The organism is Yersinia alsatica, from assembly GCF_025133195.1.
Lineage (GTDB): Bacteria > Pseudomonadota > Gammaproteobacteria > Enterobacterales > Enterobacteriaceae > Yersinia > Yersinia alsatica.
Genome location: NZ_CP104006.1, coordinates 4,662,595 through 4,777,937, shown reverse-complemented (window position 1 = coordinate 4,777,937; position 115,343 = coordinate 4,662,595). Strand labels below are relative to the sequence as shown.

The following is a 115,343-nucleotide window of genomic DNA, read 5'->3' as shown; positions in this document are numbered from 1 at the left end:
CTATACGAAGCTCGAGCTGATTTGATTTTTGGAGAATAGACATGTCCCGAGTCTGCCAAGTTACTGGCAAGCGCCCGGTGAGCGGTAACAACCGTTCCCACGCAATGAACGCGACCAAACGCCGTTTTCTGCCGAACCTTCACTCTCACCGTTTTTGGGTTGAGGGCGAGAAGCGCTTTGTAACTCTGCGTGTATCTGCTAAAGGTATGCGTGTTATTGATAAGAAGGGTATCGAAACGGTCTTGGCCGAAATTCGCGCCCGCGGTGAGAAGTATTAAGGAACTGAATCATGGCTAAAGGTGTTCGCGAGAAGATCAAGCTGGTTTCTTCTGCTGGTACTGGTCACTTCTATACCACTACGAAGAACAAGCGTACTAAGCCGGAAAAATTGGAATTGAAGAAATTCGATCCAGTTGTCCGTCAACACGTGATCTACAAAGAAGCTAAAATTAAATAATTTTAATTTTGGTGGATTAAGAAAACCCGGCCTCGGCCGGGTTTTTTATTATATAAAGTACAGTGAGATACGTTTAGGGAGGTTGCATGCCTGAATTACCAGAAGTTGAAACCAGCCGACGCGGGATCGAACCTTATCTTGTCGGCCAGACCATTCTCTATGCAGTGGTGAGAAATGCTCGCTTACGCTGGCCGGTATCCGATGAAATCCTCGCACTCAGTGACCAACCCGTATTAAGTGTTCAGCGTCGGGCAAAATATTTACTGCTAGAACTGAAAACAGGCTGGATTATCGTACATCTGGGGATGTCAGGTAGCTTGCGCATTTTGTCGGAAGAAACCGAGCCGGAAAAACATGATCACGTCGATTTGGTGATCAGTAACGGTAAAATACTGCGTTATACCGACCCACGCCGCTTTGGTGCCTGGCTATGGGCGAAAGACCTTGAAACCAGTAACGTACTCGCGCATCTAGGGCCAGAACCTTTGAGCGATGAATTCACGGCTGAGTATCTGCTTGATAAATCACGCAACAAGCGCACTGTGGTTAAACAGTGGTTGATGGATAACAAAGTGGTGGTGGGGGTTGGTAATATTTACGCCAGTGAATCTTTATTTGCTGCCGGTATCTTGCCAGAGCGTGCTGCAGGTTCATTAACCGAAGTAGAAACTGCACGGTTAGTGGCCACGATAAAAGCGGTGTTATTGCACTCTATTGAGCAAGGGGGTACGACATTGCGCGATTTTTTACAGTCAGATGGCAAACCCGGTTATTTTGCTCAAGAGCTACAGGTCTATGGGCGGGCAGGTGAGCCATGCCGCCAATGTGGGCAATTGATTGAAATTGCAAAACATGGGCAGCGCAGCACATTCTTTTGCCGTCACTGCCAGCATTAACGCTATTTATCTGTTACTTAGCCAGCTTGGTCATTAGCGCCTTGGTGACGGGCGCTGGAAGGAATGGCGTGATGTCGCCACCATGGCGCGCCACTTCTTTGACTAAAGAAGATGAGATAAACGACCACTTCTCCGACGGCATCAGAAAGACACTTTCCAGTTTTGGCATCAGGTGACGATTCATATTTGCCAGTTGCCATTCATATTCGAAATCTGAAACTGAGCGTAAACCACGCACCAAAATATTTGCATCATGCTTTTTGGCAAATTCTGCCATCAGCTCACTGAATCCCAACACTTCAACATTCTTCAGTGGCGCAGTCACTTGCTTTGCCAAGGCTACTCGCTCGGCCAAAGTAAACATCGGCTTTTTGCTGGAGCTGTCCGCAATAGCCAGAATCACGTGATTAAACATTTCTGACGCGCGAGTGACTAAATCCAAATGCCCATTGGTAATAGGATCAAATGTCCCCGGATAGATGGCTTTAGTGGTCATGAGTTCTCGCTTTTCTGATATTGATGGCTCAATGCCCACAGAGCCGCATATTTATTAAAGGTATATTGCGCGTTTACCACCGCCAGCAATAGCCCTTGTTTACCATCAAGGAAACCGGCACGTAATAACCATGTTTTGCAAAATGCCCCGAGAGTATGGCTGAGAATTGAAAAATAACTGCAACTCTTACCCTGTTGATGGCGCTGATTCGCCCATGCTTGAGCATAGTTAAGCTGTTTACGTTGAAAATCAAAGAAGTCGCGACAGGTCAGATGCAATAAATCACCTGCCAGCGGGATAACTTTAGCGGTGCCGCTCTCAAGTGATTCATGAACTAAATCATCGTTATAGCGGTATTGGTGGTGCGGATATAACCGGGTGACTCTATCGGGATACCAGCCACTGTGGCGCATAAAGCGGCCTAAAAATAGATTTCGCCGCGCGCAGCTATACACCGCGCCATCTTCTGGTGCCAATAAGACAGCTTCAATCGCGGCTTTAAGCTCAGGAGTGACTCGCTCATCAGCATCTAGCATCAGAATGTAATCGCCAGTGGCATACTGTTGGGCTAATTGCCGTTGCTTGCCATAACCCGGCCATTCGGTGTTGCTGTAAACTTTTGCGCCATATTGTTGGGCTAATGCGACGGTTTCATCTTCACTGCCTGAATCCAATACCACTATTTCATCAGCCCAAATAACGGATGCCAAACAATCCGCCAGTAGCGAGGCTTCGTTTTTGGCAATCATCACCACTGATAGGCGTTTTTTTGCACTCATTTAGTGGCTCCGTTGCGGCAGATAAGGCTCCAGCAAGTGTAGTAACCGTTGTAGTGCGCCCTGATTTTCATGCAATACATCAACTGCGTGACGGCCATAATAGAGGCGGCAATCTTCATCGGTCAGCAGCATGGTAATTTCTTTTACCAACGAGAGAGTATCGGTGACGGTAATCAGCCCTTCGGCTTGTTCCAGCTTGGCACAGATATCTTTGAAGTTAAATGTATGTGGCCCCATCAGCACGGGGATGGCATGAGCCGCTGCTTCCAATGGGTTATGACCACCACGCTCAACCAAGCTACCGCCGACAAAGGCCAAATCAGCAATGCCGTACAACAGCATCAATTCACCCATGGTATCGCCGATCACCACTTGTGTACTGGCCGAAGGGATTTCGCCTTTGCTGCGCAATGTGTAACTCAGCCCAGCTTTTTGTGTTAATTCAACCGCTTTAGGGAACCGTTCGGGATGGCGGGGCACCAGAATCAGTAATAATGTTGGAAAGCGCTGCAATAATTGCCGGTGGGCTTCCAGTAAAATGGTCTCTTCGCCGTCATGGGTGCTGGTAGCAATCCAGACTGGGCGATGCGGTGCCCATTGGCGGCGTAAAGTGATTGCTCTGGCGGCTAATTCAGGTGTGACTGAAATATCGAATTTCAGACTGCCGGTTACGGTCAGTTGTGAGCGACGGAGGCCCAATTCGATAAAGCGATCGCCATCTTCTTGATTTTGTGCAGCAATTAATGTGATGCGCTGTAGCATATTGCGGATAAAACTACCGATCTTCTTATAACCTGCGGCTGAGCGGGCAGAAAGACGCGCATTAGCAATCACCAAGGGTATCTTGCGACGATGCAGGGCATTAATCAGGTTAGGCCACAGTTCTGTTTCCATGATAATGACCAGCTTAGGATTGACCTGATCAAGAAAACGATTCACCGAACCGGGAAGATCGTAGGGAAGATAAACGTGGTGAACATCTTTACCAAAAGCAGACTGAACTCGCTCAGAACCGGTTGGGGTCATGGTGGTCACAGTAATTGGCAAAGAAGGATAGCGATGACGCAATGCTCTGACTAATGGAATAGCAGCCAGTGTTTCACCGACTGAAACTGAATGCAGCATAATGCCGCCAGCGACAACTTTACCGGCACAGAAACCATAGCGTTCTCCCCAGCGCTTGCGATAAGCGGGGGCTTTACGGCTACGCAGCAGCAACCGCAACCAAATCAGAGGTTGAATAAGGTAGAGTAATACCTGATATAAACGCAGCAACATTCTATCAATTTCATTTATATGGATTATTAAGAATAATACCATATTTGAACAAGAAAGGCTCTTTTCCACTGGGGCCGCTTGATAACCTAAGTAAGGCAAGGCCATTCATAAAAAAGAATATAAAATTTCAACAAATGAGAGGCCAAAAAATTGATTTTTCTGTTTTAAAAATGAGAATGATTGTCATTAAGTGTTGATGTAATTAATGAGGTAGCCATAGATACCAACAGTTTATTCAGCAGTGACATTTTTAGCTAATAATATCCGGTTCCTCAGTGTGTTATCGTTCCTTCTAATTACTTTGGCTATATTGACATTATTGTGAGTAATTAATTGGGCAGGTAAAGAAACAATGAACGGTTATTCGCTGTATGTGAATTAACAGACTCTCTTAATAACTTGAATAATATATTAGCAAGGCTTAACTATTTTGGGGGTAGCACCAATCAACCCTGTTAATGATCAGAGTTGATTGGGATGAGACAGCAAATATTAACTGACAGAGTTTTTGGCTACACATAATCCGGCTAGAAATAATTGCCGCTTATGAAATCAGTGTTTCCAATCGCGCCATAATGGTTTCAGCAGCAATAGTATCCATGCTTTTTTGCTCGGAAATAACAGCTACCTGGTTTTTCCCATAACCACCAATCAAACCGGGGTCGGTCGGGCCAAACAGCGTGATATTGGGGCGATCCAGTGCGGCGGTTAGATGACTCAGGCCGGTATCCACGGAAACTACCGCTTTTGCCCCCGCCAGAACCTCAGCCACTTGCTGAAGACTGAGTTTAGGCAAGACCTCAACATGAGGAAAACCTGCCGCTAATCGTACCGCTCGGTGGTATTCATGTTCCGCACCCCAGGGTAATTTTATTTTTAAACCCGTAGGCGCGACCAACTCAATCAGTTTCAACCAATGGCTTTCAGGCCAGTGCTTGCTATCGCGGGTTGTTGCATGCAGGAAAACCAGATACTGACCGGCATCGGCAGGTAGCTGATTTAAAAACCGTTGCGCGATGGCATAATCGCCGTGACTTTCTGGTTTATCATAGCCGAGGCTTTTGGCAAACAGTTGGCGTATGCGCTCGACGGCATGCAGTTTGGTATCAATTTCATGGCGGCAGTTATAAAACCAACTGGCAAATGGCTCACGGGCGCTTTTGCAATCCGGGCCATGTTTAATCCCTTTGGCGATGCGAGTAATCAATGCGGCGCTTTTAATCAGCCCCTGAGCATCAATCACCACATCATAACTGCGCTGCTGCACAACGCGTTTAAAATCACAGCGTTCTTGCCGAGTATCACTACCAAACCAATTCTTACGCCAGCGACGAATAGCCACCGGGATAACTTTATCTACCGCCGGATGCCAACTGGGGATCTGGCTGAATCCTTCTTCTACCACCCAATCAAAGCGAATATCGGGAATGGCATTCATTGCATCTGTCAGTGCGGGCAAAGTATGCAAAACATCGCCCATTGAAGAGGTTTTAACGATTAATACATGCATTAATCAGCCTCACTGACGGTACTTTTAAGTGCGGCTAATTGTGCTTCAAGAGCCGCCATCACTTGTTCCGGTTGGATATCAATCAAGCTCTGATGATAACCCTGTGCGCTATCGCCTTTACGCACTTTGTGATAGCCGGTAATCAGGCGAATAACCGTGGCTTTGTCAGATAGCGGTGGCGTGAAATCAGGGCTGCTTGGGCCATATAAGGCGACTAAAGGCTTATTTAATGCCGCCGCAACATGCATCAAACCAGAGTCATTGCTGACCACGGCAATACAGGCTGCAATCATGACAACCGCTTGATCCAGCGAGGTCTGACCCGCCAAATTGAGGCAATACTCGCGAGCGCTTTCGTCTAGTGCCTGACGAATTTCTTCACCGGCTTCATTATCTTTGGCTGAACCTAATAAGATGACTCGATAACCTGCATCAATCAGTTTTTGGGCCAACTGAGCATAGTGATAATGTGGCCAACGTTTTGCCGGACCAAATTCTGCGCCGGGGCAGAATCCAATAATAGGCCGACTATCGGTGAGATTGAATGATGCGGTAACTTCGGCAATTTCTTCATCTCGAACCTGTAACTGTGGCCATAGTAAAGGCTGCGGTAAATCTTCGGCTGAGTGGATTCGCTCTTTATCATAGGCCAGCGCCACATAGCGCTGAACCATCATTGGAAAAGCTTGTTTATCCAGAATGCGCATATCGTTGAGCAAGAAATAGCGCATCTCACCCCGCCAACCAATACGTTGCTTAATTCCTGAGAAATAAGGAATTAGTGCGGATTTAAACGAGTTAGGTAACACGTAAGCGCGGTCATAGCCGGTCTCACGTAATGCCAGCCCTAAGCGGCGGCGCTCATCAAAAGCAAAAACCCCATGGCCTAATGGCATTGGGACTGCGTGACGTACTTCGGGCATTCTGGCCAAAAGCGGACGGCACCACGCGGGTGCCATCACATCAATATCTGCTGCCGGATATTCGGCCTTCAGGGTACGGTACAGACTTTGCGACATCATCATATCGCCAACCCAAGAAGGGCCGATGACCAGTATTTTCATACCGTTTATCAATTCCTTGCAGCAAGTGATTTAAACTGAGCGATTGAGCCAAGCCAGATATTCTTTGACGCCTTCAGCGACTGTTTTGAACGGCTTGTCATAGCCGGCAGCACGCAAATTGGTCAGATCAGCTTGCGTGTATGCCTGATAGCGGCCTTTTAGTTTTTCTGGGAATTCAATGTATTCCACCGGCCCGCTTTGGTGGAAATCCACCACCGCATCAGCAACAGCCTGGAAAGATTCAGCGCGACCCGTGCCGCAGTTGAAAATGCCCGATACGCCGTTTTGCCAGAACCACAGATTAACGTCAGCGACATCACCCACATAGATGAAATCGCGTTTGAAGTTTTCGCTGCCGGAGAACAACTTAGGATTTTCACCTGCATTGATCTGGTTATTCAGGTGGAAGGCAACGCTAGCCATGCTGCCTTTGTGCCCTTCGCGTGGGCCATAAACGTTGAAATAACGGAACCCACAAATCTGTGAATCAGCTTGCGGCAGGATCTCGCGCACATACTGATCAAATAGGAATTTGGAATAACCATAAACGTTAAGTGGTTGTTCGTATTGGCGATCTTCAATGAAGTTATCAGTACGCCCGCCATAAGTGGCAGCAGATGAGGCATACAGGAATGGAATGCCGCGATCCAGACAGAAATGCAGGATATCTTTAGAATACTGATAGTTGTTATCCATCATGTACTTGCCATCCCACTCGGTGGTGGAAGAACAGGCACCTTCATGGAAAATTGCATCGATATCACCCATATCATCACCGGCAACAATGCTGGCGACAAAATCTTCTTTATCCATGTAATCAGCGATATCCAGATCAACCAGATTGACGAATTTAGTGCCGTCTTTCAGGTTATCTACAACCAGAATATCTTTATAGCCGATATTATTCAGTGCCTTAACGATATTGCTGCCAATAAAACCGGCGCCGCCAGTGACGATAATCATCAGGTTCACCCTTGCTAATCTTCTTGGTCGGACACTATGTCCCACGCTAATTTGTCGTTATCATAACATTTCATAGGATAGCGCACAGCCGAAAGGGCTTAATCTCAACGTTTCTATGCGGGTTTAGGAATCTTCACCGTGATATGTGCTGCATTTTTTATAATATAAGACAAGGTTTCTCGTCAGCTCCCCCGTCAGGCAGTAAAATGTACGGTGAAACTGCCAATCCTGGAGATAACCGCATGTCCCTGTCTTTTGATAGAAACCCTTTTTATCAGCAATTAGAACAACAACTCAAAACGACCCGTGCTGAAGGGCTGTATAAAAACGAACGGATCATTACTTCCGCCCAACAAGCGGATATTGCTGTGGCGGATGGCCGCCATGTAATCAATTTTTGCGCCAATAACTATTTGGGGCTGGCAAATCATCCACGGCTGATCGCGGCCGCCAAAAAAGGCATGGATACTCATGGCTTTGGTATGGCCTCGGTTCGTTTTATCTGTGGCACTCAAGATACCCATAAAGAGCTTGAACAAAAGTTGGCCAGCTTCCTGGGGATGGAAGATGCCATTCTCTATTCCTCCTGCTTTGATGCGAACGGCGGTCTGTTTGAAACGCTATTAGGGCCAGAAGACGCCATTATTTCTGATGCACTGAATCATGCTTCCATCATTGATGGAGTACGGTTATGTAAAGCGAAGCGTTACCGTTATGCCAACAACGATATGAGCGAGCTGAGAACCCAGCTAGCACAAGCCAAAGCCGACGGCGCGCGCCATATTATGATCGCCACCGACGGTGTGTTCTCAATGGATGGTGTGATTGCCAACTTGAAGGGGGTTTGTGACTTGGCCGATGAGTATCAGGCGCTAGTGATGGTCGATGACTCCCATGCTGTCGGTTTTGTTGGGGCCAATGGCCGCGGTACTCATGAATACTGCGAAGTGATGGGCCGCGTCGATATTATTACTGGCACCTTGGGTAAGGCACTGGGCGGCGCATCGGGTGGTTATACCGCAGGGCGTAAAGACGTGGTTGAGTGGCTGCGCCAGCGCTCACGGCCCTATTTATTCTCAAACTCATTGGCCCCAGCAATTGTTGCTGCCTCAATTGAAGTGTTGTCGCTATTGGAAGAGGGTGCTGAACTGCGCGATCGCTTATGGGCCAATGCCCGTTTATTCCGCGAGAAAATGAGTGCCGCTGGCTTCACATTAGCTGGTGCCGATCATGCCATCATCCCCGTGATGCTGGGCGACGCGACATTGGCACAAGAGTTTGCTAATGCATTGTTGAAAGAGGGTATTTACGTCACTGGTTTCTTCTATCCGGTGGTGCCGAAGGGGCAGGCGCGAATTCGCACCCAGATGTCGGCGGATCACACACCAGAGCAGGTTGAGCAGGCTGTTGAAGCCTTCGTGCGTATTGGTAAACAGCTTAACGTTATTGCGTAAGGAATGGTTCATGAAAGTCTCGTCTATGAAAGCCCTGTCCAAGTTGAAAGCAGAAGAAGGTATTTGGATGACCGAGGTGCCGCAGCCAGAGCTGGGACACAACGACATCATGATCAAAATTCGCAAAACAGCTATTTGTGGCACCGATGTGCATATCTATAACTGGGATGAATGGTCACAAAAAACTATCCCTGTTCCTATGGTGGTCGGCCATGAATATGTGGGTGAAATTGTCGCTATTGGTCAGGAAGTTAAAGGCTTTAATATTGGTGACCGGGTGTCTGGCGAAGGCCATATTACCTGCGGACATTGCCGTAACTGCCGTGGTGGTCGTACCCATCTTTGCCGCAATACTGTCGGTGTCGGTGTGAATCGCCCGGGCTCTTTTGCCGAATATCTGGTGATTCCTGCCTTTAATGCTTTCAAAATCCCCGACAATATCTCTGATGAGCTAGCCGCTATTTTTGACCCATTCGGTAATGCGGTACATACCGCGTTATCCTTTGATTTGGTTGGGGAAGATGTATTGGTCTCCGGTGCTGGTCCGATTGGCATTATGGCCGCTGCGGTGTGTAAGCATGTCGGTGCCCGCCATGTCGTTATCACTGATGTGAATGAATATCGTCTGGATCTGGCGCGCAAAATGGGTGTGACCCGCGCGGTTAACGTCACTAAAGAAAATCTAAATGATGTTATGGCTGAGCTGGGCATGACTGAAGGGTTTGATGTGGGGCTGGAAATGTCCGGTGCGCCGCCTGCATTCCGTACATTACTAAACTCAATGAATCACGGTGGGCGTATTGCGATGCTGGGAATACCGCCGTCTGACATGTCTATCGATTGGAATCAGGTGATTTTCAAGGGGCTGTTTATCAAAGGGATTTATGGCCGCGAGATGTTTGAAACCTGGTACAAAATGGCGGCATTGATTCAGTCTGGTTTGGATTTAACCCCGATTATCACTCACCGTTTCTCTATTGATGAATTCCAGCAAGGGTTTGATGCCATGCGCTCAGGTAAATCTGGGAAAGTGGTATTGAGTTGGGATTAACACTCATCCGCTGACTTCGGGTGGTTGGGATAGGTTGGCTCGCCACCTACCTGCAACTCCAATGGCTTTGGAGTGTCATCTGAAGTAGCACAAAATGGGGCAGTCAGTGATGGCTGCCCCATTGTTGTATCTATTTCTGGGGTGTTGATTTGCTTGCCGGTGGCTCTGTTTTTTCACTTTCAGGCACTACCGGCGCGGGTGGAAAATATTGTTGCCAATAGCGCTGCACAAAGGCGATTGCCGGGTTCTGCATCAAGCTCTCACCAATAATAGTAAACATCCTATCGGCGTAGATCTTCTCTGGTACATAGCTGGCTTTTGCATTGCATTGCTTGATAGCTTTCAGACGTTCATTTTTCGCCGGGAAGTGCGGTTTTGTCTTACCTGGTAAGACGCCGCTACTACCATTATTATTGCTTACCGGCTCATTGAGCAGTGCGCTAGGCCTGACTAATACGATATCCGCAGGCAACTGGGGCAACATTTGTTGCAGCACTTTAATGGTGGCTGGATGTGGGTGACCGATAGCAATCGCGGAGCCATTACGGCGTGCCAAATCTACTGCGCGATTAAATTGCTGGCGAATCGCCGCTTCGTTTTGCGAGTCATCTAAAAAGACTTTTCGCTTAATCACTTTGACGCCAGTCCCTTCGGCTGCCTTGCTGGCCTGACTATTACCGATGGTCACACTGTCGAGGAAATAGAGCTGATAATGTTCCAGTGTCTGCATCACTTTCTGCATACCGGGCAAGCTGGAGGTCATCGCGCTACCCATATGATTATTCATACCGGTTGCGTAGGGGACGTTATTCACCGCCTGACGAATGATACGCTGGATTTCTTCGCTGCTCATGGAGGGCTGCAAGGTATCGCGCTCCAATGGCTGTTTACTCAGCGGCGCCATCGGCAGGTGAATCAGGATTTCACGCCCTTGATTATGGGCTTTGACCGCCATCTCTTTGGCGTAAGGGGCATTAGGCAGGATTGCCACCGAAATGGGTAGCGGCATCTGTAATACCTTGTTTTCATTCTGGGGGCGATAACCAAAGTCATCAATAACAATTGAAAGTTTGCCCGCCTGTGCGGCATTGGCGATGAGCAGGGTGCTTACTATGATAAACCGACGTGTGTTGAAATAGCGCAATACATGTTCCCTAACGTTGTTCCCTATCTTCCTAACCAGGGTTGTGGGTTAACAGCTTGTCCCTGACGGCGGATTTCAAAATAGAGTGAGGGCTCACCCTGACCGCCACTGGTCCCAACCAGAGCAATTGGCTGGCCTGCTTTCACTTGCGCACCAACATTGACCAACGCACTCTGGTTGTAGCCATATAAACTCATATCCCCTTTTCCGTGCTCAACCACCACCACCAGGCCATAGCCTTGCAGCCAGTCGGCCAGTAGTACCCGGCCATCAGCGATCGCTTTGACTTCGCTGCCTTCTGGCGCGGAAATCACCATGCCTTTCCAGCGTAGCTCACCTTGCAACGCTTCACCGAAGCGGTGGGTCACATTGCCACGAACTGGCCAAACGGCTTGGGCACTTGGTCGCCCTAAACCGCCGGTTCTTGCCATTAATGAGCGTTCGCTTTCACTTGGCTTATAGCTGGAGCCGGTTTTCTTGGCTTGTTGTTCTTTGGCTTTCACTTGTTCACGTACGCGAGCCGCTTCTTTTGCTTCCCGCTCTGCTCGGGCTTTGGCTTCCCGCTCAGCTTTGGCAATTTGGTCGCGCAGACGTGATTCATTCAGTTTTAGCTCCGCCAGACCCTGCTGATCTTTTTCCAGCGAGGCTTCCAGCGAAGTCAGGGTTTTCTTACGTGCAGTACGTGCTTGCTCCAGCTTTTCTTGTTGAGTTTTTTGCTCATCCAACAACGTTTTTTGCTGATTTTTCTTTTGTTCCAGCGTCTTCTTCTCAGCAGACAAATCGGTACGAGTCTGTTCCAGCTCGATAATTGATTTTTGGCGGGCTTCATTGAGATAACTGAAATAGGCCAAAATACGCTCACTGCGCTGGCTCTCTTCACCACTTAAAATAAGCTGTAAACCGCTATGCTGGCCTTGTTTAAAGGCGGCATCGAGTTGTTTTGATAGCAGATCTTGCTGCTGGGATTGTTTGCTTTGTAGCTTGGCAATGGAAGCGTTAAGGCTGGAGATTTCTTTATCGAGTGTAGTCAGGGTGCCTTGGGTTTCACGCAGGCTACGGCTGGCCTGAGCTATGATATTTTCCTGCTGCTTCAGCTGATCGAGCAATGAACTGCGTTGCAGTTTCTGTTGCTGAACACTTTTTTCTTTCTCGGCGATATCCTGCTGAATAGTCTTCAACTGGGTTTTGTTATCTGCCGCTTTAGCGGCTGCCGGAGCATCAGCGGTATTGCCAGATAATGGCAACAACAATACGCCAGCGCAAAAAACGCTGGCGTACAGTGCTGACCACGGACGACGCACTATCTTAGCCGGCAATATAGAAGTGACCTCTTTATTGCCAGCAATGCTATCTGCCGTAACCATTGATATCGCAAATGACGCCTTTTCCTTCATAACGAAGGATTATTCCACGATGAACAGCGGCTTACCAGTCATCTCTTGCGGGATTTCCATTTCCATTAGTGACAACATGGTTGGTGCGATATCTGAAAGTTTGCCACCCTCGACCGCTTTAACCTCTTTGTTGCCGACATAAATCAGCGGAACAGGCAGGCTGGTATGGGCGGTGTGTGCCTGGCCAGTTGCTGGGTCACGCATCTGCTCAGCGTTGCCGTGGTCTGCGGTTATCAGCAATTGGCCATCAACGGCCTTCACTGCGGCAACCACTTGTTCAATGCAATTATCCAGTGTTTCTACTGCTTTTACCGCAGCATCATAATCACCGGTATGACCGACCATATCACCATTTGGATAGTTACAAATGATCACATCATATTTGCCGCTGGCGATAGCACCGACCAGTTTTTCGGTCAGTTCTGCAGAGCTCATTTCTGGTTGCAAGTCATAGGTTGCCACTTTCGGTGAGTTAATCAGAATGCGATCTTCACCTTTAAATGGCTCTTCAACGCCGCCGTTATAGAAGAAAGTGACGTGAGCATATTTTTCAGTTTCAGAAATACGAAGCTGAGTTTTGTCATGCTTCATCAACCATTCGCCAAAAGTATTCGTCAGTGATGCTGGTGGATAAGCACAAGCGACTTTAATATCCGCAGCATATTCAGTCAGCATTACGAAATCGCCGAAGTTAACCACTTTATCGCGTTTGAAACCGTCAAAATCAGCATTAACAAAGGTGCGAGTGATTTGACGGGCGCGGTCAGCACGGAAGTTCATAAAGATTAACGCGTCACCATCGTTCATGGCAGCATCAGCGTCGCCAGCTGCTTTAATGACGGTTGGTCTAACGAATTCGTCATTTTCATTGCGGGCATAGGCGGCTTGTAGACCAGTAACCGCGTTATCAGTGGTGAATTCGCCTTTGGCTTGAGTCAGTAAGTCGTAAGCCAGCTGTACACGATCCCAGCGGTTATCGCGGTCCATGGCATAGTAGCGGCCAATGATAGAGGCAATGCGGCCTTTACCCAGTTCAGCAAACTTCTCAGTGAATCGTTTCAGTGATGATTCAGCACTGCGCGGTGGTGTGTCGCGTCCATCGAGGAAGGCATGCAGATAAATTGCCGTTGCACCGCGTTTGGCTGCTAGCTCAACCATCGCCAGAATGTGGTCTTCGTGGCTGTGGACACCACCGGCAGACAGCAGACCCATGATATGGACAGCTTTACCTGCTTTAACCGCTTTATCAATGGCGGCAGTCAGGGTTGGGTTGGTGAAAAAGTCACCCTCTTTGATTTCTTTGTCGAGACGAGTCAAATCCTGATAAACAATACGACCCGCACCTAAGTTGACGTGGCCCACTTCAGAGTTACCCATCTGCCCATCAGGCAGACCCACATCCAGACCGGAAGCGGCAATCAATGTGTGAGGCTGTTGCTGCCATAAACGGTCCATAACTGGCGTTTTGGCATTCAGAATGGCGTTATCCTGTTGTTCTTCACGGTGGCCATAGCCGTCTAGAATAGTGAGAACCAGTGGTTTTTTAGTGCTCGACATTGCATAACCTTTTTATTATGTAGAAAGGCGGTAATTTACTACAAAACCGGTTAAAAATAGCCCAAAGAGATCAACATTGGGGTGAGGTTTTGGGGAAATATCATCAAAGCGGTGATAAAACTTCCCGAGATTGCTCGCAGTTTCTGCAATAGCGCTTGCATATTGGCTGTATTTGCCGCAACGCGCAGGTATACTCTGTCACCTTGAATATTATCCCCTAACTAACGGGAGTTTTTACCCCCATGTTGCAAGAAATTATGCAATTCATTAGCCAGCATCCAGTTTTGAGTCTGGCTTGGGTGGCGTTGTTCGTCGCCGTAATTTTCACCAGCTTTAAAACGACACTGTCAAAAGTGAAAGAGATTACCCGTGGTGAAGCGACTCGTCTGATTAACAAAGAAGATGCGGTTGTGGTTGATATCCGCACCCGTGATGATTACCGCAAGGGCCATATCGCCAGTTCTATCAATTTGCTGCCAAGTGATATCAAAAACGGCAGTCTGGGCGAGTTGGAAAAGCACAAAGCACAGCCTATTATTGTAGTTTGTGCCACCGGGACAACCTCCCGTGCTTCCGCTGACCTGCTGAATAAAGCCGGTTTTGAGCGCGTGTTTACCTTGAAAGAGGGTATCGCTGGTTGGAGTGGTGAGAATCTGCCACTGGCGCGCGGTAAGTAATTGCTATAATAATTCGCTATATCAATAGATTATAAATTTAACTGAGGTGTACCCATGGCGAAAATTGAGATTTATACCAAAGCAACCTGCCCATACTGCCATCGTGCTAAAGCACTGTTGAACAGCAAAGGTGCGGCTTTCCATGAAATCGCAATTGATAATGACCCGGCTAAACGTGAAGAGATGATTGCTCGTAGCGGACGGACGACGGTACCTCAGATATTTATTGATGGGCAGCATATCGGTGGCTGTGATGATTTACATGCCCTGGATGCGCGCGGTGGGCTTGACCCGCTGCTTTAACTCGCCAGTGGGTCCCATTAAATTAATGGACAGAGCCCACGGCGGCAGTGCTGTTTAATAAGGACGTCTAACTTTAGGGTATCTATACACATGTCAGAACAAAACAACACCGAGATGGCTTTCCAGATCCAACGTATCTACACCAAGGATATCTCCTTCGAAGCACCTAATGCTCCGCAGGTTTTCCAGCAGGATTGGCAGCCAGAAGTTAAACTTGATCTTGATACTGCTTCCAGTCAGCTGGCTGAAGATGTGTATGAAGTGGTACTGCGTGTGACGGTAACGGCTTCTTTGGGCGAAGAAACTGCATTTCTGTGTGAAGTTCAGCAGGGCGGTATCTTCTCTGTTGCTGGTATCGAAGGCACCCAACTGGCGCATTGCTTAGGTGCATACTGCCCGAACATTTTGTTCCCGTATGCGCGTGAATGCATCACTAGCTTGGTTTCTCGCGGTACTTTCCCACAGCTGAATCTGGCACCGGTTAACTTTGATGCCCTGTTCATGAACTATCTGCAACAGCAGGCTGAAGGCGAAGGTGCTGAACAACGTCAGGATGCCTGATGAACACCACCCATGCTTCAATGACTGTAATCGGTGCCGGATCTTACGGCACCGCATTAGCCATTACGCTGGCGCGTAATGGCCATCAAGTCGTGTTATGGGGTCATGACCCTAAGCACATTCAGGTTCTACAACAAGACCGTTGTAACCAAGCCTTCCTGCCCGATGTTCCTTTCCCGGATACTCTGTTACTGGAAACTGATCTCACCCGTGCGCTGGCAGCCAGTCGTGATGTGCTGGTGGTCGTGCCAAGCCATGTTTTCGGCGCGGTATTAAACCAGTTAAAACCTCATTTACGCCCAGATGCGCGCATTGTTTGGGCAACTAAAGGACTTGAGGCAGAAACTGGCCGCTTACTTGCAGATGTGGCGCGAGAAGTTCTGGGAGAGACCATCCCGCTGGCGGTGATTTCCGGCCCAACCTTTGCCAAAGAGCTGGCTGCGGGTCTACCCACGGCAATTGCGCTGGCATCAACGGATGTGCAATTTAGCGAAGATCTACAACAGTTATTGCACTGTGGCAAAAGCTTCCGGGTTTACAGTAATCCTGATTTTATCGGGGTGCAGCTGGGCGGCGCGGTTAAAAACGTGATTGCCATTGGTGCCGGGATGTCTGATGGCATTGGTTTTGGCGCAAATGCTCGTACTGCCTTGATAACCCGTGGCTTGGCTGAAATGTCTCGTCTGGGTGCGGCATTAGGTGCGGATCCCTCCACCTTTATGGGCATGGCAGGGTTAGGTGATTTGGTGCTAACCTGCACGGATAATCAATCCCGTAACCGCCGGTTTGGTATCATGCTAGGCCAGGGATTGGGCGTACAAGAAGCGCAGGACAAAATTGGTCAGGTGGTTGAAGGTTACCGCAATACCAAGGAAGTTCTGGCATTAGCGCAGCGCCATGGTGTCGAGATGCCAATAACCGAACAAATTTATCAGGTGTTGTATTGCCACAAAAATGCCCGTGAAGCGGCGCTGACTTTATTGGGTCGGACCAAAAAAGATGAGAAAAGCGGCATTTGATAGATTGGGCGGGTTAGCTGCAATAAAATAATAATGATATACCCAATGTCATGGGGGGCCGCTCCCATGAAGAGGGTATGAGTTGCTTTGGTCGTTCCCCAAAGCGGCTCGTTTATGGGCAGGAGTATGCAATGTCGTCAGAAGAGTTAGAGCTGGTCTGGAGTAGCATTAAATCAGAAGCTAGAGCACTGGCAGAGTGTGAACCGATGCTGGCGAGTTTTTTTCACGCGACATTATTGAAGCATGAAAATTTAGGCAGTGCGCTGAGCTATATTCTGGCGAATAAGTTAGCTAATCCCATCATGCCCGCTATTGCTATCCGTGAAGTGGTTGAAGATGCCTATCGTGCTGATGCACAGATGATCGTCTCTGCTGCGCGCGATATTCTGGCTGTACGGTTGCGTGACCCCGCGGTTGACAAATATTCCACGCCATTACTGTACCTGAAGGGCTTCCATGCTTTACAGGCCTACCGCATTGGTCATTGGTTGTGGGCGCAAGATCGCAAAGCGTTGGCTATTTACCTGCAAAATCAAGTCTCTGTCGCTTTTGGAGTGGATATTCACCCTGCGGCGACTATTGGTTGCGGCATCATGCTAGACCACGCCACCGGCATCGTGATTGGTGAAACTGCGGTGGTTGAAAATGATGTTTCCATCCTGCAATCCGTTACCTTGGGTGGGACTGGCAAAACCAGTGGTGATCGCCATCCGAAGATCCGCGAAGGTGTGATGATTGGCGCTGGTGCGAAAATCTTGGGAAACATTGAAGTTGGACGCGGTGCTAAAATTGGTGCTGGGTCAGTAGTGTTGCAAGCCGTACCTGCTCACACGACTGCCGCCGGTGTTCCCGCCCGCATTGTTGGCAAGCCGGAGAGTGACAAACCCTCGCTGGATATGGACCAGCATTTCAATGGGATGAGCCACGGTTTTGAGTACGGCGACGGTATCTGAACCCCTTCGTCCTTGAAGCCGCAGGGTTGTTGGCTACGTTCGCTCACCCGAATCACTTACTCGTGTAAGCTCATCGGGACTGGTTCACTTGCGCCTACCTGCAACTCCAATAGCTTTGGCCCATATTTTATATGGGCAGCTTCCTAGCCCGGCTGCTAGCTTTCTTGCTACTCTTTCAGTAACGCACCCGGATAACCCAATTGTCGCCAAGCTTCATACACCACCACCGATACTGCATTTGACAGATTCATGCTGCGGCTATCGGCTTGCATTGGAATTCTGATTTTCTGTTGAGCCGGTAATGCATCTAGCACAAAGGGCGGTAAGCCACGAGTTTCGGGGCCAAACAGCAGATAGTCATTAACTTGATAGCTGACGGCGCTGTGAGCGGGTGTCCCTTTGGTCGTCAGTGCAAATAAACGGGCCGATTGTGGGCCGGTCGATTGCGCGCCATCGAGGTTTTCACTGTCAAGAAAAGCCTGATAATCATGGTGATGCTTAATGTTAGCAAACTCATGGTAATCAAGACCCGCACGGCGTAAGCGTTTGTCATCCCAAGTGAAACCTAAAGGTTTAATCAGGTGGAGCTGGCAACCGGTATTGGCACATAACCGGATAATATTGCCGGTATTCGGCGGGATCTCGGGTTCAAATAAAACGATATTAAGCATATGTCCCCCAATAATAAGGGGCGCAGGATATCAGAAACCCCCGCGCAGTGCAGCGGTTGAGCCGTAAAACAAAAATTTAAAAGCAAGGAGCGGAGAGCACAAGCAGCGGTGGTTTTATATGCTGGCCGCTACAGTCAGTATCAAAGGGGTATTCATCATGAAATCAGCGAAAGGATGGTTAGACATTACGCAAGACTCGCGTTTTATCGCTGTGATTAATCGCGATAAGGCGGCTGATGGTCAGTTTGTTTATGCAGTGAAAACCACCGGAGTGTATTGCCGACCCTCTTGCTCCTCCCGTCAGGCTAAAGCCGAACATATTGAATTCTTTGCTGATAACCATGCCGCCGAGCTTGCGGGCTATCGCCCTTGCAAGCGGTGCCGCCCCACTGAGTTATCCCAAGAGCAGCAGCATGCCGAAAAAATTAGCCAGGCATGCCGCTTAATTGAGCAAGCCGAAACGCCATTTAAGCTTGAAGAGTTGGCAGCAAAGCTGGGCCTTAGCGCTTTCCATTTCCATCGGTTATTTAAAGCCTTCACCGGGCTTACCCCCAAGGCGTATGCCGTTGCCACTCGCAGTGCGCGAGTTCGCACACAATTAGCGGGGCAAGGTTCGGTGACTGACGCAATTTATGACGCCGGTTATAACTCTAATGGCCGTTTTTATGAGCAATCGAATCAATTATTAGGGATGACGCCGACCCGCTATCGTAAAGGTGGGCGTGATGTCAGACTGCATTTTGCAGTTGGTGAGAGCGCCCTTGGGGCCATTTTAGTGGCAAAAAGTGAGCTGGGAATCTGTGCCATTTTACTGGGCGATGACCCGCTGCCGCTGGTGCAGCAATTACAGGACAAATTTCCTCATGCCGAGTTAATTGGTGGTGATGCTGAGTTTGAGCAATGGTTTGCTCAAGTGGTGGGGCTGGTCGAAGCCCCTCAGATCGGGCTTGATTTACCATTGGATATCCGCGGTACCGCCTTTCAGCAACGAGTATGGCAGGCGTTACGCGCAATACCGGTGGGTAAGACCGCCAGCTATGCCGAGATTGCGACGCAGGTCGGCTCACCAAAAGCGGTACGGGCTGTTGCTGGCGCTTGTGCCGCCAATATATTGGCCGTCGCTATTCCTTGCCACCGAGTCATTCGTCAGGATGGAGCATTGTCAGGTTATCGCTGGGGCGTTGAGCGCAAGAAACGGTTATTGGAACAAGAAGCCGGGATATTGGCAAAGCAGGACAAATAGCTGAAAAAGTTTTGAAAGCCGAAGATCTGCCCGATCCAACATGATCGGGCAACTCGAAGCGGTCATCCCCTTTGCACTTGGCTAACAACCTCACAGCTTCAAGTGCAAAGGGGTGATAGCTATTTGAGTGGGTGCAGCGGCAACCAGATTATCAAGCGTAAACCACCTAATGGGCTATCTTCGGCTCGTACCCATCCACGGTGCTGATTAACCGCAGTTTCGACAATCGCCAACCCCAAGCCTGTTCCACCAGATTCACGATCACGCGCTTCATCTGTGCGGTAGAACGGCCTGAATATCTGTTCACGATCTTCTGGGCTGACTCCCGGGCCATCATCATCCACAGTGATAGTAATACCCTGATTATCCGAGCTGAATGCCACGGCAATGTGATGGTGAGAATAACGCAGTGCATTACGCACGATATTCTCCAGCGCACTGTCGAGGGCCGCAGGGTTGCCAAATAACGTCCATGGCCCCGGTGGTGCGGTCACCTCCAGTGTTTTACCCATTTGATCGGCTTCGAACTGCGCGTTTTCCAGCACATCAGACCACAAATCATTAGCTTTAATCGGCTCACGGTGTAGCTCACTTTTATGCTGACTGCGAGATAGCACCAGTAAGTCATTGATCATACTATCTAAACGCTGCGCTTCCATTTCGATACGTTCCAGCTCTTTCCCCTCGCCATGGCGGCGGCGCAGTAGCGCGGTAGCCAGTTGCAAGCGCGTCAGCGGGGTACGTAGTTCATGGGAAATATCAGAAATCAGCCGTTGTTGGGCGACCACCATCCTATCGAGAGCGCCGATCATCTGGTTGAAACTGGCCCCGGTGGCCAAAAATTCTTGTGGCCCGGACTCCAGCTCTGGGTGCGGTTTCAAATTGCCCCGCGCCACATCATCAGCAGCATTTTTCAGCTTACGCGCCGGTTTCGCCAGACTCCATGCCAGCCATAACAGCAGGGGAGCACTGATCAGCATCGTGGCAATCAATAGCAGCAGCGGCCGGTCAAACATCAGGTTGATAAAATCAGACTGTGGGCTGCTGGCTGGGCGAATCAGATAAAGTTGGTAATTATCTTCCCCATCACGGATGGAGAAAGGGCCGACCATCTCGATGCGGCCATACTTTTTCTTTTTCGGCTGGTCTGAGTTATCTGACTGGCCGATGAAATTACGCACAATTTGCATTTCGTGACGTTGAGCACCAATAACGCGGCCCTCTGTGGTCACTAACACTAAATGCTGGCCCGGCGGTGCCCATTTTTCGATAGCGCGATACAGCCTACGCCACCACATTAGGTCATTGGCCGGGTCACTTGCCAGCTCAGCTTCGATATGCTGCTCCAGCATCGTTCCCTGGCGCTGTTCACTTTCGAGCAAGGTCGTCATTTGGCGCGAATCAAGTTTGGGTACCATCAGCACCAGCATTAATACCAGTGCTAAGGTAAACCAAAAAATAGCAAAAATTCGCGCCGTTAAACTGTTAATCATGTTTCAGAAACCATCAGATACCCGCGACCACGCAGGGTTTTAAACCAAGGTAACCCGTCTTTGCGGTCCGGCAACTTACGGCGCAGGTTTGAAATGTGCATATCAATGGCACGGTCAAAAGGTGTCAATCGTTTCCCCAGCACTTCCTGGCTGAGGTGTTCTCGCGATACCACCTGACCAAGGTGCTGGGCCAGTAGGTAGAGCAAGGTAAATTCAGTTCCGGTTAATTCTAGCGACTGGCCTTCAAAGCTCGCTTCCTGGCGGCCCGGATTCAATTGCAGGCAATCAACCTCCAGTGTTGGCGCGCCTTGGTCGATATTTTGTTGCTGCTCACTCCAGTTCGAGCGGCGCAAAATGGCACGGATACGTGCGACAAGCTCACGATCATTAAAGGGTTTGGCCAGATAATCATCGGCACCCAACTCCAAACCCAGTACCCGATCCAGTTCGCTGCCACGGGCAGTAAGCATAATCACCGGGGTCTGGTGGTGTTGGCGTAATTCTTTCAATGTTTCGATACCATTTTTACGTGGCATCATAATATCGAGTAATAACAAGTCGATAGAGTTATCCAGCAAGTTTAATGCCTGCTCACCATCGTGAGCAACAACCACATTAAAACCTTCCATTTCCAGTAATTCTTTCAACAGCGACGTCAGTTCACGGTCATCATCGACTAATAGGATTTTATGCATGATTGTTTCTCCTCTTGACGCAAAATACGTTATCAATTGCCGGTATTCCATGACTTTACTTAGCTTTACATGCCCTGACTCCAGTTTTACATCCCACTGACGCTAGTTTGCAGCCGGACCGATAGACTGCTTCTCATTGAATCGCATAGCAGCAAATCGCTTAGCAGATAGAACCCAGGAGTTTAATGATGCGCAAAGTAACTAAAGTATCAACGTTAATCATGGCGTCAATGTTAGTTCTCGGCTCCCACGCCGCGTTCGCCGCTGATAAAACCGGAACCACTGATGGCTGGTGCCACGGTGACGGTACGATGATGAACAAGAAAGACGGTCGCGGTCACCATAACATGTTTGATGGCGTCAATCTGACTGAACAGCAACGCCAGCAAATGCGCGACTTAATGCGCCAGTCTCGTCAAGGCCAACCTCGTATGGACATGGCAGACCGAGAAGCCATGCACAAGCTGGTTACCGCCGATAAATTCGATGAAGCCGCGGTAAGAGCACAAGCCGAGAAAATGTCCAAAAACCAAATTGATCGTCAGGTCGAAATGGCCAAAGTCCGTAACCAAATGTTTAACTTGCTCACTCCAGAGCAAAAAGCTGTCCTGAACCAAAAGCACCAGCAGCGCATTGAGAAAATGCAGCAGGCGCCAGCACCAGCAGTAGAACAACCCGCTTCTGCCCAGAAGTAGTAGTACCTAGTAATACCCAGTAGTACCCTGTTTTCCTTGCCATAGACACCATCCCTGTCTTTCCCCGCCATGATGGCGGGGCTTTTTTTTGTCCATTTCCGTTATACTGATCATCCTTAAATATCATTTGGGATGAGTTATGGATCCGCAATATGGGCGACTGGTTAAAGCCGCTGCACTGAGTGCCACTGCGCTGGCATCAATCTTACTGATTATTAAAATTTTTGCCTGGTGGCATACCGGGTCGGTAAGTTTGTTGGCGGCGTTAGTTGACTCGCTGGTGGATCTGGCAGCCTCTCTGACAAACCTTTTTGTGGTGCGCTACTCCCTGCAGCCTGCTGATGAAGAACATACTTTTGGTCATGGTAAAGCCGAATCCTTGGCGGCATTGGCGCAAAGTATGTTTATCTCTGGCTCGGCGCTATTCTTGTTCTTGACCGGTTTCCAGCATTTAGCTTCGCCGGAGCCGTTGCAAGATCCTAGTATAGGTATCTGGGTAACGTTAGTCGCATTATTCAGTACACTGATATTAGTCACATTTCAGCGCTGGGTGGTACGAAAAACGCAAAGTCAGGCTATTCGGGCCGATATGTTGCACTATCAATCTGATGTCATGATGAATGGTGCTATTCTTATTGCATTGGCATTGAGTTGGTATGGTTTTCATCGTGCGGATGCACTGTTCGCCTTGGGTATCGGTGTTTATATCCTCTACAGCGCATTGCGGATGGGGTATGAGGCGGTGCAAGCTTTGCTGGACCGGGCATTACCTGATGATGAGCGGCAGGAAATTATCGATATCGTGATGTCATGGCCGGGTGTCATTGGCGCCCATGACTTACGAACCCGCCAGTCGGGGCCGACCCGCTTTATTCAGCTTCATCTCGAAATGGAAGACATGCTGCCATTGATGAAAGCGCATGTTTTAGCGGAGCAGGTCGAGCGGGCATTGTTGCATCGCTTCCCCGGCGCTGATGTACTTATCCATCAAGATCCCAGCTCTGTGGTGCCAAAAGAGCGTCATGCGCATTGGGAGTTATAATTTCTTCATCGATTATTGCTACATTAACTATTGTGACATTAGCGGCAGGTAAATTGTGGTTACACAATGGTTAGGCTATGAAGAAAATACCGCCAAATGGCATGACTTGAATCAATTCAGCTTGGTGTTTTTGCTATAATATTCGATATTAAGCTCATAAAGCTGATTTTCTGTACTGTTCACCTGTGCAAGACATAATCGGCAAATAAAGAATTTTAAAAAATCGCATCTACAAGTTCAGAGGTAGTCATGGTCAAGAAAATCGGTGTACTCACAAGCGGCGGTGACGCGCCTGGTATGAATGCAGCCATTCGTGGGGTTGTTCGTGCAGCTTTGTCAGCAGGATTAGAAGTTTACGGTATTGAAGATGGCTATCTTGGCTTGTACGAAAACCGTATGAGAAAGCTGGACCGCTATAGTGTGTCCGATATGATTAACCGCGGCGGTACCTTCTTAGGTTCTGCGCGTTTCCCTGAATTCCGTGATCCGGAAAAACGCAAAGTTGCGCTCCAGAATATGAAAGACCGTGGTATCGATGGCCTGGTGGTTATCGGTGGTGACGGTTCTTATGCCGGTGCAGACTTGCTGACCAAAGAAGGCGGCATTCACTGCATCGGTTTACCAGGTACTATCGATAACGATGTGGCCGGTACTGACTACACTATCGGTTTCTTCACCGCTTTAAGTACTGTGGTTGAAGCTATTGACCGCTTGCGTGATACCTCCTCTTCACATCAACGTATTTCTATCGTTGAAGTGATGGGCCGTTATTGCGGTGATTTGACTCTGGCGGCGGCCATTGCCGGGGGTTGTGAATTTATTGCTATCCCTGAAGTTGAATTCAAACGTGATGATTTGGTTGAAGAAATCAAAGCCGGTATCGCCAAAGGCAAGAAGCACGCTATCGTTGCCATCACTGAAAAACTGGATGATATCGACGAGCTGGCTAAATATATCGAGAAAGAAACGGGCCGTGAAACCCGTGGTACCGTATTGGGCCATATCCAGCGCGGCGGTGCTCCAGTCGCCTATGACCGTATTTTGGCCTCCCGCATGGGGGCTTATGCGGTTGACCTGCTATTGCAGGATCATGACTATAAGCAAGGCGGTTTCTGCGTCGGCGTACAGAACGAGAAAATGGTGCATGAATTAATCTCTGTTTGTATCGCACCAGAGAACAAGAAAAGTAAATTTAAAGAAGATTGGTACGACACGGCGAAAAAACTGTTCTAAAACAGGAAATAGCCTGAAAAGAAAGCCTCCGCTCGCGGGGGCTTTTTGCATTTAATTCCCGGTATATTTCGTATTGATATAATCAAAACTTTTTTATTCTTTAATTGAGTGAAAAGTTTCTGGCACGCTCTGTATCAAGCCAACCAATTGGGTTGATTAGAATTTAGGTTAATAACATTAGGTTAATAACAATAAATCTGGGAGCGGGTCGATGCGTAAATGGGGTGTAGGTCTGTCATTGCTGCTGCTGGCATCAGGTGCCATGGCAAAAGATATTCAATTGTTGAATGTGTCATATGATCCAACACGTGAATTTTATCAAGAATATAACCAGGCATTTAGTAAGCACTGGCAAGAACAGACCGGCGATAAGGTGACAGTGCGTCAATCACATGGCGGTTCTGGTAAACAGGCGACCTCGGTTATTAATGGTATTGAAGCTGATGTTGTGACTCTGGCTCTGGCTTATGACGTCGATGCTATTGCTGAGCGTGGTCGTATTGATAAAAATTGGATCAAGCGCCTGCCGGATAACTCCGCGCCTTACACCTCAACGATCGTATTCCTGGTACGTAAAGGAAATCCGAAGCAAATTCATGATTGGTCAGATTTAGTGAAACCGGGAGTCTCGGTTATTACTCCGAATCCAAAAACATCTGGTGGGGCGCGCTGGAATTATTTAGCGGCGTGGGGTTATGCGCTAGAGCATAACAATAACGATCAGGCCAAGGCACAAGAGTTTGTCAAAACACTGTACAAAAATGTCGAGGTACTGGATTCCGGCGCACGTGGCGCGACCAATACCTTTGTTGAACGTGGCATTGGTGATGTATTGATTGCCTGGGAAAATGAAGCTCTGTTGGCTGTCAATGAAGTAGGTAAAGACCAATTTGAGATAATCACGCCAAGTGTCTCTATTTTGGCTGAGCCGACGGTATCCGTAGTAGATAAAGTGGTCGATAAGCGCGGTACTCGTGAAGTGGCAGATGCTTATTTGAAATATCTCTACTCACCTGAAGGCCAGACCATTGCTGCGAAGAATTACTATCGCCCACGTGATCCCGCGGTTGCTGCCAAGTTTGCCAATGAATTCCCGCAACTGAAGTTGTTTACCATTGATGAAGTGTTTGGTGGTTGGACTAAAGCACAGCAGGTGCACTTTGCTACCGGTGGTGTGTTTGATGAAATCAGTAAGCGTTAAAATTAATTAAGAGTTAACTCAGCGCCCGTAGGTTAATGCTTACGGGCGTTTTGTTTTACAAATTAAATACCTTTATTGATTACACCAATACTCTCATTACTTTCACTATTTCTCTCATTCTTATAGATAAGAACTCCCTGATTCGGCAGACAGAGCTAAATGCGCTATTTGTTTATCTCGATTGATTGAGTTGATAATTTTATAGGGAGAGGGATATGCAAATCGGTAATAGCAATAGCAGCTTAAATTCAATTCTTGAAAGTGATGATAAACAGCCTTTATTAGACGAATTACCGGATAGATATACTACGCAGACGGAGTGCAAAATAGTTGAGCCACTTGGTTCTTCATATGAATTATTAGGATCTGAGTATTTGAGTAGTATTGAGAGCTATAAACCGCCGGTAGTAATAGAAAATGAAAAGATTCTCTCTGGTGTAAAACTAAGCAACTACGTAAGTAATGTAAATAAATACGTAGAGAGCAAGGAAATGAATAGTAAAAATAGCTATGTAGAGAATTATTTGTTAGAAAACGTCAATCGTAATGGTAAAGCTCCTCTATTATTGCGGCCTTTGGCTGCGTTACTTGCTTTATTTGGGATTCATGGTTTTGGTCAACAAAATTGTGTGTCTTGTGCCACCGCTGTTATTGATTCATTAGAAAACAACATGCCCGTGATCGCACTATCTAATTTGCGGGGAGCCACTGTTGCCGCCAATATGGTCACACGCCTCCATGAAGGGATATCCACGGAGGAGTTGATCGATCAATTAAGCCATTATAAAAAAAGTGATGAACTCAATACTCTTCTCGCCATTCGCCGCCCAGCAATAATGCGTATGCTACCAGGTGCGACACAAGGGCATGCTTGTAATCTAATTAAGTTTAAAGACAGCAATGTTATTCATTTTCTTGATACTCAAAAGAGAACGCATTTTAGCTGTAACGTGGATCAGGTGGCAGAAAAGAGCGTTGAGATAAATAAATTCATCGGTTCAGTGGGGGCTGGGGGGATTGATGTATGGAAAGGCAGGCCGAAAGACATATATATAAAGCCGGAGCAATAACCCCGGCTTTATAAGCAACTTAAAAGCAACAATTAGGCTTTTTTAGCTTTTGCAGCAGCTTTCACGATAACAGCGAAAGCATCCGCTTTCAGTGATGCACCGCCAACCAGCGCGCCGTCGATATCCGGCTGGGTGAACAGTTCTGCTGCATTTTTATCATTAACAGAACCGCCGTACTGAATGATAACTTGTGCAGCAACAGCAGCATCTTGCTTAGCAATATGGTCACGGATGAATTTGTGAACGGCTTGAGCTTGTGCTGGAGTTGCTGATTTACCGGTACCGATAGCCCAGATTGGCTCATAAGCGATAACTGCGCCTTCAAATGCTTTTACACCCAAGGTGTTCAGCACGGCATCCAGTTGTTTAGCGCAAACAGCTTCAGTTTGGCCTGCTTCGTTTTCGGCTTCAGATTCACCGATACACAATACAGGGATCAGACCCGCTTCTTTCAACACGCCGAATTTCTTCGCGATGAATTCATCACTTTCTTTGTGATAAGTACGACGCTCAGAGTGGCCAATAATGATGTATTGCGCGCCAATATCTTTCAGCATTTCAGCAGAGGTTTCGCCGGTAAATGCGCCAGACAGATTCACATCAACATTCTGTGCGCCCAGAGCGATACGGCTGCCCGCTAATGCATGTTTAGCTTGGCTCAGGTAGATAGCGGGTGGGGCAATAGCCACGCCACAACCTTCAACGGTGCTCAATTCTTTACGCAGGCCAGCGATAAGCTCGTTAACCATGTGAGTGCTACCGTTCAGTTTCCAGTTACCCATAACTAATGGATGACGCATGTTTCTTCCTCCAACAAGGGGACGCGAGGGTCAATAATAATGACTGCCCGACAGGCAGTTTACCTGTCCAACAGTATAGAGATGATTAGCGGCAATGGCTTTGCTTTTCGTCATTAATTGCGGCGAGATTATGCGTCAGATAGTGACAGCTTAATCGGTTCAACAGCGAAGGTAAGCCCTTTTTCGCCGTTATCTGCTACAACATAGCGAATTGCGCCGACAGAATGGGCATAGAAAGACGAGCCTTTGCCTTGCGTCAGCAGTTGCTGCACATTGTCGAGGCTTTGTTCGACGGTCAGTGTCGGTTCAAACTGGCGCATTAGTGCTGCCATGTAATTGACGGCGACTCGTCGAGCGGCTTTTTCTTCATTTCCTTTGATCGGCAAGTAAGTAATCTGGATGGTCTTAATCTTACCGGTGCCCTTCTCCAAGGCGGTTGAAGCATAAAGGTTTTCATTAATTTTACTGGCCGCACGAGTCAGCGGCGGGGCATCATCTTTTACGGTGATAGCATGAAACTCACTGATGGGAAGTGTCGGATTGGCATGATTATAGCGCTCACGAAATTTCACCAGTGTTAAATCAAAAGTGGGTGCACCGGAGAGCAAATAAGGGGCCGTCGGCTGCGTCTCTTCTGTTGGTTGAGCACTGCCATCGGTGGGATCGGCATGAGCGCGACTCACCGTTGCGACCAGCAGCAGTATTGTCAGCATTGCGGTTATTTCATTTCTCATGACTTACGCCGTGGTTCGAAGTGTATAGGGGGATTAAAGCGGTAATCGATGGTGATTGTCAAAATTCACTGCAAAGATTATAGGTTAGTTGGGGTGTTAGGTTACACTTTGGCAAAATTATATCAGGTATATGGATTGAGTCATCGATGACAATACAGCAATGGTGTTTCTCGTTTAGAGGCCGTATCGGGCGACGAGATTTTTGGATCTGGATTGGCTTGTGGCTACTGGCAATGCTGGTTATTTTTACTCTGGCAGGGAAGGACTTGATACCCATTCAAACCGCTGCTTTTGCTATCGTTTTTTTGCTGTGGCCTACGGCGGCAGTGGTGGTCAAACGGCTTCATGATCGTAATAAAGCGGGTTGGTGGGCGTTATTGGTCGTATTGGCCTGGATGCTGATGGCCGGCAACTGGCAGATGTTAGCCCCTATTTGGCAATGGGGGGTGGGGCGATTTATTCCCACGCTTATCATTGTCATGATGTTTATCGACTGTGGAGCATTTCTAGGGACTGATGGTGATAACCGTTTTGGCCCAGAAGCGGTGCCAGTGAAGTTTATTGCCGAGAAAGCACAATAAATACGGCGCAGCGGTAAAATAAGAGGGCGCGATTGCGCCCTTTCATATTTGTTACGCTTTGTTGCCAATACTGCCTGTTACCAATACTGCTCGCTAGTCATATGCCCCGGCTTGCGGCGCAAATGTTTACGCATCTCGCGTTGCTCTTTCAGCAGTTGCTGAGTATCACGCACCATCTGCGGGTTACCGCACAGCATTACATGGCTGTCTTGTGCATCAATTTTCAAGCCGACAGCCGCTTCCAGTGAGCCGTTCTCAATCAGCGCGGGAACTCGGCCAGTTAATGAGCCGGGGGATTCTTCGCGGCTCACCACCGTCTGGATACGCAGCTTGCCATTATAACGTTGCTCAAGTTGTTGCATGAGTGGCAGATAACTGAGATCACGGGCAAAGCGGGCAGCATGAACCAGCACGATATTTTTGAAGCGCTCTAAATCGCGCCCTTCTTGCAAGATAGACAGATAAGGCCCAATTGCGGTGCCGGTTGCCAGCATCCATAACGTATCGCAATCTGGTATCTCTTCCAGCACAAAGAAGCCAGCGGCCTGTTTGGTGACCATCACTTCGCTACCCACTGCCAGTTGGTCCAGCCGTGGACTGAGTTTCCCCTCTGGTACTGTTACCAGATAAAACTCCAGATTATCGTCGCTCGGCGCATTGACATAGGAGTAGGCCCGCTGCACCCGCTCACCATTAATATCTAATGCCAACTTGGCAAATTGGCCAGCAGTAAAGGGATCGACGGGCGCATTGACCCGAATACTAAACAACGCGTCGGTCCAGTGTTCGACGTGAGTAATCTTGCCACTAACCCATTCAGCCATAATGATGGTCCCTGTTATTCAGTGATGCCAAAAGCGCAGACGGTATTTTAGGGGATCTCGTTGAAAAGTATTATCGATTAAATGTTATCCCCGAGTTCCTTGATGCCATCTGTCAATCTGGACACTTTAGTTTACGTCTTTGGTGTTTTTCTCTGCCAGTTAGCTATTTGGCAATATGTCATGCTGACTCGCTAAAAAATCTAAATTTGTTAGCTTATGCGCCAACAGTGAGGTGTGTCGCAAAATACGGCTTTTTAGCGCTTAAGTGTGACACGTAGTCCGGCTAACAAATTAGTTAAGATAATGAGAAAAATAGAGAATTTCCACCTGCTGGTTATGTTGATTCTGTTGGTTGCGGTTGGTCAAATGGCGCAAACCATTTATGTGCCGGTTATCGCGGATATCGCCCGTGATTTATCCGTTCGTACTGGTGTGGTACAGCGCGTGATGGCGGCATATTTGCTGACCTATGGCTTCTCGCAATTAATCTATGGCCCGCTCTCTGACCGAGTTGGACGTCGTCCGGTTATTTTGGCGGGTATGATGATATTTATGCTGGGCGCATTGGGAGCCTGGCTATCGAGTAGTTTGACGATGCTGGTGGCCGCCAGTGCTTTGCAGGGAATGGGCACCGGGGTTGCGGGGGTAATGGCGCGAACCATGCCGCGAGATTTATATGCAGGCACTGCGCTGCGCTATGCCAATAGCATGTTAAATATGGGGATTTTGGTTAGCCCATTAATGGCCCCGGTTATCGGTGGGGTGCTGGCCAGTCTGTTTGGTTGGCGTGCATGCTATGCGTTTCTGCTCTTTTTATGTGGCGGAGTAGCATTTTGTATGTTCCGCTGGTTGCCAGAAACCCGTCCACAGCAAACTGAGAAACGGCGAATGTTAGCCAGCTTCCGTTTGCTGCTATCTGACCGCGCTTTTAGCTGCTATTTGGTGATGCTGATTGGGGCGCTGGCAGGGATTGCGGTCTTTGAAGCCAGCGCTGGCGTGCTGATGGGCGGGGTACTGGGGTTGAGTGGGGTTACGGTCAGTATTTTATTTATTCTGCCAATTCCTGCGGCTTTCTTTGGCGCATGGTATGCCGGTCGTGATGGCAAAACCTTCCATAGCCTGATGTGGCACTCAGTGATTAGCTGCTTATTGGCTGGGTTAATGATGTGGATACCAGGCTGGTTTGGCATTATGAATATTTGGACATTGGTGATACCGGCGGCGCTATTCTTCTTCGGCGCTGGGATGTTGTTCCCGCTGGCCACCACCGGTGCTATGGAGCCTTTCCCTTATTTGGCGGGAGCTGCCGGGGCTTTAGTTGGCGGCTTGCAGAATATCGGGTCAGGTTTAGCGACTTGGTTGTCAGCTATGTTGCCACAAACCGGGCAGTTCAGTTTGGGGCTGCTGATGTTTGCTATGGCGGTGTTGATTTTGTTGTGCTGGTGGCCATTATCTCATCGGATGCAACCGCAAGAACACCGTGCTTAATTGATCAGAATCCGAGAATAAAAACGGGCATCGCTTGAATGTGATGCCCGTTTTTAATTAATGGCAGTAATGTGTGCGAGCCGGATTACAGCAAGAATTCATGCAGCGCCGGGTCTTTGCGGTCAAGGAAATGGGTGGAGCGAATACGACGGATAGTGCGAGATTTACCGCGGATTAGCAGTGTCTCGGTGGTCGCCATGTTCCCTTTGCGGTAAATACCTTCCAGCAAATCGCCTTTGGTAATCCCGGTGGCAGAGAAAATCACATTGTCATTACGGGCCATATCACCCAGCAGCAACACTTTGCCTGCCTCAATGCCCATAGATTTGCAGCGCACTAATTCTTGTTCACCGATACGGCGGTTGTCTTCGTTATCGCCTTTTACCTGATGGCGCGGCAATAAACGGCCTTGCATGTCGCCATCCAGTGCACGGATCACCGCCGCTGAAATTACCCCTTCAGGCGCACCGCCGATGCAGTACATCACATCCACTTCACTTTCTGGCATGCAGGTCAAAATAGAGGCCGCGACATCACCGTCTGGAATAGCGAACACTTTTACGCCAAGTTGCTGCATTTCGGCGATGATACCGTCATGGCGCGGCTTTGCCAGCGTGATAACGGTTAAATCGGTCAAGGGTTTATTCATCTTGATGGCGATATTGCGCAAATTGAGTTCTAGTGGCAGGTTAAGATCAATAGCCCCTTTTGCGCCGGGGCCAACCACCAGTTTTTCCATATACATATCCGGCGCATGTAAAAATGTGCCTTTGTCTCCCACTGCCAATACGGCCAGTGCATTGGCTTGCCCCATGGCGGTCATGCGAGTGCCTTCAATGGGGTCAACCGCGATATCAACAGCATCGCCTTGACCAGTACCGACATGCTCACCGATAAACAGCATCGGCGCTTCATCGATCTCACCTTCACCAATAACAATCTGCCCATCAATATTCACTTGATTAAGCATAATACGCATGGCTCGTACAGCCGCGCCGTCGGCAGCATTTTTATCGCCCCGACCCAGCCACTTATAACCTGCCAGCGCGGCAGCTTCAGTGACACGGGAAAACTCGATGGCTAATTCACGTTTCATGGTTAGACCTGTTGATTGCACAATGGAAGAACGGGATATGAGCGGGAATTCTAACACATTGAAGAATGAGCAGAGGGGATCACGAATAAAAAACGCGCCATCGGGGGGTGATGGCGCGTTAGCGGTAAAAGAGACGTTCAGTACAAAACAGGCGAACTGTTACTCGTCGTGCTCTTCCCATGCTTGGGCGCGAGCCACTGCTTTCTTCCAGCCTTTGTAGCGCACGTCACGTTCCGTGGTTTCGATCCCTGGGCGGAATTCGCGCTCAATGGTGGCTTTGCTTTGTACTTCGTCCAGATCATTCCAGAAACCTGTCGCTAGGCCCGCAAGGAATGCGGCACCCAACGCGGTGCTTTCACGCACTGCTGGGCGCTCAACACGAGTCCCCAGAATATCGGCCTGGAACTGCATCAGGAAGTTGTTCGCTACCGCACCACCGTCAACACGCAGTGCCTTCAGGCGTTCGCCGGAATCTGCTTGCATCGCATCCAATACATCACGAGTTTGATAAGCAATGGACTCAAGTGTTGCACGGATAATATGGTTGCTGTTCACACCACGGGTCAGGCCAAAAATAGCGCCACGGGCATACGGGTCCCAATATGGAGCACCCAGACCGGTGAAGGCTGGCACTACATATACGCCATTGCTGTCTTTAACTTTGGTGGCGAAATATTCAGAGTCGAATGAGTCGCTGATCAGTTTCAGTTCATCGCGCAGCCATTGGATAGATGCCCCGCCAATAAACACGGCACCTTCCAGTGCATAGTTCACTTCGCCGCGAGGGCCACAGGCGATGGTGGTTAAGAGGCCATTTTTGGATTGAACCACTTCAGTCCCGGTGTTCATTAACAAGAAGCAGCCAGTACCGTAAGTGTTTTTCGCCATCCCCGGTTGTACACACAACTGGCCGAACAGCGCTGCTTGTTGGTCACCAGCGATACCGGCGATTGGAATACGTGTACCGCCTTTACCACCAATGTTGGTTTGGCCGTAAATCTCAGAAGAGGGGCGAACTTCAGGCAGCATGGAGCGCGGAATATTCAGCGCTTTCAGCATGCGCTCATCCCACTCTTTGGTGCGGATATTAAACATCATGGTGCGTGATGCGTTGGTGTAATCCGTTACGTGTACACGGCCCTGTGTCATGTTCCACACCAGCCAAGTGTCTACGGTACCAAACAGCAACTCACCGCGCTCAGCACGGTCACGTGCACCCTCTACATTATCGAGAATCCATTTAACTTTGGTGCCAGAGAAGTAAGGGTCAACCACCAATCCGGTGTTATGGCGGATATACTCTTCCAGCCCCTCTTTTTTCAGCTTTTCGCAGATTTCAGCGGTACGACGGCATTGCCAGACAATCGCGTTATACACCGGCTTGCCGGTCGCTTTATCCCAAACAATGGTCGTTTCACGTTGGTTGGTAATACCGATACCGGCGATTTCATCAGAACTGATACCGGCTTTGGCCAGCACTTCGACCAGTGTTGAGCTTTGGGTTGCCCAGATTTCCATCGGGTCATGCTCAACCCAACCGGCTTTCGGGTAAATTTGGGTGAATTCGCGCTGAGAAACACTCACGATATTAGCATCATGGTCCAGCACTACAGCTCTGGAACTGGTGGTTCCTTGGTCAAGCGCGACAATATATTTCTTTTGAGTAGTATTTTCAGTTGTCATAATTAGCCTACTTTTAAGTTGCCGTTTATACCCGCCATCTTTCCCGTTGCTGGTGTGCTGGCTGTATTTGTTCACCCGACTGACTGATTAAGCTCATCCGAGTTCCCTCATTTGCCGCCTTCCTGCACCATGAAATCTATCGGGCATATTTATTAAGTATCTATTATTTACGCTTTGCGTTCTGTGGTCGTTACCGTGGTTTCATCATCATCGATAACACACACATCACATGGCAAATGGCGGCCAATCAGAGCTCGATAGCCGAATGCACCGACCAGTGCGCCGACGATAGGCCCAAAGATAGGTACTAAGAAGTAAGGAATATCACGCCCGCCAGTGAAGGCGATTTCGCCCCAGCCTGCGAAATAAGCAAAGAGTTTTGGACCAAAATCACGCGCTGGGTTTAAGGCGAACCCGGTTAGTGGCCCCATTGAACCACCGATAACGGCGATCAGAATACCAATAAGCAGCGGTGCCAGTGGGCCGCGTGGGATACCGTTACCATCGTCAGTCAGCGCCAGAATCAGGCACATCAAAATAGCGGTAATAACGGTTTCAACCAGGAAAGCCTGGAAAACAGAAATATGTGGATTTGGATAAGTAGAGAAAATACCGGCCAGATTCAGACTCTCAACGCTGCCGCGAGCTATCTGATGAGTTTGTTCAAAATCGACGAACAGGTTGTAGTAGAGGCCGTACACTAATGCCGCCGCACAAAATGCACCTGCAATCTGCGCCACAATGTAGGGGATAACTTTCCGGCGATCGAAACAAGCAAATAACCACAATGCAATGGTCACCGCCGGATTCAGGTGAGCACCTGAAATTGCTGCTGTTAGGTAGATGGCCATGGCAACACCCAGGCCCCAAATGATACTAATTTCCCACTGCCCAAAACTGGCGCCTGCCAACTTTAACGCAGCAACACAGCCCACACCAAAAAAGATGAGTAGAGCTGTACCGAGAAATTCCGCGATACATTGGCCCTTCAAGGTCGAACTAGCGGTTTGGCTCATAGTAGATGTCCTAGAGACAGAGATTTATAGGGTATTTCTTATTTTTGCCCTTCGGACTGCGAAGGGAGTGATGTAAATTTATCGTTAACGAGCACAAACGAGAAATAGCGAAATCAAAATGTGTGTGGTGTGTCATAAAAATGAGCGATTTCGCGTTATTCGCGGCTGTTAAGGGACTTTGAAAGTGTGATCAGACCAGTGCTTTCTTTCTCAGTTGTTAAGGGCATGTATAACTTTACAGGATTGGTTATTAGAGTTTTTCAGTTTTTACTGATAGTTCCTGACACGAAATTGCTACAGAGTGTGGTTTGGACCGGTATGGCGCTAGACAGGGGGGGGCTGGCTACATACAATCGCTTTACAAGGTCATCGTTTTTATTAAGCTGCGCCGCCTCTCTTGAGGGACGCGCTAAAACCTGCGCTTGTTACCTGTTCGATAGACCAATAGTTCGACAAACAAAGCGCGATAAGTATTCACAGCAGTTTCATTCGCTAGTGGCTGTTTTGATTAATACAATCACTGAAGCTAAGCATGATGACTGCGACCAAGAGATGTACGCCTTGCTACCATAAGGGGACCGAAGAATGTCATTTGAAGTATTTGAGAAATTGGAAGTTAAAGTTCAGCAGGCGATTGATACCATCACTCTGTTACAGATGGAAATTGAAGAGCTGAAAGAGAAAAATAACACCCTGTCCCAAGAAGTTCAGGAAGCAGCAGGTGGCCGTGAAGCGCTGGTGCGCGAAAATGAGCAACTGAAGCAAGAGCAGCATGTCTGGCAGGATCGTCTGCGGGCTTTGTTGGGAAAGATGGAAGAAGTCTGATTTCTTATACCCTTCATACTTGAAGCCGCAGGGTTGTTAGCTGCACATACTCATCCGAATCACTTACTTGAGTAAGCTCATCGGTATGAGTATGTTTGCTGCCTACCTGCAACTCCAATTACTTTGGCTATATAATAACGTTCTGTTATTTAAAGAAATTTGTAATGTAGTGATTTCAAGTGATTCTTACTTAGGGTAAAAAGCAGAAGGGCGATATCAATATCGCCCTTTCTTATTAGTCAGTTAGATAGATATTATTCAATATCCAAAGGTTCTTCTGACAGAATAATGCCCGTGTTGTCTGCGTATAAATGGTCACCAGAGAAGAACGTCACACCGCCAAAGTTAACGCGGATATCACTCTCACCAATGCCTTCATCAGCAGCACCCACTGGGATTGCGGCCATGGCCTGAATGCCGATATCCAACTCGGCCAGTTCATCAACCTGGCGGACAGCACCGTAAACCACAATGCCTTCCCACTCGTTTTTCAATGCCAGATCGGCCAATTCAGCATTAATTAATGCACGGCGCACTGAACCGCCGCCATCGACGACTAAAACACGGCCTAGACCATTTTCTTCGAGCAGGTCAAACAACAAGCCGTTATCTTCGAAACATTTTACAGTGGTTATCTTGCCACCAAATGAAGTACGTCCGCCAAAATTGGAGAACAGTGGTTCTACCACATTTACCTCTTCATGATAGATATCACAGAGATCGGAAGTATCATATTTCATAGGATTAACGTCTGGTTGCGGCTGGGATGTTAAGTATATCCCTTTCTGGCTACTGTTGGCAAAATCATCAATTGTTAAATTTCTCCGAGCTGACTTTATTGCCAGTCGCCCGGAGAATGAAGGAGGCAGGATTAACTGAGTATCAGGCCGACAGCAAACAGGATATTGGTCAGTAAAGCGGCTTTAACCATATGCTCGAGCATTGGGCGCATACCCGCAGCCGTAGGTTCACGCAGCACAAATAGGGCATGTTTGACCAGCAGTGGAACGGCCAGAATAAAAATCCACCCTTTCCAGGTATGTAGATTCAGCATGCTGAATAGTGCCAGACAGAAGATAGCTGCGGCGATTAACAGGGCATGGTAATAACGGGCAACGACCGGACCTAAACGCACTGCCAGTGTATTTTTACCATTGACTGCGTCGTTTTCGATATCGCGCAAATTATTAATATTTAAAACGGCAGTAGCCAGTAAACCACAGGCGGTGGCAGGGAGCATAACGATGCTGTCAAAGTGCCCGGCCTGAAGATAGTAAGTCCCGGCAACACTCAACCAGCCAAAGAATACCAATACGGAAATATCACCCAACCCCATGTAACCATAGGGTTTGCTACCCACGGTATAGGTGATTGCCGCCACAATAGCCATCAGCCCCAGCAGTAAAAAGCCTAAAACATCGCTGGGTTTCTCACAGGCCACGGCGATCAGCGCAATGCCAGAAATGACAGTTAGGCTAACAGTGATGATTAGTGCGACTTTCATCTGGTGGCGAGTAATCATCCCTTTTTGCATGCCACGTAGTGGCCCGATACGCTCTTCGGTATCACTGCCCTTAATGGCATCGCCATAATCATTGGCAAGGTTTGACAGAATTTGCAGCAAGCCAGCAGTTAATAGGGCGAGCAATGCGACTGCGGGCTTAAAACTATCGAGCCAGACAGCCAGAGCTGAACCGGTAACGATAGAGGCAAAAGCCAGGGGCAGGGTTCGTGGCCGCAGGCTTTCCAGCCAAGCCTGGGTCTGGCTGGTGTTGGTTGATTGGCTCATTTTCCGCTTCATTTTATTATATACCCTTAGTTCTTGAAGCCGCAGGGGGCTAGCTCATCAGTGGCTGCCTACCCGCAACTCCAATGACTTTGGGTCTTAGGAGTCTGGTTCGCCCATTATCGGCGAGTTACAAAAATCATACGATAAAAATAACAGTGGGAGGCGATGCCTCCCACTCAATATTATTTTGGCGAACCATTTTATCCAGCATAGGCTTATAAAGCGAATTATAGGATAAAACGACTCAGATCTTCATCTGCTACCAACTCGTCCAGATGCTTACCAACATATTCAGCATCAATAGTAATGGATTGACCATTACTTTCGCTGGCGTCATAAGAGATATCTTCCATCAGACGTTCCAGTACGGTGTGCAAGCGGCGAGCACCAATGTTTTCGGTACGCTCGTTAACCTGCCATGCCGCTTCCGCGATTTTACGGATACCTTCGCGGGAGAACTCAACGGTCACCCCTTCAGTCGCCATCAATGCTTTGTACTGCTCGGTCAGTGAGGCACTCGGCTCAGTCAGAATGCGCTCGAAATCATCGGTAGTCAGCGCCTGTAATTCTACCCGGATTGGCAAGCGGCCTTGCAGTTCCGGGATAAGGTCTGACGGGCTAGAGACCTGGAATGCGCCGGAAGCAATAAACAGGATATGGTCAGTTTTTACCATGCCGTGTTTGGTTGATACCGTGCACCCTTCTACCAGTGGCAGCAAGTCGCGCTGTACCCCTTCGCGGGACACATCCGGACCTGAAGTCTGGCCGCGTTTACAGATTTTATCAATTTCATCGATGAACACGATCCCGTGTTGCTCAACCGCATCAATCGCCTGCTGTTTCAGCTCTTCAGGATTAACCAGCTTCGCGCCTTCTTCCTCAATCAGCAGTTTGAATGCATCTTTGATTTTGATTTTACGCGGTTTTTGCTTCTGACCAGCAATATTCTGGAACATGGATTGCAACTGGTTAGTCATCTCTTCCATGCCCGGAGGTGCCATGATTTCAACACCTACTGGTGCGGCAGCCAGATCGATTTCAATCTCTTTGTCATCCAGTTGACCTTCGCGCAGTTTCTTGCGGAAAGCCTGACGGGTAGCGGATGGCTCTTGAGTTTCATCTGGCTGGCCCCAGTTATTCTTGGCCGGCGGGATCAGCACATCCAGAATGCGCTCTTCAGCTAATTCTTCAGCCCGATACCGCATTTTTTCAATTGATTGATGGCGAACCATTTTCACCGCTGCATCGGTCAGATCGCGGATAATAGAATCCACTTCTTTACCAACATAGCCAACTTCGGTGAACTTGGTAGCTTCAACTTTGATGAACGGTGCATTAGCCAGTTTAGCCAAGCGGCGGGCAATTTCAGTTTTACCCACACCGGTTGGACCGATCATCAGAATGTTTTTCGGGGTAACTTCATGACGCAGCTCTTCGTTAAGCTGCATCCGACGCCAGCGGTTACGCAGGGCAATTGCCACTGCACGTTTAGCTTTATCCTGACCGATGATGTAGCTATCAAGTTCGCTGACGATTTCGCGTGGGGTCATTTCAGACATGTCACTCTATCCTTACGCTTTGTATGTTAATAACGTTTAGTACGTTAATTCTTCAATGGTTTGGAAGCGGTTGGTATAGATACAAATATCCCCCGCAATGCTCAGAGATTTCTCAACGATATCTCGGGCACCCAGCTCGGTATTTTCTAGCAGTGCACGCGCCGCAGATTGGGCGTAAGGCCCGCCAGAACCGATAGCAATCAAATCATCTTCAGGCTGCACCACATCACCATTACCGGTGATGATAAGAGAGGCAGTTTCGTCAGCCACAGCTAACAGTGCCTCAAGCTTGCGTAGCATGCGGTCAGTTCGCCAATCTTTGGCTAACTCGACGGCAGCTTTGGTCAGATGGCCCTGGTGCATCTCCAGTTTGCGCTCAAACAGCTCAAACAGCGTAAAGGCATCAGCCGTACCGCCAGCAAAGCCAGCAATGACTTTATTGTTATAAAGGCGACGTACTTTTTTGGCATTACCTTTCATTACGGTATTACCCAGAGTGACCTGGCCATCACCACCGATAACGACATGACCATTACGGCGTACACTTACAATTGTTGTCACGAGCGGACCCTCGTTGCAGACTGAATGAGTCCCCATACTGTCTTTCAGAAAAACAGTATGAGGTATATTGAGATTATAAATGGGGGAGGATTACTACTTTTCAACCCCCCACAGCGAGGGGAATGCATCCTGATTGACCAGCGCCTTTCAAACGCTGTAAGGCTTTATCTGCGGCAGCCTTGGTACTGTAAGGGCCGAGTACCACGCGATTCCAGCCGCCACCGGCAGTTACGCGGCTTTCAATACCTTCAAATGCCAATTGAGCGCGAATAGACTCGGCCTGATCAACGGCTTTGAATGAACCACATTGCACCATCCAACGTTGCGCTTTTTCTTTCTCTTTTTCCGGTTTCGGCGGTGTTACGGCCGGAGTTACCGGAGCAGTAGACTGCTGCGTACGCGGTGGTGTCGGAGCCTGTTGCTGCACTTGTGTCTGTGGTGCTTGCTGCTGTACCGGCGCGGTTGTTTGACGCGGTGGCGTTAGTGGCTGCTGCTGCATATCAGTGACCGGCGGTTTGATGGTCACGGCCGAGCGCGGCACCTGCATCCCTTGGTTATACGGCACTTCTGATAATTGCGTCGGCTGCTGGCGCATATCCGCCTGCATCTGCTCAAGCAATTGGCGCTGCTCGTTGGTCAGCTGCGTCTTGGAATTCACTTCACCACCGGCAGACGGCTCTGTTGGAGTCGGCACACCAATTTGACGATTTTCCAACTCTTTAATATAACGCCAGCGCTCTTCCGGTTTAGGCGGTAACCCGTTACCCGTGCGTGGGTCATGGCTAGGCAGTAACGGAAGCTCACCCGGCTTATTGTGGGTGATGAAATAAAGGCCACCAACAAATACCACTAATAGCGCGACGGCCAGTGCCATCACGGTTTTGGATACTGCTGGAGCACTGCGTTTTTTTCGGCTGGTGCTTTTGCGCCGCGCTCCTGAGCGCCCTCGGCTTACATAATCTCTTTGTGCCACTATCGTTTCGCTGCGTCGTGATGATGGAATAAGTCCGTCATGTTACTGAACCCCTGAATATTTGCCTAGCGTTTAGGCGCAGCAGTACTTTCCCTGACGATTAATTCGGTGTCTAACAAGCGGGAGCCACTTTGTACTGAATGCCCTTGTAACTGCTCAAGTAATAGTAACATGGCTTGCTGACCAATTTGATAACGTGGTTGTGCCACCGTGGTCAAGGGGGGATCGCAATACTGTGACAATTTTAGGTCATCAAAGCCGACCACCGAGACATCTTGCGGGACACGTAGCCCCATTCTCTTCGCTTGCCACATCGCACCTATCGCCATCACATCATTGTGACAAAATATTGCTGTCGGTGGATGAGGGAGCTCCATCAGTGCGGCAAAAGTTTCAGCACCGGCTTCGTAGCTAAAATCCCCGCGCATAATATAGTCGCTGTCGACGGTAATACCATTGCGACGCAGCGCCTGAATATAGCCCTGTAGCCGATAATGACATAGCGGCATACTCTCTGGCCCGGCAATACAGGCGATACGTTTGTGTCCTAATTCATGCAGATAATGCACGGCATCAAAGGCGGCGGTTAGATTATCGATATGTACTGTTGGCAGTTCCAGTTCGGGAGCAAACTCATTTGCCATGACCATCGGCGGTAAATTGCGCTGTTCTTCTTTGCTGGCATCAAAGGGCAAGTTAGAGCCCAACAGCAACATGCCATCAATTTGCTTAGTGATAATCAAATTAACGAAGGTACGCTCTTGCTGCGTTTGTTGGGCACAATCGCCAATTAATATCAGATAACCTTGCTGGGCGGCAGCATGTTCAATGCCCTGAATGATATCGGCAAAGAATGGGTCACTGATATCCGGGACGATAACCAGAATAGTGCGCGATTCGTTACGTTTGATATTGCGAGATAAAGCATGAGGAGAGTAACCCACAGCCAGAACCGCTTGCTCCACTTTTTGCCGGGTCACTGTTGAAACTTTTTCAGGGTTCATCAATGCGCGCGATACCGTCGCAGTAGAAACACCGGCCATCTCGGCAACGTCTTTCATGGTGGCCATCGTGAATTCTTTCTTATGTTCCAACGCCCTTCTCCTTGCTCTGGCTCCGAGCCAGCACTAATGCTTGAGATATCCCGTGGCCAATGGCTCAGGATATTAACGGGTTGTCACACGTAAACCGGTATGTCCGGTAAGCGCGCTCATATCCTTTCATGGCAGTGTGGTTTCGGTTAAAAACAGACTTTCCGTCATTCTATACAGATAGTGAGGGCAATTTGTTACCTAATTTGCATTAAAAGTGTGACATAAGTAGGTTTTTTCGAACTGGCTCGCACAAAGCAGGGTAAACGATTGCTTTGAGTGGCAAATCAAACAATAAATTACGTCAATAACCGCAGTAACAACTTCAAGTAAGCCGGGTATTTAGCTGTCGATTGGATCGACATCTAACGTCCACTTAACTTTTCGCGCTTGCGGCAATGTATTGATAAGTGGCTGAGAAGTTTTAATCAGCCGTTGCAGTAATTGCCGAGAAGGATGCTGCAACAATAATTGCCAGCGAAAGCGACCACCGCGTTTAGCTTGCAAGGCTGGAACCGGCCCCATAATCCATAATGCATCATCTTTCAGCGGGCTGGCCTCCAGCAAATTACGTAATTGTTGCAGGAACAGCGCCGATTGCTGGTTATCGTGGTCTTCACTGCGCACGATGATATGGCTGGTATAAGGCGGTAAAAATACACTTTTACGCTCAGCCAATGCTTGCTTGGCAAAGGCATCGTAGCCCTGCTGTAGCAGAATTTGCAGCAGCGGATGCTCAGGATGATGAGTTTGTAAAATCACTTCTCCTTGCTTACCTGCACGCCCTGCACGGCCAGACACTTGGGTATAAAGTTGAGCAAAACGCTCCGCTGAGCGGAAATCTGCCGAGAACAGTGCGCCGTCAACATCCAATAATGCCACCAGTGTGACATCAGGGAAGTGATGACCTTTTGCCAGCATCTGGGTACCAATCAAGATGCGCGCCCCCCCCTGATGAACATCCGCAAGGTGCTGCTCCAGTGAGCCTTTGCGGCTGGTGGTATCACGGTCGATGCGGGTGATCGGAGTATCAGGGAACAGCGGGGCAAGTTCATTTTCTAACTGTTCGGTACCAACACCCACCGAGACCAGATGCGTGGAGCCACATTTCGGGCATTGTTGCGGTACCGGTCGCTGACTGTCGCAATGGTGGCAGCGCAACTGGCGATGATTCTGATGGAGCGTGTAATAGTGATCACAGCGCTGGCATTCAGCAATCCAGCCACATTCATGACACAACAGGGCTGGCGCATAACCTCGGCGGTTGAGGAATAAAATCACCTGGTTGTCAGCCTGCAAATGGGTTTTCATGCGTTTTAGCAGCGGCTGAGAAAGCCCGACTTTTAGCGGTAAGCCTTTTAGATCCAACAAGTGCTGCGCCGCCGGTTTGGCATTTCCCGCGCGTTTTGACAGGGTTAACTGGCGATATTTCCCCATTTGCACGTTATGCAATGTTTCCAGTGCGGGCGTCGCCGTGCCCATCACGATAGGAATATTTTCTTCACGGGCGCGGAATACGGCTAAATCCCTGGCATGGTAACGCCAGCCTTCCTGCTGCTTATAAGAGCTATCATGCTCTTCATCAATAATAATGACCCCCAGCCGGGAAAACGGCGTAAACAGAGCGGAGCGGGTGCCAATGATGATGGCGGCCTCGCCATTACGCGCCCGTAGCCAGACTGATAAACGCTCGCTGTCGTTTAAGCCGGAATGGAGCACTTCAACCGGCGCACTGAACCGTTCGCGAAAACGGGCAATAGTCTGTGGTGTCAGGCCAATTTCAGGCACCAAAACCAAGGCTTGACGCCCTTGAGCCAGAATATTTTCCAATACGCTGAGATAGACTTCGGTTTTACCGGAACCAGTGACTCCCGCCAGTAACCAGGCGGCAAACTGGTCATCTTCACTGCGGATGGCTCCAACGGCGGTGGCCTGCTCGGTATTGAGTCGCAGACGCTCACCTAACACCGAGAAGCCAATGCGCCAGTCGGTGGTCGCCACTTCCTGTGCTCGCAGGTCAATCAGCCCTTTACTGCGCAATGCTTGCAATGCGCTTTCGGTTAATGCCATCTCATTCACTTGATGGCGATAGACTGGTTTTTGTAATAATGCGGCAAGAGCTTGCTGCTGTTTTGGTGCGCGTTTTAAGCTTTCTGGCGGTGTGGCCCGCCCCTGCTCAGTGACGAACCATTGCCACAAAGGGGCCAATTGCGCAGGTTTCCCTTGGCGCAGTAAAATGGGCAGGGCATGGAACAGCACTTCGCCGATGGGATAGTGATAATACTCGGTAGCCCAACACAGAATGCGCCACAGGCTGGGTGAAAATAAGCTGTGACTATCTAAAACGGCATCAACAGTTTTGAGTTGTTCAAGGGGGAATGCGCTGGTATCACTGATCCCCACGACAATCCCGATGGCTTTGCGTTTACCAAATGGCACACTGACGCGAGCACCCACTACCGGGCAGGCCATGGCGCTGTCTAAACGGTAATCAAAGGTGCGGCTCAGCGGTACGGGTAATGCCACTTGAACAACCAACATGTGTTGTTATCCTGAATAAAGAAATGGGCTTGAATAAAAAAAGATTGGATAGTTTACACTGCGTACTGCAAAATGTGCGGATTCGATTGCGCGGTTTGGTCAAATTCTGTATGATTCGCCGCCTTTGATATAATTCGATATCAAACTCTGTTAACAGCCGTTGCTTATTTTACCAGCGATAGTTAGTTATCAATAAAATTAATTATTTATCAATCGTGTGGTGTCTGGCGGAACAGGGCTGGATAGCGACACGGCCTAAATATAGAGGTTTTCCATGAAACAAGGTATCCACCCTAAATACGAACAAGTTACTGCTTCTTGCTCTTGCGGTAACGTTATCAAGATCAACTCAACTGTTGGTCATGACCTGAATCTGGACGTGTGCGGCGAATGCCACCCGTTCTACACTGGCAAGCAGCGTGATGTTGCTACCGGTGGCCGTGTTGACCGCTTCAACAAGCGTTTCAGCGTGCCGGGTGCTAAGAAGTAATTATTGCCCGTCAGACGAAAAAGGCGCCTTAGGCGCCTTTTTTATTGTTAGCAAAAGATGATAGTCAGTGTCGCGAGATTGGCACGATCCAACTGACTATAGGGCACTTAATCGCTAGGTTGGTATTTGTACTTTAGAGCTAGAGTAAAATCATTAGTGACTTCGTAGCCATCAGTACCTATTTGCAGCGATAAATTTGTACCATTAATGGTGAAATGATTGGGATTGGGATTAGAATCGGTACAACCAAAACAGCTCTCATAACCCGGTGAGGCTAACTGTCTTAATTGTTCCCAAATCTCTTTAACTCTTTGTGGGGTAGTATTTGGCGAAGGGTGATAGAGATCAAATAAGAGTTGTAGTGCTTCTTCTTGATGAGTGGAAAAGAAAAAATCTTTGATTTTTTCCCACAGACTAAGATGAGGAAGGACATCCTCACTCCACATATTGTTGATCTGTAAGCCGCTTATTTCAGCGGTAAGAAAACCACTTCCCACGGGAAAAGGCATTAATTTCACTCCACTTTACGATTAAAAATACAATTAAAGCGAATCAGTGGAGTGATGAGTATCATGTTAAAACTGTATTTATCAATATTCCCAGGTATCGGGATCAACACCCAACTCACGCATTAAAATCTTCGCGGCTTCCGGGATTTCATCACTGCGCTCTTTACGCAGATCTTCGTCGTTCGGCAGCGGCTGACCGGTAAATGCATGCAGAAAAGCCTCACACAACAATTCACTGTTGGTGGCGTGTCGCAGGTTGTTGACCTGACGACGGGTCCGTTCATCGGTGAGGATTTTTAAAACCTTCAGCGGAATGGATACCGTAATTTTTTTGACCTGTTCGCTTTTCTTACCGTGTTCAGCGTAAGGGCTGACATACTCGCCGTTCCACTCAGCCATGGGACACCTTAAATTTGTCGGAAAAATACAAAATTCTGAAAACCGGCCAATTATGCCCGATCTTCGCTGTTCTCACTAAATAAATGTCAATTTTACTAGACTAAGGTCACTGAAATAACCCTTTTTACTATTTATTGATAGCTATTGCCTTTCTATCCCCGTCATTTTTCAAGCTGCAGGGGGTTGCTTGCCCTCATTCACTCAAGTCATTGAGTTACCTCAACTCCTTGAGTTTATTCTGTTGTTTCCTACCTGCAACTTGAAATCTATTGGGTCTAAGCCATTTTCTGTGGTTAAACAAAACCCCACCGAAACCTGACTGACATCATTGAGATAGCTAAAACTCATATAATTTTAGCGGTTATTATTCAATTGCTCAATCTATACGCAAAGAAGTTTAGATGTCCAGATGTATTGACGTCCGTAATTTGTGCGTCTACTCTGGCGTAACATTTTCTCGATCCCGGCTGGTGGTAATCCATATGACGCGTAAACAGGCAACAATAGCAGTCCGTAGCGGGTTAAACGATGACGAGCAATACGGCTGCGTTGTCCCCCCGATTCACCTCTCCAGTACCTATAATTTTATCGACTTTAATCAGCCACGCGCCCATGACTATTCACGTCGCGGTAATCCGACGCGTGATGTGGTGCAGCGCGCGCTGGCTGAACTGGAGGGGGGCGCTGGTGCGGTAATGACCAGCAGTGGGATGTCGGCGATTCATTTGGTTTGCACCACATTTCTTAAGCCGGGTGACCTGCTGGTTGCTCCGCACGACTGCTACGGCGGCAGCTACCGTTTATTCGATAGCCTCAGTAAGCGCGGTGCTTATCGGGTGTTGTTTGTTGACCAAGGCGATGAAGTCGCCTTGAGCCAGGCATTGGCTGAAAAACCCAAGCTGGTGTTAATTGAAACTCCCAGTAACCCACTGTTGCGGGTGGTCGATATCGCGGCAATCTGTAAAGCTGCTCATGCTGTCGGCGCTCTGACCGTCTGTGATAATACTTTCCTCAGCCCCGCGTTGCAGCAGCCTCTCTCTTTAGGTGCGGATCTGGTCGTGCATTCCTGTACCAAATATCTCAATGGGCATTCTGATGTGGTTGCCGGCGCGGTAATTGCCAAAGATCCTGAGTTAGCCGTTGAGCTGGCGTGGTGGGCGAATAATATCGGTGTGACTGGCGCGGCATTTGATAGCTATTTGTTATTACGTGGTTTACGCACTTTATCGCCACGTATGGCTCAACAGCAGCGTAATGCGGATGACATTGTTCGCTATTTACAGCAGCAGCCTTTAGTGAAAAAGCTGTATCATCCTTCCCTGCCACAACATCCCGGCCACGAAATTGCTTGCCGTCAGCAATCAGGTTTTGGTGCGATGCTCAGTTTTGAGATCGATGGTGATGAGCAGCTACTGCGCCGTTTCCTCTCAGCCCTTGAGTTATTTACTCTGGCAGAGTCTTTGGGCGGTGTCGAAAGTCTGATATCCCATGCAGCGACCATGACCCATGCCGGCATGGCAGCAGAAGCGCGTATTGCCGCAGGCATTACTGATAGCTTATTGCGTATTTCCGTGGGTATTGAAGACAGCGAAGATTTGATTGCCGATTTGGAAAATGCCTTCCAGTTGGCGGGAACGAGGTAAGCATGAATGCAACAGCGGTAGCAGCAGCGGTTACTGGTCGTCAGCTGCATAAATTTGGTGGTAGTAGCCTTGCAGATGTGAAGTGTTACCTGCGGGTGGCCAATATTATGGCTAACTACAGTCACCCCGGCGATCTCATGGTGGTGTCTGCGGCAGGTAGTACAACTAACCAGCTGATTAGTTGGTTGAAACTGAGTCAAAGTGACCGTCTTTCTGCCCATCAGGTGCAGCAAAATTTGCGTCGTTATCAACACGACTTGATTAGTGGCTTATTGTCACCAGAAATAGCCGAGCCGCTGATCAGCGAATTTATCCATGATTTGGAGCGCCTGGCCGGTCTGCTGGATAACAAAGTTGACGATGCTATTTATGCCGAAGTGGTTGGTCATGGCGAGATTTGGTCGGCCCGTTTGATGGCTGCGGTACTGAACAAGCTGGATATGGATGCTGCCTGGCTTGATGCCCGCAGCTTCCTGCGCGCGGAACGTGCAGCGCAACCACAAATTGATGAAGGCCGCTCTTACCCGTTGTTGCAGCAATTGATGGCACAACACCCGCATCAGCGCTTAGTGGTGACTGGCTTTATTTCGCGCAATAATACCGGTGAAACCGTGTTGTTGGGGCGCAACGGCAGTGACTACTCAGCGACCCAAGTTGGTGCGCTGGCTGGTGTCGAGCGCGTCACCATCTGGAGTGATGTTGCTGGGGTATATAGCGCTGACCCACGTAAAGTGAAAGACGCCTGTTTACTGCCATTACTGCGGCTGGATGAAGCCAGTGAATTGGCCCGGCTGGCGGCCCCAGTACTGCATACCCGCACGTTACAGCCGGTTTCAGGCAGCGATATTGATTTACAACTGCGCTGTAGCTATCAGCCGGAGCAAGGTTCAACGCGCATTGAGCGGGTACTGGCCTCCGGGTCTGGTGCCAAGATTGTCACCAGCCATGATGATGTTTGCCTGATCGAATTACAGATTGCCAGCCACCACGATTTCTCGCTGGCACAGAAAGAAATTGATTTGCTCCTCAAACGTGCGCAAATCAAACCGCTGGCGACCGGTATCCATCCTGACCGCAATCTATTGCAACTTTGCTATACCTCAGAAGTGGTTAACAGTGCGCTCAGAGTGCTGGAAGACGCCACGCTGCCGGGGAAATTATCTCTGCGTGAGGGGTTGGCTCTGGTAGCATTGGTTGGTGCAGGAGTGAGTAAAAACCCGCTACACAGCCACCGTTTTTATCAACAGTTGAAAGATCAGCCGGTTGAATTTATCTGGCAGGCGGAAGACGGTATCAGCATGGTTGCCGTGCTGCGTCTTGGGCCGACTGAGCACTTGATTCAAGGGCTGCATCAGTCGCTGTTCCGCGCCGAAAAACGCATTGGTTTGATGCTGTTTGGCAAAGGTAACATTGGTGCTCGTTGGCTGGAGCTGTTTGCCCGTGAGCAAAAAAATATTTCGGCCCGCAGTGGTTTCGAATTCGTGCTAGCTGGGGTTGTCGACAGCCGTCGTAGCCTGCTGAGTTATGACGGGCTGGATGCTAGCCGGACACTGGCATTTTATGATGATGAAGCCAAAGAGCAGGATGAAGAATCACTGTTCTTGTGGATGCGTGCGCACCCGTTTGATGATTTGGTGGTGTTGGACGTCACCGCCAGCGAGTCACTTGCCGAGCAATATCTGGATTTCGCCAGTTACGGCTTCCATGTGATCAGTGCCAATAAATTAGCCGGTGCTTCAAGCAGCAATAACTATCGCCAAATCCGTGATGCTTTTGCCAAAACCGGTCGCCATTGGCTGTATAACGCCACGGTCGGTGCCGGTTTACCGGTGAACCACACCGTGCGTGACTTGCGTGATAGTGGCGACAGCATCTTGGCCATTAGCGGTATTTTCTCCGGGACGCTGTCTTGGTTGTTCCTGCAATTTGACGGCACGGTGCCCTTTACCGAGCTGGTGGATCAAGCCTGGCAGCAAGGTCTGACGGAGCCCGATCCGCGCGTGGATCTCTCGGGTCAGGATGTCATGCGCAAGCTGGTTATCTTAGCCCGTGAAGCCGGTTATGACATCGAACCGAATCAAGTCCGAGTGGAGTCATTGGTACCTGCGGGTGCGGATGTCGGCTCAGTGGATCAATTCTTTGAAAATGGTGAAGCATTGAATCAGCAAATGATTCAGCGCTTAGAAGCGGCGAATGAGATGGGGCTGGTATTACGTTACGTCGCTCGCTTTGATGCCAATGGTAAGGCGCGGGTGGGCGTTGAAGCGGTTCGCGCTGACCATCCATTGGCCTCCTTGCTACCTTGCGATAACGTATTCGCCATTGAGAGCCGCTGGTATCGCGATAATCCGTTGGTCATTCGTGGCCCAGGGGCGGGTCGTGATGTCACCGCTGGAGCCATTCAGTCGGATTTAAACCGTCTGTCTCAACTGCTGTAATCTGCTGTTACTTGCCTCCTCTGCCTGACGTAGGGGAGGCAAAATATCCCGTTATCCTCTACATGAATTTTCCGCGTATTGCGCGTGAAGATTAATCATCGCTCTAAACTTATTTAAAAGTTGACTCTTTCGCCAACTTCGGTCATTTTCTATTTAGACGTCTAAACGTATAGACGCTCATAATTGGACAGTGACAGATAACATAAGTCGTCGAAGCGACAATCATAGGCAATGGAGTAACAGGGTATGAGTTTTTTTCACGCAAACCAGCGGGAAGCGCTGAATCAAAGTCTGGCAGAGCTGCAAGGTCAGATTAATGTTTCTTTTGAATTTTTCCCGCCGCGTACCAGCGAGATGGAAGACACTCTGTGGAGCTCAATTGACCGTTTGAGCACTCTGAAGCCGAAGTTTGTCTCAGTAACTTATGGCGCTAACTCGGGTGAGCGCGACCGCACTCACAGTATCATCAAAGGGATTAAAGAGCGTACCGGCCTTGAAGCTGCGCCGCACCTGACCTGTGTTGATGCTTCTCCGACTCAGTTACGTGATATCGCCACTGACTACTGGAATAGCGGTATTCGCCATATTGTTGCTTTGCGTGGTGACCTACCCCCGAACAGTGGCAAACCAGAAATGTATGCTGCTGATTTGGTGACCTTGCTGAAAGACGTGGGGGATTTTGATATCTCTGTTGCGGCTTACCCGGAAGTGCATCCTGAAGCCAAAAGCGCGCAGGCAGACTTGATTAACCTGAAACGTAAAATTGATGCTGGTGCTAACCGCGCTATCACTCAGTTCTTCTTTGATGTGGAAAGTTACCTGCGTTTTCGCGACCGCTGTGTGGCGACGGGTATTGATGTTGAGATTGTCCCGGGTATTTTACCGGTGTCTAATTTTAAGCAGCTTCAGCGCTTTGCCACCATGACCAATGTGCGAGTGCCTAATTGGATGACCAGCATTTTTGAAGGGCTGGATGACGACCCTGAGACGCGCAAAATGGTCGGGGCATCTGTTGCGATGGACATGGTGAAGATTCTAAGCCGTGAAGGGGTGAAGGATTTCCATTTCTATACCTTGAACCGCGCAGAGTTGAGTTATGCGATTTGCCATACCCTCGGGGTGAGGCCTTAGTTTTTAGGGGGATGAGGTTGGTTTTGTCTTCCATGGATTTAGTGATCGGGTTCGGTTGTTAAAGCTTCACGACTCACTTAATCTCCGCCGCCCCAACCGGTCAAGGGTGTGTGAGCGCACACCCTTAACAATCCCGCGCTTGCGCACGTATCGCTCGCCCACTTCGTGGGTGGCCCTCAATTCATCGTTTCGGCTGACGGACGGCTTTACGCGGGTCCCTCCGCGTGACGCCTCAATCCGCCGTCCATGGCGGATTGCCTTGCCTACACTCTTCACTCGGCTGCTCAAATGTGCTTTTAAATATTAAGGTCAAAACCTTGGTTTTTGGGCTTTGATGTTAAGTGCAATCAGGAATATTGCCGACAAGGATGGAGGGGAGAGTGAGTGGGCAAGCAAGGATGCTCGCGAAAAGCGCGGATTGTTAAGGCCCACGCTTATGGGCCTTAACTTGGTTGAGGTTGTGGAGATAAGTTGATCACTGAGCGATTAACAACCGAAACAATAACTCGGTCTGTTTTAGCAACCAAACCAATCCCTCGATCTACCCTAACAACTGAAACCTTAACCCCATGAAAAAGGGGAGTTTCCTCCCCCCCTTGTATCACCTCTAACCTGTATTCCGCATCCCGGCGGCAACACCAGCAATCGTCACCATCAAAGCCTGCTCAACACGGGCATCTGGGTGTTCTTGCTGACGCGAGCGGTGTAACAGCTCGGCTTGCAACACGTTTAATGGGTCGGTGTACACGTTACGCAACGCGATAGACTCTGCAATCCACGGCAAATCAGCCATTAAGTGATCATCGTTGGCAATGGCCAACACTACTTTAATATCCGCTTCTAATTGGTCACGTAATTGCTGGCCTAACGGCCACAAAGATTTATCCACCAGGCGCTGATCGTAATATTCAGCCAGCCATAAATCGGCTTTCGCGAATACCATCTCCAGCATACCAATGCGGGTAGAGAAGAATGGCCAATCACGGCACATAGTGGCTAATGCCTCTTTCTTACCAGCATCGATCGCTTTCTGCAAACCGGCACCGGCACCCAGCCAAGCGGGTAGCATCAGACGGTTTTGCGTCCAGGCGAAAATCCATGGGATGGCACGCAGACTCTCTACGCCACCGTCTGGGCGGCGTTTTGCCGGGCGTGAACCCAATGGTAATTTACCTAACTCCAGCTCCGGTGTTGCCGCGCGGAAGTAAGGAACAAACTCGGGATTCTCACGCACGTAGCCGCGATACATATCGCAGGATGCATCAGACAGCAAATCCATCACCTCAACCCATTCTTTTTTCGGCTCTGGCGGTGGTAACAAATTCGCTTCCAGAATGGCACCGGCATACAGCGCCAGGCTACTGATAGTGACTTCCGGCAGGCCAAACTTGAAGCGAATCATCTCGCCCTGTTCAGTAACACGTAAGCCGCCTTTCAGGCTACCCGGAGGCTGAGAGAGCAGAGCGGCGTGCGCCGGTGCTCCACCGCGGCCAATCGAACCGCCACGGCCATGGAACAGCGTCAGGGAGATACCGGCTTTCTCACAGGTTTTGATTAATGCATCCTGCGCGCGATATTGCGCCCAAGAGGCGGCCATCACGCCGGCATCTTTCGCCGAGTCAGAATAGCCAATCATCACCATTTGCTTGCCTTGGATCAGGCCGCGATACCAGTCGATACTCAGCAACTGGGTCATCACGTCGTCGGCATTGTTGAGGTCATCAAGCGTTTCGAACAGTGGCGCGACGGGCAGAGTGAATGGACAACCGGCTTCTTTCAGCAGCAAATGCACCGCCAGCACGTCCGACGGCACTTTGGCCATGGAGATAACATAAGCGGCGATAGAGCCTTGTGGCGCTTCGGCGATAACCCGGCAGGTTTCCAGCACTTCTTGCGTGTCGGCGCTAGGTTCCCATTTCAGTGGAACCAATGGGCGTTTGGAGTTCAGCTCGCGGATCAGGAAGGCTTGTTTATCTGCTTCAGACCAGCTTTCATAATCGCCAAGGCCCAGATAGCGAGTCAGTTCAGCAATAGCATCGGTATGACGGGTACTTTCCTGACGCACATCGATACGCACCAATGGCACACCAAAACAGCGTACGCGGCGCAGAGTGTCCAGCAATTGGCCGTTGGCGATGATTTCCATGCCACAGGTTTTCAGGGACTGATAGCACGCATAGAGCGGGTCCCACAGTTGATCATTGCTGACCAGCAAGTCAGTTGGCGGCAATACGCGCTCGCCTTTCAGACGGCTTTCCAGATAGGCCTGAGTATTGGTCAACTGGGTGCGCACGCGCTTCATCAGCTCGCGATAAGGTTCAAGCACCTCTTCGCCACCGGCCAGTTCACGCAATTCCGGCGTACATTCCGACATAGAAAGCTCGGACACCAGCACTTGAATATCACGCAGGAACAAATCGGTCGCTTTCCAGCGGCTCAGTAACAGCACATGGCGAGTGATCTCTGCGGTGACATTGGGGTTACCGTCGCGGTCGCCGCCCATCCATGAGGTGAAACGAATCGGCACCGCCTCGACAGGCAAGCGGTAATCGAGGGAGTTTTGCAACTGCTCGTTAAACTCACGCAGGAATGCGGGCACACCTTCCCACAGACTATTTTCAACTACCGCAAAGCCCCATTTAGCTTCATCGACTGGGGAAGGGCGAATTTTACGAATTTCGTCGGTATGCCATGATTGTGCAACTAACTGACGCAAACGACGCATGATCTTGTTGCGTTCGTAATCGGCTAAATCGTTGTGATCCAGTTGGCTCAGGCAAGTATTCACTTCAACCAGTTTGTGGATCAGGGTGCGGCGAGTGATTTCGGTTGGGTGAGCGGTCAACACCAGCTCAATGGATAATTCGTCAACCGCGCTGCGCATGTCCTTTTCGCTCAAATTTTTCTCTTTTAAGCGGGTGAACAGTTGGGCCAGAGCTTCCGGATTACTTGCCGCTTCACCGTGTGGCGAAATACTGTGGTATTGCTCTGCCGTATTCGTCAGATTGAGGAATTGGCTAAAAGCACGGGCTACCGGTAGCAGCTCGTCGTTGGACAGATTTTGCAGCGTCGTCAGTAGCTCCTGACGGCTCGCTTCATTACCAGCACGCGAAGATTTAGATAATTTACGGATGGTTTCTACCCGATCAAGAATGTGTTCGCCTAGCGCTTCCTTGATGGTATCCCCGAGTAGTTTACCGAGCATACTGACGTTACTTCGCATTGCGGAATATTGTTCGTTCATATGACCCCTGACCCATATCCCCTTCGCCCTTGACGCCGCAGGGTTGTTAGCGGCGCTCACTCACCCGAATCACTGACCAGTGTCAGCTCATCGGGATTTGTTCACTTGCTGCCTATCTGCAACGCCAATGACTTTGGGTATAAACTTTTATGGTTTTTTTTGTAAATTAATTTCACTCAAAAGGCTGAGATGGACATTTCCACTCGCCGCGTTCAATTCCATACCCCAATTGACACTATTTTTAGCAAAAAAACATCAATTTTAGGGATATTGTTGAAATTTAATTACCGAGGTCAGGTTATCAGTCTGGCTAATCGGTAATTTTGATCCGACTACCCCATTAGGGTTATTTCTGCTGACAGAAATGATCAACTAACTGACCAATTAGCTCGCGGGTTGGCTCGATAAAGGCCATATCGATAAATTCATCCGGCTGATGGGCTTGATTGATAGACCCTGGGCCCAATACCAATGTTGGGCAAACTTGCTGGATAAACGGCGCTTCGGTGCAGTAGTTAACCACCGCGGTGCGCTCACCGAGTAATTTCTCGATAACGCCCACCATATGGTGATCGGTTGGGCACTCATAACCTGGAATCGGCGGGTGCAGCTCATCAATACTCAAGCGGCCCGGCCAGCGCTCACTCACTGGTGCCAACGCTTCAGTCATTAACTCATCCAGATCACTTAATGTCAGGCCTGGCAGCGGGCGGATATCCATATGCAATTCACAGCAAGCACAGATACGGTTTGCGGCATCACCGCCATTAATATGACCGAAATTCATCGTCGGATAAGGAATGGCAAACGCCGGGTTGTTATAACGCTCTTGCAGGGTGGTGCGCAGTTTCATCAACTGGGTGATAGATTCATGCATCAAATCAATGGCATTCACACCACGCGCGGGATCACTGGAGTGACCAGATTGGCCGGTAATACGGATGGCGTTGGAAATATGCCCTTTGTGCGCCCGCACCGGTTGCAGTGATGTTGGCTCACCAATAATGGCGAAGTCGGGGCGCAACTGGGTAGACGCGGCAAAATAACGCGCGCCTGCCATGGTGGTCTCTTCATCGGCAGTTGCCAGAATATACAGCGGCTTACTCAGTTTACTGGCATCAATATCGCGTACCGCATCCAGAATAAAGGCAAAAAACCCTTTCATATCCGCGGTACCCAAACCATACAACTTATTGCCATGCTCAGTCAGGGTGAATGGGTCGCGCGTCCAGCGCCCTTCATCATAGGGGACGGTATCGGTATGGCCCGCCAGCAGCAATCCACCCTGACCTTCACCAATAGAGGCGAGCAGATTAAATTTGTGGCGAGTATCAGGTACAGGCTGGATTTCGACACGAAAACCCAGATCAGCAAACCATCCGGCCAACAAGTTGATTAGCGACTCATTACTTTGGTCGAGAGCACTATCGGTTGCGCTGATCGATGGTATGGCGATTAATGCCCGATACAGCTCAATAAATGGAGGTAATTTCATCTTCACTGTTGACAGCCTTTGGTTAGGATAGTATCAATATTCATGCAGTAATTATGAATAAAAATACATTAAGCTTGAGCGTAAGGGAACCCAAAAGCGCCCTTAATTTTACGAAAATGTCAATGCTCAATCACGTGGGGGAACAGTAAAACCTTGCTGAGAACCCGGATAACGGTTTTGAGTATTTATGTCTTTAAACGCATAAATACAATTTAGTCAGAAGGTAAACTAAACCCATGTTGAATACGCTGATTGTTGGTGCCAGTGGTTATGCCGGAGCGGAGCTTACGGCTTACCTGAATCGTCACCCACATATGAACATAACCGGTTTAACGGTTTCAGCGCAAAGTGCAGATGCAGGAAAATTACTTTCTGATCTGCATCCGCAACTAAAAGGCATTATCGATCTTCCGCTGCAACCCTTGGTGGATGTGGCTCAGGCGGCAAAAGGTGTTGATGTTGTCTTCCTCGCCACTGCCCATGAAGTTAGCCATGATTTAGCCCCACAATTCCTGGCAGCAGGCTGCGTGGTGTTTGATCTCTCGGGGGCATTCCGGGTTCAGGACACAGCGTTTTACCGCCAATATTATGGTTTCGAGCATCAACATGCCGATTGGCTGGATAAAGCGGTTTATGGGCTGGCTGAATGGCAGGCCGAAGAGATTAAACAGGCGCAATTGATTGCCGTACCGGGTTGCTACCCAACCGCATCACAACTGGCACTTAAGCCATTGGTCGATGGCGATTTGCTCAATGAAGCACAATGGCCGGTGATTAACGCGGTCAGTGGTGTGAGTGGCGCGGGACGTAAAGCCAGTATCGGCAACAGCTTCTGTGAAGTGAGTTTGCAGCCGTACGGCTTGTTTAATCATCGTCATCAGCCGGAAATTGTTGCTCACCTTGGCACCCCGGTCATTTTTACGCCGCATTTGGGGAATTTTGCCCGGGGCATTTTGGCGACCATCACCTGCCGTTTGAAAGCCGGAGTGACAGCACAAGATATCGCCGAGGCTTACCACAATGCATATCAGGATAAGCCACTGGTGCGGTTATATCAGCAAGGCGTGCCAGCACTGAAAGCGGTGGTGGGTTTACCTTTCTGTGATATTGGTTTCTCTGTACAGGGCGAACATTTAATTATTGTCGCGACAGAAGATAACCTGCTGAAAGGTGCGGCAGCACAGGCTGTCCAATGCATGAATATACGTTTTGGCTTTGCGGAAACCCAGTCGCTGTTGTAGGCGGCCAGAGGGTGAAGCACTGAGCCAGAACCAGAAAATACAGAAATATAATCTAATTATACCCAATAGATTTCGAGTTGCAGGTAGGCGATAACAGAATGAACTCAATGAGTTGAGTGAATGATGGCAGCCAACAACCCTGCATCTTGAAAGACGACGGGTACATCGAGGCGAAACATAATGAACCCATTAGTCATTAAATTAGGTGGCGTGTTGCTGGACAGCGAAGAAGCGCTGGAACGCCTGTTTACTGCATTGGTGACCTATCGTGAGAAACATGAGCGCCCGCTGGTGATTATGCACGGTGGTGGTTGCCTGGTTGATGATTTGATGAAAAAACTCGCTTTGCCGGTAGTGAAGAAAAACGGCCTGCGTGTTACCCCAGCCGATCAGATTGATATCATTACCGGTGCATTGGCCGGTACAGCTAACAAAACCCTGCTGGCTTGGGCGGTAAAACACCAAATCAATGCTGTCGGTTTGTGTCTGGGCGATGGCAATACTGTAGAAGTTACGCCATTAGATGCCGAACTGGGGCATGTCGGTAAAGCATTACCGGGTTCTCCGGCTTTGGTGCAAACCTTGCTGGCTGCGGATTACATGCCAATCATCAGCTCTATTGGTATCACTATTGATGGCAAATTAATGAATGTGAATGCGGATCAGGCCGCAACAGCATTGGCTGCCACGCTGGGCGCAGATTTGATTTTACTGTCAGATGTCAGTGGCATTCTGGATGGCAAGGGCCAACGGATAGCGGAGATGACGGCACAAAAAGCCGAGCAATTAATTGCTCAGGGCATCATTACTGACGGTATGGTGGTTAAAGTGAATGCGGCGCTGGATGCGGCACGTTCATTAGGTCGTCCGGTAGATATCGCCAGTTGGCGTCATGCCGATCAGCTGCCAGCCCTGTTTAATGGCGTGCCGATTGGCACCCGTATTCTGGCTTAATACCCGCTGTATTTGAAGTTGCGGCTTTGCTGCAACTCCAACAACTTTGGGTATATTATGATTTTCTATATCAACACAATTTCAATGCCAATCATCCCTTAAGATGATGGGTATATTCACAATCTAGGGAAGCAAAATTATGGCATTGTGGGGCGGACGGTTCAGTCAGGCGGCAGATCAGCGTTTTAAGCAGTTTAATGATTCCCTGCGGTTTGATTACCGACTGGCTGAACAGGATATTATCGGTTCTGTTGCCTGGTCGAAAGCACTGGTCACAGTTGGCGTTTTGACCGAGTCAGAACAGCAACAACTTGAGCAGGCACTCTCTGTTTTGTTGGAAGAAGTGCAGGCCGATCCACAAGCTATTTTGGCCAGCGATGCGGAAGATATCCACAGCTGGGTTGAAACCAAACTGATTGAAAAAGTGGGCGATTTAGGCAAAAAGCTGCATACCGGGCGTAGCCGTAATGACCAAGTGGCAACGGATCTGAAATTGTGGTGTAAGTTCCAGATAACGGAATTGAAAACCGCGGTGCAGCAGTTGCAGCAGGCGCTGGTTATCACTGCTGAAGCTAACCAAGATGCTGTCATGCCGGGCTATACCCACTTGCAACGGGCACAACCTGTCACCTTCGCACATTGGTGTCTGGCCTATGCTGAAATGCTTTCCCGCGATGAAAGCCGCCTGCAAGACACACTAAAACGTTTGGATGTCAGTCCGTTAGGCAGTGGTGCGCTGGCAGGAACAGCTTATGCCATCGATCGTGAACAACTGGCGGGCTGGTTAGGTTTTGCTTCGGCAACACGTAACAGTCTGGATAGTGTTTCCGACCGCGACCATGTACTGGAATTGCTGTCTAATGCCAGCATCGGCATGGTGCATTTATCCCGCTTTGCCGAAGATTTGATCTTCTTCAACAGTGGTGAAGCCGCTTTTGTCGACTTATCTGATCGCGTTACGTCGGGCTCTTCCCTGATGCCGCAAAAGAAAAATCCAGATGCATTGGAATTAATCCGTGGGAAATGTGGTCGGGTACAGGGCGCATTGACTGGGATGATGATGACGCTGAAAGGCTTGCCTCTGGCTTATAACAAAGACATGCAGGAAGACAAAGAAGGGCTGTTTGATGCACTCGATACCTGGCTTGATTGCCTGCATATGGCAGCGCTGGTGCTGGATGGCATTCAAGTAAAACGCCCGCGCTGTAAAGAAGCGGCTGAGCAAGGTTATGCCAATGCGACAGAGTTGGCTGACTATCTGGTTGCTAAAGGTGTGCCTTTCCGTGAAGCTCACCATATTGTGGGTGAGGCGGTTGTTGAGGCTATTCGTCAGGGCAAAGCATTAGAGGCTTTATCGCTGAGTGATTTGCAGAAATTCAGTGCGGTCATCAATGATGATGTGTATCCGATTCTGGCATTGCAATCTTGTCTGGATAAGCGGGTCGCTAAAGGCGGTGTTTCGCCGCAGCAAGTGGCATCGGCCATTGCTGAAGCTAAAACGCGGTTATTTTAATTTGCAGAGTATTAATGTAATTCATTAATACTGGGAGCGGGCCACATTTATTGTGGCCCGTTTTGCGTTATAGCTACTCGACAATATTTTATTTCTACCGACTTTATGTGGGAATTTTAATTCATTTAACGCCAACTACTATTTATTACTTATTTCTCTTATAAAACCAATGCACTCAATAACATGCTGTTTTATTTTTAATATGCCGTTGAGTTTATAACCAGAAATGATTATGATAATTATTATCAAATAATGGCGCTATAGTAAAACCTCTACTAGCATTAAAAAATTAAATGAATCAATTTAACTGAAATAGCGATGTATTTTACTGAAACAAATTACCTTGCCCTCTAATAAAGTAGTGCACTTTATTTCCAATGTAATGTTCCATTTATTTGATGCAGTAACTTATTTAATTTATAGAAAATAACACAATATCACTCACCGGATAACTTCTATTATTTGGCGATGTTCCTATTGCTGAATTTTATTTCAAAGGCCATTAAGCTACGGCTAATGATTAATATATATATTATTTTTATATTAATAAGGATGAAATCTCATAAATGGATAATATAGTTAGAGATAAAGATACAATAATAAGACCAATGAATAAAATGGCCTTAAGTCTATTTTTGGCCCTCAGTGCGCAGGGTTATTCAGAGCGCGTAAATGCTGAATCATCTAATGAGCATGACATGGTGTTAGATGAGCTCAAAGTGGAAGGGGCAAGCCCTCCTCATGATGGTGATTGGATCTATGATAAACCTCGCTCAGTGAGCGAGATATCGCGCGAACAAATGGACCACCGGCCAGCCCGCCATGCCGCCGATATACTGGAACAAACGCCGGGAGTTTACTCCAGTGTTAGCCAGAACGACCCTGCACTTTCGGTTAATATCCGTGGAATACAAGATTACGGTCGTATCAATATGAATATCGATGGCATGCGGCAGAACTTTATGAAAAGTGGTCATGGCCAGCGCCATGGGGTGATGTATATCGATCCGGAAATATTGGGTAATGTGGTCATTGAAAAAGGTGTCTCCAGCGGTATAGGGGGGGCGGGAGTCATTGGCGGAATTGCAACCTTTAATACCATTAATGCCAGCGACTTCCTTGAACAGGGAAAAGAAATTGGCGGCAAAATCCGTGCTATAACCGGCGATAATGGTACTCAATTTATTGGTAGTGCCATGCTGGCATTAGGTAATGAAGATGGCGATATATTAATAGCCGCCAGTGAGCGTAACTTAAAAGACTATTGGCCGGGGAATAAAGGCTACCTTGGTGAAATACGCATGGGGACGAAAGAGAGTAAATTTGACCATGATATTAAGAATAATAAAATCGCGTTTACGCACTATAAAATGCACTCCCGGTTAGCAAAAATAGGTTGGAATTTAGCTACCGATCAACGGCTAGTCCTCAGTTATTTACAAACACAAGTACAGAGTCCCAATGCTGGTATGTTTACTCTTTTATATGATAGAGCCACACCACATATTTTCACATATGGTTGGTTAAGTAACAGTACTAGCGATGTAATGAATCGTAATATTGGCTTGGATTATAGCCTAAAGCCGGAGCATATTGCCTGGTTGGACGCCAGCGCCAAAATCTATTACGTAGACACTGATGATTACACCGATACCCACAACGCGAATGCCATTTTCCGCAAACAATATTGGACCCAAACCCGCCTGACGACCCAAGGTTTACAACTACAAAATACCAGTTTATTGACTGCTGCTGATCACTATCAATTACGTATTAAATATGGCCTTGAGTGGTTTAGTGACCGTTCCCGCGGGCGTACGACAAATGACTACCTTGATGTTATAACTCCAGTGGATAAAAGGGTTAATGGGCTGACGCCAGCAGGGCAGCGCGCCATTACCAGCACCTTTGCCCAGCTGAATTATGATTACAATGATTGGCTGCGGTTGGAGGGGGGACTGCGGCATGACCAATTTCGCATACAAGGTAATACCTGGATGCCACTGAATGGGTTTCGCCACCCTTATACCCGTGAAAATCCTTGTGACTCAAGGGTGCATGAGCAGTCCGAGCATGTCAGTACCCGGTGTTCTTCTAATTCACCGCTAACGATGGCATGGGATGTTAATCGCCGTGCAAGACAGTTTTCACCCACCGCAGGTATCGGCATTAAGCCCGGGGTTCCTTGGTTGGAGTTTTTTGGTCACTACGGTAAATCCTGGCGACCGCCGGCGATGACTGAAATGCTGGCCACCGGTAGTGCACATGGCCATGGTTGGATTTTACCTAACCCTTTGTTGGCGGCAGAGAACGCTAAAGCTTGGGAGGCCGGCCTAAATATTCAGCATACAGGTCTGTTTATCAATGAAGACCGTCTGGTTGCTAAGCTCGCCTACTTTGATACCCGGGTAACTAATTATATTAATCTTGAGTTATCTAAACAAAAGCCCAAATTTAGTGGTGAGTCTTTTGCGAATGCAACCTATATTAATAATTTGTTAGCAACACATTTTCGTGGGCTAGAGTATCAATTAAGTTATGATGCGGGTTTATTTTATACGACGGTAAATTATACCAGAATGATTGGTGTTAATAGTGTTTGTTCAAAAAAAGCTTGGTTAGGTGGAGTGCAAAGGCATGGCATTATTAGGGATGCTTCTTGGAAGGTTCGTTCATATCCCATTGATGATAATGATGCAAATAATAAGATAGAATGCTACAAGGCCAGTAATTTATTTGGTTCTTCAGCTTATTTGCCGGGTGATAGAGGTAGTTTGGTTTTGGGTGGCAGAATATTTGATCAAAAGCTGGATTTCGGCACTACTATCCGTTATAACAAAGGACATCAAGATAAGTCGGTGACGAATAAAGATGGTTATCCGAATACTGCCTATGTAGCTGATTGGCCGAAGTATACGTTATTTGATATTCATGCTAGTTATAAAGTAACGAATGATTTAACTTTGCGTGGAACAATAGAAAATATAACTAATCGTGCTTATATTGTTAATTATGGTGATTCACTTTCACTGACACCTAATCGTGGTCGTACTATTCAGGGCGGTATTGAATATAGATTTTAAACCTACTAAATAAATATTAATTATGATGTGTTTTTGAATTTTATGCTTTAAGTTTAAAGAATTCAGGTGAGGTTATTATTTTCACCTGTGGTCACTGTGATTCAATGATGAGTCACGGAGTAATTTTTAATTAAAAGGATATTATTATGACAGTTACTATCAAATATTATGGCAATTATGCTAATGAGTCCATCTCTTCTGCCAGCCAGCAATGGGCTACCGAGAATGGTGATATAACCACATCAAGTGCCAAACAATATGGAAGTTTCGCTGGAGGAGATACTTTTAATGGTACTCAATATGCAGTATCCAGTTCCCATGGCGCAGATAAGGCGATGATTGTGGAAGGGGAATTAAAATACTCCTTTATGCCACAACATACTTTCTCCGGGAAAATGGACAGTTTGGTATTGGGTGATAAATTGGAGAATAATACTGATGGTATAGGTAAGCAGCTTGCAGATCCCCACTTGAAATTCAGTGGGTTAGACATTACTGGTGAATTTGATCCCAGCAAAACTAAAGAAGAGAACCAACAAGGCGAGATGCATAAAGCCACCTACGGCTTTATGCGCGGCGATGCCACGCCATTCCTCGATATCCTCAAAGCCAAAGGGATTGATGTAGATACCCCGCTTAAAGATATGGCTATCGCTAGCCAGTTTGATGCTAGCAGTGATGTTATGGCTGACGCACCTATCATTGATACTATCGGCTCATATGACGGTGCCGAAATATTAATGGCCGCTTAATGTCAGAGATTAAATAATAATGCTTTGGTTATATAAATGAAATATCACCACCGCCTTTCCTCTGGTTGCTCTAGTTTGTTTTACTGGCGGTGGTTCCAAATAATTTATTATTTCTCCTGAGAACAGATATAACCCAACGCTGAATTATATATTAATAGTCAATCAGAAGGATACTATTATGGCAGTTGAAATAAGATATCAAGCGGGAATTGAAAATGAATCTATATCTTCCTACACGCATAAATGGACGGCTAATTTTGGCGATATGATACAATCGATGTCCAATGATTCAAGTGATGATTATTTTTTTCAAGCCGGAGTATATAATTCCGAAGGATCTGGTGATGTATACGCATTTGTAAAAGAGAGTGAACAGCCGGGAAGTGTTAATGTCGCCATGGTGACGGGATATAAAACAAAAATTAAAGTAGGGAGTGATTTTGATCAACACCTAATTCCCGGTATAAGTGGGAGTTTGGCATTTGGCGATAAAATCATACCGACTCCTGAGGCTGAGTTAGATAACTCGCCGGGCGGGGATAAAATATATTTCCAACTTCAGAATACCCAGTTATCATTTAATGGGTTAGATAATACCGATGATATTGAATATTCGTTCTATATGTTTTTCCATTCGCAGACACATCCTCATTGTCCGAGTGGAAAATCTCTTGGGGTATATAGTTTACTAAGGGGGGATGCAGAACCCATATTAGCGAAATTAAAAGCCCAAGGAGTTGATGTGGATACGCCACTTAAAGATATGGCTATAGCTAATCAGTTTTATGTCGCGCCGGTCGACTCTCCTGTGATTGATACTGTTGGTGTTACTGAGGGAAGCGAAGCATTACTCGCTGCTTAATAACGGGCATCAGAAAACAATTTTGGGGCTGAATAAAAAATACCCTCGCCATTCTTTTCGATAACTTATATTTCAGTATTGATGTTGGGTGCAATAAGCATTGCGTCGAGAAACAGAAGAATATCCACTCAGATGATAACGCTGCTTTCAGCATGGAAATGGATGCCATGAAATCATATAAAATACCCAAAGTTATCCCAGCCTCATTCACTATCCTCTCCGTGCTAGCTGAGCATAAAAAAAGCCTTTGGGGTTTAGGTCTATTTACTGCGGTAATCAATTTGCTGATGCTAGCTCCTGCCATTTATATGCTGCAAGTCTATGATCGCGTTCTGGCTTCTGCGAATACCATGACATTATTGATGCTCACTATTCTGGTGCTGGGCATATTTGTATTTATTGGCCTATTAGAGTGGGTGCGCAGTGCGATTGTGATCCGTTTAGGCACTCGCATTGATATGCAACTTAATCAACGGGTGTTTAATGCTGCATTTGCCTCCCAACTTAAAGGTCATAAAACCCCGGCGGCTCAAGCATTAAATGACCTCACTTCCTTGCGCCAGTTTGCTACGGGCAATGCCTTATTTGCTTTTTTTGATGCCCCTTGGTTCCCTCTCTATTTATTGGTGATTTTTATACTCCATCCTTGGTTAGGTGCACTGGCGACAGTGGGGGCTTGTGTATTGATTTTCCTGGCTTGGCTGAACCAATGGGTATGTAAAAAACCATTGAAAGAAGCATCAACCGTCACATCACAAGCCACGCAACAGGCTAATGCGAATTTACGTAACGCCGATGCTATCGAAGCGATGGGCATGCTAACTGCATTACGCGAGCGCTGGCTAGAGCAGCATTCACACTTCCTCTATCAGCAAAATATCGCCAGTGACAAAAGTAGTCAGGTTACCGCGGTATCCAAATCTAGCCGCCAAGCCTTGCAATCAATGATGTTAGGTCTGGGGGCATTACTGGTTATTGACGGTGCAATTACCGCGGGAGTAATGATCGCCGGCTCAATTTTAATTGGTCGAGTATTGGGCCCAATTGATCAAATCATTGCAGTTTGGAAACAGTGGAGCCATGCACGTCTCTCTTATCAGCGCCTGACATCTTTATTAGCTCAGCACCCCCCAATACAGACCGGGATGGCTTTATCTGCCCCAACGGGGAAACTCAGTGTGACGCAGCTTACCGTCTGCAAACCGGGTACCCATATTCCCGTCTTATCTTCCATCAATTTTGAATTGCAGCCCGGTGATGTATTGGGCGTTTTAGGCCCATCAGGCAGTGGAAAGTCTACCTTGGCACAGCTGTTGGTGGCGTGTAAACCGGCGCTTAGTGGCTCGGTGCGGTTAGATAGCGCGGATCTCTCCCAATGGGATAAAACCCGCTTGGGGGCATTTATTGGTTATTTGCCACAAGATATCCAGCTATTCCGTGGCTCGATTGCTGAAAATATTGCGCGTTTTGGCCCGATCGATTCGGCAAAAGTGACGGCGGCGGCGCAGATGGCCGGAGTACACGACTTAATCCTGTATATGCCACAAGGTTACGATACCCAACTTGGGGATGAAGGGGCCGAATTATCTGGCGGCCAGCGTCAGCGTATTGCTCTGGCACGGGCTATGTATGGTGTGCCACGGCTGATTGTGCTGGATGAACCGAATGCCAGTTTAGATAAAGAAGGTGAAAAAGCCTTACTCGAAAGCATCATTCGGCTCAAACAGCAGGGCTGCACCATAGTGATGATTACGCATAAGCCCGAACTTTTGTCAGGGAGCGACTATTTATTGTTCCTCAATAATGGGCGGATGGAATGGTTTGATCGCACGCAGACCGTTTTACAAAACATTAAGAGCCAGGATAAATCGACGGTTAATGCTGAAATGAAAACAGCGAACAATAAAAAACCTTGGGGGAGTGGGCCGCAATATGGCGTGGCTCAAATTCGCACGGCATCACAAAAATAGTGGCATTAACTAATACACCCATGGATGGAGAGATAATAGATGTCATCTGAATCAGATGGTTACCTAATAAAGGATATAAACCATCAACTGCAAACCCCCCCCCAATTACAGACCAACAGTGGGCGCTATCTTAGCCTTGGCGGATTATTGGTTTTAGGGGGCTTCATCGGTTCTCTGCTTTGGGCCGGGTTAGCTCCTTTGGACAAAGGGATTGCCGTTATCGGGCATATTGTGGTCGCTGAAAACCGTAAAGTTATCCAACCATTACAAGGCGGGCGCATCCAGCAATTACATATTGCTGAAGGTGATGAAGTTATCGAAGGGCAATTGCTTATTACCTTGGATGATACCGCGATACGCAGCCACCGGGACAATCTCCAGCAGCAGTATTTGAATGCCCTTGCTCAGGAATCCCGTTTGACGGCTGAGCAACATGGCCTGCCTACCATTATTTTCCCACCAGAATTACTCCAGCACCCCGAAAAGCCTTTGGCTGAGCGGAATATTGCTTTGCAACAACAGCTTTTTCAGCATCGTCGGCAAGCCCAGTTGAGTGAGGTTGCCCGGTTATCCGCGCAAATAACCCGCCACGAGAGCCGGTTGGATGGGCTACAAACGATTCGGGGCCATAACCAGCGCCAATTTGACTTGTTCCAGCGGCAATTACAGGGGGTACAGCTATTGGCGAAAAATGGCCATGCATCCCAAAGCCAGCTACTGGATATGGAGCGCCAGTCAATCTCACTGCGTGCAAATATAGAGGCAAATTCCAGTGAGATCTTGGAGTTACATAAGCAGATTAGTGAAATAGAACAGCATATTTTACAACGACGTGAACAGTTTAAAAGTGAGAATCGTGAACAGTTAGCTAAAGCGCAACATACTACTCAGGAGTTGGCCCAGCGTTTGGCGGTCGCAGAGTATGAATTGAATAATACCCGCATTTTCGCGCCAGTGAGTGGCTCGGTGATTGCACTGGCTCAACATACTATTGGGGGAGTCGTGAGCACCGGGCAAACTATCATGGAACTGGTGCCCAATGGCCAAGCACTCTTGGCTGAAGCGCAACTTCCAGTCTCATTAATTGATAAGGTCACGGTTGGGCTACCGGTTGATCTCAATTTCTCCGCTTTTAATCAAAGTAATACCCCGAGATTACAAGGCTCTGTATTACGGATCGGCGCTGACCGCATACAGCATCCACATACTCTAGAACCTTACTATCCCTTAACTGTGGCACTCGACAATACACAAAATCAATTGGCAATCCGGCCCGGTATGTCAGTTGATATTTTTATCCGCACCGGGGAACGCTCGTTACTTAATTATCTGTTTAAACCCCTCACTGACCGCTTGTATGTCGCCTTCGCAGAAGAATAGTCATGTTGAGTTAACTCATTAAAAATAAAGGAATACAGTGAATTAATTCATGAAAAAACAACAAAATAAGGGTGCAGTGATGCTGTGGTGGGGCAGTGCCTTACTCACGGGCGGTTTCCATCTTTATCTCATTTGGTTGCTGAGTACCACATTTGTACCCATTGATAATACCGATGGCTCTCCTATCGCCATTATGGTCGTATTGTCGGCCGAGTCAGAATTTACTCCCATTTTGGAGCAAAAACCGGCGGTGGGTATTACCCAAGCTTTCAACGAACCGATGGCAGAGCAGTTTGAAGCTCAGCCAGAGGAAGTTAATGATTTCATTACGTTACCGGAGCTACCTAATGCTTCATTGATTGTTGAAAAAAAAGTAGTCGCCACTAAAAAGCAGCCAGCTAAAGTCAAACCGTTGCAATCGAAGGTAAGGGAGCCGCGCCAAGCCGTCATTGAGTCCATGCCAGATAATCACAGCCACTCAACACCTCCGGCGGCAGCCACTAGCACCCCCTTGTCTGGGGAGAGTCACCAAGTTGCTGCGGCTGCTAATAGTGATTCATCACATATTCAAAATCTAAAAATGAACTGGAGAGGCCGTTTACAGGGGCATCTGGCAAAATTTAAGCGCTATCCATTTGATGCCAGAAAAAAACGTCAGGAAGGCACCGCCACGATTCGTTTTGTGGTGAATCAGGATGGATATGTGTTGTCAGCTAAGCTGATTAATAGCAGTGGAGTCAGTATTTTAGATGCGGAAGCACTGGCGGCGATTAAACGCGCCCAACCATTGCCCAAGCCGCCCGCAGAGCTTATCCCTCAGGGGCAGATAACATTAACTCTACCTGTTGGCTTTAATATTAAAAGTAAGCGTCATTGATAGCGGCTACAGACTAATAGGGTGGATGAATATTTCACCCTATTAATTTTATGCCGACGGTTTATTCAGACCGCCAATCGAGCACATAGATAACGGTTTAGACTGACCCCTTCTTCCGAGGCACTAATCGCCAGACGACGATGCTGATCCGGTGGCATGCGCAGCACCAACTTCCCGCTATAGTGCTTTTCTGCCAACGGGACCGGCGGGGTTTCACCATGAGTTTGCATATCATTCAAGATATCTGCCACGAGCGCGGTGATCCCGGTCAGAGCTTCAACACGCGATCCTGCCAGCCACGATAAACTGGGGAACTCCGCACATAAGCCAACAAATTCTGCATCTTCTGCGGACCAAGTAATACGGTAAGTATAATGTTCAATATTAACCATGAGCTATATCCTCAAGTTTAGCCAAAGCAGCAATGACCTGTTTTACTTGGTAAAACTTAGCCATTCCGCTGCTGTCCTTTTGAATGTTGATCCGCGGGTCACCTTGCCTAGGGGTGCTGTAAACATGATGGCTGCTGGAGTAATGTCTGGGAAAGCCAAAATAGAAATTACAAATTTTGACTAACTCACGGAATTTGACCCCTGTAGGATTGGTTTTCATTCGTGCAACCCGACTGTCCATGTCTTTCATAATGCCGCCATTTTAGTATCATTATTGATATCACATCAATAGTAATTCTTGAGCTGGTAAGGGTGCTTAGTGCGGTGGGTATTGGCAGACAGTGAACATTGCTGGCTTATTTGCCAAGTGAGGCGATGAAATCTGTGGAAGTGGCACGCAAAAATAGCAGATAAAAAAACCGGGCATAAAGCCCGGCTTAATCAATGAGAAACGAGGAGCGAGAGCTATTATTCACCCGGGCAGCGCAGACAGCGCTCAGCCTCGTCGGTACCCAATCTCAATTTAGACTGCAAGTCACGCAGGGCAGTACGCAAACCTTCCTCGATGACTGGGTGATAGAATGGCATATCCAGCATCTGGTCGATGGTCATTTGCTGCTGATGTGCCCAAGCTAATAGGTGCGCAATATGTTCAGCACTTGGCCCCATCATCTCGGCACCGAGGAAACGTCCGGTACCTTGCTCACCGTAAACTCTTAAGATGCCCTTATTTTTCAGCATCACACGTGAACGGCCCTGATTCTCAAAAGAGACTTCACCGATTTCAAAACAACCGCATGCACTGAATTTCTGTGACAATTCGCGGAAGGTGGAGCCCACCATGGCGATTTGCGGATCGGAGAAAACCACTGAAATCGGGCTGCGACGTAAACCGGGCACCACTTCAGGGAATCCGCCAGCATTCACACCAGCAATACGAGCCTGATCACTGGCTTCATGCAGTAATGGCAACTGGTTACTGGCGTCACCGGCGATAAAGATATGTGGCACGCTGGTCTGCATCGTCAGCCGATCGGCTGATGGAACACCGCGCTCGTCAAGCACGAGGGAGGTATTTTCCAGACTCAGTTTATCGACATTAGGGCGACGGCCTGTGGCGGCTAAAACATAATCCACCATGATTTCTTGTGGTTTACCGGCCTCATCCAGATAACGAATAAAGACCTTATCCCCTTCACGCTGCATCACTTCAACTTTCACATCGGGATTCAGATAGAACTCTTCACCCAATGTTTTCGCGGCGTAGCTGCGCACAATACTGTCCGTCAGCGGGCCAACACCACCACCGACACCAAACATTTTGACCTGAACACCGAGTCGGTGCAGCGCCTGACCAAGCTCTAGCCCGATAACACCAGGGCCAAACACCGCCACAGATTCTGGTAAATCGTCCCAGTTGAAAACATCATCATTAACAATCAGCCTATCACCCAGTTCATTCCAAGGCGCAGGCCAGGTTGGACGAGAACCGGTCGCAATAACAATGCGTTGCGCGACAATGCGAGTGTGATCATCAACTTGCAGGGTATTGTCATCAATAAAACGTGCATAACCCTGAATTTTATCTGCGGCTGGAATGTTATCTACGCCTTCCAAAACAAAGCCAACAAAACGGTCACGTTCGCGCTTAACGCGGTCCATGACTTCACGGCCATTAATGAGAATTTCACCTTGCAGGTGGATACCAAATCCGGGGGCTTTTTCAATCTGATGCACAGCTTCAGCCGCCGCAATCAGCAGTTTGGATGGCATGCAACCGACGCGAGCACAGGTGGTACCGTATTCGCCACCTTCAATCATCACCACACTTGGGGTCGATAGTTTGGCAGCGCGATAAGCGCCAAGCCCGGCAGTACCGCCGCCAATCACGGCGACATCAACGTTTAAGGTTTTCATGTCTGCTCCTAACAGAAAAAAAGGGTAGGCCGGAGCCTACCAAGTTACTTCACGTTATCGTCGTTTTTATTGATGCACATATTTATTCATGTCATTAGGCAGACAAATACTTCTCTAAATCATCACTACCGCCAATGTGACGGCCACCAATAAACACTTGTGGCACAGTCCCACGGCCTGTTACTGCACGCAGACTGACGGTGGTTGCGTCTTTGCCCAGTACGATTTCTTCATACTGAATGCCGCGATCTTGCAGCATCTGTTTTGCTTTGGCGCAGAATGGACAACCCGGTTTGGTAAAGACAGAAACCGATTCTTGTACTTTAAAATCAGGGGCCAGATATTTCAGCATGGTATCGGCGTCAGAAACTTCAAACGGGTCACCTGGTTTGTTTGGCTCAACAAACATTTTTTCGACCACACCGTTACGTACCAGCATGGAGTAACGCCATGAACGAGGACCAAAGCCTAGATCAGCTTTCTCTACCAACATATCCATGGCTTTGGTGAATTCACCGTTACCATCTGGAATGAAAGTAATATTTTCAGCATGCTGATCGGCTTTCCAGGCATTCATGACGAAGGTGTCATTAACTGACACACAGAGAATGCTATCAACACCCTGTTGTTTGAACACATCAGCCAATTCGTTATAACGTGGCAGGTGGCTGGAAGAACAGGTCGGGGTAAAGGCACCCGGCAGTGAAAATACAATCACAGTTTTGTTGTTGAACAATTCGTCGGTAGTTACATCAACCCACTGGTCGCCCTGACGGGTATGGAAAGTCACCTGTGGGATTTTTTTACCTTCTTGGTTAGTAAACATCTGTAACTCCTTAATTAAAAAATAAAATATTTAAATTTTTCTGAGTATCTTTTCGTTGGGACACATTATTCATTTTATCACTTGATAGTTCTAATCACTGGTTGCTATCTTATCTATCGTCAATGACTATCATAAAGCGGAGCACCGATGAATATTCGTGATTTAGAATACCTAGTGGCGCTGGCTGAATTCAGGCACTTCAGGCGCGCCGCCGACTCTTGTCATGTCAGCCAACCCACATTAAGTGGTCAGATTCGTAAATTAGAAGATGAGTTGGGCGTGATGTTATTGGAGCGCACCAGCCGGAAAGTTCTGTTTACGCAAGCTGGGCTATTGCTGGTGGAACAGGCCAGAACAGTATTGCGAGAAGTGAAAGTCCTTAAAGAGATGGCCAGTTTGCAGGGCGAGAGTATGTCTGGCCCGCTGCATATCGGGCTTATTCCTACGGTTGGGCCTTATTTATTGCCGCAAATCATTCCTATGCTGCATCAGACATTCCCAAAACTGGAAATGTACCTGCATGAAGCGCAGACCCAAAATCTTTTGGCTCAATTGGATAGTGGCAAGCTCGACTGCGCCATTCTGGCATTGGTCAAAGAGACTGAGGCTTTTATTGAAGTTCCGCTGTTTGACGAACCGATGCAACTGGCGATTTATAGCGACCATCCATGGGCTTCGCGTGAAAAAGTGCAAATGCACGAACTGGCAGGTGAGAAATTGCTGATGCTGGAAGATGGCCACTGTTTACGTGATCAAGCGATGGGCTTTTGCTTCCAGGCAGGTGCTGAGGAAGACACGCATTTCCGTGCCACCAGTTTAGAAACACTGCGCAACATGGTTGCCGCAGGTAGCGGTATCACGCTATTGCCTTCACTGGCCGTACCGAACGAAAGAAATCGTGACGGCGTTTGCTATCTGGAATGCTACAAGCCAGTACCTAAGCGCACCATTGCTTTGGTGTATCGCCCCGGTTCCCCATTGCGTGGCCGCTATGAGCAACTCGCCGAGGCGATACGTGAGCACATGCAACCACGCATGAGCGCAGAAGTGATAAACGAAAAGTCAGAACAGGCGGTTTAAACCATTGAGCGCCGCCACACGATAGGCTTCCGCCATGGTTGGATAGTTGAAGGTAGTATTAACGAAATATTCGATAGTATTGCCTTCACCTTTCTGTTCCATGATGGCTTGCCCAATGTGGATAATTTCAGCCGCACGTTCGCCAAAGCAATGAATGCCCAAGATTTGTTTGGTTTCCCGATGGAACAGGATTTTTAAACTACCGGTATCCATCCCAACGATTTGTGCGCGGGCGAGGTGCTTAAACTGGGCCCGACCCACTTCGTAAGGGACTTTCATCGCGGTCAGATCCTGTTCGGTTTTACCGACAGAACTGATTTCCGGAATGGTATAAATGCCGGTCGGGATATCTTCAATCAGATGAACTTGCGCTTCGCCTTTTATCATCGCTTGTGCGGCAATTCGCCCCTGATCATAGGCCGCAGAGGCCAAACTCGGGTAACCAATCACATCACCAACTGCATACACATGGGGCAGTGCTGTCTGATACATACTGTTGACCTTCAACAGGCCACGGCTATCTGCTTCCAGCCCAATATTTTCCAGCCCTAATTCACTGGTATTACCGGTGCGGCCATTGGCATACAACAAACAGTCTGCTTTGACTTTTTTGCCTGATTTCAGATGTACGATGACGCCGTCAACGGTTCCCTCAATCTGCTCAAACTCTTCGTTGTGGCGGATAACCACGCCGTTATTCCAGAAGTGATAAGAGAGGGCATCGGACATTTCCTGATCAAGGAAAGCCAGCAGCCTATCGCGGGTATTGATCAAATCCACTTTGACACTCAACCCACGGAAAATTGAGGCATATTCACAACCAATAACCCCAGCACCATAGATAATAACGTGCTGTGGTTCGTGGCTGAGTTGCAAAATGGTATCACTGTCGTAAATTCGTTCGTGATTAAAATCAACGTTTGCCGGGCGATAGGGGCGTGAGCCGGTGGCAATGACGATGTTATCAGCCTGCAATGTATCGCTGGTACCATCGGCATAACGCACATTGATAGTATGAGCATCAATGAAGCTGGCATCGCCGGAAAACATCTGGCAGTGATTGCGATCGTAAAAGCCTTGGCGCATGCGAGTCTGCTGATTAATAACGCGATCCGCATGGTTTAAGATATCAGCAAAAGAAGAGCTGATGGTTCTGGCATTGTCGCTATAGAGTGGGTTTTGATTGAACTCGATAATACGGCTAACGGCGTGGCGCAAAGCTTTGGATGGGATGGTGCCCCAATGGGTACATCCACCGCCCACATTATTGTACCGTTCAATGACGGCAACGCGGGCACCTTGCTTGACCAACCCCATAGCGGCACCTTCACCGCCAGGACCCGAGCCAATAACTATGGCATCAAAATGGAAGTGCTGTTGCATGTAGGAGAGACCTATTATTATACAAAATTACAACGGTACATTAACATCATCCCAAGTATAACCCAATAAACAATGGGTAAATCACCGTGATGTGTGCTGTAAAGCGGCAATTCCGTATTGGGATGATACGTTTGTATAACGGTTGTTACTATAAAGTTTGGTATATTGCTGACTATATGTCTTAGATTGAGAAATTGGATATCCCTTGGGTACGATTATGGGCGTCAGAGCACAACAAAAAGAGCGGACTCGTCGTTCCCTTATCGAAGCGGCGTTCAGCCAACTGAGTGCTGAGCGGAGTTTTGCCAGCCTGAGTTTGCGGGAAGTCTCCCGTGAAGCAGGTATTGCACCGACTTCTTTTTACCGGCATTTCCGTGATGTAGACGAGCTTGGCCTCACTATGGTTGATGAAAGCGGCCTGATGCTGCGCCAACTTATGCGCCAGGCACGTCAGCGGATTGCCAAGGGCGGCAGTGTTATCCGCACATCTGTATCTACATTTATGGAATTTATCGGCAATAATCCGAATGCCTTCCGCTTATTGCTGCGGGAGCGCTCCGGGACTTCTGCTGCATTCCGTGCCGCAGTGGCGCGCGAAATTCAGCATTTTATTGCTGAGCTGGCCGACTACCTAGAGCTGGAAAATCACATGCCACGTAGCTTCACCGAAGCTCAAGCTGAGGCCATGGTCACAATTGTCTTCAGTGCCGGTGCAGAAGTGCTGGACGTGGATATTGAACAGCGGCGACAGTTAGAAGAACGCTTGGTCTTACAACTGCGGATGATCTCCAAGGGTGCCTATTATTGGTATCGTCGCGAGCAGGAAAAGCTCGCAGTGTCCCGCGCTTAATAAGGTAAGGAAAATGATGGAACAATCCCGCCGTGAAACCGGCACCCTACTGTTGGCATTGATTACTGGTTTGGCAATAAATGGTTCATTTAATGCGATATTCAGCTCATTTGTGCCTTTTTCAGTCTTTCCGCTACTGACACTCATTTTGGCGGTCTATTGCTTGCACCAGCGCTATCTCAATTTTGCCATGCCACAAGGTCTGCCAGTGCTGGCTTCCGCATGTTTCTTACTCGGCATTTTATTGTATAGCGCGATTGTACGTGTTGAGCATCCGGTGATTGGTTCCAATTTCGTTCCCTCTATCCTGAGTGTGGTGCTGGTGTTCTGGATTTTATTCAAGCTGAAAACCCGCAAATCAGCACAGACAGAAATTGATACCGATACTGACTCAGATAGTGATAACCAGCAGCCGCAATAACTCATGGCCGTCAATTTTCGCGCCAGCAGATTGAGTGAGTTTGGCAATAAAATAAAAGGGCAACATGGTGTTGCCCTTTTATTTGCCTATAGTTTTTGCTGGCTGTTAGTCCCGCTTTTCCAGTAAAACCCCACACTCCATATGATGGGTATAAGGGAACTGATCAAATAGCGCTAACCGGCTGATTTTATGGGTGTGCTGCAGTTGTTCAAGATTGGCGCACAGTGTCTCTGGGTTACAAGAGATATAAAGGATGCGCGGGTAAGCTTGTACCAGTTTGACGGTTTCGTCATCCAGCCCACTGCGCGGCGGATCAACGAAAATGGTCTCACAGTTATAACTGCTCAAATCAATGCCTTTCAGGCGGTTAAACTCACGCACACCTTGCATTGCCTGAGTAAACTCTTCCGCGGACATCCGAATAATTTGCACATTATCGATATTGTTCGCGGCAATATTGTATTGCGCGGCCGCCACTGACGGCTTGGCAATTTCTGTTGCCAGCACACGGTCGAAATTGCGTGCTAATGCCAGTGAGAAATTACCATTGCCACAGTACAGCTCCAGCAAATCACCGCTGGCATGTTGGGTGACATCAATGGCCCATTCCAGCATATGAATATTCACCGCAGCATTAGGTTGGGTAAAACTATTCTCAACCTGACGATAAATCATCTCGCGACCGGCGACGGGCAACACTTCATCAATATAGTCGTGGTCCAGCATGATTTTAGTTTTTGATGCCCGGCCAATCAGTTGCAGATCAAAACCTTGCTCGCGCAGCTGATCACGTAGCTCCAGCGCTTTCTGCTGCCACTCTTCATCCAATTGGCGATGGTACAGCAAAGATGCAATCAGTTTGCCGCTCAAGGTAGATAAGTAATCAATCTGGAATAGCTTACGGCGCAAAATGGGCTCGGCCCTGATGGCGGTCATCAATGCGCTCATCAGACGATTAATTAACACACTGGCGACTGGGAATTGTTCAACCCGAATTCGCTGCTTAGTCTGTTGATCAAACATGATGTGGTACAGGTCGTCTTCATCATGCCAAACACGAAACTCGGCTCTCATGCGGTAATGTTCAGCTGGAGAGCGGAATATTTCGGGGGCGGGGGCCTGAAACGGCGACATCATCGCCTGAAGACGGGCCGATTTTTCCGCCAGTTGGTGGTCATAGCCGTCAGTCGGCAGGATGTCGGGAGTCATGTTTCTTCTCGTCTGGACATTATAAAAGAGGTTTATTCCTGCGGATTGTAGGGAAAGTGGAAGTGATGTCCAGTTTTGTCGTGTTTATCCCCTTCCTGCACCATGAAATTTATTGGCGATATCCCTCGTTACAAGAGTAGAAGTCTAGACATCCATTTTACTTGATCGTAGCATTGCGGTCCGGCCTCATGCTGTTACTTAAACACCTAAGAGTTAAAAGGGAATCCGGTGTAAATCCGGAGCTGACGCGCAGCGGTAAGGGGAAGTCACGGCGATAGGTTTCATCCAGACACTGTCCATAAGGACGGGAAGTCATCGCCCGCTCTGTTTCATGTTATTTATTCATCTCAGTATTATTTACTGCGGTAATTAAAGTTGATATCAGAGATCCCAAGCCCGAAGACCTGCCGGTATACGTCGCAATATTCGTGGTCGTCGCGTACTACCGGCCATGGCACTGCGGCATCCGCTATTTGAGTTTGGATGCTTTTCTAATGACAATTAAAAAATATACGCTGCTCACAGCCCTTTCTGTGACGGCATTTTCTGGATGGGCGCAGGATAACACCACCACAGGTAATAAAGATGAAATGGTTGTTACCGCCAGCCGTTTCAAACAACCGGTTTCCACGGTATTGGCGCCAACCGATGTCGTCACCCGTGATGATATCGACCGCTGGCAGGCAAAAAGCCTCAATGAAGTTATGCGCCGGTTGCCTGGCGTGGATATCGCCCAAACCGGGGGATTAGGTCAGGGTTCTTCTATGTACATCCGTGGTACTGAAGCTCGGCATGTACTGGTATTGATTGATGGCATTCCTCTGGCCCGCACCGGTATCGTCAACAGCGTCGACTTCAATCAGATTCCTATCTCTTTAGTGCAGCGAGTTGAATATATTCGTGGGCCGCGTTCTGCCGTCTATGGTTCTGGGGCGATTGGTGGCGTTATTAACGTGATTACCCAAACTGACCAAGAAGGTGCACAGATTAATGCTGGCGTCGGTTCTAAAGGCTACCAGCAATATGATGGCAGTGTTCGCCAACGTTTTGGTGATACTTTGGCGACGCTGGCGGGTGGGTATCAAACCACTAACGGCTATAACATCAAACCTAACTCGCCAAACCCTATTGATAGTGATCGGGATGGTTTTCGTAATAAAAATTTCTGGGCCGGTCTGGAACATCAGTTCAACCAAGAGATATCCGGCTTTGTTAGAGGATATGGCTACACCAATAACACGGATTATGATGTGGGCAGCCTCTCTTCTCCGGCCTACAGCGGCGATGAAGAGCGACTTTATAATCATACTTATGATGCCGGGCTACGTTATGTGTCGGGAGCCTACTCTTCCCAATTAATCGGTAGCTATCAGAAATATAAAGACTATAACTTCAGTAGCCAGTATGGCCGCTATGGAGTTGCTACCACGCTGGACAATATGGATCAGCGCAATGTGCAATGGGGCAACACCTACAGTTTTGAAAGTGCGACGCTGAGCGCAGGGGTGGATTGGCAACAACAGCGCCTAACCTCATCTAGCCAGACTATCTCCGACACCTATAAGCGGGATAACACCGGTTTATATCTGAGCGGCCAGCAAAAGCTCGGCAATGTGACATTAGAAGCTTCTGGCCGTGAAGATAAAGATGAGCAATTTGGCTGGCACGAAACGTGGCAAACAGCCGCGGGCTGGGAGTTTGTTCCTGACTACCGTGTGACATTATCTTACGGCACCGGCTTCCTGGCTCCTTCATTGGGTCAGCAATATGGTTCGCAGCGCTTCGATATTATGTCAAACAGTGATTTGAAACCGGAAGAGTCGCGCCAATGGGAAGCCGGTCTGGAAGGGCTGACAGGGCCAGTTGACTGGCGTTTGTCTGCTTACCACAACAAAATTGAAAATCTGATTGATTACACTTCTGACCCAGTGACGTATAAAGGGCAATATTACAATGTGAATTCTGCCACTATAAAAGGTGTTGAATTGACCGGAAACTTTGATACCGGGATGTTTAACCACCAGATCACGTTGCAATACATTGACCCACGTAATGACCTAAATAATGAAGTGTTAGCTCGCCGCTCTAAACAGCAGGCCAAGTATCAGTTGGATTGGACAATGTTCAATGTTGATATGGACGTTTCTTACCAGTATTACAGCAAACGCTACGACAATAGCACCTCGATGTATAACTCGACTCAGCGTGAATTATCGAGTTACAGCACAGTCGACGTCTCCGCTGCTTATCCGGTTACTTCTCATCTAACAGTTCGTGGTAGAATTGCTAACCTGTTCGATAAAGAATACGAAACGGCTTATGGCTATAAAACCGCTGGACGAGAGTATTACCTCACAGGAAGTTATAACTTCTAAGGCTGATTCTTCTCCTCGCCCGACAGCGCTGATTTTTGATTCAGGTGTTGGCGGGCTATCTGTTTATCAAGAGATTCGGCAGCTGTTGCCGGATCTCCACTATATATATGCTTTCGACAACGTCGCTTTCCCTTATGGGGAGAAGTCAGGCGAGTTTATTGTTGAGCGCGTTCTGGAAATTGTCACGGCAGTGCAGCAGCGCCATCCATTAGCAATAGTGGTTATCGCCTGTAACACCGCCAGCACCGTCTCCCTTCCTGCATTGCGTGAACGTTTTGCGTTCCCGGTCGTTGGTGTTGTTCCCGCTATCAAACCTGCAGTGCGGCTAACCCGTAATGGTGTTGTTGGCCTACTGGCCACACGCGGTACGGTTCATGCTTCTTATACCCTGGATTTGATTAAACGCTTTGCCACTGATTGCAAAATTGAGTTACTGGGTTCCTCCGAGCTGGTGGAGCTAGCAGAAAGTAAGTTGCATGGTGGCGTGGTTGCGGCGGAAGCATTAAAGAAAATCCTTCATCCGTGGCTAATGATGCGTGAACCGCCAGATACCATTGTCTTGGGCTGCACGCATTTCCCTCTATTAGCTGAAGAGTTGGCGCAAGTGTTGCCGGAAGGGACGCGCATGGTCGATTCCGGGGCTGCAATTGCGCGTCGGACGGCTTGGCTTATCTCTTCGCAGGAAAATATCATTTCTTCTACGGATGAGAACATTGCATATTGCATGGCTCTGAACGCAGACACTGATGCTTTATTGCCCGTTTTGCAGGGTTATGGCTTCCCAACACTGGAAAAACTGTCAATTTAGCAGCGTTTTGACTAAAGATTCAGCGGTTGAAAAGTTTTTTCAAATTAGGGGTTGCAGGCTGTCAGGAACTCCCTATAATGCGCCTCCACTGACCGGGAACAACGAAACACACTTCGCCGGGTCAGGAAGAGAAAAGAATGATTTTGACTTCGAAAGAAACAAAAGAAAACCTTGACTCTTCAGCGGGAAAGCGTATTATCTGCCTCCCGCGTTACCGTAAGATTCGCTGAAAGGCAAACGGGTAACGAACGCTCTTTAACAATTTATCAGACAATCTGTGTGGGCACTCGCAAGACGATATCGAAGCCTGTTTCGGCAGGCAGAAGCAATATCAAAGTCTTGAAGAGTGACCAAAGCAGTACACATTTGAACTTCGGTTCGAATGCATATTTGCAGAAAGTAATCTTTGAGCATCGCTGCTTTTATTAGCAGCAAATCAAACAAATCTTAAATTGAAGAGTTTGATCATGGCTCAGATTGAACGCTGGCGGCAGGCCTAACACATGCAAGTCGAGCGGCAGCGGAAAGTAGCTTGCTACTTTGCCGGCGAGCGGCGGACGGGTGAGTAATGTCTGGGAAACTGCCTGATGGAGGGGGATAACTACTGGAAACGGTAGCTAATACCGCATGACCTCGCAAGAGCAAAGTGGGGGACCTTCGGGCCTCACGCCATCGGATGTGCCCAGATGGGATTAGCTAGTAGGTGGGGTAATGGCTCACCTAGGCGACGATCCCTAGCTGGTCTGAGAGGATGACCAGCCACACTGGAACTGAGACACGGTCCAGACTCCTACGGGAGGCAGCAGTGGGGAATATTGCACAATGGGCGCAAGCCTGATGCAGCCATGCCGCGTGTGTGAAGAAGGCCTTCGGGTTGTAAAGCACTTTCAGCGAGGAGGAAGGGGTTGAGTTTAATACGCTCAATCATTGACGTTACTCGCAGAAGAAGCACCGGCTAACTCCGTGCCAGCAGCCGCGGTAATACGGAGGGTGCAAGCGTTAATCGGAATTACTGGGCGTAAAGCGCACGCAGGCGGTTTGTTAAGTCAGATGTGAAATCCCCGCGCTTAACGTGGGAACTGCATTTGAAACTGGCAAGCTAGAGTCTTGTAGAGGGGGGTAGAATTCCAGGTGTAGCGGTGAAATGCGTAGAGATCTGGAGGAATACCGGTGGCGAAGGCGGCCCCCTGGACAAAGACTGACGCTCAGGTGCGAAAGCGTGGGGAGCAAACAGGATTAGATACCCTGGTAGTCCACGCTGTAAACGATGTCGACTTGGAGGTTGTGCCCTTGAGGCGTGGCTTCCGGAGCTAACGCGTTAAGTCGACCGCCTGGGGAGTACGGCCGCAAGGTTAAAACTCAAATGAATTGACGGGGGCCCGCACAAGCGGTGGAGCATGTGGTTTAATTCGATGCAACGCGAAGAACCTTACCTACTCTTGACATCCACAGAACTTAGCAGAGATGCTTAGGTGCCTTCGGGAACTGTGAGACAGGTGCTGCATGGCTGTCGTCAGCTCGTGTTGTGAAATGTTGGGTTAAGTCCCGCAACGAGCGCAACCCTTATCCTTTGTTGCCAGCACGTCATGGTGGGAACTCAAAGGAGACTGCCGGTGATAAACCGGAGGAAGGTGGGGATGACGTCAAGTCATCATGGCCCTTACGAGTAGGGCTACACACGTGCTACAATGGCAGATACAAAGTGAAGCGAACTCGCGAGAGCAAGCGGACCACATAAAGTCTGTCGTAGTCCGGATTGGAGTCTGCAACTCGACTCCATGAAGTCGGAATCGCTAGTAATCGTAGATCAGAATGCTACGGTGAATACGTTCCCGGGCCTTGTACACACCGCCCGTCACACCATGGGAGTGGGTTGCAAAAGAAGTAGGTAGCTTAACCTTCGGGAGGGCGCTTACCACTTTGTGATTCATGACTGGGGTGAAGTCGTAACAAGGTAACCGTAGGGGAACCTGCGGTTGGATCACCTCCTTACCTAACGATACGCATTGCGCAGTGTCCACACAGATTGTCTGATGAATGTAAACGAGCAAGAGCACCTGTTGATGAGGGTGATGATTGTGCGATAAAACCTCGGTATCGGGTTTTTACTGCATCAGTCGTTCGAATGTGTCACCACATTCTCACCTTTACACAAAAATACTGAATCAGTGATTCAGTAGCAATTTTTGTGTCCCCATCGTCTAGAGGCCTAGGACACTGCCCTTTCACGGCTGTAACAGGGGTTCGAATCCCCTTGGGGACGCCACTCCGATAATGTGTGAAAGACATTATCACCGGTTCTTAATGAACCACAAAGTATCTTAAAGATGACTTTAACAAGTCGTGTTTAAGATATTGCTCTTTAACAATCTGGAACAAGCTGAAAATTGAAACAATACAGCTGAAACTTATCTCTCCGTAGATGTACTGAGATAACGAGTAACCTGTATTAGAGTCTCTCAAATAATCACAACGCAAGTTGTCGAAAGACACCTTCGGGTTGTGAGGTTAAGCGACTAAGCGTACACGGTGGATGCCTAGGCAGTCAGAGGCGATGAAGGGCGTGCTAATCTGCGAAAAGCGTCGGTAAGCTGATATGAAGCGTTACAACCGACGATACCCGAATGGGGAAACCCAGTGCAATTCGTTGCACTATTGCATGGTGAATACATAGCCATGCAAGGCGAACCGGGGGAACTGAAACATCTAAGTACCCCGAGGAAAAGAAATCAACCGAGATTCCCCCAGTAGCGGCGAGCGAACGGGGAGGAGCCCAGAGTCTGAATCAGTTTGTGTGTTAGTGGAAGCGTCTGGAAAGTCGCACGGTACAGGGTGATAGTCCCGTACACAAAAATACACTTGCTGTGAACTCGATGAGTAGGGCGGGACACGTGACATCCTGTCTGAATATGGGGGGACCATCCTCCAAGGCTAAATACTCCTGACTGACCGATAGTGAACCAGTACCGTGAGGGAAAGGCGAAAAGAACCCCGGCGAGGGGAGTGAAATAGAACCTGAAACCGTGTACGTACAAGCAGTGGGAGCACCTTCGTGGTGTGACTGCGTACCTTTTGTATAATGGGTCAGCGACTTATATTTTGTAGCAAGGTTAACCGAATAGGGGAGCCGTAGGGAAACCGAGTCTTAACTGGGCGTCTAGTTGCAAGGTATAGACCCGAAACCCGGTGATCTAGCCATGGGCAGGTTGAAGGTTGGGTAACACTAACTGGAGGACCGAACCGACTAATGTTGAAAAATTAGCGGATGACTTGTGGCTGGGGGTGAAAGGCCAATCAAACCGGGAGATAGCTGGTTCTCCCCGAAAGCTATTTAGGTAGCGCCTCGTGAACTCATCTTCGGGGGTAGAGCACTGTTTCGGCTAGGGGGTCATCCCGACTTACCAAACCGATGCAAACTCCGAATACCGAAGAATGTTATCACGGGAGACACACGGCGGGTGCTAACGTCCGTCGTGAAGAGGGAAACAACCCAGACCGCCAGCTAAGGTCCCAAAGTCATGGTTAAGTGGGAAACGATGTGGGAAGGCATAGACAGCCAGGATGTTGGCTTAGAAGCAGCCATCATTTAAAGAAAGCGTAATAGCTCACTGGTCGAGTCGGCCTGCGCGGAAGATGTAACGGGGCTAAACCATGCACCGAAGCTGCGGCAGCGACACTTAGGTGTTGTTGGGTAGGGGAGCGTTCTGTAAGCCGTTGAAGGTGGACTGTGAGGTCTGCTGGAGGTATCAGAAGTGCGAATGCTGACATAAGTAACGATAATGCGGGTGAAAAGCCCGCACGCCGGAAGACCAAGGGTTCCTGTCCAACGTTAATCGGGGCAGGGTGAGTCGACCCCTAAGGCGAGGCTGAAAAGCGTAGTCGATGGGAAACAGGTTAATATTCCTGTACTCGGTGTTACTGCGAAGGGGGGACGGAGAAGGCTAGGCTAGCCGGGCGACGGTTGTCCCGGTTTAAGCATGTAGGCGGAGTGACCTGGTAAATCCGGTTGCTTATCAACGCTGAGGTGTGATGACGATGCACTACGGTGCAGAAGTAGTTGATGCCAAGCTTCCAGGAAAAGCCTCTAAGCATCAGGTAACATTGAATCGTACCCCAAACCGACACAGGTGGTCAGGTAGAGAATACTCAGGCGCTTGAGAGAACTCGGGTGAAGGAACTAGGCAAAATGGTGCCGTAACTTCGGGAGAAGGCACGCTGGCATTAGGTAAAGAGACTTGCTCTCGTAGCCGAAGCCAGTCGCAGATACCAGCTGGCTGCAACTGTTTAATAAAAACACAGCACTGTGCAAACACGAAAGTGGACGTATACGGTGTGACGCCTGCCCGGTGCTGGAAGGTTAATTGATGGGGTCAGCCGCAAGGCGAAGCTCTTGATCGAAGCCCCAGTAAACGGCGGCCGTAACTATAACGGTCCTAAGGTAGCGAAATTCCTTGTCGGGTAAGTTCCGACCTGCACGAATGGCGTAATGATGGCCAGGCTGTCTCCACCCGAGACTCAGTGAAATTGAACTCGCTGTGAAGATGCAGTGTACCCGCGGCAAGACGGAAAGACCCCGTGAACCTTTACTATAGCTTGACACTGAACATTGAGCCTTGATGTGTAGGATAGGTGGGAGGCATCGAAGCGTGGACGCCAGTCTGCGTGGAGCCAACCTTGAAATACCACCCTTTAATGTTTGATGTTCTAACTCGGCCCCGTAATCCGGGGTGAGGACAGTGTCTGGTGGGTAGTTTGACTGGGGCGGTCTCCTCCCAAAGAGTAACGGAGGAGCACGAAGGTTAGCTAATCACGGTCGGACATCGTGAGGTTAGTGCAAAGGCATAAGCTAGCTTGACTGCGAGAGTGACGGCTCGAGCAGGTACGAAAGTAGGTCTTAGTGATCCGGTGGTTCTGAATGGAAGGGCCATCGCTCAACGGATAAAAGGTACTCCGGGGATAACAGGCTGATACCGCCCAAGAGTTCATATCGACGGCGGTGTTTGGCACCTCGATGTCGGCTCATCACATCCTGGGGCTGAAGTAGGTCCCAAGGGTATGGCTGTTCGCCATTTAAAGTGGTACGCGAGCTGGGTTTAGAACGTCGTGAGACAGTTCGGTCCCTATCTGCCGTGGGCGTTGGAAGATTGAGAGGGGCTGCTCCTAGTACGAGAGGACCGGAGTGGACGAATCACTGGTGTTCGGGTTGTCATGCCAATGGCATTGCCCGGTAGCTAAATTCGGAAGAGATAACCGCTGAAAGCATCTAAGCGGGAAACTTGCCTCGAGATGAGTCTTCCCTGGGGCTTTAAGCCCCCTGAAGGAACGTTAAAGACTATGACGTTGATAGGCTGGGTGTGTAAGTGCAGCGATGCATTGAGCTAACCAGTACTAATGATCCGTGAGGCTTAACCTTACAACACCCAAGGTGTTTTGGTTATTTGAGAGTATATTTTAATTTTCAGCGATGTTTACAGATTGAATTGGCTGGCTGCATGGGAGTTATAGTGTAGCGGGTTGATTAAAACAGAATTTGCCTGGCGGCCATAGCGCGGTGGACCCACCTGAACCCATGCCGAACTCAGAAGTGAAACGCCGTAGCGCCGATGGTAGTGTGGGGTCTCCCCATGCGAGAGTAGGACACTGCCAGGCATCAAACACGCATCATCAGAGTGACATCTGGTGATGGACAAAATCGCCAAGCGCGGTTTTGCACAGCGAGAAGCGCTGGCCCTGAAAAGGGTAAGTATCAGGAAGATACACGTAAAAGAATCGGTGGAGCGGTAGTTCAGTTGGTTAGAATACCTGCCTGTCACGCAGGGGGTCGCGGGTTCGAGCCCCGTCCGTTCCGCCACTTATTTAAATTATGCCTGCTAATTTTAGCAGGCATAATGTTAAGCGTAATTTAGGGGCGTAGCTCAGTTGGTAGAGCACCGGTCTCCAAAACCGGGTGTCGCGAGTTCGAGTCTCTCCGCCCCTGCCATATTGAAAACCCTTCGTGAAAACGAGGGGTTTTTTTATGCCCAAAATAATCATTTGCCCTATTTCCTATACTCTCAGCAACCCTCTAGATAAGCCTTTCCCTTCCATTTTCTTCTCTATATAGCCCCTTGTTTTATTATTCTACATAGAAAATCCTGCCCATTTTATCCCTTCAAACAATATCTCTCGCTCAATTAATAACCGTTAATTACCTATATTTCTTTTAAATCTGCTATGAAAATTTAGCAGGTAACGTTCCCAATACATACCTATTTAGCTGAATTTATGTACAAAACGATTGTTATTCTGTGGTGTGACACTGCTCATTATTACTTTTACAAAATGTACTAAAACTAATTAACATTTTAGCTATCAGGAAGCTCACCTTAAAAAACATCATATGCTTTGAGATCAACATTATCTGCAAATTGGCCGAAGTTCAGGGCAGTAAATGGCCTGGATGATCTTAACTGTTCTTCGCAATAGTAGCGGGTCAACGGCTCAACGATGGCAAGTGAGGAGAGAAATATGTACAGGCGTTTACTGTTAGCAGCAGCTGTAACAGCAGCAATGTGTAGTGCAGTCCAGGCGGCTCCGTTAGTCGTGGGCTTTTCTCAGATTGGTTCAGAATCCGGTTGGCGCTCTGCGGAAACCAAGGTTTCTAAGCAAGAGGCTGAAAAACGCGGAATAACATTAAAAATCGCGGATGCCCAACAAAAACAAGAAAACCAAATCAAAGCGGTGAGATCCTTTATTGCTCAAGGTGTTGATGCCATCTTTATCGCTCCTGTCGTTGCTACTGGCTGGACGCCAGTTTTACAGGAAGCGAAAGAAGCTAAAATTCCTGTATTTCTGCTGGACCGTATGATTGAAGTGAATGATCCCTCTTTATATACAGCCGCGGTAGCTTCGGACAGTGTATATGAAGGTAAAGTTGCCGGCGAATGGCTGCTGAAAGATGTTGCGGGCAAGCCTTGTAACGTTGTCGAACTGCAAGGTACGGTTGGCTCCAGTGTGGCGATTAACCGTAAAAAAGGTTTCGCAGACGGGATAGCCTCAGCACCTAACGTGAAGATAATCCGCTCCCAATCAGGGGATTTCACACGTAGTAAAGGTAAAGAGGTTATGGAGAGCTTCATTAAAGCAGAGCAAAATGGCAAAAATATCTGTGCAGTTTATGCACATAACGATGATATGGCGATTGGTGCCATTCAAGCCATTAAAGAAGCTGGCTTGAAACCTGGCTCAGAAATCAAAATCGTTTCTATCGACGGTGTTCCTGATATTTTCAAAGCAATGAGCAGTGGTGAGGCTAATGCTACGGTTGAATTGACACCAAATATGGCTGGCCCTGCTTTTGATGCATTAATTGCGCTGAAGAAAGACGGCACCCAACCTCCTAAATTTATCCAGACAGAATCTCGCCTGTTGCAGCCGGATACGGCTAAACAGGAATATGAATCCAAGAAGAGCCTTGGCTATTGATTCAAATGGCGGGGCTTGCCCCGCCTGCTTTCGTCACCTGTATTTGGGCAATATCTGAGTCGTTTTTGAACGTGGGTACATCTGATGGAAACACTGCTAGAAGTCCGTGGCTTGTCAGTTGAATTTCCTGGTGTTAAGGCATTGGACTCTGTAGATTTTTCTCTGCATCGTGGCGAAGTTGTGGCTTTGCTGGGGGAAAATGGAGCAGGAAAATCGACGTTAATCAAAGCACTAACCGGAGTCTATAAGCGCGCCGCTGGTGAGGTTTATTTAGATGGCGTGGCCATTTGTCCCATTGACACTGCTGATGCCCAAAAGATGGGTATTGGCACTGTTTATCAAGAGGTCAATCTACTACCAAATATTTCTATTGCGGCGAATCTCTTTATTGGTCGCGAGCCATTACGTTGGGGATTTATTGATCATCGAACCATGAACCAACAGGCGGAAAAATTACTGCAAGGTTATGGTTTGATGCTAGATGTTCAGCGTCCTTTAGCCGATTTTTCTATTGCAATACAACAGATTGTTGCGATCGCTCGGGCAGTGGACCTTTCTGCCAAAGTACTGATTTTGGATGAGCCAACAGCGAGCTTGGATGCAAAAGAAGTCAGCATGTTGTTGGATATTCTACGCCAGTTACGTGATCAGGGCATTGGCATGGTTTTCGTGACTCATTTTCTCGATCAGGTCTATCGAATCAGTGACCGGATAACAGTATTGCGTAACGGTAAACTTGTCGGCACTAAAACCACGACGGAACTCCCGCGTATTGAATTGGTTCAGATGATGCTGGGCCACAGTTTCGATGAGAAATTATTAAAGCGTGGTGAACATAATATTGCTGTAAATCAGCCATTAGTCGAATTTAAAAATTATGGTCGCCGCGGTGTGGTTGAGAATTTTGATTTATCGGTTTCTCCCGGTGAAATTGTTGGGCTTGCCGGGTTATTGGGATCTGGTCGAACCGAAACGGCACAATTAATTTTTGGTGTGACCACTCCGGATAATGGCGAAGCCAAAATACAAGGTAAGCCAGTTAAAATCAGAACACCCCGGAAGGCCTCTAAATCTGGCTTTGGTTACTGCCCAGAAGATCGGAAAACCGATGGTATCGTGGGGGCTGCCACTGTCCGAGAAAATATTATTCTGGCTCTACAGGCCCAACGTGGGTGGTTGAGGCCAATTTCTATGCGTGAACAGACCCAAATTGCAGAAGATTTTATCCAGCAATTGGGTATTCGTACTCCTGGCCCTGAACAGCAAATTCAGTATCTCTCCGGCGGAAACCAGCAAAAAGTATTATTAGCCCGCTGGTTGGCCACAAAACCTCGATTTTTGATTTTAGATGAGCCAACTCGCGGCATTGATGTGGGCGCTCATGCTGAAATTATTCGACTGATTGAGAAACTGTGTGATGAAGGGTTGGCGCTATTAATCATCTCTTCCGAATTGGAGGAATTGGCAGGTTATGCCGATCGCGTCATTGTCCTGCGTGATCGCCGGCACATTGCACAACTTGGTCATGATGAGATTTCTGTTCCTGCCATCATGCAGGCGATCGCGGTGCAATAAGGAGTGACCTTATGGGAAACAGGAGCCTGTCAATGACGCAACAGCCGCGCAAAGTTAAATGGGTTTTACCGAAAGGTGCCACTCAGTTTGGTGCTCTGGCAGTTATTTTATTGATTGATAGTCTGGTCGCCCCGCATTTTTTCTCAATTCATATTCAGGACGGGCGGCTGTTTGGCAGTGTGATTGATATCTTAAATCGTGGTGCTCCAGTTGCTTTATTGGCGCTGGGAATGACGTTGGTTATCGCAACCGGAGGGATTGATTTATCTGTCGGAGCCGTGATGGCGATTGCTGGTGCTACGGCGGCGACTCTGACCAGTGCAGGATATCCTTTGGTAACGGTTTTGGCTGCGGCACTTGTGGTTGGAGCATTGTGCGGGCTATGGAATGGCTTTTTAGTGGCGGTATTACAAATCCAGCCGATTGTCGCCACCTTGATGTTAATGGTGGCAGGGCGAGGCATCGCCCAACTGATTACCGAAGGGCAAATCGTTACATTTGATAGCGGTGGTTTGGCAAAATTAGGTAGCACTACTTTGATGTATATGCCGATGTCAGTGGTTATTGCATTGGGTATGCTGATTATTGTGTGGTTATTGACTCGTAAAACAGCACTGGGGCTATTTATTGAGTCGGTCGGTATCAACTTACGCTCAGCACGTAATGCGGGGGTGAGTACTCGTCTGGTACTGATTGCTGTGTATGTGATTTGCGGTATTTGCGCGGCAGTTGCCGGCATTATTGTGACCGCAGATATTCGAGGTGCAGATGCGAATAATGCCGGTTTATGGTTGGAGTTGGATGCCATTTTAGCGGTGGTTATTGGCGGGGCTTCATTAATGGGAGGGCGTTTTAACCTTTTGCTCTCAGTTATTGGTGCTTTGATTATTCAGGGAATGAATACAGGGATTTTACTCTCGGGTTATCAACCGGAATTCAATCTGGTTCTTAAAGCCATTGTTGTACTAGCCGTCCTGGTGGTGCAGTCACCGATGATTTCATTGAGCCATATCTTCCGGAGGCGAAAATAATGCTAAAGCGTAATATTCCTTTGCTGATAACTATCGCCGTTTTTATCCTAGGATATGCATTTTGTCTTAGCCAGTTCCCCAGCTTTTCGTCTACCCGAGTATGGTGCGATTTACTGACTGATAATGCTTTTCTGGGCATTGTTGCTGTGGGTATGACTTTTGTTATCTTATCGGGGGGCATCGATTTATCCGTCGGCTCGGTCATTGCTTTCACCGGTGTATTGCTGGCGAAGTTAATTGGAACTTATGGCATTCACCCGATGTATGCTTTTGCCATGGTTTTGGTGATGGGGGCGATGTTTGGCGCATTCATGGGCTGGATTATTGATTCCCTGAAACTCCCGGCGTTTATTATTACCCTCGCCGGAATGTTTTTTGTTCGTGGTATGAGCTTTATTGTCTCTGAAGAGTCCATACCTATTGATCACCCGCTTTATGCCACGCTGGCGAATTATGCCTGGAAAGTCCCCGGCGGTGGACGCTTTACTCTGCTTGCCCTCATCATGCTTTTGGTTGTCGTGTTTGGTATTTTGCTGGCCCATCGTACCCGCTTTGGTCATAACGTCTATGCCATAGGGGGCAACAGTGTTTCAGCCGCCCTGATGGGCGTCCCGGTTCGCCAAACTACGATAAAAATCTACATGCTGTCGAGTACATTGGCTGCGCTGTCTGGAATTGTCTTTTCCCTCTACACCTCGGCAGGTTATGCATTGGCGGCCAGTGGTGTTGAACTGGATGCTATTGCCGCTGTGGTTATCGGTGGCACATTACTGACCGGTGGCATCGGTACCGTCTTTGGCACCCTGTTTGGTGTTTTGATTCAGGGCTTGATACAGAGCTACATTACTTTTGATGGCACACTCAGTTCATGGTGGACCAAGATTGTCATCGGAATTTTGTTATTCAGCTTTATTGCTATCCAGAAGGCGATGAGTGCTTTTTACTTAAATCGTCGAGCTCGCCCTCAGCCGCCGCCACTTAATCCTGTATAGCGCTTTGTGCTGCGTTATTCATGGGGGTTTTTAATAACTGTCGGATTAATACTTGCTGGTCACTGTTTTGCAACCAAACGGCATACAGTGGCCGCACGATAGGCGGTATATCAGCGTTAATCACCAGCTGTGGATACTCTTTTTGCCAATGTTCGGGCAGAAAAGCACAGCCGCCGGTTGTTTCTAATAGTTTCCGGGTTAAATGGGCCGAGGTCGTGGTCAGTACTGGCATCTGCTCGCTATTGAGTAATCTATTCTCTTGCTGATGGAAATCAGCCCCCCATTCAAGTTTGATATACGGTGCCTCAATTGCATTTTTATGCTCGGCATCGCCATCCATTTCTTCTGCCAGATCAAGGGGGGACGATGAGAACAGCCGTAGCGAAAAATGCCCTAACAGTAAACTGGCCAATTCGTCCATTTTAGGGGCTTCGGTCGTTATCAATAAATCCAGTTGCCGTTCGTGCAACTGCTTCACCAGCGATTGTCGCAGTGCAATACGAGCCTCAAGGCGCAATGCTTCACGTTGTTTATATAACTGTTGCAACCAGGGAGTGAGATAGGCCTCCCAAAGTGATGCGGTTGCACCAATGGACAACTCGGTGTGTTGCAGTGAATGTACCACCTCTTTTTTGGCTAGCTGCCAGGTACTCATCAGGGTTTCGGCGTAGGGCAGCAGCCTTTCACCTGCTGGGGTTAGACGAATATTATTGCGATGACGAGTGAATAAATTTGCACCTAATTGATTTTCCAACTGACGGATACGAAAACTTACCGCGGACTGCGTTAAGTACAAAGATTCAGCTGCGCGACCAAAGTGGCGAGTTCTACTGACCTCCAAAAAGGTTTTCAGTAATTCGGTATCCACACCTATCTCCAATTTTTTTTGTCGTTAAGATTTAAATGTTTTGTTTTACACGATGTCAAGCCTATCTAATACTCCGCGCCATAAACAGCACGACCATGAGAGAATTAGGAGCGTGTCAGATGGCGGATAGCTTCATCACGACCAATCGTTTTTTTGATAATAAACATTATCCTCGCGGGTTCTCGCGTCACGGCGATTTCACCATTAAAGAGGCGCAATTACTAGAGCGCCACGGCCATGCTTTTAACGAACTCGATCTCGGGAAACGCGAACCAGCAACTGAAGAAGAGCATTCATTTGTGGCTGTTTGCCGCGGTGAACGCGAGCCTGTTAGTGCCGAGGAAAAAGTTTGGTCCAAATATGTGACCCGGACTCGTCGTCCTAAACGTTTCCACACGCTGTCTGGCGGCAAGCCGCAGGTGGATGCAGTGGAAGACTATACCGATAACGACGACTAGTATCGTACCTAAAGCCGCAGGGGCTAGCGACTCGCGTCCACCCGGATCACTTACTTTTGTAAGCTCATCGTGGTGCAATTGCTTGCTACCTACCTGTGACTCTAATGACTTTGGGTATAGTATTGCGGGGGCTTTAGCCCCCTTTTTACTTTTTACATTAGGCTCTTATGCAACTGCAAAAGCAGCCGGTCCATACAACGATAGCTTAGTGCCTCGGAAAGATGTTTTTTTTGGATATTATCTTCCTGAGCTAAATCAGCAATCGTCCGGGCGACTTTCAAAATATGGTGCCAGGCGCGTACAGATAGCCCCAGAGTCAGCAAAACCTGTTCCAAGAATGCCGCATTCTCTGATGTTAAATAGCAATGCTCGTCCACTTCCTTGCTGTTAAGTTGTGTGTTTATTTTCCCTGCGCGATCCAACTGCTTCTGTCTTGCCTGTAATACCCGTTTTTTGACGGTTTCACTATTTTCCCCCTGATGTTTTTGCGCACCCAGCATGCCTGCGGGCAGTAATGGTACTTCTATCGATAAATCAAATCGGTCCAAAAATGGGCCAGACAGTTTTGCCAAATAGCGCAGGACTTGCTGCGGGGATGTTCGATTATGGATACCTTGATAGTGACCACTGGGACTGGGATTCATTGCCGCGATAAGTTGTACTTTAGCCGGAAAACACACTTTGGCTGCCGCTCGGGAAATAATAATTTCACCCGACTCTAGCGGTTCGCGCAGTGAATCCAGCACCCGACGTTCAAACTCCGGCAGCTCATCCAGAAAAAGTACGCCATTGTGTGCCAGTGATATCTCTCCAGGGCGGGGAATAGAGCCACCGCCAATCAGGGCAGCCATCGACGCGCTATGATGTGGGGCACGAAAAGCCCGACAGCGCCACTGAGTCGGCAGCTCATTACTGTGTAATAAACCATTAATGGCAGCGGCCTCCAGTGCTTCTTGATCTGTGAGCGGGGGCAGCAATCCGGTTAACCGATTAGCCAGCATAGTTTTGCCGGTACCCGGTGGCCCGAGTAACAGCAGGTTATGCCCGCCGGCTGCCGCTATCTCTAGTGCGCGTTTTGCCTGTGATTGGCCAATGATATCTTGCAGATCAAGATGGCTAGCACAATCTGTAGCATATTCAATGGATTGACCTTGCTCGAGGGCATTTTCGCCTTGCAAGAAACCACATACCGCTAACAAATGGTCAGCGACCCAACTGTTGCCTTGTGGGATAAGCCCAATTTCAAGGCTGTTTGCTGTTGGCAGAATTAATTGCCTATGGGCCTGACTGCTGGCGATCGCCGCCGGAATCGCGCCGTTAACCCGCCTTAGCGCCCCCGATAGTGCTAACTCACCCAAGAACTCATAGTGCGTTAATTTATCCGCAGGAATCTGTTCTGAAGCCGCCAATATTGCTAAAGCGATAGGCAGGTCATAACGCCCACCTTCTTTGGGTAAATCTGCCGGAGCCAAACTGACTGTGATCCGCTTGGCGGGAAAGGTGAAACCACTGTTGATTAATGCACTGCGGACTCTATCCCGCGCCTCTTTTACTGTCGTTTCTGGCAAGCCAACCAAGATTAACCCTGGTAATCCATTGCTGATATGGACTTCAACGGTGACTGAGGGAGCCTGAATACCTAAAGTGGCGCGAGTATGAATAGTTGCCAGTGACATGATGCCTTCCTTTGCCGTAATGCGTCCCTGCTGTTTGGGCGTGACTGTAGAATGCCGCAGGTTTTTTTTCGGCACACAGAAAAAGGATTGATTTGCGAAACCTCACGAGAAGTTTCGCTGCAATGGCGATGTGCAAATCAAAAATTGCGGTACAGGGCGCAAAAAAAGACCAAACATTCAATGAGGCTTTTACTGATTGATAAATAATATGTTTATGGTATTTCGCGGCCATGCTCACAAAATAATAATTTAAATAAATATTGTCAGATAACCGATAACTGTGATAACTCTGTAGGTATTCGTTCGACACTAGATAGATGAACAACCTAATTATGAAAGCGATTGTCCAAGTGATTAACCTAGTCCTAATTAGCGTGGTGGTGATTATTATCCCACCGTGCGGGGCTGCACTTGGACGAATAAAGGCATAAAAATCAAGCCTTAATCTCAAGAGAACCCCCGCACCGAAAGGTCCGGGGGTTTTTTTATTGGTACGTTAAAAGACGCGAGGAACATAAAATGCACAACAGAATAAAATCCTGCTCCTCCCGCAAAAGGTCGGGGAAATAACTATGAATGGTGCTCAGTGGGTGGTTCAAGCGTTGCGTGCACAGGGTGTTGATACGGTATTCGGCTATCCGGGCGGGGCGATTATGCCTGTCTACGATGCTTTGTATGATGGTGGTGTTGAGCATTTGCTCTGCCGCCATGAGCAGGGCGCTGCGATTGCCGCTATCGGTTACGCACGTGCCACCGGAAAAGTCGGGGTGTGTATTGCCACTTCCGGCCCCGGAGCCACTAATCTGATCACCGGTTTGGCTGATGCTTTGTTAGATTCAGTGCCGGTTATTGCTATCACCGGTCAGGTTGGTTCTGCATTAATCGGTACCGATGCTTTTCAGGAGATTGATGTTTTAGGCCTGTCGCTGGCCTGTACCAAACACAGTTTCTTGGTTGAATCACTGGATGCATTGCCGGGCATTATGGCTGAAGCCTTTGCTATTGCTACCAGCGGCCGCCCTGGGCCGGTTTTAATTGATATCCCGAAAGACATTCAGTTAGCTGTGGGCGATTTGACCCCACATTTGATGCCAGTTGAAGAGCATCTGGTTGATTCTGCAGCGGAGTTACAACAAGCCTGGGATATGTTGGCGACAGCTAAAAAACCGATGCTGTATGTTGGCGGCGGTGTCGGCATGGCGCAGGCGGTTCCCGCTTTACGTCAGTTTATCGAAGTAACCGGTGTGCCTGCGGTCGCGACGTTGAAAGGTTTGGGCGCACCCGATAGCGAGCATCCTTGTTATTTGGGTATGTTAGGCATGCACGGCACCAAAGCCGCGAACTTTGCGGTGCAGGATTGTGATTTATTAATCGCTGTAGGTGCCCGTTTTGATGACCGCGTAACCGGGAAACTGAATACATTCGCCGCGAAAGCAAAAGTTATCCATATGGATATCGACCCGGCAGAGTTGGGTAAATTGCGTCAGGCACACGTTGCGTTACAAGGCGATTTGAAAGTATTGTTGCCCGCGTTACAGCAACCGCTGAATATTCAGCCATGGCGTGATGAGGTTATAGCGTTAAAACAACAGCATAGCTGGCGTTATGACCATCCCGGCCAAGCAATTTATGCCCCATTGTTGCTTAAGCAAATCTCTGAGCGTAAAGCCCCACAAACCGTGGTGACGACCGATGTGGGCCAGCACCAGATGTGGACTGCACAACACATGAACTTTACTCGCCCTGAGAATTTCATCACCTCCAGCGGTTTGGGCACGATGGGTTTTGGCGTTCCCGCCGCCGTTGGTGCGCAAATGGCTCGTCCTGATGACATGGTTATCTGTGTCTCCGGCGATGGCTCGTTTATGATGAATGTTCAGGAGTTGGGTACGATAAAACGAAAACAGTTGCCGCTGAAAATCGTTTTATTGGATAACCAGCGATTGGGTATGGTTCGACAGTGGCAGCAACTGTTTTTTGATGGACGTTATAGCGAAACCAATCTTTCTGATAACCCCGATTTCATCACACTGGCCAGTGCTTTCAATATCCCCGGCCAACGTATCACCCGCAAAGACCAAGTCGACGCCGCTCTGGATGCACTGTTTAACAGTGAAGGCCCCTATTTGCTCCAGGTTTCCATCGACGAACTCGAAAACGTTTGGCCGTTAGTGCCGCCAGGCGCAGGTAATGAAACCATGCTGGAGAAAATCTCATGATGCAACATCAACTCTCTATCCAAGCCCGCTTCCGCCCTGAGATGTTAGAGCGCGTATTGCGGGTTGTGCGGCACCGCGGCTTTCAGGTTTGTGCTATGAATATGTCGCCAATGATTAATGCTGAGAATATTAATATTGAATTGACCGTTGCCAGCGGGCGACCTGTCGATTTACTGTCTTCTCAGCTGAGTAAGCTTATGGATGTCGCCTGCGTCGAGATCCTACAACCTAATACATTACAGATACGCGCCTGATGCGCCACAAGGAAAGAAAAGAATGACGAAGAAAGCTGATTACATTTGGTTTAACGGCGAAATGACTCCGTGGGCAGAGGCTAAAGTTCACGTGATGTCTCACGCGTTACACTATGGCACGTCAGTCTTCGAAGGTGTTCGTTGCTACGAATCCCATAAAGGGCCGGTCGTTTTCCGCCACCGCGAACACATGCAGCGCCTGCATGACTCCGCCAAAATTTACCGTATGCCGGTTTCTCAGACGGTTGATGAGCTGATGGAAGCTTGCCGCGAGACACTGCGTAAAAATAATCTGACCAGCGCTTATATCCGCCCATTGGTGTTTATTGGTGATGTCGGCATGGGTGTTAATCCGCCAGATGGTTATAAGACGGATGTCATCATTGCGGCCTTCCCATGGGGTGCCTACTTGGGTGCAGAAGCGCTGGAGCAAGGTATTGATGCCATGGTTTCTTCATGGAACCGTGTTGCGCCGAACACTATTCCAACCGCCGCTAAAGCTGGGGGCAACTATTTGTCTTCCTTGCTGGTGGGCAGCGAAGCACGTCGCCACGGTTATCAGGAAGGGATTGCCCTGGATATTCACGGCTTCCTGTCTGAAGGTGCCGGTGAAAACCTGTTTGAAGTGAAAGATGGCATTCTGTTCACACCGCCATTTACCTCTTCTGCTCTGCCGGGCATCACGCGCGACGCCATCATCAAACTGGCTAAAGATATGGGTCTGGAAGTCCGTGAGCAAGTCTTGTCACGTGAATCCCTCTATCTGGCGGATGAAGTGTTTATGTCCGGTACTGCGGCAGAAATTACCCCGGTTCGTAGCGTGGATGGCATTCAGGTCGGCATTGGTAAACGCGGCCCGATTACCAGCAAGATTCAACAAGCCTTCTTTGGCCTGTTTACCGGTGAAACCGAAGATAAATACGGTTGGTTGGATCCAATCAATCCACAATAAAAATAGATAGACAGAATCAGCAGGTGGTTCGTTCGCCACCTGCAATACAGCATAACCTGGAGTGAAGAGACAATGCCTAAGTACCGTTCCCATACCACCACCCATGGCCGCAATATGGCCGGCGCCCGCGCACTGTGGCGCGCTACCGGTATGACCGATGATGACTTCGGCAAACCGATTATTGCGGTAGTTAACTCATTTACCCAGTTTGTACCGGGCCACGTTCATTTGCGCGACTTAGGAAAACTGGTAGCGGAGCAAATTGAAGCGTCTGGCGGTGTGGCTAAAGAGTTCAACACTATTGCGGTGGATGATGGGATCGCGATGGGCCACGGCGGCATGCTCTATTCATTGCCTTCACGTGAATTGATTGCCGACTCTGTTGAGTACATGGTTAACGCCCACTGCGCGGATGCCATGGTCTGCATTTCAAACTGCGACAAAATTACCCCAGGGATGCTGATGGCGTCTCTGCGCCTGAATATCCCGGTGATCTTTGTGTCCGGCGGCCCAATGGAAGCCGGTAAAACCAAGCTGTCCGACAAAATCATCAAGCTGGATCTGGTAGACGCCATGATTCAGGGGGCTAACCCGAATGTCAGCGACGCCGACAGCGAGCAGATTGAGCGCTCGGCCTGCCCAACTTGCGGCTCTTGTTCCGGGATGTTTACCGCCAACTCGATGAACTGCCTGAATGAAGCACTGGGTCTGGCTCTGCCGGGTAACGGCTCACTGCTGGCAACACATGCGGATCGTAAGCAACTGTTCCTGGATGCGGGCAAACATATTGTCGAGCTGACCAAACGTTATTACGAACAGGATGATATCAGCGCCTTGCCGCGTAGCATTGCCAACAAAGCCGCATTTGAAAATGCCATGACGCTGGATATCGCCATGGGCGGTTCCACCAATACCGTATTGCACTTGCTGGCTGCGGCACAGGAAGGGGATATTGATTTCGATATCAGTGATATCGACCGGTTATCTCGTCAGGTGCCTCATTTGTGCAAAGTGGCTCCAAGCACTCAGAAATACCATATGGAAGACGTACACCGCGCCGGTGGCGTTATCGGTATTTTAGGTGAGTTGGATCGTGCCGGGTTGCTTAACCGCGAGGTTCGTAACGTGTTGGGGCTGGATCTGCCACAAACCTTGGCGGCCTATGACGTTATGCTGACCGGCGATGAAAAGGTCAAAAGCATGTACTCCGCAGGCCCAGCGGGTATCCGTACCACCAAAGCCTTCTCTCAGGATTGCCGTTTCCCGTCACTGGACACCGACCGCGAAGAGGGTTGTATCCGCACGCGTGAACATGCTTACAGTCAGGACGGTGGTTTGGCGGTGTTGTACGGCAATATCGCCGCTAATGGCTGCATTGTAAAAACCGCCGGTGTGGATAAAGACAGTTTGACCTTCCGTGGTCCGGCTAAAGTTTATGAAAGTCAGGATGATGCGGTAGCCGCTATTCTGGGCGGAAAAGTCGTCGCGGGCGATGTGGTGGTGATTCGCTACGAAGGGCCGAAAGGCGGGCCGGGGATGCAAGAAATGCTGTATCCGACTACTTACCTGAAATCCATGGGGCTGGGTAAGAGCTGTGCATTGCTGACGGATGGTCGGTTCTCTGGCGGAACCTCTGGTTTGTCGATTGGTCACGTTTCTCCGGAAGCGGCCAGTGGTGGCCTGATTGGTTTGGTACAGGATGGCGATTTCATTGATATCGATATCCCGAACCGTGGCATTAAATTGGATGTGAGTGAGTCTGAGCTGGCTGCTCGTCGTGAAACTGAAGAGGCCCGTGGTGATGCCGCATGGTCACCGAAAGCCCGCGAACGTCAGGTTTCTTATGCACTGCGCGCTTATGCCCTGCTGGCAACCAGCGCCGACAAAGGTGCGGTGCGCGACAAAAGTAAGCTGGGAGGCTAATACCCATGGCGGTATCTCAACCCTTATCTGCTGCCCCCTGCGGGGCCGAATATCTGCGGGCGATACTTCGCGCGCCGGTGTATGAGGTGGCGCAAGTCACCCCGCTGCAAGTGATGGAAAAAATCTCTTCCCGCTTGGGTAATACCATTTTGGTGAAGCGAGAAGACCGGCAGCCGGTGCACAGTTTTAAACTGCGCGGTGCTTATGCCATGTTAGCCGGGCTGACGGAAGAACAGAAAGCTTGCGGCGTGATAACTGCTTCGGCGGGTAACCATGCGCAGGGTGTGGCGCTTTCGGCCAGTAAACTCGGCATTAAGGCTCTAATTGTGATGCCGGTGGCAACCGCTGATATCAAGGTTGATGCTGTGCGTAGTTTTGGTGGCGAGGTGCTGTTGTTTGGTGCCAATTTTGATGAAGCCAAAGCCCGAGCTATCGCACTGTCCCAGCAGCAGGGGTATACCTTTGTGCCTCCGTTTGACCATCCGGCAGTGATTGCCGGGCAGGGAACGCTGGCGATGGAGTTGCTCCAGCAAGACGCACATATTGACCGGGTATTTGTTCCGGTCGGTGGTGGCGGGCTGGTGGCCGGTGTGGCGGTGCTTATCAAGCAACTGATGCCGCAGATTAAAGTGATTGGGGTTGAGGCCGAAGATTCCGCCTGTTTACATGCTGCATTGCAGGCGGGTAAGCCGGTGGATCTGGCGCGAGTTGGGTTGTTTGCCGAAGGTGTGGCCGTTAAGCGCATTGGTGATGAGCCTTTCCGCTTGTGTCAGGAGTATCTGGACGATGTTATTACTGTCGACAGTGATGCTATCTGTGCGGCGGTAAAAGACTTATTTGAAGATGTGCGCGCCATTGCTGAGCCTTCAGGGGCGCTGGCACTGGCGGGACTGAAAAAGTATGTTCAGCAGCACGATATTAAAGGTGAGCGTCTGGCTCATGTGCTATCTGGTGCTAATGTTAACTTCCACGGTTTGCGCTATGTTTCAGAGCGCTGTGAGCTGGGTGAACAGCGCGAAGCCTTGCTGGCGGTGACCATCCCCGAACAAAAGGGCAGTTTCCTGCGTTTTTGCGAGTTGCTGGGCGGTCGTTCAGTGACCGAATTTAACTACCGTTATGCCGATGCAGATAACGCCTGTATTTTCGTCGGGGTGCGTTTGACCCGCGGTTATGCAGAGCGGGCGGAGATTTTGTCCGAGTTGCAGGAGAAAGGTTACCAGGTCGTCGATTTGTCCGATGACGAGATGGCGAAGCTACATGTGCGCTATATGGTGGGGGGGCGCCCTTCCAAACCGCTGCGTGAGCGCTTATTCAGCTTTGAATTCCCGGAATCACCCGGCGCATTGCTGAAATTCCTGCATACCTTGGGCACGCATTGGAATATCTCGCTGTTCCACTATCGCAGCCACGGCACTGATTTTGGCCGGGTGCTGGCCGGGTTTGAGTTATCGGCAACTGAGCCGCAATTTGAACAACATCTGACAGCACTGGGCTACGATTGCCATGATGAAACAGATAACCCAGCGTTTAAATTCTTTTTAGCCGGTTAGTTGGTGTAGCTAGATATAAATTCAATATCCCGTCTTATTTAAACCCAGTCTCCATAAGAGTCTGGGTTTTTTTATATTGCTTATTTTTGTATTAATAGTGTTTTAAAAACCTCCTATTTTCTCAAATATTCTTTAAGCATGAGAAATATAAATTAAATTGATTATTATTATCAGTGCAACTGAAATTAACATTCTGTTAAATCACAATTGCATTGCGCTTAATAGGGTTAATAACATTTAATAAAACAATGGAGTTTATAAGTATGAGTATTTTAGAACCGTCGGTAGCTACCTCGGAGCAGAAAGATGCAACTGAGCTGAATAATTTGAACAATGCCAATGGTGAATTATCAGTACCAAAAAACACATTAGATGAATTAACATCTTTAAATGTTGCTATTCCAATCGATGAATTTAAAGAAGAAGATCAGAAGGTATTTGAGGATGAAAATGGTCATATAACAAAAATTACCAGGAAAATATATTCCCAGGGTATTTTATATGGTCACGTTGATTTTACTTTTTCAAATGACTCCGCTGGCAAGTTTTATATGACATCTGTTACTGCTGATATATATAGCAATGGAAAGATAAGAGATTCCTGTAGCGTATTCTATGCTAATACTAACGATCAAGGTATAACAGAGATTATTGAAACATCCTATATTTATCGTGAGGATTATACAATAATCAATGCTCACTATTATGATAAATATAAGCATCTCACAAAGACCGTAGTTGAGAAGGAATTTCATAGCGGTTCAAGTGATACTGATATTATATCTTATAATAAAGATGGCCAGATCACCGAGATTACTAATAAGAGCAATGATGGTGATAGTACGAGGCAGGTCGACGTTATACGCTTCAGTTATAATAAAAATAAATATATCACCGAAGAGGTTAAAGAATGTCGTATTAATGATTTTCTTCAAAAGAGAGTTGAAACTAAATATGCAGTTTTAGATGGCAATACTGGTGAGACTTATAAATCATCCATTATAACTACATCGTATGGTGAAAATAGTACAGTAAAGATCGACAAGGAGTATTTTGATCGACAGGGTAACATAACAGTTACTATGAGTCAGACCAGCTATAGTAACGGCTGGAAGTTCGTCAAAATTGGCTTTTGTTCTTATAATGAAAATAATCATATCACAAAGATATTTGAATATTGCTATCTTAATGATGTATTGAATAGCACAGTTGAAACTAAATATATTGTTTTAGACAGCAATACTGGTAAGACTTATAAATCATCGGTTATTACTCAGCACTATGTATCAGGAGACACTGATAATGTCTACAGTATTAAAAGTGAATGTTTTGATAGGCAAGGTAATATAACGAAAACTATTGAGAAAAAATATATTAATAAAATATTGAATGAAAGAATTGAAACTGAATATATAGTATCAGATAGCAGTTTTGGTGGGAGTTATAAGTCGTCAATTACTACTGTGCGCTATGGCTCCGAAGGTGAGAGCAATATTGTTAGTATCAATAAGGAATATTTTGATAAGCAGAGTAATAAAATAGAATCTGTCGATGAGAGCTATTATCATCGTGGCTCTAAATATATAAAAAATACGTATTATAATAAAAATAAACAGATTACCAAGACAATTGAAAAATACCATAATAATAGTATTTTTAACCGTAAAGTTACCACTAAATATAGTGTTGCAGACAACATTACTGGTGAGGTTTATAAATCTTCAATTATTTCTATAGACTATAATCGAAAAGGTGTTAACACGATCAAAAGTGAATATTTTGATCGACATAAAAACAAAACAGAAGAGAGTGAGAAAAATTATACCAATAACATATTAGACGATGAAGTTATAAAACAATATACAGTTTTAGATAGTAATTCGGGTGAGGCTTATAAGTCGGCCAATTTTTATATAAAATATAGTGTTGTAGGGAGGTATAGAGTTAAAGCTGAATACTTCAATGAGCAGGGTAATATAATAAATAATTCTGATGCACTATATGTTAATGATATTCTGAGTTTTATAAGTGAGGATTACTTTAATGATTCAGAGATCCTTGAGCGTAATGTTACCATTAATACTAATTATGATCCTGACGGTAATGTTATTGGCTATAAGCAATGTGAAAGTAAATATAATGAACGTGGGAAATTAATAGATAGCCAGAATACGGAATATGATATTTATGGTCAGGAAATTATCAATATTAAAGATAAAGCCCCCATTGGGCCAGGTATGAATTCATTAATCGAAGCAATAGGCAGTTTCTCTGCCCAAGAGTCTGTATTTTCGAACATTGATTATCACGGGCAGGGTAATATGCTCAATACTTTTGTGGCAACGACTAACCAATTCGACGCTCTGCAATAAATAGTGCTCAATACGGTATGGGTTAATGCTATTGATGCCAGCTAATAAGGGAACGCATTATAATAGCCCCCAAAATGCTTCAATCAGCGGTTCATTGAGCCGCTTTTTCGGCACACAAACACCTAATTCAAAAGGCTCTACCAGCGAGATATCATCCAATAGCGAAATTCGGTTACGTACTGGTTCTGGGCTGTTATCGACCACCACCGATGGAATCAACGCCACGCCACATCCCAACGCCACCATCGACACAATAGCCTCATGACCGGAAACTGTTGCGTATATCAATGGGTTAGTGATGCGTTGGCGGCGGAACCACAAATCGATACGTTTTCGTGATGGGCCGTGTTCCGGCAAAATAAAGGGAATATTGGCCCAATCTGGCTGCTCAACTGACACTAACTCTCGCACCGCACAAGGGAGTGCCGGGGCAATGAGCACCAATGGGATCTCGCCAATTTGGGTAAAAGCCACGCTGGTGGGTAAAACTTCAGGGCGACCGGCAATCCCCAAGTCAGCTTCATTGGATTGCACTTTATCAACAGCATCGGCTGCATCGCCGGTGGTAAGTTTAATTTCAACCAGTGGATGGCGAGCCCGGAAGCGATCGAGAATCGGCGGTAAATGGCTGTATGCCGCGGTGACCGAGCAAAATAACCGTAATTCACCACTCAGTGACGGGCCGTGTTGGCCTAGGGCATGAAGCAATTGCTGATATTGCAGCAAGGTTTGTTGTGCAAAAGCTTTTAACTGGGTGCCGGCATCGGTCAGTTGTACCGTGCGGTTATCACGCAAAAACAGCGGTTGACCAATGGTCTCTTCTAGCCGCTGGATCTGGCGCGACAAGGTGGATGGACTGACGTGCATCGCTTTGGCTGAGCGGCCAAAATGGCGGCTTTCAGCCAAATGCAGGAATAATTTTAAGTCGCGTAAATCCATGGCCGCCAGCCCTCACTGGGAATGTAATAAGAACGTTGCAATAATTGCAATGTGACATTGTCAATATATCAATTTCCGCAATGGATTTCCTGTCATATAGTGAATTCACGCTAATCCCCAGCACAGACAGGGGATGTGAAAAACATTCAGTACACAAACACAACATTCGTTTGCAGTAACCAGAAAAATAGCTGCACCCACAAAACAGAACCCGAACGGAGTAATACCATGGCTAACTATTTCAACACATTGAACCTACGTCAGCAGTTGGCGCAATTAGGTAAGTGTCGCTTTATGGCACGAGATGAATTTGCCGATGAAGCAGGCTACCTGAAAGGGAAAAAAGTGGTGATTGTCGGCTGTGGCGCGCAAGGTCTGAACCAAGGCTTGAACATGCGTGACTCCGGTTTGGATGTGGCTTATGCCCTGCGTAAAGAAGCGATTGCAGAGAAGCGCGCTTCATGGCGTAAAGCGACCGAGAACGGCTTTAAAGTAGGTACCTACGAAGAGTTGATTCCACAAGCAGATTTAGTGGTTAACCTGACACCAGACAAACAGCATTCTGCGGTAGTTCAGGCGATTCAGCCCTTGATGAAAGATGGTGCAGCACTGGGTTATTCTCACGGTTTCAACATTGTTGAAGTGGGCGAGCAAGTGCGTAAAGACATCACTGTGGTGATGGTTGCGCCAAAATGCCCAGGTACCGAAGTTCGTGAAGAATACAAACGTGGTTTTGGTGTGCCGACATTGATCGCGGTTCACCCGGAAAACGACCCTAAAGGCGAAGGTATGGCGATTGCCAAAGCATGGGCAGCGGCGACAGGCGGCCATCGTGCCGGTGTGCTGGAATCTTCTTTCGTTGCTGAAGTGAAGTCTGACTTGATGGGCGAGCAAACTATCCTGTGTGGTATGTTGCAGGCCGGTTCACTGCTGTGCTTCGACAAGTTGGTTTCTGAGGGTACCGATGCTGCTTATGCTGAAAAACTGATTCAATTCGGTTGGGAAACCATCACTGAAGCTCTGAAACAGGGCGGGATTACGCTGATGATGGACCGTCTGTCCAACCCAGCTAAACTGCGTGCTTATGCGCTGTCCGAACAACTGAAAGAGATTATGGCGCCGCTGTTCCAGAAACATATGGACGATATTATTTCCGGTGCGTTCTCCAGCGGGATGATGGCCGACTGGGCTGAAGACGACGTTAAATTGCTGAACTGGCGTGAAGAGACCGGCAGAACCGCGTTTGAGAATGCGCCACAGTATGAAGGCAAAATCTCTGAGCAAGAATACTTCGATCACGGCGTGTTGATGATTGCGATGGTGAAAGCTGGGGTTGAGCTGGCATTCGAAACTATGGTGGCTTCTGGCATCATCGAAGAGTCTGCTTATTACGAATCGCTGCATGAACTGCCATTGATTGCCAACACTATTGCTCGTAAGCGTCTGTATGAAATGAACGTGGTTATCTCTGATACTGCGGAATACGGTAACTACCTGTTTGCTAACGCGGCAGTTCCATTGCTGAAAGGCAAATTCATGGATTCTCTGCAAGCCGGGGACTTGGGTAAAAGTATTGCCGGTACTGCGGTAGACAATGCTCAACTGCGCGATGTCAACGAAGCTATTCGCAATCACCCAATCGAAGCTGTAGGGCATAAGCTGCGTGGGTATATGACTGATATGAAACGTATCGCGGTTGCGGGTTAATCAAGCTATCTTACTGGCCATTTTAGGTTTGGGCAGTATCCAGTAATAAGCCATTCTGAAAGCCTCTCTGCAAAGAGAGGCTTTTTTTTATCTCGGATTTTATGTATTTCGACGCTATAAAAATTTATTAAATTAATGCTATCGCGGCCCGTAAAAACTCTTGTAAGGTGTCAATCGTGGTTAAATACATCGCCACTAATATCTATTTTTGATTTCATAAAACATAACATTATTTTTATTTTGATGCATCAACCTTGCTAATTAGCGAGGTTTTTTTGTTTATTTTTATTGTAGTCAGTCATATTAAAAATACTTAAATATATTAAGGAGAAAACTAATGAGTGATATTCAAACTGTTCTGGCACGTTGGGGAGTATGGGCTAGAGATAATTCCAATCTTGATTATCCTCATATTGATAATGAGTTTAAAGATCTGATGATTAGTCAAATAGGTATTGAGTCTTGCTGTGATAATGACGGACTCGCAATTGATAATATCATTGCTAACTTACAGCGTGCATCAAGAGAAAAGGAGCTGGAGCTTATTGTGCGCCATTATATTTATGGTCAGTCAAAGTGCTCAATAGCTCGGCTGGTAAAATATAATGAACGGGAGATTAGACGCCAATTAAGAATGGTGGAAAGTTTTATTGAAGGGTGCTTAACACAATTGAAATTCCCTCTGGAAATGTACGAGAAATAATCTAAATGTCCTATCAATATAAAAGAGGTGAAAAAAAAGAATATAAATAATAAAACTCTTGTTAGTCAGAATACTTAAATAAGGAAATAAAATATGGGAGAAGGACACAGTAATGTAACAGGACATGGTGGTCGTGGCCCTACCGGTGGTGTGAAAGGCGGGCCAACAGGTTTTGGTGGCGGAAATCCTAACAGTGGTAAGGGATGGGGAGTATCACAGACGCCCTATGGCCCGCTTCACAATTACAATCCAGGAAAGTTTGGCAACAGCCACTCTTCTCGTGGCAACCGGGGCGGCGGTCACAACGCAGGGCATCGCGGAAATTCACCTAATCTGTCAGAAAAACCAGAACTTCAGGTGGCCATTGTGCCTGGTATCGCGGTTCCCTTGACATTGGTTGCCAGCGAATGGGGGTTCACACTGTATAACCCGAAGCTGGTGGCTGCTGCAATGGATGCTGCGTTTAGCCGATTAGCGGTGGTTGCCATGGATGCGGCACCGTATGTCGGTCGCTTCGCTGGTATCGTTGGCATGATGCTCGTTCCATCTGAAATTGCCAAGGATGATATGTCAGTAACCCGGCGTACGGTTGTCACCCTGCCCGCCGACAGGATTACAACCATGCCATTTGCTCAATTACCGACACAACCCGCAGTCGTCGCTAATACCCGACTCCACGATATGGTGCAGGATGGTATGCAGAAAATTGCGCTAGTGAAATCCAATAATGTGCCCGCCACTGTGCCAGTCGTTCAAGCTAAGCCCACGGTACGGCCAGGGGTATTTACTGCTCAAATATTGCATGGTATGCCGCCGATTCACATCCACGTTGAGACGCAATCCCCACCACCCGCAACATTACCGGCAAAAGGGATCAATGAGGTAAAAGATGCGCCGGTGATAGCAGTTTCCTCTCCATTAGGAAATCACAGTCATGACGCCATTGTTTACTTCCCACCAGAGGCTAAAACAGATCCTGTTTATATCTCGGTAACTACCCTGTTGACGCCAGAGCAAATAAGGCAGCAGGAAGATGAAGATCGGCGAAAGCAGGCGGCATGGGAGGCCAGCTATCCAATCGAGGCTGCGGAGAACCTGCTGAGTATCGCCAATGATGCTTTACGCCGAGAGCAACATAATGTTTACCCATTCCAGGCTGTATTAGATGAGTTTAAAAATAGTTGGGAAGGGCAACTTTTAACCGATCCTGAGGGGCACCCATTCAATGAGGATTTTGAAGAGTATTATTATTTATCAATGAATTATAGATATCAATTTGTATACAACATTAAGGTGGAGAATCGTCAAGACTTAGATAAGTTGCTCACTATTGGTGGTGAAGCCTTTGATCCTTTCCCTAATGGGATTACTCAGGAAGATCTTGATTTCTTTAAGGATGAACATCCTGCGTTAATCATGCAGGCGCTAATTATTGAGGAATACAATCTGCTGCGCCAGCATCTCTTAGCGCATCAGGCCAAGATTCATGTGGCTCAGACGGCTTTAAATTCTGCTCAACATCAATTAAATATGGCCCAAGATGAAGTCAATAATGCAGAACAGCATTTAATTCAGGCTAAAGTCCAACGAGTTCATGCTGAGAATGCTCGACTGGCGGTAGAGGCAGCAGAAAGGCGGCGAATTGTAGAGGAACAACAAGCCGCTGAGGAGGTTGAGCGACAGAGGATTGTTCATCAAAATACATTTTTCTTACCTGCTCACCCGATAAGAAGTCGATATTCCGCCGGTTTTTCTATCGCAGATAAAGGGGCTATCACCCTGGCTTCTCCTGCGATTCAAGGCCTGAGTACTTCATTATCGGCGGCATTAGCAAAATTTCGAACTATTGCCGTCTCTTCGTTGGCAGTTCCGATCGCCGCAATTATCGGTGCAGGTTTCTATCCGAGTAATACAGGCCAAAGTGGGGCACCGTCCCCTTTGGCAGGCAGTATAGCTCTTAGTGAAATGGGATTATCAGCGACGACTCCGTTGCCATTAGAAGGTGAGATTGACCTCCCCGCCAGAATGGTAATGGCGAATACTCGTAATACTACGGTGTTCTGGGCGGTCAAAACGGGAATCGCTGGTATTACCTCTAAGGTGAAAGCCGGTGTTGCCCAGTTTGACAGATCAACAGGGGTTTATACCTTTACCACTGATAGTCTGCCGCCACGAACCTTTACTTTTACCCCAGTACGTCCCTCTGGGTCCGAAGTCAGATGGGTATTTCCGAACCCAGCCAATGTGCCAGTACTCCCGCTGAATACCGGCATAGATATTGAACATGTAGCAAGCCCGCTCGTCTTGCCACAACCTCTGTTACAGGAGGGGCATTTCCACGATTACATCATCTGGTTCCCGGCAGACTCGGGATTGCAACCGGTGTATATTTATCTTAATAGTCCAAGGAATGAGCCGGGTGTTGTAACGGGGCATGGAGAGCCAATTTTTGGTAATTGGTTAGCCGAGGCGGGTAAAGGTCTGGGGGCACCGATCCCATCACAAATTGCGGATAAATTACGAGGCCAAGAATTCAGTAGCTTTGATAAATTCCGGGAAACATTTTGGAGGGAGGTGAGTCAAGATCCTGAATTGGCGGGGCAGTTTAATAAAATCAACAGATCTATTATGCGTAATGGGATCTCTCCATTCCCTCCTAAAAAAGAACATGTTGGAGGAAGAGAAAAATATGAAATTCATCACGTCAATCCAATTAATGGTGGTGGTGCAGTTTATGATATAGATAATCTGCGCGTGGTCACACCGAAGCGACATATTGAAATACATACAAGAAATGGAGTGTAACGATGACCATTAAGAAGTTATCAGAATATACTGAGAGCGAATTTCTTGAACTGATTAAATCCCTTTTTGATGGGAATTTTAAGTCAGAGGAAGAGCTTGATGCAGTAGTTCACGAACTTGTTGACGCAGTTGACCATCCTGATGGAACAGATATTCTTTTTTATCCTTCAGATGATAGAGAGGATAGTCCTGAAGGTGTCCTTAATTTTATTAAAAAATGGCGAGCCGAAAATGGTAAGCCAGGTTTTAAAGAGTAAACTCGGTCATTAAGTTATAATGCAAGCCACTGCTTTGATTGGCTTGCATATTTTATAGTGATTATTTACTCAATCATCAATTTACTTTTATAATAAATTATTTGTATATAACCATGTGAGATATATTTTAAATATGTCGCCAATAAATAAAATATTGTTTTTTACTAATGCTATTGCCTGATTTTTTGGCATAGGTCTCAAAATTAAAATGTTAATTTTCTTATAGTAAGCTTCTTCGCTATTTAGTAATGATTGTTTATTTATATAGACTACTAATTCTAATTATTAAAAATAAATGGAATTAAAATATATTAAGGAGATAAGTTATGAATGATATTAAAACTGTTCTGGCACGTTGGGGCGTCTGGGCCAGAGATCATCCTCATCTTGATTATCCACATATTGCGAGTGGATTTAAGAGCGCGACTGCGATACGGCGTAAAGTTGAGCCTTGCTGCGATAATGACGGGCTTATAATAGATAATATTCTTGGTAACTTACAGCGTGCTTCTAAAGAAAGCGGATTAGAGCTTATTCTTCGTCATTATGTTTATGGCCAATCCAAATGCGCTATTGCTAGATTAAAGAAATGTGATGAACGGGAAATTAGGAGTCAGTTACAAATTGCTGAGAGCTTTATTGATGGTTGTATGACACAGTCAGAAACTTCTTTGGAAATGAACAAAATATAAACTAAAATAATGTGTTTTATATAGAGTGCCGGGTTGCGCCACCTATATAAGGCAGCGCACGACCAATTTAGTTACGGTACAACACTTTAATGATGTGATAACCGAATTGGGTCTTTACTGGGCCATAAGGTTGCAGCAATTCACAGCTAAATACCGCTTTATCGAATGCCGGAACCATATCCCCTTTATTGAACTCGCCCAAGTCGCCGCCATTACGTTTTGACGGGCAGTTAGAGAACTTTTTTGCTAACTCTTGGAAATTAGCGCCGTTATTCAACTGCGCCAGAATATCGTTCGCCTGCTTTTCATCATCAACCAGAATGTGCAGAGCGGAAGCTTTGTTTGCCATAGTAACAATCACCACTAATATATTGAGTCTTGAAGGAAGGTTATCTTCAATCGAGTTCGAAGCGCGCCAGTGTAGCTTATTTTGAGGGTGATGGGGCCCTTGTGGGCGGTGTTTTACAAATCTACGAGCGGAGTTTTACCAATCAAAAACCGCAGGTGGTTTTTTTTCATTGGCCGCTTTCTGCTACAATCCTGTTCCTCCTTGTTAACCCACAGAGCTTCCGAGTGCCATGCGATTAAATCCCAGCCAACAACAAGCCGTCGAATTTGTCACTGGACCCTGTCTGGTGTTGGCCGGTGCGGGATCGGGCAAAACCCGGGTCATTACTAACAAAATTGCCCATCTGATTCGCCAGTGCGGCTATCAGCCCAAACATATTGCTGCGGTAACCTTTACCAACAAAGCGGCGCGTGAGATGAAAGAGCGCGTGGCTCAAACTCTGGGGCGGAAAGAAGCACGGGGGCTAATGATTGCCACCTTCCATACTTTGGGGCTGGAAATCATCAAAAAAGAGTATGCCGCGTTGGGGATGAAATCGAACTTCTCGCTGTTCGATGCCCAAGATCAGTTAGGTTTGTTGAAAGATCTAACCCATAAGTGGCTGGAAGACGACAAAACGTTATTGCAACAGTTGATCTCGGCGATCTCCAACTGGAAAAATGATCTGCTCTCCCCAGCAGCAGCTGCGGCATTGGCACGCTCCGAGCGCGATAAGCTGTTTGTGCATTGCTATGGCTTATATGACGCCCATTTGAAAGCTTGCAATGTGCTGGACTTTGACGACCTTATCTCTTTGCCAACGTTGTTGCTGCAAAATAATCTGGCAGTGCGTGAGCGCTGGCAAAATCGTCTGCGTTATCTATTAGTAGATGAATATCAGGATACCAATACTAGCCAATATCAAATGGTTAAATTATTGGTCGGCAGTCGGGCGCGCTTTACTGTAGTGGGTGATGATGACCAATCCATCTATTCATGGCGCGGTGCACGACCACAGAATTTAGTCTTGCTGAATGAGGATTTTCCGCAGCTACAAGTGATCAAGCTGGAGCAGAATTACCGCTCTTCTGGTCGAATCCTGAAAGCAGCCAACATTTTGATTGCCAATAACCCCCATGTTTTTGAAAAACGACTGTTTTCTGAGCTGGGATATGGTGATGAGCTAAAAGTCATTACTGCCAATAATGAAGATCATGAAGCCGAAAGAGTGGTCGGTGAACTTATCGCTCATCACTTTGTTAAAAAGACGCAATATAGCGACTATGCCATCTTATATCGTGGTAACCATCAGTCGCGCTTATTTGAAAAACTGTTGATGCAGAACCGCATCCCTTACCGGATTTCAGGGGGCGATTCATTTTTCTCTCGTCCGGAGATCAAAGACTTATTGGCTTACCTACGGGTTTTGACCAATCAGGATGATGACAGCGCATTCTTACGTATCGTGAATACGCCGAAACGTGAAATAGGTTCAGCGACCATTCAGAAGCTGGGTGAATGGGCTAATGTGCGCAATAAAAGTTTGTTCCGTGCCAGCTTCGACTTGGGACTGGGCGAGCATTTGAAAGGGCGTGGTTTAGAGTCATTGCAACGTTTTACGCATTGGATGGACGGTATTATTCGGTTGGTAGAACGTGAACCGGTAGCGGCGGTACGGGATTTAATCCACGGTATCGATTATGAGAGCTGGTTGTTTGAAACCTCTCCTAGCCCGAAAGCCGCTGAAATGCGGATGAAAAACGTGAATCTATTATTCAGTTGGATGACCGAAATGTTGGAAGGGTCGGAACTGAATGAACCGATGACACTGACCCAAGTTGTTACGCGCTTTACCTTGCGCGATATGATGGAGCGTGGAGAGAGTGACGAAGAGTTGGACCAAGTGCAACTCATGACGCTGCATGCTTCAAAGGGGTTGGAATTCCCTTATGTGTTCTTAGTTGGCATGGAAGAAGGTTTGCTACCACACCAAAGCAGCATTGATGAAGATAATGTGGATGAAGAGCGGCGGTTGGCGTATGTGGGGATTACTCGTGCTCAGCGCGAGCTGTTCTTCACGTTATGCAAAGAGCGACGTCAGTATGGCGAGTTGATCCGGCCAGAACCCAGCCGTTTCCTGATGGAGTTACCGCAGGATGACTTGAAATGGGACAATGAGCGCAAAGTTGTTAGCCCAGAAGAGCGGATGCAAAAAGGGCAGAGCCACCTGGCCAATATTCGTGCTCAGTTAGCGAAAGCCAAAAAATAGGCGCGGATGCCGCGAAATAATAACGGGCGGCGATACATTACCGCCCGTTTTTTTATCGATCAAAACCAAGGTATGCAGGTACTAAGGCGTGACGGGTTTGCCATCAACCGTGACGTTTTGTATCTCACTGAAGTGCCATGGCGTATCGCCGCGTAATTCAGTGAACGTCACTTTATTGAATTCGCTGTCACGTAAGTCACTGATGGCCGTCGGGCTAACCTTGTTAAGTTGCACATTGTTGACGTGCACTAAGCGGTGCCAGGCTTTATTGGCGGTATCCCCTTTGATTTCAATAGAGGCATTCTTGCCAGTAGTATTATCTACAGTCACATTTTTTACTGTGAAATCATAGAATTGTGCCGGAACCTTGGCTGGTGGATAATCAATATTGGCATTACTGTCAGCATAATCCAAGGTCATTACCATCACCTGTTTAGCCAGGTCGCGCATGGCATTATTCCGGAAAGTTACATTACGCGCTCCACCGCCAATGGTGCTAGTGCTCTTGGCACGCAGGCCGATGTCAGTCAGATACATGACATTATTTTCAGCCAAAATATCTTCAATCCAAGCCCCGGTATGGCTGCCTGTGACCACTGCGCCATGTCCCATACGGAAATAGTTATTAAACAGCCATGCGCCTTTCATTGGCTCTTGCTGTTGCGCCTTCTCCCCAGTGCCAGCAGCAAAGTTGATGCAGTCATCGCCGGTATCAAAGAAATTATTAAACACCATGACATTCTGACTATTACCAAATTCAATACCATCGCCATTGTTTGCATCATAGGTTTGATGGATTAACCCATTGGCAACCACATTATGATTTTCCAGATTCATAATGCCGTGGAAAGCGGGGTTACGTACGGTAAAGCCAGCCAGATAGACGTTTTCTACCCCGCGTAATGTCATCAAACTAGAGCGGCGTTGACCATAAGCATTTTTTAAATCCATACCGTCAGAAACCGCCTTCTCAACCTGATTTTTGGCCAGGATGCCATCTTCATGCACTTTGCTGTTCTTACTGGCAACATATTGCGGTAATGGATGGCCTAATTCGTCTGAAATTTCAGCGGTTTTCGCGCGCTGCCAACCATTGCCATCAATGATGCCTGAGCCGGTAATGCGGATATTACGGAATGTGCCGGGTTTGCTGTTATTTGGGTCGATGGCATTGATCAATGAAGCTGGGCGCTCAATGGTGGAATAAGGATACAGGCGGTAACCCGCTGGATAATCCTCTGGATTCTCTGAACCCAGCAAAGTCGCCCCAGCTTGTAAATTAAGGGTCATATCGCTTTTCAGCCACAGCGCACCACTCTTGTAGATACCCGCAGGGATTTCAATGCGACAACCTGGTTTACAGCTATCAATTGCCTGCTGTATCGCTTTGGTATTCAGAGTCTTACCATCATCAACTGCACCGAAATCGCGCACATTTACAATCTGTGGTTTGGCGGTGGTTTTTGCCGTGATGGGCTTACTGGCTGCAGATAAAGAGCCGTCAGCGTACTGCGCTTTCACTGTGAATTGGTAGCTGGTTTCCGGTTTAAGGCCCACAGCTGTAAAGTTTTGCATCACGATTTTATGCTGAAAATTATCTTTGTCATTGGCATAGAAATTCGTGATATAGGGCTTGGCTGGCGAGAATTTATCATTATTCTCACTGGCGCTACCTAACAATTTTCCAGCAGAATAAACCTGATAATCAACAATTTTGCGAGTATCTTCAGGCGCTTTCCACACCAGAACAATGCTGCTTTCATCATAGGCGAGAGTGGGCACTTGCACCTGCTGAGGGGCATCGTGACTATTTGATTTGGCAGCCATCGCCATGGGGGTGCCGACCATCAGACCGGAAATAATCACCAGCATACCCGCGGTATGGTGGCGTTGAAGCTGTGCTCGCATTTTTGTTCCTCATCAATGAGATTAAGCAATTTGGACGCAGCGTTCTTTCCCTGGAGGTGGCGTATAAAACAAATAACTCAATAAAGAAACGCTGTTTTATAAAAATACACACATTGTTTCTATTTTAAGCTGGCGACGATCACATTCTGACAGTTTTGCTTTATTTTGTAAGAGGTAACCGCAGTAAGATAAGTTTTTTAGCGAGGGAGGCAAAGGAAGATTGGGTGGCGAAAGGCCACCCAATAGCATGAAAACTTAATTGAGTTCTTCTAGCAATAGAGGCCATTGGACATAGCTTTGCCAATGACTTTCTTGTTCTAATGCTTCAGCCCGATAAGGATGTTGTTGCAACCAGCCCTTCGGCAGCAGCACATAAAGTTCCTCGCCATTCGCCCGCAACCTGACAGCTGGCAAAGTATCATCCCGCCGGCGGCTGGAGAAAATAATTGCCAGACGTAGTATGCGGCACAGATGTTGGGCCATATCTACGGGCAATGCATTCTGATGATTCAATAGCGACAGGTCGAGAGTATCACCCTGATTTTGTAACAGGGCAGAAAGCAGCAGCTTTTGAGCGGGGGTAAAACCAGGGAGATCCAGATTACGAATCAGGTAAGCAGCATGTTGGGGAGCACGTTTAAAATCGACGCTTAACCCAATTTCATGAATCAAACAGGCATTTTGCAATAACTCCCGACA

96 protein-coding genes, 3 tRNA genes, 3 rRNA genes and 1 riboswitch (1 of these 103 running past the window's edge) are annotated in these 115,343 nt (G+C 47.9%); of the genes, 61 read left to right on the top strand and 41 right to left on the bottom strand.

Annotated features, from left to right (window positions below):
• Positions 1–41: 41 nt before the first annotated feature.
• The 3 genes from rpmB to mutM all read left to right on the top strand — a co-directional run bounded on the left by rpmB (position 42) and on the right by mutM (position 1,353).
• On the top strand, positions 42–278 hold the full coding sequence (gene rpmB, locus N0H69_RS21605) for a 50S ribosomal protein L28 (RefSeq protein ID WP_005164747.1): 237 nt from the start codon (positions 42–44) through the stop codon (positions 276–278).
• A gap of 11 nt (positions 279–289) precedes the next feature.
• Positions 290–457 (top strand): 50S ribosomal protein L33, encoded by a 168-nt coding sequence (rpmG, locus tag N0H69_RS21600; RefSeq protein WP_004392084.1) that lies wholly within the window; start codon positions 290–292, stop codon positions 455–457.
• A gap of 86 nt (positions 458–543) precedes the next feature.
• Positions 544–1,353, top strand: a complete 810-nt coding sequence (gene mutM / locus N0H69_RS21595) for a bifunctional DNA-formamidopyrimidine glycosylase/DNA-(apurinic or apyrimidinic site) lyase (RefSeq protein ID WP_050152108.1) — start codon at positions 544–546, stop codon at positions 1,351–1,353.
• A 13-nt stretch (positions 1,354–1,366) separates the two neighbouring features.
• Here mutM and coaD read toward each other — a convergent pair whose 3' ends face one another.
• The 6 genes from coaD to rfaD form a co-directional block, all read right to left on the bottom strand.
• Positions 1,367–1,849: a pantetheine-phosphate adenylyltransferase gene (gene coaD, locus N0H69_RS21590; protein WP_050123955.1), complete on the bottom strand. Its 483-nt coding sequence runs from the start codon at positions 1,847–1,849 to the stop codon at positions 1,367–1,369.
• Positions 1,846–2,628: a glycosyltransferase family 2 protein gene (locus tag N0H69_RS21585; RefSeq protein ID WP_050110419.1), complete on the bottom strand. Its 783-nt coding sequence runs from the start codon at positions 2,626–2,628 to the stop codon at positions 1,846–1,848. Before N0H69_RS21585 ends, coaD begins: the two co-directional genes overlap by 4 nt.
• Positions 2,629–3,906, bottom strand: coding sequence for a lipid IV(A) 3-deoxy-D-manno-octulosonic acid transferase (waaA, locus tag N0H69_RS21580; RefSeq protein WP_050110420.1), 1,278 nt, complete (start codon positions 3,904–3,906; stop codon positions 2,629–2,631).
• A gap of 544 nt (positions 3,907–4,450) precedes the next feature.
• On the bottom strand, positions 4,451–5,416 hold the full coding sequence (gene rfaC / locus N0H69_RS21575) for a lipopolysaccharide heptosyltransferase RfaC (RefSeq protein ID WP_050152109.1): 966 nt from the start codon (positions 5,414–5,416) through the stop codon (positions 4,451–4,453).
• Positions 5,416–6,480, bottom strand: coding sequence for an ADP-heptose--LPS heptosyltransferase RfaF (rfaF, locus tag N0H69_RS21570; protein WP_050110422.1), 1,065 nt, complete (start codon positions 6,478–6,480; stop codon positions 5,416–5,418). The genes rfaC and rfaF overlap by 1 nt, the downstream gene beginning before the upstream one ends.
• 30 nt (positions 6,481–6,510) lie before the next feature.
• Positions 6,511–7,443: an ADP-glyceromanno-heptose 6-epimerase gene (rfaD, locus tag N0H69_RS21565; RefSeq protein WP_032911468.1), complete on the bottom strand. Its 933-nt coding sequence runs from the start codon at positions 7,441–7,443 to the stop codon at positions 6,511–6,513.
• A gap of 206 nt (positions 7,444–7,649) precedes the next feature.
• On the opposite strand from rfaD, the gene kbl reads away from it, so the two are divergent.
• Positions 7,650–8,897 carry a glycine C-acetyltransferase gene (kbl, locus tag N0H69_RS21560; protein ID WP_375541927.1) on the top strand — a complete coding sequence of 416 codons (1,248 nt, stop codon included), beginning with the start codon at positions 7,650–7,652 and terminating at the stop codon, positions 8,895–8,897.
• 25 nt (positions 8,898–8,922) lie between these two features.
• Complete coding sequence (gene tdh / locus N0H69_RS21555) at positions 8,923–9,948, top strand: L-threonine 3-dehydrogenase (protein ID WP_050110457.1); 1,026 nt, start codon at positions 8,923–8,925, stop codon at positions 9,946–9,948.
• A gap of 130 nt (positions 9,949–10,078) precedes the next feature.
• Here the strand turns inward: tdh and N0H69_RS21550 are convergent, their stop codons facing one another.
• The 3 genes from N0H69_RS21550 to gpmM are packed head-to-tail and all read right to left on the bottom strand — an operon-like array spanning position 10,079 to position 14,043.
• Positions 10,079–11,092 (bottom strand): divergent polysaccharide deacetylase family protein, encoded by a 1,014-nt coding sequence (locus N0H69_RS21550; protein ID WP_050152110.1) that lies wholly within the window; start codon positions 11,090–11,092, stop codon positions 10,079–10,081.
• 23 nt (positions 11,093–11,115) lie between these two features.
• Complete coding sequence (envC, locus tag N0H69_RS21545; RefSeq protein WP_050152111.1) at positions 11,116–12,486, bottom strand: murein hydrolase activator EnvC; 1,371 nt, start codon at positions 12,484–12,486, stop codon at positions 11,116–11,118.
• 9 nt (positions 12,487–12,495) lie between these two features.
• Positions 12,496–14,043 carry a 2,3-bisphosphoglycerate-independent phosphoglycerate mutase gene (gene gpmM, locus N0H69_RS21540; RefSeq protein WP_050110425.1) on the bottom strand — a complete coding sequence of 516 codons (1,548 nt, stop codon included), beginning with the start codon at positions 14,041–14,043 and terminating at the stop codon, positions 12,496–12,498.
• A gap of 242 nt (positions 14,044–14,285) precedes the next feature.
• Between gpmM and N0H69_RS21535 the strand changes: the two genes are divergently transcribed.
• The 5 genes from N0H69_RS21535 to cysE all read left to right on the top strand — a co-directional run bounded on the left by N0H69_RS21535 (position 14,286) and on the right by cysE (position 17,556).
• On the top strand, positions 14,286–14,720 hold the full coding sequence (locus N0H69_RS21535) for a rhodanese-like domain-containing protein (protein ID WP_050110426.1): 435 nt from the start codon (positions 14,286–14,288) through the stop codon (positions 14,718–14,720).
• 54 nt (positions 14,721–14,774) lie between these two features.
• A complete protein-coding gene (gene grxC / locus N0H69_RS21530) occupies positions 14,775–15,023 on the top strand; it encodes a glutaredoxin 3 (RefSeq protein ID WP_050110427.1) in 249 nt (82 codons plus the stop codon).
• A gap of 90 nt (positions 15,024–15,113) precedes the next feature.
• On the top strand, positions 15,114–15,584 hold the full coding sequence (secB, locus tag N0H69_RS21525) for a protein-export chaperone SecB (protein ID WP_050101086.1): 471 nt from the start codon (positions 15,114–15,116) through the stop codon (positions 15,582–15,584).
• A complete protein-coding gene (gene gpsA / locus N0H69_RS21520) occupies positions 15,584–16,603 on the top strand; it encodes an NAD(P)H-dependent glycerol-3-phosphate dehydrogenase (protein WP_050110428.1) in 1,020 nt (339 codons plus the stop codon). Before secB ends, gpsA begins: the two co-directional genes overlap by 1 nt.
• 131 nt (positions 16,604–16,734) lie before the next feature.
• Positions 16,735–17,556 carry a serine O-acetyltransferase gene (gene cysE, locus N0H69_RS21515; RefSeq protein WP_050101084.1) on the top strand — a complete coding sequence of 274 codons (822 nt, stop codon included), beginning with the start codon at positions 16,735–16,737 and terminating at the stop codon, positions 17,554–17,556.
• Between the two features lie 167 nt (positions 17,557–17,723).
• On the opposite strand, the gene trmL is transcribed toward cysE, so the two are convergent.
• Positions 17,724–18,227, bottom strand: coding sequence for a tRNA (uridine(34)/cytosine(34)/5-carboxymethylaminomethyluridine(34)-2'-O)-methyltransferase TrmL (trmL, locus tag N0H69_RS21510; protein ID WP_050110429.1), 504 nt, complete (start codon positions 18,225–18,227; stop codon positions 17,724–17,726).
• A 157-nt stretch (positions 18,228–18,384) separates the two neighbouring features.
• On the opposite strand from trmL, the gene ada reads away from it, so the two are divergent.
• Positions 18,385–19,470, top strand: a complete 1,086-nt coding sequence (ada, locus tag N0H69_RS21505) for a bifunctional DNA-binding transcriptional regulator/O6-methylguanine-DNA methyltransferase Ada (RefSeq protein ID WP_072077672.1) — start codon at positions 18,385–18,387, stop codon at positions 19,468–19,470.
• A 119-nt stretch (positions 19,471–19,589) separates the two neighbouring features.
• On the opposite strand, the gene cpxA is transcribed toward ada, so the two are convergent.
• Complete coding sequence (gene cpxA, locus N0H69_RS21500) at positions 19,590–20,963, bottom strand: envelope stress sensor histidine kinase CpxA (protein ID WP_050152113.1); 1,374 nt, start codon at positions 20,961–20,963, stop codon at positions 19,590–19,592.
• Positions 20,960–21,658: an envelope stress response regulator transcription factor CpxR gene (gene cpxR / locus N0H69_RS21495; RefSeq protein WP_004710507.1), complete on the bottom strand. Its 699-nt coding sequence runs from the start codon at positions 21,656–21,658 to the stop codon at positions 20,960–20,962. The genes cpxA and cpxR overlap by 4 nt, the downstream gene beginning before the upstream one ends.
• 188 nt (positions 21,659–21,846) lie before the next feature.
• On the opposite strand from cpxR, the gene cpxP reads away from it, so the two are divergent.
• The 5 genes from cpxP to N0H69_RS21470 all read left to right on the top strand — a co-directional run bounded on the left by cpxP (position 21,847) and on the right by N0H69_RS21470 (position 26,899).
• Positions 21,847–22,353, top strand: a complete 507-nt coding sequence (gene cpxP / locus N0H69_RS21490) for a cell-envelope stress modulator CpxP (protein WP_050152114.1) — start codon at positions 21,847–21,849, stop codon at positions 22,351–22,353.
• A 139-nt stretch (positions 22,354–22,492) separates the two neighbouring features.
• Entirely contained in the window at positions 22,493–23,395 is a 903-nt protein-coding gene (gene fieF / locus N0H69_RS21485) for a CDF family cation-efflux transporter FieF (protein WP_050152115.1), read from the top strand.
• A 249-nt stretch (positions 23,396–23,644) separates the two neighbouring features.
• The gene (gene pfkA, locus N0H69_RS21480) at positions 23,645–24,628 is read left to right on the top strand and encodes a 6-phosphofructokinase (RefSeq protein WP_050152116.1); all 984 of its coding nucleotides are present in this window, start codon (positions 23,645–23,647) and stop codon (positions 24,626–24,628) included.
• 211 nt (positions 24,629–24,839) lie between these two features.
• Positions 24,840–25,829, top strand: a complete 990-nt coding sequence (locus N0H69_RS21475) for a sulfate ABC transporter substrate-binding protein (protein ID WP_050110435.1) — start codon at positions 24,840–24,842, stop codon at positions 25,827–25,829.
• Between the two features lie 215 nt (positions 25,830–26,044).
• A complete protein-coding gene (locus tag N0H69_RS21470; protein ID WP_050135769.1) occupies positions 26,045–26,899 on the top strand; it encodes a hypothetical protein in 855 nt (284 codons plus the stop codon).
• 32 nt (positions 26,900–26,931) lie between these two features.
• Here N0H69_RS21470 and tpiA read toward each other — a convergent pair whose 3' ends face one another.
• Entirely contained in the window at positions 26,932–27,699 is a 768-nt protein-coding gene (gene tpiA / locus N0H69_RS21465) for a triose-phosphate isomerase (RefSeq protein WP_004710520.1), read from the bottom strand.
• 128 nt (positions 27,700–27,827) lie between these two features.
• Complete coding sequence (locus N0H69_RS21460) at positions 27,828–28,433, bottom strand: DUF1454 family protein (RefSeq protein ID WP_050110438.1); 606 nt, start codon at positions 28,431–28,433, stop codon at positions 27,828–27,830.
• Positions 28,434–28,579: 146 nt separating this feature from the next.
• Between N0H69_RS21460 and N0H69_RS21455 the strand changes: the two genes are divergently transcribed.
• Complete coding sequence (locus N0H69_RS21455; protein ID WP_050110439.1) at positions 28,580–29,014, top strand: DUF805 domain-containing protein; 435 nt, start codon at positions 28,580–28,582, stop codon at positions 29,012–29,014.
• A gap of 77 nt (positions 29,015–29,091) precedes the next feature.
• Here N0H69_RS21455 and fpr read toward each other — a convergent pair whose 3' ends face one another.
• On the bottom strand, positions 29,092–29,838 hold the full coding sequence (gene fpr / locus N0H69_RS21450; protein ID WP_050152117.1) for a ferredoxin--NADP(+) reductase: 747 nt from the start codon (positions 29,836–29,838) through the stop codon (positions 29,092–29,094).
• A 303-nt stretch (positions 29,839–30,141) separates the two neighbouring features.
• Here fpr and emrD point away from each other — a divergent pair, with 303 nt between their 5' ends.
• Positions 30,142–31,326, top strand: coding sequence for a multidrug efflux MFS transporter EmrD (gene emrD, locus N0H69_RS21445; protein ID WP_050110441.1), 1,185 nt, complete (start codon positions 30,142–30,144; stop codon positions 31,324–31,326).
• Positions 31,327–31,411: 85 nt separating this feature from the next.
• On the opposite strand, the gene glpX is transcribed toward emrD, so the two are convergent.
• The 3 genes from glpX to N0H69_RS21430 all read right to left on the bottom strand — a co-directional run bounded on the left by glpX (position 31,412) and on the right by N0H69_RS21430 (position 35,121).
• On the bottom strand, positions 31,412–32,422 hold the full coding sequence (glpX, locus tag N0H69_RS21440; RefSeq protein ID WP_050152118.1) for a class II fructose-bisphosphatase: 1,011 nt from the start codon (positions 32,420–32,422) through the stop codon (positions 31,412–31,414).
• 159 nt (positions 32,423–32,581) lie between these two features.
• On the bottom strand, positions 32,582–34,105 hold the full coding sequence (gene glpK / locus N0H69_RS21435) for a glycerol kinase GlpK (protein ID WP_050110442.1): 1,524 nt from the start codon (positions 34,103–34,105) through the stop codon (positions 32,582–32,584).
• A gap of 167 nt (positions 34,106–34,272) precedes the next feature.
• Positions 34,273–35,121 carry an MIP/aquaporin family protein gene (locus N0H69_RS21430; protein WP_050110443.1) on the bottom strand — a complete coding sequence of 283 codons (849 nt, stop codon included), beginning with the start codon at positions 35,119–35,121 and terminating at the stop codon, positions 34,273–34,275.
• 585 nt (positions 35,122–35,706) lie between these two features.
• Here N0H69_RS21430 and zapB point away from each other — a divergent pair.
• Positions 35,707–35,946, top strand: coding sequence for a septal ring assembly protein ZapB (zapB, locus tag N0H69_RS21425; RefSeq protein WP_004392238.1), 240 nt, complete (start codon positions 35,707–35,709; stop codon positions 35,944–35,946).
• Between the two features lie 254 nt (positions 35,947–36,200).
• On the opposite strand, the gene rraA is transcribed toward zapB, so the two are convergent.
• The 7 genes from rraA to priA all read right to left on the bottom strand — a co-directional run bounded on the left by rraA (position 36,201) and on the right by priA (position 44,460).
• A complete protein-coding gene (gene rraA, locus N0H69_RS21420) occupies positions 36,201–36,686 on the bottom strand; it encodes a ribonuclease E activity regulator RraA (protein WP_004714419.1) in 486 nt (161 codons plus the stop codon).
• 131 nt (positions 36,687–36,817) lie between these two features.
• Positions 36,818–37,735, bottom strand: a complete 918-nt coding sequence (locus N0H69_RS21415; protein ID WP_050110444.1) for a 1,4-dihydroxy-2-naphthoate polyprenyltransferase — start codon at positions 37,733–37,735, stop codon at positions 36,818–36,820.
• Positions 37,736–37,962: 227 nt separating this feature from the next.
• Positions 37,963–39,294 (bottom strand): ATP-dependent protease ATPase subunit HslU, encoded by a 1,332-nt coding sequence (gene hslU / locus N0H69_RS21410; protein ID WP_004710539.1) that lies wholly within the window; start codon positions 39,292–39,294, stop codon positions 37,963–37,965.
• Between the two features lie 36 nt (positions 39,295–39,330).
• Complete coding sequence (gene hslV, locus N0H69_RS21405; RefSeq protein WP_004714422.1) at positions 39,331–39,855, bottom strand: ATP-dependent protease subunit HslV; 525 nt, start codon at positions 39,853–39,855, stop codon at positions 39,331–39,333.
• 100 nt (positions 39,856–39,955) lie between these two features.
• Positions 39,956–40,828 carry a cell division protein FtsN gene (gene ftsN / locus N0H69_RS21400; RefSeq protein ID WP_050110445.1) on the bottom strand — a complete coding sequence of 291 codons (873 nt, stop codon included), beginning with the start codon at positions 40,826–40,828 and terminating at the stop codon, positions 39,956–39,958.
• Positions 40,829–40,893: 65 nt separating this feature from the next.
• Positions 40,894–41,922, bottom strand: coding sequence for a DNA-binding transcriptional regulator CytR (gene cytR / locus N0H69_RS21395; protein ID WP_050123946.1), 1,029 nt, complete (start codon positions 41,920–41,922; stop codon positions 40,894–40,896).
• A 339-nt stretch (positions 41,923–42,261) separates the two neighbouring features.
• Positions 42,262–44,460, bottom strand: coding sequence for a primosomal protein N' (gene priA, locus N0H69_RS21390; protein WP_050110447.1), 2,199 nt, complete (start codon positions 44,458–44,460; stop codon positions 42,262–42,264).
• A gap of 274 nt (positions 44,461–44,734) precedes the next feature.
• On the opposite strand from priA, the gene rpmE reads away from it, so the two are divergent.
• Positions 44,735–44,950: a 50S ribosomal protein L31 gene (rpmE, locus tag N0H69_RS21385; protein ID WP_050110448.1), complete on the top strand. Its 216-nt coding sequence runs from the start codon at positions 44,735–44,737 to the stop codon at positions 44,948–44,950.
• A 107-nt stretch (positions 44,951–45,057) separates the two neighbouring features.
• Here the strand turns inward: rpmE and N0H69_RS21380 are convergent, their stop codons facing one another.
• Entirely contained in the window at positions 45,058–45,459 is a 402-nt protein-coding gene (locus tag N0H69_RS21380; RefSeq protein ID WP_050123945.1) for an SGNH/GDSL hydrolase family protein, read from the bottom strand.
• Between the two features lie 81 nt (positions 45,460–45,540).
• Positions 45,541–45,858, bottom strand: coding sequence for a met regulon transcriptional regulator MetJ (gene metJ / locus N0H69_RS21375; RefSeq protein WP_004392248.1), 318 nt, complete (start codon positions 45,856–45,858; stop codon positions 45,541–45,543).
• Between the two features lie 482 nt (positions 45,859–46,340).
• On the opposite strand from metJ, the gene metB reads away from it, so the two are divergent.
• The 3 genes from metB to metF all read left to right on the top strand — a co-directional run bounded on the left by metB (position 46,341) and on the right by metF (position 51,070).
• Positions 46,341–47,501 carry a cystathionine gamma-synthase gene (metB, locus tag N0H69_RS21370; protein WP_050135759.1) on the top strand — a complete coding sequence of 387 codons (1,161 nt, stop codon included), beginning with the start codon at positions 46,341–46,343 and terminating at the stop codon, positions 47,499–47,501.
• A 2-nt stretch (positions 47,502–47,503) separates the two neighbouring features.
• On the top strand, positions 47,504–49,939 hold the full coding sequence (locus N0H69_RS21365; protein WP_050110451.1) for a bifunctional aspartate kinase/homoserine dehydrogenase II: 2,436 nt from the start codon (positions 47,504–47,506) through the stop codon (positions 49,937–49,939).
• Positions 49,940–50,185: 246 nt separating this feature from the next.
• The gene (metF, locus tag N0H69_RS21360) at positions 50,186–51,070 is read left to right on the top strand and encodes a methylenetetrahydrofolate reductase (protein WP_050110452.1); all 885 of its coding nucleotides are present in this window, start codon (positions 50,186–50,188) and stop codon (positions 51,068–51,070) included.
• A 607-nt stretch (positions 51,071–51,677) separates the two neighbouring features.
• Here metF and ppc read toward each other — a convergent pair.
• Positions 51,678–54,314, bottom strand: coding sequence for a phosphoenolpyruvate carboxylase (gene ppc / locus N0H69_RS21355; protein WP_050110453.1), 2,637 nt, complete (start codon positions 54,312–54,314; stop codon positions 51,678–51,680).
• 346 nt (positions 54,315–54,660) lie between these two features.
• A complete protein-coding gene (gene argE, locus N0H69_RS21350; protein WP_050152119.1) occupies positions 54,661–55,809 on the bottom strand; it encodes an acetylornithine deacetylase in 1,149 nt (382 codons plus the stop codon).
• Positions 55,810–56,045: 236 nt separating this feature from the next.
• On the opposite strand from argE, the gene argC reads away from it, so the two are divergent.
• The 9 genes from argC to N0H69_RS21305 all read left to right on the top strand — a co-directional run bounded on the left by argC (position 56,046) and on the right by N0H69_RS21305 (position 68,441).
• Positions 56,046–57,050 carry an N-acetyl-gamma-glutamyl-phosphate reductase gene (gene argC, locus N0H69_RS21345; protein ID WP_050110455.1) on the top strand — a complete coding sequence of 335 codons (1,005 nt, stop codon included), beginning with the start codon at positions 56,046–56,048 and terminating at the stop codon, positions 57,048–57,050.
• A 180-nt stretch (positions 57,051–57,230) separates the two neighbouring features.
• Positions 57,231–58,004 (top strand): acetylglutamate kinase, encoded by a 774-nt coding sequence (gene argB / locus N0H69_RS21340; RefSeq protein WP_050111271.1) that lies wholly within the window; start codon positions 57,231–57,233, stop codon positions 58,002–58,004.
• Between the two features lie 139 nt (positions 58,005–58,143).
• Positions 58,144–59,517, top strand: a complete 1,374-nt coding sequence (gene argH / locus N0H69_RS21335; protein ID WP_050123941.1) for an argininosuccinate lyase — start codon at positions 58,144–58,146, stop codon at positions 59,515–59,517.
• A 566-nt stretch (positions 59,518–60,083) separates the two neighbouring features.
• The gene (locus N0H69_RS21330; protein WP_050152120.1) at positions 60,084–62,600 is read left to right on the top strand and encodes a TonB-dependent hemoglobin/transferrin/lactoferrin family receptor; all 2,517 of its coding nucleotides are present in this window, start codon (positions 60,084–60,086) and stop codon (positions 62,598–62,600) included.
• A gap of 146 nt (positions 62,601–62,746) precedes the next feature.
• Complete coding sequence (locus N0H69_RS21325; RefSeq protein WP_050152121.1) at positions 62,747–63,352, top strand: heme acquisition protein HasA; 606 nt, start codon at positions 62,747–62,749, stop codon at positions 63,350–63,352.
• A 178-nt stretch (positions 63,353–63,530) separates the two neighbouring features.
• A complete protein-coding gene (locus N0H69_RS21320) occupies positions 63,531–64,214 on the top strand; it encodes a heme acquisition protein HasA (protein ID WP_050152122.1) in 684 nt (227 codons plus the stop codon).
• 152 nt (positions 64,215–64,366) lie between these two features.
• Entirely contained in the window at positions 64,367–66,184 is a 1,818-nt protein-coding gene (locus N0H69_RS21315; RefSeq protein ID WP_375541926.1) for a type I secretion system permease/ATPase, read from the top strand.
• A 39-nt stretch (positions 66,185–66,223) separates the two neighbouring features.
• Entirely contained in the window at positions 66,224–67,564 is a 1,341-nt protein-coding gene (locus N0H69_RS21310; RefSeq protein WP_050152123.1) for an HlyD family type I secretion periplasmic adaptor subunit, read from the top strand.
• 49 nt (positions 67,565–67,613) lie between these two features.
• Positions 67,614–68,441, top strand: a complete 828-nt coding sequence (locus N0H69_RS21305) for an energy transducer TonB family protein (protein WP_080991440.1) — start codon at positions 67,614–67,616, stop codon at positions 68,439–68,441.
• Positions 68,442–68,506: 65 nt separating this feature from the next.
• Here the strand turns inward: N0H69_RS21305 and N0H69_RS21300 are convergent, their stop codons facing one another.
• The 4 genes from N0H69_RS21300 to N0H69_RS21285 form a co-directional block, all read right to left on the bottom strand.
• A complete protein-coding gene (locus N0H69_RS21300; protein WP_050111131.1) occupies positions 68,507–68,833 on the bottom strand; it encodes a type II toxin-antitoxin system HicB family antitoxin in 327 nt (108 codons plus the stop codon).
• On the bottom strand, positions 68,826–69,083 hold the full coding sequence (locus N0H69_RS21295; RefSeq protein ID WP_050147056.1) for a toxin HicA: 258 nt from the start codon (positions 69,081–69,083) through the stop codon (positions 68,826–68,828). Before N0H69_RS21295 ends, N0H69_RS21300 begins: the two co-directional genes overlap by 8 nt.
• Before the next feature lie 218 nt (positions 69,084–69,301).
• Positions 69,302–70,750, bottom strand: coding sequence for a dihydrolipoyl dehydrogenase (locus tag N0H69_RS21290; protein ID WP_050152124.1), 1,449 nt, complete (start codon positions 70,748–70,750; stop codon positions 69,302–69,304).
• A 94-nt stretch (positions 70,751–70,844) separates the two neighbouring features.
• The gene (locus N0H69_RS21285) at positions 70,845–71,576 is read right to left on the bottom strand and encodes a glutathione peroxidase (protein ID WP_050152125.1); all 732 of its coding nucleotides are present in this window, start codon (positions 71,574–71,576) and stop codon (positions 70,845–70,847) included.
• Between the two features lie 147 nt (positions 71,577–71,723).
• Here N0H69_RS21285 and oxyR point away from each other — a divergent pair, with 147 nt between their 5' ends.
• The gene (gene oxyR, locus N0H69_RS21280; RefSeq protein WP_050111134.1) at positions 71,724–72,656 is read left to right on the top strand and encodes a DNA-binding transcriptional regulator OxyR; all 933 of its coding nucleotides are present in this window, start codon (positions 71,724–71,726) and stop codon (positions 72,654–72,656) included.
• Here the strand turns inward: oxyR and sthA are convergent.
• Positions 72,639–74,039, bottom strand: a complete 1,401-nt coding sequence (sthA, locus tag N0H69_RS21275; protein WP_050135742.1) for a Si-specific NAD(P)(+) transhydrogenase — start codon at positions 74,037–74,039, stop codon at positions 72,639–72,641. The two genes, oxyR and sthA, sit on opposite strands and share 18 nt — an antisense overlap.
• A gap of 217 nt (positions 74,040–74,256) precedes the next feature.
• Here sthA and fabR point away from each other — a divergent pair, with 217 nt between their 5' ends.
• Both fabR and N0H69_RS21265 read left to right on the top strand, forming a co-directional pair.
• Complete coding sequence (gene fabR, locus N0H69_RS21270) at positions 74,257–74,889, top strand: HTH-type transcriptional repressor FabR (protein ID WP_049563486.1); 633 nt, start codon at positions 74,257–74,259, stop codon at positions 74,887–74,889.
• 13 nt (positions 74,890–74,902) lie between these two features.
• Entirely contained in the window at positions 74,903–75,310 is a 408-nt protein-coding gene (locus N0H69_RS21265; RefSeq protein ID WP_050111137.1) for a YijD family membrane protein, read from the top strand.
• Between the two features lie 105 nt (positions 75,311–75,415).
• Here N0H69_RS21265 and trmA read toward each other — a convergent pair whose 3' ends face one another.
• On the bottom strand, positions 75,416–76,519 hold the full coding sequence (gene trmA, locus N0H69_RS21260) for a tRNA (uridine(54)-C5)-methyltransferase TrmA (protein WP_050111139.1): 1,104 nt from the start codon (positions 76,517–76,519) through the stop codon (positions 75,416–75,418).
• Positions 76,520–76,683: 164 nt separating this feature from the next.
• Positions 76,684–76,945, top strand: a riboswitch (cobalamin riboswitch).
• 68 nt (positions 76,946–77,013) lie between these two features.
• Here trmA and btuB point away from each other — a divergent pair.
• The 12 genes from btuB (at position 77,014) to yjfF (ending at position 90,764) form a co-directional block, all read left to right on the top strand.
• On the top strand, positions 77,014–78,894 hold the full coding sequence (gene btuB, locus N0H69_RS21255) for a TonB-dependent vitamin B12 receptor BtuB (protein ID WP_050152126.1): 1,881 nt from the start codon (positions 77,014–77,016) through the stop codon (positions 78,892–78,894).
• Positions 78,839–79,702, top strand: coding sequence for a glutamate racemase (murI, locus tag N0H69_RS21250; RefSeq protein WP_050111142.1), 864 nt, complete (start codon positions 78,839–78,841; stop codon positions 79,700–79,702). The genes btuB and murI overlap by 56 nt, the downstream gene beginning before the upstream one ends.
• A 449-nt stretch (positions 79,703–80,151) precedes the next feature.
• Positions 80,152–81,694: ribosomal RNA gene (locus tag N0H69_RS21245) — 16S ribosomal RNA — on the top strand.
• Positions 81,695–81,892: 198 nt separating this feature from the next.
• A tRNA-Glu gene (locus tag N0H69_RS21240) sits at positions 81,893–81,968 on the top strand.
• 240 nt (positions 81,969–82,208) lie between these two features.
• A 23S ribosomal RNA gene (locus tag N0H69_RS21235) occupies positions 82,209–85,115 on the top strand.
• A 120-nt stretch (positions 85,116–85,235) separates the two neighbouring features.
• Positions 85,236–85,351 (top strand): 5S ribosomal RNA (gene rrf / locus N0H69_RS21230).
• Together the 16S, 23S and 5S rRNA genes with 3 tRNA genes alongside form the textbook arrangement of a ribosomal RNA operon.
• Before the next feature lie 125 nt (positions 85,352–85,476).
• A tRNA-Asp gene (locus N0H69_RS21225) sits at positions 85,477–85,553 on the top strand.
• 53 nt (positions 85,554–85,606) lie between these two features.
• Positions 85,607–85,682, top strand: a tRNA-Trp gene (locus N0H69_RS21220).
• A 527-nt stretch (positions 85,683–86,209) separates the two neighbouring features.
• Positions 86,210–87,166 (top strand): galactofuranose ABC transporter, galactofuranose-binding protein YtfQ, encoded by a 957-nt coding sequence (ytfQ, locus tag N0H69_RS21215; protein ID WP_005162730.1) that lies wholly within the window; start codon positions 86,210–86,212, stop codon positions 87,164–87,166.
• Positions 87,167–87,250: 84 nt separating this feature from the next.
• The gene (gene ytfR / locus N0H69_RS21210) at positions 87,251–88,741 is read left to right on the top strand and encodes a galactofuranose ABC transporter, ATP-binding protein YtfR (protein WP_050135663.1); all 1,491 of its coding nucleotides are present in this window, start codon (positions 87,251–87,253) and stop codon (positions 88,739–88,741) included.
• A 32-nt stretch (positions 88,742–88,773) separates the two neighbouring features.
• Positions 88,774–89,772 carry a galactofuranose ABC transporter, ATP-binding protein YtfT gene (gene ytfT, locus N0H69_RS21205; RefSeq protein ID WP_050110840.1) on the top strand — a complete coding sequence of 333 codons (999 nt, stop codon included), beginning with the start codon at positions 88,774–88,776 and terminating at the stop codon, positions 89,770–89,772.
• Complete coding sequence (gene yjfF / locus N0H69_RS21200; protein WP_050147696.1) at positions 89,772–90,764, top strand: galactofuranose ABC transporter, permease protein YjfF; 993 nt, start codon at positions 89,772–89,774, stop codon at positions 90,762–90,764. Before ytfT ends, yjfF begins: the two co-directional genes overlap by 1 nt.
• Here the strand turns inward: yjfF and hdfR are convergent.
• Positions 90,751–91,632, bottom strand: a complete 882-nt coding sequence (hdfR, locus tag N0H69_RS21195) for an HTH-type transcriptional regulator HdfR (protein ID WP_050147695.1) — start codon at positions 91,630–91,632, stop codon at positions 90,751–90,753. The two genes, yjfF and hdfR, sit on opposite strands and share 14 nt — an antisense overlap.
• A 119-nt stretch (positions 91,633–91,751) precedes the next feature.
• On the opposite strand from hdfR, the gene N0H69_RS21190 reads away from it, so the two are divergent.
• On the top strand, positions 91,752–92,090 hold the full coding sequence (locus tag N0H69_RS21190) for a MaoP family protein (RefSeq protein ID WP_050110846.1): 339 nt from the start codon (positions 91,752–91,754) through the stop codon (positions 92,088–92,090).
• A gap of 152 nt (positions 92,091–92,242) precedes the next feature.
• Here N0H69_RS21190 and N0H69_RS21185 read toward each other — a convergent pair whose 3' ends face one another.
• Positions 92,243–93,766 (bottom strand): YifB family Mg chelatase-like AAA ATPase, encoded by a 1,524-nt coding sequence (locus N0H69_RS21185; RefSeq protein ID WP_050152165.1) that lies wholly within the window; start codon positions 93,764–93,766, stop codon positions 92,243–92,245.
• Positions 93,767–94,098: 332 nt separating this feature from the next.
• Here N0H69_RS21185 and ilvL point away from each other — a divergent pair, with 332 nt between their 5' ends.
• From ilvL to N0H69_RS21150, 7 genes are all read left to right on the top strand, one after another.
• On the top strand, positions 94,099–94,197 hold the full coding sequence (gene ilvL / locus N0H69_RS21180) for an ilv operon leader peptide (RefSeq protein ID WP_071817873.1): 99 nt from the start codon (positions 94,099–94,101) through the stop codon (positions 94,195–94,197).
• Positions 94,198–94,338: 141 nt separating this feature from the next.
• Positions 94,339–95,985, top strand: coding sequence for an acetolactate synthase 2 catalytic subunit (gene ilvG / locus N0H69_RS21175; protein WP_050135668.1), 1,647 nt, complete (start codon positions 94,339–94,341; stop codon positions 95,983–95,985).
• Positions 95,982–96,239: an acetolactate synthase 2 small subunit gene (gene ilvM, locus N0H69_RS21170; RefSeq protein ID WP_025379943.1), complete on the top strand. Its 258-nt coding sequence runs from the start codon at positions 95,982–95,984 to the stop codon at positions 96,237–96,239. Before ilvG ends, ilvM begins: the two co-directional genes overlap by 4 nt.
• Positions 96,240–96,261: 22 nt before the next feature.
• Positions 96,262–97,191, top strand: a complete 930-nt coding sequence (locus N0H69_RS21165) for a branched-chain amino acid transaminase (protein WP_050123922.1) — start codon at positions 96,262–96,264, stop codon at positions 97,189–97,191.
• A gap of 72 nt (positions 97,192–97,263) precedes the next feature.
• Positions 97,264–99,114 carry a dihydroxy-acid dehydratase gene (gene ilvD, locus N0H69_RS21160; RefSeq protein ID WP_050110854.1) on the top strand — a complete coding sequence of 617 codons (1,851 nt, stop codon included), beginning with the start codon at positions 97,264–97,266 and terminating at the stop codon, positions 99,112–99,114.
• 5 nt (positions 99,115–99,119) lie between these two features.
• Entirely contained in the window at positions 99,120–100,664 is a 1,545-nt protein-coding gene (ilvA, locus tag N0H69_RS21155) for a threonine ammonia-lyase, biosynthetic (RefSeq protein WP_050110857.1), read from the top strand.
• Between the two features lie 263 nt (positions 100,665–100,927).
• The gene (locus N0H69_RS21150; RefSeq protein ID WP_050152164.1) at positions 100,928–103,036 is read left to right on the top strand and encodes a hypothetical protein; all 2,109 of its coding nucleotides are present in this window, start codon (positions 100,928–100,930) and stop codon (positions 103,034–103,036) included.
• Positions 103,037–103,093: 57 nt separating this feature from the next.
• Here the strand turns inward: N0H69_RS21150 and ilvY are convergent, their stop codons facing one another.
• Positions 103,094–103,975, bottom strand: coding sequence for an HTH-type transcriptional activator IlvY (gene ilvY, locus N0H69_RS21145; protein ID WP_050110860.1), 882 nt, complete (start codon positions 103,973–103,975; stop codon positions 103,094–103,096).
• A gap of 228 nt (positions 103,976–104,203) precedes the next feature.
• Between ilvY and ilvC the strand changes: the two genes are divergently transcribed.
• From ilvC to N0H69_RS21120, 5 genes are all read left to right on the top strand, one after another.
• Positions 104,204–105,682 (top strand): ketol-acid reductoisomerase, encoded by a 1,479-nt coding sequence (gene ilvC / locus N0H69_RS21140; protein ID WP_050110862.1) that lies wholly within the window; start codon positions 104,204–104,206, stop codon positions 105,680–105,682.
• Positions 105,683–106,019: 337 nt separating this feature from the next.
• On the top strand, positions 106,020–106,385 hold the full coding sequence (locus tag N0H69_RS21135; protein ID WP_050152163.1) for an antiterminator Q family protein: 366 nt from the start codon (positions 106,020–106,022) through the stop codon (positions 106,383–106,385).
• 93 nt (positions 106,386–106,478) lie between these two features.
• A complete protein-coding gene (locus N0H69_RS21130; protein ID WP_050152162.1) occupies positions 106,479–109,190 on the top strand; it encodes a pyocin-S2/colicin E7-DNase domain-containing protein in 2,712 nt (903 codons plus the stop codon).
• A 2-nt stretch (positions 109,191–109,192) separates the two neighbouring features.
• Positions 109,193–109,447, top strand: coding sequence for a bacteriocin immunity protein (locus tag N0H69_RS21125; protein ID WP_050152161.1), 255 nt, complete (start codon positions 109,193–109,195; stop codon positions 109,445–109,447).
• Between the two features lie 326 nt (positions 109,448–109,773).
• On the top strand, positions 109,774–110,139 hold the full coding sequence (locus tag N0H69_RS21120) for an antiterminator Q family protein (RefSeq protein WP_050152160.1): 366 nt from the start codon (positions 109,774–109,776) through the stop codon (positions 110,137–110,139).
• A 67-nt stretch (positions 110,140–110,206) separates the two neighbouring features.
• On the opposite strand, the gene ppiC is transcribed toward N0H69_RS21120, so the two are convergent.
• Entirely contained in the window at positions 110,207–110,488 is a 282-nt protein-coding gene (gene ppiC / locus N0H69_RS21115; RefSeq protein WP_004704164.1) for a peptidylprolyl isomerase PpiC, read from the bottom strand.
• 229 nt (positions 110,489–110,717) lie between these two features.
• Between ppiC and rep the strand changes: the two genes are divergently transcribed.
• On the top strand, positions 110,718–112,736 hold the full coding sequence (gene rep, locus N0H69_RS21110; protein ID WP_050152159.1) for a DNA helicase Rep: 2,019 nt from the start codon (positions 110,718–110,720) through the stop codon (positions 112,734–112,736).
• 81 nt (positions 112,737–112,817) lie between these two features.
• On the opposite strand, the gene N0H69_RS21105 is transcribed toward rep, so the two are convergent.
• Both N0H69_RS21105 and ppx read right to left on the bottom strand, forming a co-directional pair.
• On the bottom strand, positions 112,818–114,644 hold the full coding sequence (locus tag N0H69_RS21105) for a glycosyl hydrolase family 28 protein (protein ID WP_050135675.1): 1,827 nt from the start codon (positions 114,642–114,644) through the stop codon (positions 112,818–112,820).
• 255 nt (positions 114,645–114,899) lie between these two features.
• Positions 114,900–115,343: the 3' end of an exopolyphosphatase gene (gene ppx / locus N0H69_RS21100; RefSeq protein ID WP_050152168.1), read on the bottom strand. 1,050 nt of this gene lie beyond the right edge of the window; the window shows 444 of its 1,494 coding nt (coding positions 1,051–1,494); its start codon lies off the right edge, out of view — the gene reads right to left on this strand; its stop codon occupies positions 114,900–114,902.

Excerpts from the sequence above, each read along its gene's own strand:
- rpmB (WP_005164747.1), top strand. The coding sequence starts at position 42 with ATGTCCCGAGTCTGCCAAGTTACTGGCAAGCGCCCGGTGAGCGGTAAC.
- rpmG (WP_004392084.1), top strand. The coding sequence starts at position 290 with ATGGCTAAAGGTGTTCGCGAGAAGATCAAGCTGGTTTCTTCTGCTGGT.
- mutM (WP_050152108.1), top strand. The coding sequence starts at position 544 with ATGCCTGAATTACCAGAAGTTGAAACCAGCCGACGCGGGATCGAACCT.
- coaD (WP_050123955.1), bottom strand. The coding sequence starts at position 1,849 with ATGACCACTAAAGCCATCTATCCGGGGACATTTGATCCTATTACCAAT.
- N0H69_RS21585 (WP_050110419.1), bottom strand. The coding sequence starts at position 2,628 with ATGAGTGCAAAAAAACGCCTATCAGTGGTGATGATTGCCAAAAACGAA.
- waaA (WP_050110420.1), bottom strand. The coding sequence starts at position 3,906 with ATGTTGCTGCGTTTATATCAGGTATTACTCTACCTTATTCAACCTCTG.
- rfaC (WP_050152109.1), bottom strand. The coding sequence starts at position 5,416 with ATGCATGTATTAATCGTTAAAACCTCTTCAATGGGCGATGTTTTGCAT.
- rfaF (WP_050110422.1), bottom strand. The coding sequence starts at position 6,480 with ATGAAAATACTGGTCATCGGCCCTTCTTGGGTTGGCGATATGATGATG.
- rfaD (WP_032911468.1), bottom strand. The coding sequence starts at position 7,443 with ATGATTATCGTCACTGGCGGCGCCGGTTTTATTGGCAGCAATATCGTT.
- kbl (WP_375541927.1), top strand. The coding sequence starts at position 7,650 with ATGTACGGTGAAACTGCCAATCCTGGAGATAACCGCATGTCCCTGTCT.
- tdh (WP_050110457.1), top strand. The coding sequence starts at position 8,923 with ATGAAAGCCCTGTCCAAGTTGAAAGCAGAAGAAGGTATTTGGATGACC.
- envC (WP_050152111.1), bottom strand. The coding sequence starts at position 12,486 with ATGAAGGAAAAGGCGTCATTTGCGATATCAATGGTTACGGCAGATAGC.
- gpmM (WP_050110425.1), bottom strand. The coding sequence starts at position 14,043 with ATGTCGAGCACTAAAAAACCACTGGTTCTCACTATTCTAGACGGCTAT.
- N0H69_RS21535 (WP_050110426.1), top strand. The coding sequence starts at position 14,286 with ATGTTGCAAGAAATTATGCAATTCATTAGCCAGCATCCAGTTTTGAGT.
- grxC (WP_050110427.1), top strand. The coding sequence starts at position 14,775 with ATGGCGAAAATTGAGATTTATACCAAAGCAACCTGCCCATACTGCCAT.
- secB (WP_050101086.1), top strand. The coding sequence starts at position 15,114 with ATGTCAGAACAAAACAACACCGAGATGGCTTTCCAGATCCAACGTATC.
- gpsA (WP_050110428.1), top strand. The coding sequence starts at position 15,584 with ATGAACACCACCCATGCTTCAATGACTGTAATCGGTGCCGGATCTTAC.
- cysE (WP_050101084.1), top strand. The coding sequence starts at position 16,735 with ATGTCGTCAGAAGAGTTAGAGCTGGTCTGGAGTAGCATTAAATCAGAA.
- trmL (WP_050110429.1), bottom strand. The coding sequence starts at position 18,227 with ATGCTTAATATCGTTTTATTTGAACCCGAGATCCCGCCGAATACCGGC.
- ada (WP_072077672.1), top strand. The coding sequence starts at position 18,385 with ATGAAATCAGCGAAAGGATGGTTAGACATTACGCAAGACTCGCGTTTT.
- cpxA (WP_050152113.1), bottom strand. The coding sequence starts at position 20,963 with ATGATTAACAGTTTAACGGCGCGAATTTTTGCTATTTTTTGGTTTACC.
- cpxR (WP_004710507.1), bottom strand. The coding sequence starts at position 21,658 with ATGCATAAAATCCTATTAGTCGATGATGACCGTGAACTGACGTCGCTG.
- cpxP (WP_050152114.1), top strand. The coding sequence starts at position 21,847 with ATGCGCAAAGTAACTAAAGTATCAACGTTAATCATGGCGTCAATGTTA.
- fieF (WP_050152115.1), top strand. The coding sequence starts at position 22,493 with ATGGATCCGCAATATGGGCGACTGGTTAAAGCCGCTGCACTGAGTGCC.
- pfkA (WP_050152116.1), top strand. The coding sequence starts at position 23,645 with ATGGTCAAGAAAATCGGTGTACTCACAAGCGGCGGTGACGCGCCTGGT.
- N0H69_RS21475 (WP_050110435.1), top strand. The coding sequence starts at position 24,840 with ATGCGTAAATGGGGTGTAGGTCTGTCATTGCTGCTGCTGGCATCAGGT.
- N0H69_RS21470 (WP_050135769.1), top strand. The coding sequence starts at position 26,045 with ATGCAAATCGGTAATAGCAATAGCAGCTTAAATTCAATTCTTGAAAGT.
- tpiA (WP_004710520.1), bottom strand. The coding sequence starts at position 27,699 with ATGCGTCATCCATTAGTTATGGGTAACTGGAAACTGAACGGTAGCACT.
- N0H69_RS21460 (WP_050110438.1), bottom strand. The coding sequence starts at position 28,433 with ATGAGAAATGAAATAACCGCAATGCTGACAATACTGCTGCTGGTCGCA.
- N0H69_RS21455 (WP_050110439.1), top strand. The coding sequence starts at position 28,580 with ATGACAATACAGCAATGGTGTTTCTCGTTTAGAGGCCGTATCGGGCGA.
- fpr (WP_050152117.1), bottom strand. The coding sequence starts at position 29,838 with ATGGCTGAATGGGTTAGTGGCAAGATTACTCACGTCGAACACTGGACC.
- emrD (WP_050110441.1), top strand. The coding sequence starts at position 30,142 with ATGAGAAAAATAGAGAATTTCCACCTGCTGGTTATGTTGATTCTGTTG.
- glpX (WP_050152118.1), bottom strand. The coding sequence starts at position 32,422 with ATGAAACGTGAATTAGCCATCGAGTTTTCCCGTGTCACTGAAGCTGCC.
- glpK (WP_050110442.1), bottom strand. The coding sequence starts at position 34,105 with ATGACAACTGAAAATACTACTCAAAAGAAATATATTGTCGCGCTTGAC.
- N0H69_RS21430 (WP_050110443.1), bottom strand. The coding sequence starts at position 35,121 with ATGAGCCAAACCGCTAGTTCGACCTTGAAGGGCCAATGTATCGCGGAA.
- zapB (WP_004392238.1), top strand. The coding sequence starts at position 35,707 with ATGTCATTTGAAGTATTTGAGAAATTGGAAGTTAAAGTTCAGCAGGCG.
- rraA (WP_004714419.1), bottom strand. The coding sequence starts at position 36,686 with ATGAAATATGATACTTCCGATCTCTGTGATATCTATCATGAAGAGGTA.
- N0H69_RS21415 (WP_050110444.1), bottom strand. The coding sequence starts at position 37,735 with ATGAGCCAATCAACCAACACCAGCCAGACCCAGGCTTGGCTGGAAAGC.
- hslU (WP_004710539.1), bottom strand. The coding sequence starts at position 39,294 with ATGTCTGAAATGACCCCACGCGAAATCGTCAGCGAACTTGATAGCTAC.
- priA (WP_050110447.1), bottom strand. The coding sequence starts at position 44,460 with ATGTTGGTTGTTCAAGTGGCATTACCCGTACCGCTGAGCCGCACCTTT.
- rpmE (WP_050110448.1), top strand. The coding sequence starts at position 44,735 with ATGAAACAAGGTATCCACCCTAAATACGAACAAGTTACTGCTTCTTGC.
- N0H69_RS21380 (WP_050123945.1), bottom strand. The coding sequence starts at position 45,459 with ATGCCTTTTCCCGTGGGAAGTGGTTTTCTTACCGCTGAAATAAGCGGC.
- metJ (WP_004392248.1), bottom strand. The coding sequence starts at position 45,858 with ATGGCTGAGTGGAACGGCGAGTATGTCAGCCCTTACGCTGAACACGGT.
- metB (WP_050135759.1), top strand. The coding sequence starts at position 46,341 with ATGACGCGTAAACAGGCAACAATAGCAGTCCGTAGCGGGTTAAACGAT.
- N0H69_RS21365 (WP_050110451.1), top strand. The coding sequence starts at position 47,504 with ATGAATGCAACAGCGGTAGCAGCAGCGGTTACTGGTCGTCAGCTGCAT.
- metF (WP_050110452.1), top strand. The coding sequence starts at position 50,186 with ATGAGTTTTTTTCACGCAAACCAGCGGGAAGCGCTGAATCAAAGTCTG.
- ppc (WP_050110453.1), bottom strand. The coding sequence starts at position 54,314 with ATGAACGAACAATATTCCGCAATGCGAAGTAACGTCAGTATGCTCGGT.
- argE (WP_050152119.1), bottom strand. The coding sequence starts at position 55,809 with ATGAAATTACCTCCATTTATTGAGCTGTATCGGGCATTAATCGCCATA.
- argC (WP_050110455.1), top strand. The coding sequence starts at position 56,046 with ATGTTGAATACGCTGATTGTTGGTGCCAGTGGTTATGCCGGAGCGGAG.
- argB (WP_050111271.1), top strand. The coding sequence starts at position 57,231 with ATGAACCCATTAGTCATTAAATTAGGTGGCGTGTTGCTGGACAGCGAA.
- argH (WP_050123941.1), top strand. The coding sequence starts at position 58,144 with ATGGCATTGTGGGGCGGACGGTTCAGTCAGGCGGCAGATCAGCGTTTT.
- N0H69_RS21330 (WP_050152120.1), top strand. The coding sequence starts at position 60,084 with ATGGATAATATAGTTAGAGATAAAGATACAATAATAAGACCAATGAAT.
- N0H69_RS21325 (WP_050152121.1), top strand. The coding sequence starts at position 62,747 with ATGACAGTTACTATCAAATATTATGGCAATTATGCTAATGAGTCCATC.
- N0H69_RS21320 (WP_050152122.1), top strand. The coding sequence starts at position 63,531 with ATGGCAGTTGAAATAAGATATCAAGCGGGAATTGAAAATGAATCTATA.
- N0H69_RS21315 (WP_375541926.1), top strand. The coding sequence starts at position 64,367 with ATGGAAATGGATGCCATGAAATCATATAAAATACCCAAAGTTATCCCA.
- N0H69_RS21310 (WP_050152123.1), top strand. The coding sequence starts at position 66,224 with ATGTCATCTGAATCAGATGGTTACCTAATAAAGGATATAAACCATCAA.
- N0H69_RS21305 (WP_080991440.1), top strand. The coding sequence starts at position 67,614 with ATGAAAAAACAACAAAATAAGGGTGCAGTGATGCTGTGGTGGGGCAGT.
- N0H69_RS21300 (WP_050111131.1), bottom strand. The coding sequence starts at position 68,833 with ATGGTTAATATTGAACATTATACTTACCGTATTACTTGGTCCGCAGAA.
- N0H69_RS21295 (WP_050147056.1), bottom strand. The coding sequence starts at position 69,083 with ATGAAAGACATGGACAGTCGGGTTGCACGAATGAAAACCAATCCTACA.
- N0H69_RS21290 (WP_050152124.1), bottom strand. The coding sequence starts at position 70,750 with ATGAAAACCTTAAACGTTGATGTCGCCGTGATTGGCGGCGGTACTGCC.
- N0H69_RS21285 (WP_050152125.1), bottom strand. The coding sequence starts at position 71,576 with ATGTTTACTAACCAAGAAGGTAAAAAAATCCCACAGGTGACTTTCCAT.
- oxyR (WP_050111134.1), top strand. The coding sequence starts at position 71,724 with ATGAATATTCGTGATTTAGAATACCTAGTGGCGCTGGCTGAATTCAGG.
- sthA (WP_050135742.1), bottom strand. The coding sequence starts at position 74,039 with ATGCAACAGCACTTCCATTTTGATGCCATAGTTATTGGCTCGGGTCCT.
- fabR (WP_049563486.1), top strand. The coding sequence starts at position 74,257 with ATGGGCGTCAGAGCACAACAAAAAGAGCGGACTCGTCGTTCCCTTATC.
- N0H69_RS21265 (WP_050111137.1), top strand. The coding sequence starts at position 74,903 with ATGATGGAACAATCCCGCCGTGAAACCGGCACCCTACTGTTGGCATTG.
- trmA (WP_050111139.1), bottom strand. The coding sequence starts at position 76,519 with ATGACTCCCGACATCCTGCCGACTGACGGCTATGACCACCAACTGGCG.
- btuB (WP_050152126.1), top strand. The coding sequence starts at position 77,014 with ATGACAATTAAAAAATATACGCTGCTCACAGCCCTTTCTGTGACGGCA.
- murI (WP_050111142.1), top strand. The coding sequence starts at position 78,839 with ATGGCTATAAAACCGCTGGACGAGAGTATTACCTCACAGGAAGTTATA.
- ytfQ (WP_005162730.1), top strand. The coding sequence starts at position 86,210 with ATGTACAGGCGTTTACTGTTAGCAGCAGCTGTAACAGCAGCAATGTGT.
- ytfR (WP_050135663.1), top strand. The coding sequence starts at position 87,251 with ATGGAAACACTGCTAGAAGTCCGTGGCTTGTCAGTTGAATTTCCTGGT.
- ytfT (WP_050110840.1), top strand. The coding sequence starts at position 88,774 with ATGACGCAACAGCCGCGCAAAGTTAAATGGGTTTTACCGAAAGGTGCC.
- yjfF (WP_050147696.1), top strand. The coding sequence starts at position 89,772 with ATGCTAAAGCGTAATATTCCTTTGCTGATAACTATCGCCGTTTTTATC.
- N0H69_RS21190 (WP_050110846.1), top strand. The coding sequence starts at position 91,752 with ATGGCGGATAGCTTCATCACGACCAATCGTTTTTTTGATAATAAACAT.
- N0H69_RS21185 (WP_050152165.1), bottom strand. The coding sequence starts at position 93,766 with ATGTCACTGGCAACTATTCATACTCGCGCCACTTTAGGTATTCAGGCT.
- ilvL (WP_071817873.1), top strand. The coding sequence starts at position 94,099 with ATGAAAGCGATTGTCCAAGTGATTAACCTAGTCCTAATTAGCGTGGTG.
- ilvG (WP_050135668.1), top strand. The coding sequence starts at position 94,339 with ATGAATGGTGCTCAGTGGGTGGTTCAAGCGTTGCGTGCACAGGGTGTT.
- ilvM (WP_025379943.1), top strand. The coding sequence starts at position 95,982 with ATGATGCAACATCAACTCTCTATCCAAGCCCGCTTCCGCCCTGAGATG.
- N0H69_RS21165 (WP_050123922.1), top strand. The coding sequence starts at position 96,262 with ATGACGAAGAAAGCTGATTACATTTGGTTTAACGGCGAAATGACTCCG.
- ilvD (WP_050110854.1), top strand. The coding sequence starts at position 97,264 with ATGCCTAAGTACCGTTCCCATACCACCACCCATGGCCGCAATATGGCC.
- ilvA (WP_050110857.1), top strand. The coding sequence starts at position 99,120 with ATGGCGGTATCTCAACCCTTATCTGCTGCCCCCTGCGGGGCCGAATAT.
- N0H69_RS21150 (WP_050152164.1), top strand. The coding sequence starts at position 100,928 with ATGAGTATTTTAGAACCGTCGGTAGCTACCTCGGAGCAGAAAGATGCA.
- ilvY (WP_050110860.1), bottom strand. The coding sequence starts at position 103,975 with ATGGATTTACGCGACTTAAAATTATTCCTGCATTTGGCTGAAAGCCGC.
- ilvC (WP_050110862.1), top strand. The coding sequence starts at position 104,204 with ATGGCTAACTATTTCAACACATTGAACCTACGTCAGCAGTTGGCGCAA.
- N0H69_RS21135 (WP_050152163.1), top strand. The coding sequence starts at position 106,020 with ATGAGTGATATTCAAACTGTTCTGGCACGTTGGGGAGTATGGGCTAGA.
- N0H69_RS21130 (WP_050152162.1), top strand. The coding sequence starts at position 106,479 with ATGGGAGAAGGACACAGTAATGTAACAGGACATGGTGGTCGTGGCCCT.
- N0H69_RS21125 (WP_050152161.1), top strand. The coding sequence starts at position 109,193 with ATGACCATTAAGAAGTTATCAGAATATACTGAGAGCGAATTTCTTGAA.
- N0H69_RS21120 (WP_050152160.1), top strand. The coding sequence starts at position 109,774 with ATGAATGATATTAAAACTGTTCTGGCACGTTGGGGCGTCTGGGCCAGA.
- ppiC (WP_004704164.1), bottom strand. The coding sequence starts at position 110,488 with ATGGCAAACAAAGCTTCCGCTCTGCACATTCTGGTTGATGATGAAAAG.
- rep (WP_050152159.1), top strand. The coding sequence starts at position 110,718 with ATGCGATTAAATCCCAGCCAACAACAAGCCGTCGAATTTGTCACTGGA.
- N0H69_RS21105 (WP_050135675.1), bottom strand. The coding sequence starts at position 114,644 with ATGCGAGCACAGCTTCAACGCCACCATACCGCGGGTATGCTGGTGATT.